The organism is Sphingopyxis sp. P8 (assembly GCF_020622175.1).
Lineage (GTDB): Bacteria > Pseudomonadota > Alphaproteobacteria > Sphingomonadales > Sphingomonadaceae > Sphingopyxis > Sphingopyxis jiangsuensis.
Map to the genome: position 1 here is coordinate 223042 of NZ_JACNMK010000002.1, position 111829 is coordinate 334870.

The following is a 111829-nucleotide window of genomic DNA, read 5'->3' on the forward strand; positions in this document are numbered from 1 at the left end:
CGAACTCGGCAATCGCGCGCTCTTCATCGACGGCGATGCGGTCCACGAAAGCTTCGCGATGGCATCGGCCAACCTGATCGGCATCGACGCGATGCCGGCGATCGGTGCCAATGTCTATGACATCATGCGCGCCGACACGCTGGTCCTGACCCGCGCGGCCGTCGAAAAGCTGGAGGCACGCTTCAATGGCTAAGGCAAAAACAGTCGATGCGCGTCATTATGACGTGATCCTCGCTCCGGTGATCACCGAAAAGTCGACGCTGCTCAGCGAAAACAACGCCGTGGTCTTCCGCGTCGCCAACGATGCGACCAAGCCCGCAATCAAGGCGGCCGTCGAGGCGCTGTTCGATGTCAAGGTGCTCGGCGTGAACACGCTCGTCACCAAGGGCAAGACCAAGCGCTGGAAGGGCAAGCCCTACACCCGCAGCGACGTGAAGAAGGCGATCGTTCGTCTGGCCGAAGGCCAGTCGATCGACGTCACCACGGGCGTCTGACGGATAGGGGAAGGCAGAGAAAATGGCACTCAAATCCTATAATCCGACCAGCCCCGCGCAGCGCGGCCTGATCCTCGTCGACAAGTCGGCGCTGTGGAAGGGCAAGCCCGTCAAGGCGCTGACCGAAGGCAAGCGCAAGACCGGTGGCCGCAACAACAAGGGTCATGTGACCTCGCGCGGCATCGCTGGCGGCCACAAGCAGAAGTACCGCTTCATCGACTTCAAGCGTCGCAAGTGGGACATGCCGGCCACCGTCGAGCGGCTCGAATATGACCCGAACCGCACGGCGTTCATCGCGCTGGTGAAATATGAGGACGGCGAACTCGCCTATATCCTCGCGCCGCAGCGCCTCGGCGTCGGCGACACGGTGATCGCGGGCAAGAAGACCGACGTGAAGCCGGGCAATGCGATGCAGCTGTCGCAGATGCCCGTCGGCACGATCGTCCACAATATCGAGATGAAGCCGGGCAAGGGCGGCCAGATCGCCCGTTCGGCAGGCACCTATGCCCAGGTCGTCGGTCGTGACCGCGGCCTCGTCATCGTGCGTCTCGGTTCGGGCGAGCAGCGGTATATCCGCGGCGAGTGCATGGGCACGGTCGGTGCGGTGTCGAACCCCGACAACCAGAACACCAACCTCGGCAAGGCCGGCCGCAATCGCTGGCTCGGCAAGCGTCCGCTGACTCGCGGCGTCGCCAAGAACCCGGTCGATCACCCGCACGGCGGTGGTGAAGGCCGGACCTCGGGCGGCCGTCACCCGGTCACTCCGTGGGGCAAGCCGACCAAGGGCGCACGCACGCGTCACAACAAGTCGACCGACAAGATGATCATCCGGTCGCGTCACGCGAAGAAGAAGAGGTAAGTCATGGCTCGCTCGGTCTGGAAGGGTCCGTTCGTCGACCTTCATCTCCTCAAGAAAGCCGAATCGGCCCAGGACGGTGGCAGCTCTGCCCCGATCAAGACCTGGTCGCGTCGGTCCACCATCCTGCCGCAGTTCGTCGGGCTGACCTTCAACGTCTACAACGGTCGCAAGTTCGTGCCGGTGTCGGTCAATGAAGACATGGTCGGCATGAAGCTGGGTGAATTTGCGCCGACGCGCTTCTTCCCCGGTCACGCGGCCGACAAGAAGGGCAAACGCTAATGGGCAAGGCAAAATCCCCCCGCCGCGTTGCGGACAATGAGGCGCTGTCGGTCGGCACGCAGATTCGCGGTTCGGCGCAGAAGCTGAACCTCGTCGCCGCGCTGATCCGCGGCCGTAAGGTCGAAGACGCGATGAACGTCCTCGCTTTCTCGAAGAAGGCGATGGCGGTCGACGTGCGCAAGGTTCTCGCCAGCGCCGTCGCCAACGCGGAAAACAACCACAACCTCGATGTCGATGCGTTGGTCATCAAGGAAGCGAGCGTCGGCAAGTCGATCTCGATGAAGCGCTGGCACGCACGCGGCCGCGGCAAGTCGACCCGGATCGTCAAGCCGTTCAGCCGTATCCGCATCGTCGTGCGCGAACAGGAAGAAGAGGCGTAAGATGGGCCAGAAGAGCAATCCGATCGGCCTGCGCCTGCAGGTCAACCGCACCTGGGACAGCCGCTGGTTCGCGGAAGGCCAGGACTATGGACGCATGTTGATCGAGGATCTGAAGATCCGCAAATATGTGTTCAAGGCCCTGCCGCAGGCGGCGATCTCGAAGGTCGTGATCGAACGTCCCGCAAAGCTGTGCCGCGTGTCGATCTATGCCGCCCGTCCGGGCGTCATCATCGGCAAGAAGGGCGCCGACATCGAAAAGTTGCGCAAGGCGCTCGGCGAGATGACGGGCAGCGACGTGTCGCTGAACATCGTCGAAATCCGCAAGCCGGAAGTCGATGCGAAGCTCGTCGCGCAGGGCATTGCCGACCAGCTCGAACGCCGCGTTGCATTCCGCCGCGCGATGAAGCGCGCGGTGCAGTCGGCGATGCGTCTGGGCGCCGAAGGCATCCGGATCAACTGCGCTGGTCGTCTGGGCGGCGCGGAAATCGCGCGCACCGAATGGTACCGCGAGGGCCGCGTGCCGCTGCACACGCTGCGCGCCAATGTCGACTATGCCGAAGCCGAAGCGCACACCGCCTATGGCGTGTGCGGCATCAAGGTGTGGATCTTCAAGGGCGAAATCCTTGGCCACGACCCGATGGCGACCGACCGGCTGATGCTCGACGCGCAAACGTCGGGCGTGCGCCCGGCGCGCGATGATCGCCGTTAAGGACTGCTGACATGCTGCAACCGAAAAAAACCAAGTTCCGCAAGGCATTCAAGGGCCGCATCCACGGCAATGCCAAGGGCGGCACCAGCCTGAACTTCGGCTCCTATGGCCTGAAGGCGATGGAACCCGAGCGCATCACCGCGCGCCAGATCGAAGCGGCCCGCCGCGCGATCAGCCGTGCGATCAAGCGTCAGGGCCGCCTGTGGATCCGCGTGTTCCCCGACGTCCCCGTGTCGTCGAAGCCCGCCGAAGTCCGCATGGGTAAGGGCAAGGGTTCGCCCGAATATTGGGCCGCCCGCGTCAAGCCCGGCCGCATCCTGTTCGAACTCGACGGCGTCCCCGGCCCGGTGGCCGCGCTGGCGTTCGAACGCGCGGCGATGAAGCTGCCGATCAAGACGAAGGTCGTCGCCCGCCTCGGCGACACCTCGCACCTGGAGGGTTGAGGGCCATGGCCAAGACCGACGATGTGACCAAGAAGACCGACGACCAGCTGTCCGAATCGCTGGGCGAGCTGAAGCGCGAGGCGTTCAACCTGCGTTTCCAGGCCGCCACCGGCCAGCTCGAAAAGGCTTCGCGGGTCAAGGAAGTGCGCCGTTCGATCGCGCGCATCAAGACCGAACAGACCGCGCGCGTTCGCGCCGCGGCCAAGTAAGGAGACTGTCATGCCGAAGCGCATTCTGACCGGCACGGTGGTGTCCGACAAGGGCGACAAGACCGTCGTGGTGAAGGTGGAGCGGAAGGTGAAGCACCCGCTCTACGGGAAGATCATCCGGCGTTCGAAAAAATATCACGCCCACGATGAGGACAACAGCGTCAAGGCTGGCGAAACCGTCCGCATCGAGGAAACGAAGCCGATTTCGAAGCTCAAGACGTGGAAGGTGCTCGACAAGGTCGACACTCACAGCAAGCCGGCAACGGCTGCCCCCGCCGCGGCCGAAGGCTAAGGATTTTCACGGAACCGCCGGGACGGCCCGGTAGGCCAAGGAAGAAGGAAATGCATCGATGATTCAGATGCAGTCACAATTGGAAGTCGCCGACAACAGCGGCGCGAAGCGCGTCCAGTGCATCAAGGTACTGGGCGGGTCGAAGCGTCGCGTGGCCGGCGTCGGCGATGTCATCGTCGTGTCGATCAAGGAAGCGCAGCCGCGCGGCAAGGTGAAGAAGGGCGATGTCCATCGCGCCGTCATCGTCCGCACCGCGAAGGATGTGCGCCGCGCCGATGGCTCGGTCATCCGTTTCGACACCAACGCCGCCGTGCTCGTCAACAAGAATGAAGAGCCGATCGGCACGCGTATCTTTGGCCCCGTCGTCCGCGAACTGCGCGGCAAGGGCTATATGAAGATCATCAGCCTGGCGCCGGAGGTGCTCTGACCATGGGTATGGCCAAGATCAAGAAGGGCGACACGGTCGTCGTCCTGTCCGGCAAGGACAAGGGCAAGACCGGCGAAGTGACGCAGAGCCTGCCGAAGGACGGCAAGGTCGTCGTCGCGGGCGTCAACATCATCACGCGTCACAAGAAGCCGAGCCAGCAGGACCCGCAGGGCGGCCTCGAACGCAAGGAAGCGCCGCTGCACGCCAGCAAGGTCGCGATTGCCGATCCCAAGACCGGCAAGCCGACGCGCGTCCGCTTTGAAACCAAGGACGGCAAGAAGGTCCGCGTGGCCGTGAAGTCCGGGGAGACTCTCAATGGCTGACAACTACACCCCGCGCATGCGCAAGCTCTATGACGACAAGATCGTCAAGGCGATGACCGAGAAATTCGGTTACAAGAATGCGATGGAAGTGCCGAAGATCGAAAAGATCGTGCTCAACATGGGCGTCGGCGAAGCCACGCAGGACAAGAAGAAGGTCGAAGCCGCGGCAGCCGAAATGGAGCTGATCGCCGGGCAGAAGCCCGTCGTGACCAAGGCCAAGAAGTCGATCGCCCAGTTCAAGCTGCGCGAAGGCATGCCGATCGGTTGCAAGGTCACCCTGCGCCGCGAACGCATGTACGAGTTCCTCGATCGTCTGATCACGATCGCGATGCCGCGTATCCGCGACTTTCGCGGCGTGTCGGCGAAGAGCTTCGACGGCCGTGGCAACTATGCCATGGGCCTCAAGGAACAGATCATCTTCCCCGAAATCAACTATGACCGCATCGACCAGGTGCGCGGCATGGACGTGATCGTGACCACCACCGCTCGCACGGACGATGAAGCCCGCGAACTGCTCAAGCTGTTCGGCTTCCCCTTCCCGATCGAAGCGCAGGAAAAGGAAGCCGCCTGAGCCCCGCGAGGGGACCAGGCCGGCTCTTTCAAGAAGGAAAGAGAACTTAAGTCATGGCGAAACTGAGTTCGATGAACAAGAATGAGCGTCGCAAGAAGCTGGTGAAGAAATATGCCGGCCGTTATGCGAAGCTGAAGGCGATTGCGGCGGACACGTCGCTCGACGATGGCGAGCGTCTGATCGCGCGCCTCAAGATGGCGGAAATCCCGCGCAACGGAAACCCGACCCGCATCCGCAACCGGTGCGAGCTCACGGGGCGTCCGCGCGCCTATTATCGCAAGTTCCGGCTTTGCCGCGTGCAGCTCCGCGATCTGGCCAACAAGGGCCTGATCCCCGGTGTTGTGAAGTCGAGCTGGTAAGGAAGACGCAAGATGGCAATGACCGATCCTCTGGGTGATATGCTCACCCGCATCCGCAACGGCCAGCAGGCGAAGAAGGACAGCGTCCTGACGCCGGCTTCGACGCTGCGCGTCCGCGTTCTCGATGTTCTCCAGCGCGAAGGCTATATCCGCGGCTACAGCGAAGAAGCGCTGGGCGTGCGGGGCCAGCACAAGGGCATCCGCATCGAGCTCAAATATTTCGAAGGCCAGCCGGCGATCCGCCACGTGGCCCGCGTCTCGAAGCCGGGCCGCCGCGTCTATTCGGGTTCGAAGGAACTGCCGATCGTGCGCAACGGCCTGGGCATCACCATCGTGTCGACCCCGCGGGGCGTCCTCTCGGACGCCGAAGCCCGCGAGCATAATGTCGGCGGCGAAGTGCTGGCGGAGGTGTTCTGATGTCGCGCATTGGTAAAAAGGCAGTGGAGATACCCAGCGGCGTCACCGCCGCGATCGACGGCGGCGAGCTGTCGGTCAAGGGTCCCAAGGGCACGCTCGCGATGCCGCTTTCCGACAACATCAAATATGAAGTCGGCGAAGGCAGCATCTCGGTCCAGCCCGCGAACGACACGCGCGAAGCGCGCGCCTTCTGGGGCATGCAGCGCACGCTGGTGCAGAACCTCGTCACGGGCGTGACCGAGGGCTTCACCAAGACGCTCGAAATCTCGGGCGTCGGCTATCGTGCCAACTCGCAGGGCAAGACGCTCAAGCTGCAGCTCGGCTACAGCCACGATGTCGACTTTGCGGTACCCGAGGGTATCGAGATCAAGACGCCGGACAATACGACGATCGAGATCAGCGGCATCGACAAGCAGATGGTCGGCCAGGTCGCGGCGGAAATCCGTCGTTGGCGCAAGCCCGAACCCTATAAGGGCAAGGGCATCAAATATCGCGGCGAGTACATCTTCCGCAAAGAAGGCAAGAAGAAGTAAGCCATGGCACATCTTACCCCTTTCCAAAAACGCCGCCAGCGCGTCCGCACTGCTCTCCGTCAGCGCGCCGCCGGGCGTCCGCGCCTTTCGGTGCACCGTTCGGGCCGTCACATCTATGCGCAGCTCATCGACGACGCCGCTGGCCGCACGCTCGCTGCTGCCTCGACGCTCGACAAGGATGTCCGCGGCAAGGCCGGCGCGACGGCTGCTGCGGCTGCCGATGTCGGCAAGCGCCTCGCCGCTGCCGCCAAGAAGGCGGGCGTGACGCAGGTCGTGTTCGACCGTGGCGGCTTCCTGTTCCACGGGCGCATCAAGGCGCTGGCCGACGCGGCACGCGAAGGCGGATTGGAGTTTTAATGATGGCAGACGAAAACACCACGGGTCAGGGCAACCAGCCCGAGGCGATCCTGGCGCCCGAAACCACCAACGCCGAAGTCACGAACCAGGCCCCGCGCCGCGGTCGTGGTGGCGGTCGCGACGGTGGTCGCGGCGGACGTGACGGTGGCCGTGGCCGCCGCGACGATCGCCGTCCGCGCGACGACGATGGTGGCGAAGAGCTGATCGAAAAGCTTGTCCACATCAACCGCGTGTCGAAGACGGTGAAGGGTGGTAAGCGCTTCGGCTTCGCCGCGCTCGTCGTCGTCGGCGACGGCAAGGGCCGCGCCGGGTTCGGTCACGGCAAGGCGCGCGAAGTGCCCGAAGCCATTTCGAAGGCGACCGCCGCGGCAAAGAAGGCGATGATTCGCGTTCCGCTGCGCGATGGCCGCACGCTGCACCATGACGGCCGCGGCCATTTCGGCGCCGGCAATGTCACGCTGCGCTCGGCGCCCGCGGGGACCGGCATCATCGCCGGCGGCCCGATGCGCGCGGTGTTCGAATCGCTCGGCGTTGCCGATGTGGTGACCAAGTCGGTCGGCACCTCGAACCCCTATAACATGATCCGCGCAACCTTTGAGGCGCTCGGCGAACAGACGAGCCCCAAGTCGGTCGCGCAGCGTCGCGGCAAGAAGGTGTCGGACCTCATCAAGCGTGGCGGCTCGTCCGATCGCGCCGCCGAGGCCGAAGCCGCCGCGGTGACGGAGTAAGAACATGGCCGACAAGACAATCAAGATCCGCCAGATCGGTTCGCCGATCCGTCGTCCGAAGGAACAGCGCGCCATCCTGACCGGCCTCGGCCTGGGCAAGATGCACCGCGAGGTCGAGCTGGTCGACACGCCCGAAGTGCGCGGCATGATCCGCAAGCTTCCGCACATGGTGGAAGTCGTCGAGGGCTGAATGAAGCTCTATCGCCTGTTGACCGGTCCCGATGACAGCGCCTTTTGTGCGCGGGTCGAGGGGCTGCTCAACCGGGGATGGCAACTTCACGGAAGCCCGTCGATTACCAGCGTCGATGGCCGCGGCTATGTCGCCCAGGCCATCGTGATGGAAAAGGCCGGACCCTATCCCGGCTTTCAGCCATCGAGCGAAATCGAACCGGACTGATCCGCCGCGGCGGTCAGCCCATAGCGCGAACACAGCGAAAGCGAGTGCAACATGACTATCAAACTCAACGACCTTCGTGACAACAACGGTGCCCGCAAGGGCCGCATGCGCGTCGGGCGCGGGATCGGCTCGGGCAAGGGCAAGACCGGCGGTCGCGGCCAAAAGGGTCAGAAGAGCCGCAGCGGCGTTTCGATCAACGGCTTCGAGGGCGGCCAGATGCCGCTCCACATGCGTCTGCCGAAGCGCGGCTTCAACAACATCTTCGGCAAGGATTTCGCGATCGTGAACCTTGGCCAGGTGCAGAAGCTCGTCGACGCGAAAAAGCTCGACGCGAAGAAGCCCGTCGATCACGCGGCGCTCAAGGCCGCGGGCGTGGCGCGCGGCGGCAAGGACGGCGTCCGCCTCCTCGCCAAGGGCGAATTCACTGCCAAGCTGACCTTTGCGGTCGCCGGCGCGTCGAAGGGCGCGATCGAGGCGGTCGAAAAGGCCGGCGGCAAGGTCGAACTGCCCGAAGTCAAGGAAGCAGCGCCCGAGGGCAAGAAGGCCCAGCGCCGCGCCGACGCCAAGGCAAAATAATCAGGCGAAGGGGCGGCGCGCAATGCGTGCCGCCCCTTCGTCATTTGATTGACCCGCATTCCCGTTCGGGTCGATCGAAGGCTGATGCCCCTCGGGACAACCCAGGATTCAGGGGCATTGCGACGTCGCTCGATGCGAACGGACAATGACAGCGGTCCACGCCCTCGGCCCGCCGCGTAAAATAGGGCCTTTCCCCTTGCGCTTCGTTCCATGCGAACGCACATAGGCGCCGGGTCGCGGGGGGCGCGGTCCGCACTCGAGGAAAGAAGATCATGGCCTCTCGCGCCGACCAATTTGCTTCCAACCTGAATTTCTCGAAATTCGGCCAGGCGACCGAGCTCAAGAACCGCATCTGGTTCACCATCGGCGCGCTCATCGTTTTCCGCTTCCTGTCGTTCGTGCCGCTGCCGGGGGTCGACCCGGTCGCGCTGTCGCGCCTTTACGACCAGGCGGCGTCGGGCGGCGTCCTCGACATCTTCAACACCTTCTCGGGCGGCAGCCTCGAGCGCATGAGCATCATCGCGCTCGGCGTCATGCCCTATATTACGGCGTCGATCGTCGTCCAGCTCGCCTCGGCGCTGTCGCCGAGCCTTGCCGCGCTCAAGAAAGAGGGCGAGAGCGGGCGCAAGAAACTCAACCAATATACGCGCTACGGCACCGTCGCGCTGACCGCGATCCAGGGCTATTTCGTCGCCGTCGGGCTCGAAACGCTCGGCGCGAGCCAGGGCATCGGCGCGGTCGTCGATCCGGGGATGATGTTCCGCATCGGCGCGGTCATCAGCATCGTCGGCGGCACGCTCTTCCTGATGTGGCTCGGCGAACAGATTACCAGCCGCGGCATCGGCAACGGCGTCTCGCTCATCATCATGGCGGGCATCCTCGCGCAGCTGCCGCGCAGCTTTGCGCAGATGTTCCAGCAGGTGCGCGAAGGATCGATGGGCGGCGGCACCGTGATCGCGGTGATCGCGGGCGGTATCGCCATCATCGCCTTCATCAGCTTCATGGAACGCTCGCAGCGCCGCGTCCTCGTCCAATATCCGAAGCGCGCGACACAGCGCGGCGGGATGCAGGCCGACCGCAGCCACCTGCCGCTCAAGGTCAACACCGCCGGCGTGATCCCGCCGATCTTCGCCTCGTCGCTGCTGCTGATGCCGCTGACCATCACGCAGATGATGGGCAATAATGTCCAGGGCGACACCGCGACCGGCGACTTCCTGATCACGCTCAACCAGTATCTCGCGCACGGCCAGCCGCTCTATATGCTGCTCTATGCCGCGGGGATCATCTTCTTCTGCTTCTTCTACGTCGCCGTCGTCTTCAATCCCGAGGAAACCGCCGACAATCTGAAGCGCCAGAATGGCTTCATCCCCGGCATCCGTCCGGGCAAGAACACCGCCGCCTATCTCGATCATGTGCTGACGCGCATCACGGTGATCGGCGCGGCCTATCTGGCGCTCATCTGTCTCGTTCCCGAATATTTCATCGCGCAGTCGGGGCTGCCCTTCTATCTCGGCGGCACCAGCCTGCTCATCATCGTGAACGTGACGATCGACACGATCAGCCAGATTCAGAGCCACATGCTCGCGCACCAATATGGCGACCTGATCAAAAAGGCGAAATTGAAGGGCGGCGTTGCACGGCGCTGACCGCCTCGCTACGGCAAAGCGACCAGGACAAAGGCAACAGGGGCTCCGATGACGCTGAACATCATTTTGCTTGGACCGCCGGGGGCGGGCAAGGGGACACAGGCGTCGCGCCTCGAGGACGAGCATGGCATGGTCCAGCTGTCGACCGGCGACATGCTGCGCGCGGCGGTCAAGGCCGGCACCCCGATCGGCATGCAGGCGAAAGCCGTGATGGACGCGGGCGAGCTCGTCTCCGACGAGATCGTCTCGGGGCTGATCGGCGAACGGCTCGACGAACTCGGCGGCGAAACATCGGTCATCTTCGACGGCTATCCGCGTACCGCCGCCCAGGCCGAGGCGCTCGACGCGATCCTCGCTGAACGCGGCCGCAAGCTCGACCATGTGATCGAGCTGCTCGTCGACGAAGATGCGCTGGTCGACCGGATCACCGGACGCTTTTCCTGCGCCAACTGCGGCGAAGGTTATCACGACCGCTACAAGCTGCCCAAGGTCGCCGGCACGTGCGACGTCTGCGGCAATCAGGAATTCAAGCGCCGTCCCGACGATAATGAGGAAACGGTGCGCACGCGCATGGCCGAATATCGTGCCAAGACCGCGCCGATCCTCCCGATCTACGAAGCGCGCGGCATCGTCGCGCGCGTCGATGGCATGGCGGCGATCGCGAGCGTCAACGACGCGATCGAAGCGATTTTCGCGCCCGCCGGATAGCCTGCTAGCCAGCCCCCCAGCGGCCCGTTATGGTCGGGCCATTGGGGGATTTGGCTATGCGCACTTACATCTGTCAGACAATTCTCGCCGCCACGGCGCTGCTCGCGGCGCCCGCGTCGGCAAAGGTCGTCGACGAAAGCGAGGCGGGCTTCACCGTCGCGCATACGGCGCAGGTCGCCGCGACCCCCGCCGATGTGTGGAAAATGCTCCGCATGCCGCAAAAATGGTGGTCGAAAGAGCATAGCTGGACCGGCGACGCCGCCAACTTCTGGCTCGATTCGCAGGCCGGCGGCTGTTTCTGCGAGAAAATCCCCGGCAGCGGCGACGGCCTCGGCAGCGTCCAGCACGCGCGCATCATCCATGCGCGGCCGAACGAGCTGCTGCGCCTCTCGGGCGCGCTCGGTCCGCTGCAAAGCGAGGCGGTGACCGGCACGCTGACGATCCAGATCAAGGAAACCCCGACGGGCAGCGCGCTGCGCTTCGATTATGTCGTCGGCGGCTATATGCGCTTCAAGGTCGCGCAGATCGCGCCGGCGGTCGATACGGTGATTGGCGAACAGCTCGCGGGACTGGCCGCTGCGCTCGGCGGGGCGCTGCCCCCGACGCGCGCCGAAAAGGCGGCGGAAGAGGCCGGCGCGCCTGACGCCGAAACGCCGCCGGCCAAAGAGGAAGCCGCGGCGGAATCGGGCCTCGACGCCGCGGTCGCCGATCTGATCGAGCAAGACGCGAAGCCGAAGCCCGACGCGCGCCTCTAGGGTCCTGACCCTACGGTCCCGACCCTAGCCGTCCGCCTTGCTGCGCAGCTTGGCCAGCGCGGCGAACGGCCCCGCCTGTTCTTCGCTCAGCACGCCCTTTTCGGCGAGGATGCGGTCGGCGTCCGCATGCCGCGGAAAGGGGTCGAGCGCGAGCGACAGCGTCTGCACCGCCGCTTCGCCCAAATCGATGCGTTCGGCTTCGAGCGGGAGGATATCGCAGTCGTCGCTGCTGATCTCGACCTCGTCATCTTCGCCGGCCCCCGCCGCCACATCGCGCAAATAGCGCAGGTCAAAGGGCTCGCGGATCGTCGCGGGAAGGGGCAGGTCGGTCGCGGCGCAGCGTTGGACCAGTTTGGCAACGACCTCGCCGCGGGCGGCGATCCCGCCCGCCACCGCGCGCACCTCGGCCGACAGCGCGAAATGGCCAAGCTCGACGAGCCCCAGCCGCCGCGCGATGGCGGCGCGCGCGTCGGCGTCGGCCTCGATCGCGACGCTGCGCCCCGGCCCCGCCTCGGCGACGGTGACGATGTGCGAGAATTCGGGCGCGGTCATTCGGGGAGCCTGTCGGCGACGACCAGCGCCTCGACCGGCATCGCCTGCAACGCCGCCCGCAGCTTCGCGGTCGCGGCCATCACATGCGCCAGCGCTTCGGCGTCCGGCTCGACGCCGCGCCACAGGTTGCGCACCAGCGCGGCCTTGAGCGTGTCGGACCCGTCGGGCGCGCGATAGGCGCCGAGCCGCCCGCCGAGCGCGCCGACCATCCGTCCGACCTGCTTGCCGACGACCATGTCGCCAAAGCCGACCTGGCGCATCTGGCCGTCCATGTCGTTGACGAACAATTCGGTGAGTTCGACCCCGGCGAGCGCCTGGTCGGGGGCGTCGTCGATCCGGTGCAGCACCAGCGCGAGGATCAGGCTGATCATGTCGAAACGTCCGTCGAGCGTGTCGGGAACCCCGCCCTCGACGTACCAGTGCGGTGCGCGCGCCGCCGCGACGACGGCGTTCCACAACGGACGGCGCGCCTCGCGCGGGTCGGGGCGCGCCCCGAAAATGCGTGAAATCGAAAACATGGCGCATCGCTTAGGCGCATTCGGCTCGCCCGAAAAGGGGCGTCGGTCAGCTTGGCGCAAGCTTTGCCGCGGCATAAGCCGCTTGTGCCCCTCGGCTGCTTGCGGTTAAGAGGCGCGAAACAGGCGTCGTCGCTTCACCGGCAACCGGTTGCGGAGTGCGCGGACGCAATGGAGATTTTTTGATGCCCAAGATTGCCGCTTCGCTTTCCGGTCCGCGTGCGCGCCTGGTGTTGGCCGGGTTGATCGTGGCGATGACCGTCAGCGGCTGTTCGCAGGTGCGCGGACGGCAGGGCTATGTCGTGGACACGGTGCTTACCGACGCGATCACGCCCGGGGTCGACAATCGCGAATCGGTCGAACGCACGCTCGGCCGCCCGACCTTCGTCGGCCAGTTCAGCGACAATGAATATTTCTATCTCGCGCGCGAAACGCGCCAGCTCGCCTTTGCCAATCCGCGCCCCGTTGCGCAGATGGCGCTGCGCATCCGTTTCGACCCCGCGGGCAATGTCGTGGCGGTCGACCGCACCGGGCTCGATCAGGTGAGCAAGATCAGCCCCGAAGGCGACAAGACGCCGACGCTGGGCCGCGAGCGCAGCTTCTTCGAGGATATCTTCGGCAATATCGGCGCGGTGGGCGCGCCGGGCACGGGCGGACCGCCGCAATAAGCCGGTCCCGCTGCAAAGGATGATCGCGCGGCGGCGCCCGATGGGCGGCCGCCGCTTTTTATTGCGCGATCCCGCCCGCGGCGAGCACGGCGAGCGTGACGAGGTCCGACGCCGGCGACGCCATCGTCGCGACCTGCACCGGCTTTTCCATCCCGATCAGCATCGGCCCGATCACCGCGCCGCCGCCGAGTTCGCGGAGCAGCTTTGCCGACAGGTTCGCCGACTGCAGCCCCGGCATGACAAGGACATTCGCCGGGCCCGAAAGGCGGCAGAAGGGATAATTGGCCATCGCGCGCGGATTGAGCGCGACGTCGGGCGCCATTTCGCCCTCATATTCGAACGACGGCTGGCGCGCGTCGAGGATGCTCACCGCGTCGCGGATGTTGTCGAGCCACGATCCCGGCGGGTTGCCGAAGGTCGAATAGGAGAGAAAGGCGACGCGCGGTTCGTGCCCCATGCGCCGCGCGACCTGCGCGGTGCGCTCGGCGATGTCGGCGAGCATCTCGGACGAGGGGCGCTCGTTGACCGTCGTGTCGGCCATGAAGATCGTGTGATGCTGACCGACGAGCAGATGGATGCCGAACGGCGTCTTGCCCTCGGCATGGTCGATCACGCGCCGCACTTCGCGCATTGTCTGCGAATAGGGACGCGTCGTCCCGGTGATCATCGCATCGCCGAGGCCGAGCTTGAGCATCAGCGAGCCGAAGATGTTGCGGTCGCGGTTGACCATGCGCTCGCAGTCGCGGCGCAGATAGCCGCGGCGCTGGAGCCTTTTATACAGCAGGTCGACCATTTCGGGGACGTGCGGCGAGTTGACGCTGTTGTGGACCTCATAGCTGTCGGGGTCGGCCACCCCCATCGCGCGCAGCTTGTCGTGCAGGCCTTCGCGCCCGACGAGCACGGGGATGCCATAGCCGCCGTCGCGGAACTGGATCGCGGCGCGCAGGACCACCTCCTCTTCGCCTTCGGCAAAGACGACGCGCTTCGGGTTGGCGCGCGCCGCTTCATAGGCGAGCGTGAGCACCGAGGTCGTCGGGTTGAGCCGCCCGCGCAGCTGCGTGCGATAGACGTCGAGATCGTCGATCGGCGCCTGCGCGACGCCGCTCTCCATCGCTGCCTTCGCGACCGCCGCGGGGACGATTTCCATGAGGCGCGGGTCGAAGGGCGAGGGGATGATATATTCGGGGCCAAAGCTCGACGCGCGCCCGCCATAGGCCGCGGCAACCTCTTCGGGCACCTGCTGGCGCGCAAGGTCGGCGATCGCATAGGCGGCGGCAATCTTCATCTCCTCGTTGATCGCGGTCGCATGGACGTCGAGCGCGCCGCGAAAGATGAAGGGGAAGCACAGGACATTGTTGACCTGGTTCGGATAGTCCGACCGCCCCGTCGCGATGATCGCGTCGGGCCGCGCCGCGCGCGCATCGGGGGGCGAGATTTCGGGGTCGGGGTTCGCCATCGCAAAGATGATCGGCGCGGGCGCCATGTCCTTGACCATCTCGGGCTTGAGCGCGCCAGCGGCCGACAGGCCGAGGAAGACGTCGGCGCCCTTCAGCGCCGCGGTCAGGTCGCGCGCCTCGGTCGGCACCGCATGCGCCGACTTCCACTGGTCCATCCCCTCGGTGCGGCCCTGATAGATGGTGCCCTTGCGGTCGCACATGATGACATTTTCGTGCCGCACGCCCATCGCCTTGATCAGCGCGGTGCACGCGATCGCCGCGGCGCCGGCGCCGTTGACGACGACCTTGACGGTGGCCAGGTCGCGCCCGGTCAGGTGGCACGCGTTGATCAGCCCCGCGGCGGTGATGATCGCGGTGCCATGCTGGTCGTCATGGAACACCGGGATGTTCATCTTTTCCTTGAGCGCGGCTTCGATGATGAAGCAGTTCGGCGCGGCAATATCTTCAAGGTTGATGCCGCCAAAGCTCGGCTCGAGCAGCTCGACCGCGTCGATGAACGCCTGCGGGTCTTCGGTCTTGACCTCGAGGTCGATCGAATCGACGTCGGCAAAGCGCTTGAACAGCACCGCCTTGCCTTCCATCACCGGCTTCGACGCGAGCGCGCCGAGGTTGCCGAGCCCGAGGATCGCGGTGCCGTTCGAAATGACGGCGACGAGGTTGCCCTTGGCGGTATATTGATAGGCGGCGGCGGGATCGTCGGCGATCGCCTTCACCGGCACCGCGACGCCGGGCGAATAGGCGAGGGAAAGGTCGCGCTGCGTCGCCATCGGCTTCGACGCGACGATCTCGATTTTCCCGGGGCGCCCATAGCTGTGATAGAGCAGCGCCTCGCGGTCGGAAAATTGCACCTTGTTGCCGCTATCCATTCGTCGTCCTCTCAATAAAGTCACAAGATGCGCGTCCGTCCTTTCCCCTAGCGCCGCCATGCGAAAATGTAACCGGCAATGTTTGCGCGCTGGTCGGGGAGGGGGATTGGACGGCGAGGGGGCTTGCGGCCTTGGGTCCTGACCCTAAGGCCACCTTCCTTTCATCGGTCATTCCGGACTCGATCCGGGATGACGGAACAGGAAAGGTCCGCTCCCCGCTCCATACCGGCCATTCCGCCCGCATTTCCCCTCCGACCTTGCCATGCCGCGCCCAGTCACTAAGCAGGGCGCATGCCCGCCACCGCCCGCAAAGCCGCCGACAGCAACGCCGCCCCTGCCGCTCCCCCCGCCGCAGCGACGCCGATGATGGCGCAATATTGGGCGCTCAAGGCGCGCGCGGGCGATTGCCTGCTCTTTTATCGGATGGGCGATTTTTTCGAGCTGTTCTTCGACGATGCCAAGGCGGCCGCGGCGACGCTCGACATCGCGCTGACGTCGCGCGGCGAACATGACGGACAGCCGGTGCCGATGTGCGGCGTTCCCGTGCATTCGGCCGAATCCTATCTCGCGCGGCTGATCAAGGCGGGGCACCGCGTCGCGATTGCAGAACAGGTCGAAACCCCGGCAGAGGCGAAGGCGCGCGGCGGGTCGAAGGCGCTCGTCGCGCGCGACATCGTGCGCTTCGTCACCGCGGGCACGCTGACCGAAGAGGCGCTGCTCGAAGGGCGCAGCGCGAACCGCCTTGCCGCGATTGCCGCCGTCGGCAGCGAGGAGGAGGTGGCGATCGCCGCCGCCGATATTTCGACCGGGCGGTTCGAGGTGGTCGCGGTGGCGCGCGCGCAGGTCGACGCCGAACTCGCGCGCCTCGCGCCGTCCGAACTGTTGCTCAGCGAGGCGGCCGACGAAGCGCCCGCAGCGGGCGTGCGCCAGATCGTGCGCCGTCCGGCCGCCGATTTTTCGAGCGGCGCGGGGCAGAAACGGCTCGAGGCGCTGTTCGGCGTCCAGACGCTCGACGGGTTCGGCCAGTTCGGCCGCAGCGAACTCGCCGCGATGGGCGCGATCGCCGCCTATCTCGACCATGTCGGGACCGGCGGCGCGACCTTCCTCCAGCCGCCGCTGCGCGTCGCGGCGTCGGACCGGATGGCGATCGACGCGGCGACGCGCGAAAGCCTCGAAATCGTCCGCACGATGGCGGGAACGCGCGAGGGCAGCCTGCTCGGGACGATCGACCGCACCGTCACCGCCGCGGGCGCGCGGCTGCTCGCCGACGATCTCGCGAGCCCGCTCACCGACCGCGCGGCGATCCTCGACCGGCTCGACCTCGTCGACGCGCTCGCGCGCGATGCACTGTGGCGCGGCGAGCTGCGCGCCGCGCTGCGCGCGCTTCCCGATGCCGGGCGCGCGCTCGGGCGGCTCGTTGCGGGACGCGGCGGGCCGCGCGATCTTGCGCAGCTGCGCGATGCGCTGGGCGGCGCGCGGTTGCTGCGCGAGCGGCTGGCGCAGCGCGCCGACCTGCCGCCGTTGCTCGCGCGGCTGCTGCCGGGGCTCGACGGCCATGGCGCGCTCGTCGACGAACTCGGCCGCGCGCTCGTTGAAACGCCCCCTGTCGATGCCGCGCAGGGCGGCTATATCGCCGAGGGCTATGACGCCGCGCTCGACGCGCTGCGCGAAACCGCGCGCGACGGGCGCAAGGCGATCGCCGCGCTCGAGGCGCAGTATCGCGAGCGCACGGGCATCGCCGCGCTCAAGATCCGCCACAATGGCGTGCTCGGCTATCATGTCGAGGTGCCCGCGAAGCACGCCGACGCGCTGATGGCGCCCGAATCGGGCTTCACCCACCGCCAGACGCTCGCGGGCGCGGTGCGCTTCAACTCGGCCGACCTGCACGAAGCCGCGAGCCGCGTGACGCAGGCGGGCGTCCACGCGCTCGCCGCCGAGGCCGCGCATCTCGAGGCGCTCACCGAAGCGGCCACCCGCCGCCGCGAAGCGATCGCCGCCAGCTGCGACGTGCTCGCGCGCATCGACGTCGCCGCGGCGCTCGCCGACCATGCGATGAGCCACAATTGGTGCCGCCCCGACCTCGCCGACGAGCCGTGCCTCGATGTGACCGGCGGGCGTCACCCGGTGGTCGAGGCGGCGTTGGCGAAGGCGGGCGAACGGTTCGTCCCCAACGATGTGTCGCTGTCGGAGGCCGACCGGCTGTGGCTCGTCACCGGGCCGAACATGGGCGGCAAATCGACCTTCCTGCGCCAGAATGCGCTGATCGTCCTGCTCGCGCAGGCGGGCGCCTTCGTGCCTGCGGCTTCGGCGAGGCTCGGGCTCGTCGACCGGCTGTTCAGCCGCGTCGGCGCGAGCGACAATCTCGCGCGCGGGCGTTCGACCTTCATGGTCGAAATGGTCGAAACCGCGGCGATCCTCGCGCAGGCGACGCCGCAAAGCTTTGTCATCCTCGACGAGGTCGGGCGCGGCACCTCGACCTACGACGGGCTCGCGCTCGCCTGGTCGGTGGTCGAGGCGGTGCACGAGGTCAACCGCTGCCGCTGCCTCTTCGCGACCCATTATCACGAGCTGACGCGGCTCGCCGAAAGTCTCGGCGCGCTGTCGCTCCACCATGTCCGCGCGCGCGAGTGGAAGGGCGATCTCGTGCTGCTCCACGAACTTGCCGAGGGGCCGGCCGACCGCAGCTATGGCCTTGCCGTCGCGCGGCTTGCGGGGGTGCCCCCCACGGTGGTCAGGCGCGCCGAGGCGGTGCTTGCCAAGCTCGAGGCGGGGCGCGAGAGGACCGGCGGGCTCGCCGCGGGACTCGACGATTTGCCGCTGTTCGCCGCGACGCTCGCCGAGGCGCCAGAGGCCGTGCGCGACGCGCTGCGCGACGCGCTCGCCGGAATCGACCCCGACGCGCTCGCGCCGCGCGAGGCATTGGAGGCGCTCTACCGGCTCAAGCAGATTGCGGCGGACGAGATATGAGCGACCTGTTCGACAAGCTGCCGCAGCGGCGCGCGATAATCGACCGGCGCAAGCTGGGCGAACAGCTCGCTGCGATTGCGGCCGAGACGAACGACACGGGCCAGCGCCGCCGCGCGATGGTCGCGCTGCTCAAGGAAGCGCTCGACGCCGGGCACAGCGAAATCGCGCATCGCCTGCTCGAGGCGCCGTCGCACGGGCGGCTGGCTGCGCAGGCCACGGCCTTCCTGATCGACCAGATCGTGCGCCTCAGCCATGATTTCACCGTCGACCATCTTTATCCCTCGGGCAACCGTTCGGCGGGCGAGCGGATCACGGTGATCGCGGTCGGCGGCTATGGCCGCGGCGAAATGGCGCCGCACAGCGACGTCGACATCGGCTTCCTCACGCCGTTCAAGCAGACGAGCTGGACCGAACAGGTGATCGAGGCGCAGCTTTATACGCTGTGGGACCTCGGGCTGAAGGTCGGCCATTCGTCGCGCTCGCTCGAGGAGATGATTCGCGCGGCGAAGGAGGATCTGACGGTCCGCACCGCACTGCTCGAAGGGCGTTTCGTCTGGGGCGACCGCGACCTTTACGATCAGGCGGCGGCGCGCTTCGATGCCGAGGTCGTCGCGGGCAATGCGCGCGCCTTCGTTGCCGACAAGCTCGCCGAGCGCGACGAGCGGCACAAGAAGATGGGCGATTCGCGCTATGTCGTCGAACCCAATGTGAAGGAAGGGAAGGGGGGGCTGCGCGACCTTCACACGCTCTTCTGGATCGGCAAGTTCATCCACCGCGTCCGCACCGTTCCCGAGCTGGTCGACGCGGGGCTGCTCACCGCGCGCGAGCTGCGCCAGTTCGCGCGCGCCGAAAATTTCCTGCTCGCGGTGCGCTGCCATCTCCACACCCTCGCCGGGCGCGCCGAGGACCGGCTGACCTTCGACTTCCAGCGCGAGATTGCCGCGCGGATGCAGTTTGCCGAGCGGCCGGGGAAAAGCGCGGTCGAGCGCTTCATGCAGCTCTATTTCCTCCACGCCAAAAGCGTCGGCGACCTGACGGGCACCTTCCTCGCGCACCTCGACGACCAGCTCGCGGCGCGCGGGCGGCGGTTCCTGCCGTCGATCCGCCGCCGCCCCGGCAAGCTCAACGGCTTCGTGCTCGACCGCGGGCGGCTCGCGCTCCCGTCCGACGATTTTTTCGAGGCCGACCCGGTGCGGCTGATCGAGATTTTCGCGCTCGCCGACAAATATGGGCTCGAAATCCACCCGCAGGCGATGCGCCAGGCGCGCCACGATGCAAAGCTCATCGAGACGCAGGGGGTGCGCCGCGACGCGCGCGCCAATGCGCTCTTCCTCGACGTGCTCACCAGCCCGCGCGACCCCGAAACGGTGCTGCGCTGGATGAACGAGGCGGGAATCTTCGGCCGCTTCGTGCCCGACTTCGGCCGCGTCGTCGCGCAGATGCAGTTCGACATGTATCATCATTATACGGTCGACGAACATACGATCCGCGCGATCGGCCTGCTCGCCGATATCGAGCAGAACCGGCTCAAGGGCGATCACCCGCTGTCGACCGCGATCATGCAGCAGATTCATTCGCGGCGCGTCATCTATATGGCGGTGCTGCTCCACGACATTGCGAAGGGGCGCGGCGGCGATCACAGCATCTTGGGGGCCGAGCTCGCACTGCGCGTCTGCCCGCGCCTCGGACTGACCGCGGCCGAGACCGAGACGGTGTCGTGGCTCGTGCGCTACCACCTGCTGATGTCGGCGACCGCGTTCAAGCGCGACCTTGCCGATTTCAAGACGATCCTCGACTTCGCGCAGGTCGTGCAAAGCCCCGAGCGCCTCCGCCTGCTCCTCGTCCTCACCGTCGTCGACATCCGCGCGGTCGGGCCCGGCGTGTGGAACAGCTGGAAGCGCCAGCTGCTCACCGAGCTTTACGACGCCGCCGAAGAGGTGCTGCGCCTCGGCCACAAGCAGCGCGGGCGTGAACAGCGCATCGCGAACAAGAAGGAGGATGCGCAGGCGCTGCTCGGCATGGGCGACAAGGATTTCGCGAAGCTCGCGAAACGCCTTCCCGAAAGCTATTGGATCGCCGAGCCGGTCGAGGTCATCGCCGCGAACCTCGTCCACATCCAGAAGGCGGGCAGCGCGCCGCTCCATATCGCGGCGGTGCCCGACGACGACCGCGGCGCGACGCTCGTGATGGTGCTCGCCGCCGACCATCCGGGGCTTTTCTATCGCATCGCGGGGGGCATCCATCTCGCCGGCGGCAACATCATCGATGCGCGCATCCACACGACGCGCGACGGGCTCGCGCTCGACAATTTCCTTGTCCAGGACCCGCTCGGCCGCCCCTTTGACGAGGCCGACCAGATCGCCCGGCTCACCCGCGCGATCGAGGATGCGCTCGCCAACCGCCAGAAACTGCTGCCGAAACTCGAAGCGCGCGCATTGCCCCGCGCCCGCGCCGAAGCCTTTCGCGTCGCGCCGAACGTGTTCGTCGACAACAAGGCGTCGAACCGGTTCACGGTGATCGAGGTCAACGCGCAGGACCGCCCCGCGCTGCTCAACCAGCTCGCGCATGCGCTCTTCCAGTCGAAGGTCACCGTCCACAGCGCGCATGTCGCGACCTATGGCGAGCGCGCGGTCGACACCTTCTATGTCACCGACCTGCTCGGCGGGAAAATCGACAGCGCGGCGCGCGTGAAGTCCCTGGAAAAGCGCCTGCTCGATGCCGCGGGGGCCGACGAAGAAGTTGAGGTGGCCTGAAACCTTTTCGTCCGCTCGTCGTTCCCTTTGTTTCCGCCCTTTGAAGGCGGAGAGGGCTCGTCGGACCGCACGGACTGACGCGCTGCGTTCGGGAGGGCGCGAATTATGGGGCAGATGTCGCTGACGCCGCAGGGCAAGGAATCGCACTTCGGGCTGGTGTATCAAATGCTCGCCGGCTGCTCCAAGGTCGTCGGCGAGGCCTTTTTCCCCATGATGGTCGAGGCGCTTGCCCATTCGCTGTCGGTTCGCTGGGTCTTTATGTGCGTCCTGACGCCGGGCGACCCCGACCGCGCCGCAACGCTTGCGGCGTGGGACAATGGGCCGACCGACAATTTCGAATATGATCTCCGGCATTCGCCGTGCGCCGATATTGTGACCCAGGGCGCCTGTTGCTTCCCGGACAATATCACCAGCCTGTTCCCCCGCGACGATCTGCTCAAGGAAATGGGGGCGACAAGTTATGTCGGCACCCCGCTTCGCTCGTCGTCGGGGCAGATTCTGGGGTTGCTGGCGGCGCTCGACGAAAAGCCGATCCTCCATGGCGATCGGGCTGCGGAGATATTGGAGCTTTTCTCGGGGCGCGCCGCCGCCGAGCTGGAGCGGCTGATGACGTCATCGATCAACGAACGATTGGGGCGGATCGTTGAAGATTCGGTCAGCGAAGTTTTTATTTTCAATGGCGATACCTGTCGCTTCGAACTGGTCAACCGCGGCGCGCGCGAAAATCTCGGCTATTCGATGGACGAGCTGCGATTGCTGACGCCATGGGATATCAAGCCCGATTTCACCCGCGACGAATTCCTGGCTTTCGTTGCCCCCCTGCGCCGGGGAGAGGTGCCGAACCTGCTGTTCGAGACCGCCCATCGTCGCAAGGACGGGTCGCTCTATGACGTGGCCGTGCAGCTCCAATATTTTGCCGGCGTCGAAAATCTCTTCTACGCATCGATCACCGACATCACCGACCGGCGTCGCGCCGAACAGGCGCGCGCGCATCTTGCGGCCATCGTCGCGTCGTCGAACGAAGCCATTATTTCGACCGCGCTGGACGGCACCGTGCGCAGCTGGAACAAGGGCGCCGAAAAAATCTACGGCTATGCCGCCGACGAAATGATGGGCCGCTCGGTGACATGCCTGATCCCGGCCGACCGGAAAGACGAAGAGGACAGGATTCTTGCCCGCATCAGCAAGGGTGAGATGGTCAGCAATTACGAAACGGTTCGCGTCTGCCGGGACGGACGGCACGTCGACGTTTCCGTCAATGTGTCCCCCATATACAACACGTCGGGCGAAATTGTCGGCGCATCGAAAATAGCGCACGACGTTGGCGAGCGGAAACGCGCCGAAGCGCGCGAGCGCCTGTTGATGGGCGAGGTCAATCATCGCGCCAAGAATATGCTGGCGCTCGTTCAGGTCATTGCACGGCAGACCGTCGCGAGCGATCCGACGACATTCCTGGAGCGGTTTGACGAGCGTATCCAGGCGCTGGCGGCCAGTCACGACGTGTTGTTGCAGAGCGGGTGGCAGGATGTTCCGATTCACGAACTGGTCCGGTCGCAGCTCGCATATTTCGGCGCGGATTTCGGCCAGCGCATTCGCCTTTCGGGTCCGGATCTGCGCCTTCGCGCGGCTGCGGCGCAGGCATTCGGAATGGCGCTTCACGAACTGGCGACCAATGCGGCGAAATATGGCGCGCTGTCGAACGACGATGGGGCCGTCGACATCAGCTGGCAGATCGTCGGCGACGATGCCGCGGACCCTGTTTTCGAACTGGCGTGGACCGAATGCGGCGGCCCGCCGGTCGCCGCGCCCGACCGACGGGGTTTTGGATCGACGGTGATCGAGCGGATCCTGAAACTCAGTATCGACGGTGAAGTCGACCTCGACTACGCGCCGACCGGCCTCGTGTGCCGTGCACGATGTCCCGCGCGTAAAGTGCTCGAAAAGCATGAATCGGGCACCAGTCTCCAGAAGGGGAAAGCGGCGAATGACGCGGCGCCCGGCCTGCGCGGACGACGCGTTCTTGTCGTCGAAGACGAGGTGCTTATCGCTGTCGAGGTCGCCGAATTTCTGAAGGATGCGGGGTTCGAGATTTTGGGTCCGGTCGGTTCGGTCAAGCAGGCCATCGAACTGCTCGACGCCGAGGCCTGCGATGTCGGTGTGCTCGATATCAATCTGGGCGGAGAGACGTCGGAACCGATTGCCGAATGGCTCGGGCGCAACGGGACCCCGTTTCTGACGCTATCGAGTTACGGGGTGAACGATCGCTCGCCGGTATTTGCCAATTCGCCGCATCTCGACAAGCCGTTGCGACCGGCAATGCTGGTGAAGGAACTCGAAGCGATACTCGCCCCTGCGGAGTGACGGGGGCAGCCGGACCTTCCCGCTATCGTGCCAGATGCTCGACCAGAATCTTTGTGCCCAGCCCGATCAGAATGACGCCCCCCGCCAGCTCGGCCCATTTCCCCAACCGTTCCGATGCCCGCATGCCGCCGACATAGGCAAAGGCACAGAGCAGCGCGGTTACGCCGCCGATCGTCAGGCACGACAGCGCAACCGGCGCATCGAGCAGGGGCAGGGCGATGCCGGCGGCCGCCGCATCGATGCTTGTCGCCACGGCCGCGATAGCGAGGCCCGCATAATGCGACCGCGCTTTCGATCCGGCGGCATCGTCGTCCGCCCCCAGGGCCTCATGGATCATCCGCCCGCCGAGGAGGGCGAGCAGCGAAAAGGCAACCCAATGGCCGATCGCGGCGATCTGGTCGGCAAAGGCGGTGCCGAGCGCCCATCCGGCGAGCGGCATGACACCCTGCGCGATGCCAAAGAAAAGGCCGACCTCGATCGCGCCCCACGGGCGATGCTCGCCGACCGAGCCGCGCACCAGCGCGACCGCGACCGCATCCATCGCGAGCCCGACGGCGAGGATCAGGATCTCGGTCAAGGTCGGATTGTCGACCTAGCCGCGCAGCACGGCGCCGACCTTGCCAGCCGCGCCGACGACCTTGTCGGCAATCGCCGCCTTGTCGGCGCCGCGCACCGCGCGCATCAGGTCGGCGGCGCTCATCGCTGCTCGGGCGGAATGTCGCGCAAGCGGAGCGAATGCGCCCGAATATTCTCGGCGTCATAACTCACCTTGCGACGCTGCGTCGACGGAGGCTGGTGGACGCGCGACACGCCGGGGCGCCATTCGTTCGCGGGGCGAATCGGCCGCGGCACGAATCCGCCCCCGCAATTCGGGCAGACATTGAGCAAGATATTATCGACGCAATCGGCGCAGAATGTGCACTCATAGGTGCAAATACGCGCGTCCAAAGCATCGATCGGCAAATCGCGATCACAAAATTCGCAATTCGGGCGAAGCTCGAGCGCCATTTTTCCTCCCTGACAAAGCGCATTCGGGAAACCTCGCGTTGCCTGTCACGCCGCCTTTGTCCAGTCGCCTTCGACAAACAACGGGGCTTCCAGCGGCCCTGACCCTAACCGCGCAAAATCGCCCCAACCTTTGCCGCCCCCGCGACGACCTTGTCGGCAATCGCCTTCAGCTCGGCGTCGGTAAAGCTCTTGTCCAGCGGTTGCAGTTCGACCTCGACCGCCAGGCTCACCTGCCCTTCGGGCACGCCCTGTCCGGCAAAGCGATCGAACAGCCGCGCGTCGGTGATTGCCGCCTTGTCGGCGCCGCGCACCGCGCGCACCAGGTCGGCGGCGCTCAGCGTCGCGGGCGCAAGGAAGGCGAAGTCGCGGCGCACCGATTGCAGCGCGGGCGGGGTAAAGGCCGCGCGCGCGGGGCCGCTCGCGCGCTTCGCCGGGATCGCATCGAGGAAGATCTGCAGCGCGATCACCGGCCCGTCGACGTCGAAATGGCGCGTCAGCGCGGGGTGGAGCGCGCCGAACTCGGCGAGCACCGCCTTGGGGCCGAGGCGCAGCGTCGCCGACTGGCCGGGGTGCCAGATGCCCGCTTCGGCGACGGCCTCCATCACCTGCAATCGGTCGGCGGGCGCGCCCGCCGCGTCGAGCAATGCGAGCGCCGCGGCCTTGGCGTCGAAGGCGTCGAAGGGCGCCGCCTTGCCCGCCTGCCATCCGCGTGCGCGCTTGTCGCCCGCCATCAGCAGCGCGAGCGTCGGATGCTCGGCATCGGCCAGATAGCGCCGCCCGATCTCGAACAGGCGGATGCTCTCCGCGCCGCGATTCTGGTTGCGCGCCGCCGCCGACAACAATCCGGGCAGCAGCGAGGGGCGCATGACCTTCAAATCTTCGCTGATCGGGTTGGCAAGGCTCCACGCGCCGCCGCCGAAGGGCGCGGCTTCGCGTTCGGACACGAAGCTCCACGTCACCGCCTCGTGAAAGCCCGCCGCCGCCGCGGCGCGGCGCAGGCGGCGTTCGAGAAGCTGGTCGGCGGTCGCGGTCGGCTTGGCGACGCCCTCGTCGCGCGGGAGTGCGACCGATTCGACCGCGTCGAAGCCGGTAATGCGCGTGACCTCTTCGACGATGTCGGGCGCACCGTCGACGTCGCGGCGCCAGCTTGGCACCGCAATCTTCCAAGGGTTCCCTTCGGTGACGCCGAAGCCGAGCGCCTCGAGAATCGCCTTCTGCCGTTCGGGATCGATCGCGATACCGCCGAGCGTCGCCGACAGCGCGGGGTCATAGTCGACCGTCTTGGCTTCGACCGGCGGTGCGCCGGAGCGGGTCATCGCCGACGGCGTGCCGCCGCAGATGTCGAGGACATATTGGGTGACGATCGCGGTGCCGTCGTCGAGGAAGGCGGGATCGACGCCGCGCTCGAAGCGCGTGCGCGCGTCGCTCGTCAGGCCGAGCGCCTGTCCGGTCAGCGCGATGCGCTCGGGGGTGAAATAGGCGATTTCAACAAGGACGTCGGTCGTGTCCTCGCTGCACCCCGAATGTTCGCCGCCCATGATTCCGGCGATGTCGTGGACCTCGCGCTCGTCGGCGATCACCGTCATCGTATCGGTCAGCGCATATTGCTTGCCGTTGAGCGCCGTGGCGGTCTCGCCGTCGCGCGCGCGGCGCGCGACGAGCGCGCCGTGGAGCTTGGCACGGTCATAGATGTGGCTCGGGCGGCCGAGGTCGAACATCACATAATTGCTGATGTCGACGAGCGCCGAGATCGACCGCTGGCCGATCGCTTCGAGGCGGCGGCGCATCCATTCGGGCGTCGCGACCTTGTTGTCGACGCCCGCGATGGTCCGGCCATAGAAGGCCGGGCAGGCATCGGGCTCATCGGTACCGAATTCGGTCGCCGGGGCGCCCTGGCTCTCGATCACCGGAACGGTCAGCGGCTTCAGCGTGCCGAGCCCTGCGGCGGCCAGGTCGCGCGCGATGCCGCGCACGCCCATGCAATCCTGCCGGTTCGGGGTGATCGCTATGTCGATCACCGGGTCGTTGGCTTGCTGATAGTCGGCGAAGGGCGTGCCCACCGGCGCATCCTCGGGCAGCTCGATGATCCCGTCATGGTCGTCGCCGAGTTCGAGTTCGCGCGACGAGCACATCATGCCGTTCGATTCGACGCCGCGCACCGCCGCGACCTTCAGCTCCATGCCGTTCGCGGGCACCACCGCGCCGGGCAGCCCGAGCACGCCGACAAGGCCCGCGCGCGCGTTGGGCGCGCCGCACACGACGGTCAGCGGCACGCCGTCGCCGCTGTCGACGGTGAGCAGTTGCAGCTTGTCGGCCTGCGGATGCCTTTCGGCGGTCAGCACCTTGGCGACGCGAAAACCGGCGAGCTTTTCGGCCGGATTCTCGACGCCTTCGACCTCATGGCCGATGCGGTTGAGCGTGGCGACGACGTCCGCGACGGTGAAATCGCCGTCGAGATGGTCGCGAAGCCAGTCGAGGGTGATCTTCATGCCGAAATCCCCCCGCTCAGCGTCGGGACATTCAGCGCGCTGAATCCGTAGTGCGCGAGCCAACGCAGGTCGCCGTCGAAGAAGGCGCGCAAATCGTCCATCCCATATTTCAGCATCGCGAGCCGGTCGACCCCCACCCCGAAGGCAAAGCCCTGCCATTCGTCGGGGTCGAGCCCGCAATTGGCGATGACGCGGCGATTGACCATCCCGCTGCCGAGCAGCTCCATCCACGCATGGCCCTCATCGTCGCCATGCCCGCCGACGATGCGGCGGCCCTTTTCCTGTCTATAGCCAACATCGACCTCGGCCGAGGGTTCGGTGAAGGGGAAATAGCTGGGGCGCAGCCGCAGCACGATGTCGTCGGTCTCGAAATAGGCCTTGAGGAAGGTCTCGAGCGTGTATTTGAGGTGGCCCATGTGGATGCCGCGGTCGATGACGAGACCTTCGACCTGGTGAAACATCGGCGTGTGCGTCGCGTCGCTATCGCTGCGATAGACGCGACCCGGCGCTATGATCCTGATCGGAGGCGCTTTTTCCATCATCGTCCGGATCTGCACCGGCGACGTATGCGTCCGCAGCAACATCCGCTGCGCGGCACCTTCGCCAACTTCCGGAAAATAAAAAGTATCATGCATCGCCCGCGCCGGATGCGTCTCGGGAATGTTGAGCGCGGTGAAATTATGCCAGTCGTCCTCGATCTCCGGCCCTGTTGCGACCGCAAACCCCATGTCGGCAAAGATTTCGGCAAGCTCGTCCATCACCTGGCTCACCGGATGGACACTCCCCTTCGGTGCCGCGTCGGCGGGCAGCGTCATGTCGAGCGTTGCGCCCGCCAGCTTGGCGTCGAGCGCCGCGCTTTCGAGCGCTGCCTTGCGCGCGGCGATCGCGGCGGTGACCGCCTCGCGGAGCCCGTGGATCAGCGGCCCCTGTGCCTGGCGTTCGTCGGGGGTCATGCCGCCGAGCGATTTGAGGAGCGCGGTCACGCTGCCCGCCTTGCCGAGTGCCGCGACGCGCAGCGCCTCGATCGCCTCGAGATTCTCCGTCGCCGCAATCTCTTCCACCAGCCCGGCCTGCATCGCCGCGATATCGCTCATCGTCGTTCGTCCTGCGGCGGTGACGGGCGCATTGCGCGCCACCGCATTGTTCCAATCCGCTAGTCGGGCTGTCCGCGGCGGGAAGTCCGCCTCGCCCGCCGCCGCTTGCACCGGATGGGGCGAGCGGGTCAACCCCGGAGCAGCGCCATGAAAAAGGGGCGGTCCCTTGCGGAACCGCCCCCTTGTCACTGGCTTGTCCGCCGGTGCGTTACGCCGCCTTGGGCAGCGCCGCCTTCGCCTGTGCGATGATGGCGGTAAAGACGCCGCCTTCATTCATCGCGAGGTCGGCCATGACCTTGCGGTCGAGTTCGATCCCGGCGAGCTTCACACCGTGCATGAACTGCGAATAGGTGAGGCCTTCGGCGCGAACCGCAGCGTTGATTCGCTGGATCCACAGCGCGCGGAAGCTCCGCTTTTTTACCTTGCGGTCGCGATAGGCGTATTGGCCGGCCTTTTCGACGGCCTGGCGCGCGATGCGGATCGTGTTCTTGCGACGGCCATAATAGCCCTTCGCCTGATCCAGAATCCGCTTGTGCTTGGCGCGCGTCGTCGTGCCGCGTTTGATGCGTGACATGGTCTAGCGCTCCTTACTTCAGGCCGTAGGGCGCCCAGAGGCGCACATGGGCGGTATCCGCGTCGCTGAGCACGGTCGTGCCGCGGTTCGATCGGATATATTTCGAATTGTGCGAAATCAGGCGGTGGCGCTTGCCGGCGACGCCGTGCTTCACCTTGCCCGACGCGGTGAATTTGAAGCGCTTCTTCACACCGCTCTTGGTCTTCAGCTTGGGCATTTTGGTCTCCTTTGGAAGTCCGTTTGCGTATCGGCCTGGCAGCCCTTTCAGCCAGCCGACACAATCGGAAGGCGCGCGCCTAGACGGATTCGCGTCGAAATGCAAGCGCCGCGCGGCGTCAATGGCCGCAGGCGAGCCCCTCGATCACATCCTCGAGCCGCGCGGGGTCGCCGAGCGCGATGACATGGCCGCCGCTTTCGGCGTGGAGCGGATCGCCGTTCCAGTCGCACATTGTCCCGCCCGCGCCCTCGACCACGGGTACAAGTGCGGCGAAATCGTGCAGCTTGAGCCCCGCCTCGACGACCAGATCGATATGACCCGACGCGAGCAGGCCGTAATTGTAACAGTCGCCGCCAAAGACGATACGCTTGTGCGACGTCTTCGCCGCGAGCGCCATGAAATGCTCACCGTCATGGTCGGTGAAATATTGCGGCCCCGTTGTCGCAAGCGTCGCGTCGGCGAGTTCGCGGCAGCGGCGCGTGCGCGCCTCGACCCCGTTGAACAGCGTCGGCCGCCCGGTCGCACCGACCCAGCGCTCGCCGCTGACCGACTGGTCGATAATCCCCAGCACCGGCCAGCCGTCCTGCAGCAACGCGATCAGCGTGCCGAAGATCGGGCGGCCCGCCATGAAGCTCACGGTGCCGTCGATCGGGTCGAGCACCCATTGGCGCGCCGCGTCCGGACGCTCGGCGCCATATTCCTCGCCGATGATCCCGTCGCTCGCGGCCTCGGCGTCGAGCAGTTTGCGCATCGCGGCTTCGGCGGCGCGGTCGGCTTCGGTGACGGGCGACGCATCGCCCTTCGCCTCGTGGGTGAAAGCGTTACGAAACAGCGGACGGATGACGGCGGCGGCAGCATCGGCGAGGCGATTGGCGAGCGCGAGATCGGATTCGAGCGACATGGCTCCGCGCTAGCGCACTCGCGCTACGCCCGCCAGCCCCGGTTTCCGACGATTTGCTGACCCCGGCAAACATGTTCCAGAATCGCGGCAAATATCGATTTTACAATTAATGTAATATCTGTAAAATCAAACTGATGCCTTCCAAGCTTCCGTTCGAGCCGGTCGTGGCGACGTTCGCACGGCACGGCTATCGCAAGACCGCGATGGGCGATGTTGCTACGGCGCTCGGCGTCTCGCGCCAGCTGCTTTATAATCGGTTCGGGTCCAAACAGGCGCTCGCCGATTGGGCGCAGGCGTCGCTTATCGACGCGTCATTGTCCGCGGCGCTCGCCGCAGTCGAGCAGCCCAGCAAGACGCTCGCTGATCGCCTGGCCGACGCACTCGACCAGTGGGTTGGGCGGCATATGGATGCGCTGAACCTTTCGCCGTCTGGTGCCGATGCGGTGCCGATGTTGCGGCGCGAGTCCGACGCAATGACGCGCGCCGCCGAGCGCAGACTGATCGCGGCGATGACCGACGCGATTCGATTGAGCGGTCCTGGTGCGGCCGTCGCGCGGGCAGGCAGCATGGCGCAGGCATTGTGCTGGACCGCGCGTGGGCTCGTCCACGCGGTGCCCGATCATGCAACCTTTCGCCGCCAGATCGATCACATCCTGGGCGCGCTCGTCGCGCGCTGAGCCTGTCAGCGCGAACGGTGTTCGGTGCCGAGGCCGGCGGTGATGAACAGCGCCGTAGCCGCTCCGTCGATATCGGCGGTGTGCCAGCAGCCCGGGGGGTTGATTGCATAGTCACCCGCCGCCAGCGTAACCGCCGCTTCGCTTCCATCGGCGAATTGCTGATGCAGCGTTATTGACCCGTCGAGGCAGATCACGACTTCGTCGCCCGCAGGGTGCATTTCCCAGGCGTCCCAATTTTCGGTGAAGCGATAGGCGCTCACCAGTCGGCCTTCCTTGCCGTCGGCAGCTACGCGTTCGCCATAGGCTGCGTACCATTCCATTCCGGTCATCGGCGGCTGGACGATCGCCGTCGCGCCCAGCCCGAGGTGAAGCGGCTGGGTGAAGATGTTCGTCGGGTCCATGGGACTATTCCTTAGTCGAACAGGCTCGACACGCTCGATTCGTCGGCGATGCGCTTGATCGCCTCGCCGAGCAGCGGCGCGACGGTCAGCGCACGCACCTTCGCGCTGTCGTTGACCGCGTCGGTCGGCTGGATCGAATCGGTGATGACAAGCTCGGTCAGTTCGCTCGCATCGACGCGCGCCACCGCACCGCCCGACAGCACGCCGTGGGTGCAATAAGCGACGACGCCCTCGGCGCCGGCGTTTTTCAGCGCGGCGGCGGCGTTGCACAGGGTGCCCGCCGAATCGACGATATCGTCGATGAGCACACAGAAGCGGCCTTCGACGTCGCCGATGATGTTCATGACTTCGGATTCGCCTGCGCGCTCGCGGCGCTTGTCGACGATCGCGAGTGGCGCGTTATCGAGCCGTTTGGCGAGTGCGCGTGCGCGCACGACGCCGCCGACGTCGGGTGAAACGACCATCAGATTCTTGTCGCCGAAGCGCGCCTGGATGTCGGCGCTCATCACCGGCGCGGCGTAAAGATTGTCGGTCGGGATGTCGAAGAAGCCCTGGATCTGCCCCGCGTGCAGATCGATCGCCAGCACGCGGTCGGCGCCCGATGTAGTGATGAGGTTCGCGACGAGCTTCGCCGAAATCGGCGTGCGCGGGCCGGGTTTCCGGTCCTGCCGCGCATAGCCGAAATAGGGGATGACCGCGGTGATGCGCTTTGCCGAGGCGCGCCGCAGCGCGTCGGTGATGATCAGCAGCTCCATCAAATTGTCGTTCGCCGGGAAATTGGTGGGCTGGACGACGAACACATCCTGTCCGCGGACATTTTCGTGGATCTCGACGAATACCTCTTCGTCGGCGAAGCGGCGAACGCTGGTGTCGGTGAGCGGCAGTTCGAGATAGTCGGCGATCGCGCGCGCCAGCGGCAGATTGCTATTGCCGGAGATGAGTTTCATGGCGTGCAAGGCCCTTTCGCGGCGGATGGGATTGCGCGCCCCCTTAGCCAGCGAAGGCGCGAAGGGGAAGGGCGAAGTTGCGAGCCATTGCCCCGGCGCGGCGGGCGGAATAGAGGCTAGGGTCATGACCGACGCTCCCGCTGATACGCTCACCATCGTCCTGTCGCAGATGACGCAGGCGGTCGGCGACCTCGCTGCCAACGCCGAAGCGATGCGCAGCGTTCGCGCGCGCCACGGCGACGCCGACCTGATCGTCTATCCCGAGCTTCAGCTCATCGGTTATCCGCCCGAAGATCTGGTGCTCAAGCCCGCGCTTGCCGCTCGCGCCGCAACGCTGCTTGCCGAGCTTGCGGCGGAAACCGCCGATGGTGGACCGGCGATGCTTGTCGGTTCGGTCGAGCGCGACGGACCGCATCTCTACAATGTCGTCGCGCTCCTCGACGGCGGGCGCATCGTCGCGGTGCGGCGCAAGCATGAACTCCCCAATTACGGTACCTTCGACGAAAAGCGCGTCTTTGCACCCGGACCGCTGCCTGACGTCGTCGAATGGCGCGGGGTGAAGCTCGGCCTTCCGATCTGCGAGGACGGCTGGCTGCCGACGGTGTGCCGCCACCTCGCCGCGCAGGGCGCCGAGCTCCTCATCTCGGTCAACGGCAGCCCCTATGAGATCGACAAGGACGATCGGCGCCTCAGCCATGTCTTCGGAATTAGAGTGGCCGAAACGCGCCTGCCGCTGGCTTTCCTCAACCGGATCGGCGGGCAGGACGAACTGGTGTTCGACGGCTGCTCCTTCGTGCTCAATGCCGATGGCAGTACCGCGCACCGCCTCGCCGATTGGGAAGCCGAAGAGCGGGTGACGCATTGGGCCAAGGACGCCGACGGCCGCTGGATATGCGCGCCGGGCGTGGTCGCGGCGTGGGACGATCATCCCGCCGACATCTATCATGCGATGACGATTGCGCTGCGCGACTATGTGACGCGCAATCGATTCCCCGGCGTGGTGCTCGGCCTGTCGGGCGGCATCGATTCGGCGATCTGCGCTGCCATCGCCGCCGACGCGCTCGGTCCCGACAAGGTCTGGTGCGTGATGCTGCCGAGCCGCTTCACAAGCAAGGAAAGCCTCGACGATGCCGCCCGGTGCGCTGACATGATCGGTTGCCGCCTCGACACTATCCCGATCGTCCCCGCGGTCGAGGCGTTCGACACGATGCTGGAAGGCAGTTTCGCCGACAGGGACGTCGACATCACCGAGGAAAATGTCCAGTCGCGCATCCGCGGCGTGACGCTGATGGCGCTCAGCAACAAATTCGGGCCGATGCTGCTGACGACCGGCAACAAGAGCGAGATGAGCGTCGGCTATGCGACCATTTATGGCGATATGGCGGGCGGCTATAATCCGCTGAAGGATGCGTACAAGACGACGGTGTTTGCACTCGCCAAATGGCGCAATGCGCACGCGCCGCGCCTGTCGCGCAATCCGGTCGCCCCCGTGATGCCCGAGAGGATCATCACCAAGCCACCGAGTGCCGAGCTGCGCCCCGATCAGAAGGACGAGGACAGCCTGCCGCCCTATGAGGACCTTGACCGCATGCTCCACATGCTCGTCGAGGAAGAGGCGAGCGTCGACGATGTTGTCGCGCGATACGGCTTCGACCGCGATGCGGTTGCGCGGATCGAGCGGCTGCTCGCGATCGCCGAATATAAACGGCGCCAGGCACCGCCGGGGGTCAAGCTGTCGACGCGCAATTTCGGCCGCGACCGGCGCTATCCGATCACCCACGGATTTCGGACAGCCTGACGGCGTCATGACGAACTGGCTCACCGGACTGGGTTATGCCTTGTCGATCGTCAGCGTTGTACTGCTTGCTTGGGTCGCCTGGCCCGCGCCGGGCGAGTCGCAAACGATTGCGCTGGTCATCATCGGCGGCGGGCTATTGTCTGTCGTCGGGATGGCGATGCGCTGGGCCGCGCATGTCATCACGCAGCGCAAGATCGACGAAGTCGAGGAAGCCGACTGACGCACGGGAAAAAGCTCGCTATAGGCGCGCGCTATGACCGTCACGACCCGCTTCGCCCCTTCGCCGACCGGCAACCTGCATGTCGGCAATGTTCGCACCGCGCTTCATAACTGGATGTGGGCGCGCCGGCATGGCGGACGTTTTCTGCTGCGCATCGATGACACCGACCTCGAACGCTCGAAAGAGGAATATGTCGAGGGCATCCGCGCCGACCTTGCGTGGCTCGGGCTCGATATCGACGGCGAGGAGCGGCAGTCGGCGCGCTTCGATCTCTACGAAGCCGAATTTCAAAAGCTGAAGGCGGCGGGGCGCGTCTATGCTTGCTACGAAACGCCCGACGAGCTCGATATCCGGCGCAAGGTGCTGCTTTCGCGTGGGCTGCCGCCGGTCTATGAGCGCAAGCCCGATGGTGCGCCGGTCCCCGAAGGCGTGGCGCCGCACTGGCGCTTTCGCCTCGACCACGACGCCGCGATCGAATGGACCGACCTTGTTCGCGGACCGCAGCACTTCGAACCGAAAACCATGTCCGATCCCGTGGTGCGCCGCGCCGACGGCAGCTGGCTCTACCTGCTCCCCAGCGTGATCGACGACATTGCGATGGGCATCACCCATGTTGTCCGCGGCGAGGATCATGTGTCGAACACCGCGGCGCAGATCCAGATGTTCGAAGCGCTCGGCGCCGCGCCGCCCGCCTTCGCGCACGAAGCGCTGCTGGTGGGTACCGAGGGCAAATTGTCGAAGCGGCTCGGCTCGCTCGGGATGGACAATTTGCGCGAACAGGGGATCGAGCCGATCGCGCTCGTCGCGCTGCTCGCGCGGCTCGGGACGAGCGATCCGGTCGAGCCGGTGACACATGCCGCGCCGCTGGTCGAGAGCATCGACTTTGCGCGCTTCGGCCGAGCCCCGGCGCGTTTCAACGAGGCCGAACTTGCGCTGCTCAACCAGAAGATCCTGCACCATCTGGACTATGAGACGGTTGCCAACCGGCTGCCCGCAGGAATCGATGCAGTGCGCTGGCATGCGATTCGCCCCAATCTGATGACACTCGCCGAGGCTGCCGAATGGGTTCCGGTATTCGACGGCCCCTTCACGCCCCCGGTTCCCGACGCGGGCGACCGGCCGGTGCTCGCTGCTGCCGCCGCTGCGGCGACCGAACTCGACTGGAGCGCCGACCCGTGGCACGCACTAGGCGCGGCGGTGAAAGAGGCGACTGGCGCCAAGGGCCGCGCGTTGTTCCTGCCGTTGCGGCGTGCGCTCACCGGGCGCGATCACGGCCCCGACATGGCGGAACTGCTCCCGCTGATCGCCAAGGATGCGGCGGTCGCGCGGCTCTCTGCTCAATAGCGCCGTCGCCAAAGTTGGAGCCAGCGCCGAGAAACTTGACCAGTTTAGTTATGTTATAGTATAACTTCTCCATCTCGCCGGATGATTGCGGTCGACGCGGCGGCGGCGGGTTCTTTTGGCAAGGAGAGGTGCCATGACCCTGATTCCCCTTATCTCGGCAATTGTCGCGACGCCCGAGGCGATGACCGCGCCGGTCGGCCCTGCGGCGCCGCGCAAGCGAAGCGGTTATGATCCCGGCGCGCGCCACCGCCCGCTGGCGGCGGCGATAGCGATCGGCTTGCCTGCGGGGTTGGTGGTCGCGGTGGCGCTGTCGCCCATGGTCGTCGAGCCGGCACCCCGGACGAAGCCGATTACTGGCACGCTCATCGAATTGCCCAAACCTCCCCCGGAGCCGGAACCCCAGCCGGCGACGACGCCCCGGCAGGTCACCCCGGCGGTGACGACGGTGCCCACCCCATTGCCACCGGTCGCGCAGGTCCCGCCGGTCGTCATGGCTCCCGAGCCCTATGTTCTGCCGTCGGGGACGGGCAGCGGGCCGGTGATTGTGGACCCGCCCGCGCCGCCGCAACCGCGGCTCGTGATCGCCGAAATCGATGGGCGCTATGCAGGGGCGTTCCAGCCCGAATATCCGCCCAGCGAGCAGCGGCGCGGAATCGAGGGCGTCGCCAAAGTGCGCGTGCTGATCGGGACCGACGGGCGCGTCAAGGCGGTCGAACTTGTCAGCACCGACAGCCCAGGCTTTTTCGAGGAGACACGGCGACGCGCGCTCGCCAAATGGCGCTTCAAGCCTGCGACGCGAGGCGGCGTGGCCGAGGAAAGCTGGAAAGTGATGACCGTGCGCTTCCAGATCCGGAGCGGTTGAGGTCTTCGATAGCGCGGGCGGTTTCGTGCCGCCCGCGCGTCCTTTCGCTTGACACAAGCGCCGAATCCGGCCAATGGCGCGCGGATAAATGGGGGCGGCGCGGTAGTCGCGCGGCCCTCTTGCTTTTCAAACCAACCGCCGGGGCCCACAGTCCCGCCGCATGCGCCAGGCAACCGGCGGATGTGCAGATTTTTCGAGGAACAGGGCCATGGCCAAGCCGACGACCGTCAAGATCAAGCTGGTGAGCACCGCCGACACGGGCTTTTTCTATGTCACCAAGAAGAACCCGCGCACGATGACCGAGAAGATGTCGGTGCGCAAATATGATCCGCGTGCACGCAAGCATGTCGAGTTCAAGGAAGCCAAGATCAAGTGACGCATTGGTCCGTTCAGCATCGCTGAACGGCTAGCGATGCATCCTCCCCGCGAAGGCGGGGTCCAGAAGGGCGGCCTTGCGCCGCCCTTTTTCGTATGTGGCGGATGGCGGCTTTGGGGTAGGAAGCGGCCGTAAATCCTCCCTGTGGCGAAGCCATGGGGAGGGGTGGAGGGGCCGCGACGTTGCGCCATTAGCCCCTCCGTCAGCCCTTCGGGCTGCCACCACCCCATGCCTGCGGCACAGGGAGGATCTGATGGCCGCGATTGGTCGGAAGCCCGACTTACGCGAACGCCCCCACGCTTTCGATGAATTTGATCACCGAAATGGGCTTGGACACGTAGGCTTCGGCACCCGCGGCGCGGATCTGTTCCTCGTCGCCTTTCCCCGCATAGGCGGTCACCGCCATGATCGGCACGGCCTTAAGCGCATCATCGGCCTTCATCTGCTTGATGAGGTCGAGCCCGCTGACGTGCGGCAGCTGGATGTCCATGATGATGAGGTCGGGCGCAACTTCGCGGGCGCGGGCGACGGCATCGCGGCCATCGCGGACCGGGTGCGCGCGATAGCCATGGGCGTCGAGCAGGTCGCAGAAGAGCCGAAGGTTCAGCTCATTATCCTCGACGACCAATATGGTCTTGCCCATGCCGCTTCCGTTTCCCACCTTGCGTAAGCGGCCGGTCTAGGCGAATCGGCCGCGCGACTCAATTGCCTCGCGGCGAAGGGAAATTTCGGGTGCGCGACGAAGATGCGGCGATAGCGCTGGGCGCGCTCGGGTGGATATTGGCCGACGAGCCGCGCGCTGAGCGATTGCTCGGCATGACGGGATTGACCCCAGACGGGCTGCGCGCAACGCTGGGCGAGCGCGCAACACTCGCCGCGATACTGGGGTTTCTGGTCGCGCACGAACCCGATCTGGTCGCCTGCGCCGACGCACTCGGCCTCGAACCGCAGATAATTGCCGCCGCCGCGCAGCGGCTCGAAGGAAACCAAAGGATGGATGCATGACCCGCCCGCTCGTCATTACCGATTGCGACGAGGTGCTGATGCACATGGTCGTCCCCTTTGCCGAATGGGTCGACGCCGAACATGGCGTGATCTTTCGCATCGAAGATGCGAGCTTCGCGGGGGCGCTCAAGCGCAAGGAGTGCGGAACGCCGCTCGAGGCGGCCGAGGTCTGGCCATTGCTCGACGGTTTTTTCCGCACCGAAATGGGGCGCCAATATCCGATTGCCGGCGCGCTCGAAGCGATGGCGGCGATCGGCGCGCAGGCCGATATCGTCGTGCTCACCAATGTCGGCCCCGATCATCAGCAGCGCCGCGCCGACCAGCTCGCCGCGCTCGGTCTTGACGCGCCGGTGATCGGCAGCCGCGGCGGCAAGGGCGAACCCGTTGCGCGGCTGATTGCCGAACGCGAGCCGCCGGTCGCGATCTTCATCGACGACATTGCCAATCATCACCGCTCGGTTGCGGACGAAGCGCCGGGCGTGTGGCGCCTGCACATGGTCGGCGAACCGGCGATTGCGGACAAGATTGTCGCTGCATCGCACGCGCATGCGCGTATCGACGACTGGACAGCGGCGCGCGACTGGATATTGGCGCGGATCGCCGAGGGCGTTCGCGCGCCCGAACCCGCACTGGCTTGAACAAGAAGGATCGACCCCATGGATATTGCCGCCAAGCTCGCCGAACTCGGCCTCGAACTCCCCAAGCCTGCGGCCCCGGTCGCGGCCTATGTCCCCACCGTCGAGGCGGGTGGGCTCCTGCACATCAGCGGACAACTGCCGTTCCGTGACGGGCAGGTCGTTACCGGCCGGCTCGGCACCGACATGGACGAGGCGACCGGTTATGACGCCGCACGCCGCTGCGCTCTGATGCTTGTCGCGCAGATCGGCCAGGCGCTCGGCGGCGACTGGTCGCGCGTCGATAAGATCGTCAAGCTCGGAGTCTTCGTGAACAGCGACCCGGCCTTCACCCAACAGCCCAAGGTTGCGAACGGCGCGTCGGAACTGATGGAACAATTGTTCGGCGATACCGGGCGCCATGCGCGCAGCGCGGTCGGCGTCGCGGCGCTCCCGCTCGGCGCAGCGGTCGAAGTCGATGCCATCGTTGCGGTGAAAGCCGCCTAGCGCCGGTGGCCGAAGCCGACCCGCCAGCCCGGACGATCTCGCTCGGCACGGGCATCGGAACCGTCGAAGGCGCGGCGTGGGACGCGCTGCACGACGGCGGCAACCCCTTCGTCGGGCACGATTTTCTGACGCTGCTCGAGGAATCGGGCAGCGTCGGGGCAGGCACCGGCTGGCAACCTGCGCCGCTGCTTGTCGAGGATGACCGAGGCACGCTCGTTGCCGCTGCGCCCGCCTACCTCAAGTCGCACAGCCAGGGCGAATATGTGTTCGATCATGGCTGGGCCGACGCCTGGGCGCGCGCGGGCGGGGATTATTATCCGAAGCTCCAGCTCGCTGTGCCCTTCACCCCTGTACCGGGGCCGCGACTGCTCGCATGCGACCGCGGCGACGCGATGCTGTTGATCCGCGCAGCAGAGGCGGTGGTGCGGCAGAACGGGCTGTCGTCGGCGCACGCGACCTTTGTCGCTCCCGAGCAGATGGAGTTGTTCGAGGAGGCGGGTTGGCTCGTTCGCCGCGACATCCAGTTTCATTTCGCCAACCGCGGTTACACATCGTTCGACGACTTTCTCGGCACGCTGACATCGGCGAAGCGCAAGCAACTCCGCAAGGAACGCGCGCGCGCCGTCGAAAGACTACGCGTCGAGGAACTGACCGGCGATGCGATCCGCGCCGAGCATTGGGACGCGATGTGGCTTTTCTATCAGGACACGGGCGCGCGCAAATGGGGGCATCCTTATCTGACGCGCGCGGCGTTCGACCTGATGGGCGCGCGCATGGCCGACCGCGTCATCCTGCTGATCGCTTATGACGATGACCGGCCGGTCGCGGGTGCGATGCATCTTGTGGGCAGCGATACGCTGTACGGGCGCTATTGGGGATGCCTAGCCGACGTCCCCTATTTGCACTTCGAGCTTTGCTATTATCGCGCGATCGATATTGCGATCGGGCGCGGGCTATCGTGGGTCGAGGCGGGTGCGCAGGGCGGGCACAAGCTGGCGCGCGGCTATGGCCCCGTTGCGACCTGGTCAGCGCATTTCATCGCCGATCCGGGCTTTCGCCGCGCCGTCGCGGATTTTCTGGAGCGCGAGCGGCAGGTCGAAGAGCAGGAATTGGATTGGCTCGAAGGCCAGATGCCGTTCAGGCGGAAGGATTAGGCCGCGAAACGCCGACTATCCGGACGCCGCGCGGTTTCGTCGAGCCATGCGCGCGCCTGCCGCTGCGCCTCGGCGATCTCGTCGCGGCTCATCTCGTCGGACAGGTCGGCGCGGCAGCGCTGGCCTTCCTTGTTGCCGCCGAGCGCGGCGAGGTTGAACCATTTATGCGCCTGGATCAGGTCGACGTCGACGCCGCCGGTGCCCGTCGAAAAGGCGATGCCGAGATCGAAATAAGCGTTGGCATCGCCGCGTGCCGCATCGAGCAGTCGGCTTTCGATCAGATATTGAGCGGACTTCAGACTGTTGGCCATGAATACCCCCTGTCATTTCCCCCCACAGGAAACTTCGAGGTCGAACCTTGCGGTTTATGGTCAACAAAGCGTTAACAGCGACCACAGTTTTTCGTGGATAAACGGCAATTCTATTGAAAAACCGTGTTTTTTGTTGCGTATCAACCGACGGGATAATTGTCGATCAGGCGTGTCTTCCCGATTCGCGCGGCGGCGAGCAGACGGGCGGGCGGGCGCCATTCGAACAGCCGTTCGAGGCTGCCGGCATCGGCGAGCGCCACATAATCGACGCGGTCGAACCCGCCCGCAACGATGGCCGCTTCGGCCTCGGTGAGGGCTTCCCTGACGCTCGCGCCGCCGGCGATCGCGTCCGCCGTCGCGGCGAGCGTTTTGGGAAAGACCGCCGCAAGCTTGCGCTCTTCCGCTGTCAGATAGGCGTTGCGCGACGACAGCGCGAGTCCGTCGGTGTCGCGCGCAATCGGCGCACCCAGGATCTCGACACCAAGGTCGAGGTCGCGCGCCATCCGGCGGATGATGGCAAGCTGTTGCCAATCCTTCTCGCCGAAAATCGCGATGTCGGGACGTACCTGGTTGAACAGTTTGGCGACAACCGTTGCGACCCCGTCGAAATGGCCGGGACGCGCAGTACCGCAATAGTCACTGCCGAGTTCGGCGACCTCGATATGGGTGCTGTGCCCTTCGGGGTACATGGTGCCGACATCGGGTGCCCACAGCAGGCTGACCCCCGCTTCGACCAGCATCGCGGCATCGCGCGCTTCGTCGCGTGGATAGGCGGCATAATCCTCGTTGGGACCGAATTGCGTTGGATTGACGAAGATCGAGGCGACGACATGGTCGGCGACGCGTTTGCCCATGCGCACGAGCGACAGATGTCCCTCGTGGAGCGCGCCCATCGTGGGCACGAGCGCGACGCTCTTGCCGCCCTGCCCCAGCGCGGCGACCGCGCGATGAAGCGTGGCGATGTCACGGATGATTTGCACGCTTGCCCGCCCTCCGATATTGGCGGCGTTGAAACGCCAACCCGTGCGGCCGCCATGCCGCGCCAGCAGGAAATTCGCAACGGTCATGACGACGCCCGCCCCCCACCGGATCATCTTTGCGAATGAAAAGGGCGGGACGGGCAAGTCGACCTGCGCCGTGCATTTCGCGGTTGCGCTCGCAAGTCAGGGCTGGCGCGTCGCGGGCATCGACCTCGACCCGCGCCAGCGCACGTTTCACCGCTATCTCGAGAATCGCGAAAACACGGCGAAGCGGCGCGACATCATTCTGCCGACGCCGCGCTTCGAGGTGTTCGAGGGGACGACGATCGAGGAACTCGACGCCCAGGTCGCGCGCCTCAGCGAGGGCGCCGACTATTTCATCGCCGACACGCCCGGACGCGACGACGTCTTCGCGCGTCACCTTGCGACGAGCGCCGATACGCTGATCACTCCGATCAACGACAGCTTCATCGACTTCGATCTGATCGGGCAGGTCGATCCGGAAAATTTCCAAGTCACGAGACCCAGCTTCTATTCGGAACTCATCTGGGACACGCGCAAGGCGCGCGCGAAAACCGACGGGCGGACGATCGACTGGATCATATTGCGCAACCGCCTCCAGCACGTCGACGCGCACAATATGCGGCGCGTCGGCGAGGCGCTGAACCAGCTGTCGCGCCGCGTCGGCTTTCGCGTCATCCCGGGACTCGGCGAGCGCGTCATCTACCGCGAGCTGTTCCCGGCGGGGCTGACCCTGCTCGACAAGGCGCATCTTGGCGGGATGGGCATCGGCCATGTCGTCGCGCGGCAGGAATTGCGCGAGGCGATGGGGGGATTGAACCTTCCCGCGCGCGAACGGTTCCATCCCGACGGCGACCTATTCGCCGCGGCCTGACCAGAATTCTCCGGGGAGTGACAATGACCCATGTTTTCGATCCGACGATGCTGCGCGAATATGATATTCGCGGTGTCGTCGGCGACACTTTGTCGGATGCCGACGCCTATGCAATCGGGCGCAGCTTCGCGACGTTGGTCATGCGCGCGGGCGGTCGGCGCATCGCGGTGGGCTATGATGGGCGGCTATCGTCGCCGATGCTCGCCGAGGCGCTGGTGCGCGGGATCAACGATGCGGGCGTCGACGCGCTGAATGTCGGGCTCGGGCCGACGCCGATGCTCTATTATGCCGCGTCAACGCAGGATGTTGACGGCGGCATACAGATAACCGGCAGCCACAACCCCCCCGACTATAATGGGTTCAAGATGGTGCTGCAGGGGCGGCCCTTTTTCGGCGCCGACATCCAGCGGATCGGGACGATTGCTGCGGCGGGCGACTGGGAGAGCGGCGAAGGCGCGGTGGAGCGCATCGACATCGTCGACGCCTATGTCGACCGGCTTGTCGAAGGATTCGCCGGCGGCGCCTTCCGTATCGGTTGGGACGCAGGGAATGGCGCTGCGGGCACAGTCATCGAAAAGCTCACCGCGCGCCTTCCGGGCGAGCATCATCTGCTCTTTACCGACATTGACGGGCAGTTTCCGAACCACCATCCCGATCCCACCGAAGAGAAGAATCTGGCGGATCTTCGGAAACTGGTCGCGGAGAAGAGCCTCGATTTCGGCGTCGCATTCGATGGAGACGGCGACCGCATCGGCGCGATCGACGGGCAGGGTCGCGTGATCTGGGGCGATCAGCTGCTGCAAATCTATGCCGCCGCGCTGCTACATGAGCATCCCGGCGCGACGGTGATTGCCGATGTGAAGGCCAGCCAGGCGCTCTTCGACCGCGTCGCCGAACTGGGCGGCGTCCCCTTGATGTGGAAGACGGGGCACAGCCTGATCAAGGCGAAGATGAAGGAGACCGGCAGCCCGCTGGCGGGCGAGATGAGCGGTCATATCTTCTTCGCCGACCGCTATTTCGGTTTCGACGATGCTCCCTATGCTGCGGTACGGCTGATCGAGGCGGCGACGAAACTGGGGCAGAGCGTGACCGAGTTGCGCGGTGGGATGCCGCCGATGGTCAACACACCCGAAATGCGCTTTCAGGTCGACGAGTCGCGCAAATTTGCCATTGTGGACGAAGTTCTCGACCGCCTTGCGGCTTCGGGCGCGCAAGTCGACCGCACCGACGGCGCGCGTGTGAAGACCGACGACGGCTGGTGGTTGCTCCGCGCGTCGAACACGCAGGACGTACTCGTCGCGCGCGCCGAGGCGCAGGACGAAGCCGCGCTCGAGCGGCTGATTGCGGCAATTGATGAGCAACTCGCACAGTCGGGGGTGGTGCGCGGGCCGCAGGCGGCACACTGACACCCGCATCCATCGCCAACCGGGGCGACCAAAAGCCCGCCTGCAAAAATCCTGCCAGATTGACGCTGACGGCCCGCGTCGGGTAACGCGGCGTCATGACTGACGAAACTGCCCCCGCGACGCTCGTCGCCGACGATCATGGCGTTGCCGAACATACGGCGCACGCGCAGCAGGATGCCGCGTCGGGCAACGGCCTTGCCGTTATTTCGATTGCCAAAAGCTATGACAAGCGCGTCGTCCTGTCCGACGTGTCGCTTTCGGTTGCGAAGGGCGAGGTCGTCGGCCTGCTCGGCCCCAACGGTGCGGGCAAGACGACCTGTTTTTATTCGATCATGGGGCTGGTGAAGCCCGACGCCGGACGCATCATGCTCGATGGTTCCGACATTACGGCGCTTCCGATGTATCGCCGGGCGATCCTCGGCCTGGGCTATCTTCCCCAGGAAACCTCGATCTTTCGCGGTATGACGGTGGCGCAGAATATCGAGGCGGTGCTCGAACTCGCCGAGCCCGACAAGGTCGCGCGCGAACGGCGGCTCGAGGAGCTGCTCGACGAATTCGGGCTGACGCGGCTGCGCGATGCTGCGGCGATGGCGCTGTCGGGCGGTGAACGGCGCCGCGCAGAGATTGCGCGCGCGCTCGCCGCAAACCCGTCGATCATCCTGCTCGACGAACCTTTTGCCGGTATCGACCCACTTTCGATCAGCGACATCCGCGACCTTGTCGCCGATTTGAAGACGCGCGGCATCGGTGTCCTCATCACCGACCATAATGTCCGCGAAACGCTCGATCTCGTCGACCGTGCATGCATCATCTATGACGGCAAAGTGCTGCTCGCCGGGTCGCCCGCCGAGCTCGTCGCCGACCCCGAGGTGCGCCGCCTCTATCTCGGCGAGGGCTTTTCGCTTTGAGCATGCTGTGAGGTCATAATTCTCATGGCGTTGGGTCCGCGCCTCGATCTCCGCCAGTCGCAATCGCTGGTGATGACGCCGCAGCTGCAGCAGGCGATCAAGCTGCTCGCGCTGTCGAACCTCGAACTCGAAGCCTATCTCGCCGAAGCGCTCGAAGGCAATCCGCTGCTTGATGCGGCATCAGGTGATAGCGATGCCTCCCCCGACGAAGCGGTTGAAGAGGCCCTGCCTCCCGTAATCGAAGCCCCCGAAACCGACGCGGCGCTCGAATCCGCCGCCGGGACCGCTGACGATCTTGATGTCGATTTCGGCGCCGAACAATTCCATCATGACAGCGTCAGCGACAGCGTCGGCCTTTCGGGCGGCGACGGTGAGGGGATCGACTTCGACAGTTTCGCGGGCGCCGACGAAACGCTCCACGAACATCTTCTCGCGCAAGTTGGCGAGCATTTTTCCGGCATCGAGGCGATGGTCGCCGAACAGATCGTCGCGCTGATAGACGAGGCTGGCTATTTGCGTGCCGACCTGACCGAGCTCGCGCAGCGGCTCGGCGTCCCGCTTGCACTCATCGAGGCGGTGCTCGCCGGCGTGCAGACCTTTGACCCGTCGGGCGTCGGCGCGCGCGACCTCTCTGAATGTATCGCGATCCAGGCGCGCGAGGCCGACCGCTACGACCCGGCGATGGCGTGCATGATCGCGCACCTCGACCTGGTCGCCAAGGGCGCCTTCCCGCAGCTCAAGCGCATCTGCGGCGTCGATGACGAGGATATTGTCGACATGATCCGCGAACTTCGCGGCTATGATCCCAAGCCGGGACTGCGTTTCGGCGGCACCCCGGCGCAGGCGGTCGTCCCCGACCTGTTCGTGCGCCAGACGGCAAAGGGCTGGGCGGTCGAGGTGAACAGCGGGACGCTGCCGCGTCTGCTCGTAAACCGCCGCTATTATACCGAACTTGCGAAGGGCGCGGCGGCGAAGAGCAAGGCATGGCTGTCCGAACAGCTTGCGGGTGCCAACTGGCTCGTGCGCGCGCTCGATCAGCGCCAGCGCACGATCGTCAAGGTCGCGAGCGCGATCGTCAAGCAGCAGGAGGGATTCTTCCTCCACGGCGTCGCGCACATGCGCCCGCTCACGCTGAGGCAGGTCGCCGAGGAAATCGGGATGCACGAATCGACCGTCAGCCGCGTCACGAGCAATAAATATCTGTCGTGCGCGCGCGGGCTGTTCGAGCTCAAATATTTCTTCTCCTCGGGCATATCGGCGACCGACGGCGACGGCGCGGTGTCGGCCGAGGCGGTCAAGAGCCGGATCAAGGCGCTGATCGACGCCGAGGACCCGAAGGCGATCCTCTCCGACGAGGCGATCGCGCAGAAACTGTCGGCCGAGGGGCACGACATCGCACGGCGCACCGTGGTCAAATATCGCGAATCGATGGGCTATGGTTCGTCGGTCCAGCGGCGGCGGCAGAAAGCGCTGGCGGGATAGGCGCACGCGCCTCCCGCTAACCTTATTCTAACCACTTGCGGGCTAGCTTTTCGGCCAAAGGAGCCGACAAGCCGTGCCCTCTGCGCCCCATCGCCATTCGCCGCGTCCCTTTGCCGTGCTCGTCACCGGTGGTGCGGGCTATATCGGCAGCCACGCCGTTCTGGCTCTGCTCGATGCCGGTTGGCGCGTCGTCGTGCTCGACAATCTGGTCACGGGCTTCCGCTGGGCGGTGCCCACCGGTGCCGTCTTCGTCGAGGGGGATGTCGGCGACGAACGGCTTGTCGCGCGGGTGCTTGCCGAGCATCCGATCGGCGCGATCATGCATTTCGCGGGATCGGTCGTGGTGCCCGAATCGGTCGCCGACCCGCTCAAATATTATGACAACAACAGCGCGCGCAGCCGGTCGTTGATCGCGGCTGCAGTGTTCGCCGGGGTGCGCCACTTCATCTTTTCCTCGACCGCGGCGACCTACGGTATCCCCGACGCGATCCCGGTGCGCGAGGACGCGCCGCAACGTCCGATCAACCCCTATGGCATGTCGAAACTGATGACCGAGGCGATGCTCGCCGACGTCGCTGCGGCGCATGACTTCAACTATTGCGCGCTGCGCTATTTCAACGTCGCGGGCGCCGATCCGCACGCACGCAGCGGCCAGTCGACCGTCGGTGCCACGCATCTGATCAAGGTAGCGGTCGAAGCGGCGCTCGGCCGCCGCCGCCATGTCGACATTTTCGGGACCGATTTCGCAACGCCCGACGGAACGGGGGTGCGCGACTATATCCACGTCAGCGACCTCGCCGCCGCGCATCTGCTCGCGCTCGACGCGCTGATCGCCGAACCGGCGAAGAGCCACCGGCTCAACGCGGGATATGGGCGCGGCTTTTCGGTGCGCGAAGTGCTTGACGCGGTCGATCGCGCGACGGGCCGCCCAGTCGAGCGCCGCATCGTCGGGCGCCGCCCGGGCGACCCCGATGCGCTCGTCGCCGACAACAGCGCGATTCGCGCGGCGCTCGGCTGGGCACCGCTCTATGCCGACCTCGACACGATCGTTGCGCATGCGCTGGCGTGGGAACGCGCGCTCGCCGAAAGGCGGCTCGCTGCCTGAAATTGCGTGCGTTCCCGGTTGACTTTCGACCCGCTTCGCCATAGGTGCGCCGCTTCGCGTGCAACGCCAGAGTTTTTACGGACAAGAGCAATGAAGATTCGCAACAGCCTGAAGTCGCTGAAGGACCGCCACCGGGACAACCGCGTGATCCGCCGCCGCGGCCGGACCTATGTGATCAACAAGACCAACCGCCGTTTCAAGGCGCGCCAGGGCTGACCAGCCCTGCCGGGGCCTATGTCCCGCGCGCTATTGCAAGCCAGCGTGACGCCGTCGGATGATTCCGGCGGCGCTTTCGCGCGTGTGGAGTGCCCATGATTCGCCGATGCGTGATCTTTGACGTTGGCCGCGTTCTTTTCGACTGGGACCTGCGCCATTTGTTCGCGAAGCTGATCAACGACCGCGACGAGCTCGAATGGTTCGTGACCAACGTCGTCACGCCCGAATGGCATTTCCAGCACGATGCCGGCCGCCCGCTCGCCGAGATGCTGCCCGAGCGCAAGGCGGAGTTCCCCGAACATGCCGCGCTCATCGATGCCTATGCGGCGCGCTTCAACGAGACGATTCCGGGCCCGGTGCCCGGCAGTCTCGAACTGGTCGAGCGCCTCGACGCCGCGGGCGTGCCACTCTTCGCCATCACCAACTTCGGCCATGAATTCTGGGAGGGTTTCCGGCCGACCCAGCCGGTGTTCGATCGCTTTCGGGACATCATCGTGTCGGGCACCGAAAGGCTGATGAAGCCCGAACCCGCCATCTTTCGCCTCGCGATCGACCGATTCGGCATCGACCCCGCAGGCGCGTTGTTCGTCGACGATGTGGCGAAGAACGTCGCGGGCGCCGAGTCGGTGGGCATCGCAGGACATGTTTTCGTCGATGCGACGACGTTGGAGCGCGAACTGGTGGCGCGCGGCTGTCTCTCTCGATAGCGATGTCGTCCCAGCTTTCGCCGGGATCACCAGAGCAGATTACTTCTCCACCTCCAGCTGCGTCAGCACGAAGGCGTATTCTTCGGCATCCTCGTGGAGCGCGCCCCAGCGGCCCGATTTGCCAGCGTGGCCCGCGCCCATGTTGGTGCGCAGGAGAAGGAGTGCGTCATTAGTGCGCGTCGCGCGGAGCTTGGCGACCCATTTGGCGGGCTCCCAATAGGTGACGCGCGGGTCGTTGAGCCCCGCCGACACCAACATCGGCGGATAGGCCTTTGCCGTCACATTGTCATAGGGGCTGTACCCCAGCATATAATCGAACGCCGCCTTGTCGGTGATCGGATTGCCCCATTCAGGCCATTCGCCGGGGGTGAGCGGCAAATCCTCGTCGATCATCGTGTTGATGACGTCGACGAAGGGCACGCCTGCGAGCACCGCGCCCCACAATTCGGGTGCCTCGTTATAGACGACGCCCATTACCTGTCCGCCCGCCGAGCGGCCCTCGATCGAAATCTTGCCCGCGCTCGTATATTTCTTGGCGATCAGGCCCTTTGCGACGTCGATGAAATCGTTGAACGTGTTCGTGCGCTCGGTTGTCTTGCCCGCAAGATACCAGGCGCGCCCCATGTCGTCGCCGCCGCGGACATGCGCGATGGCATAGATCATACCGCGATCGACGAGGCTGAGTCGCGTCGTCGAAAAGCCCGGCGGGACGCGATAGCCGTAGGAGCCATAGGCATAGAGGTGCATCGGCGCGCTGCCGTCGAGCTTCGTACCCTTCTTGTAGACGAGCGAGGCGGGAATCATCGTCTTGCCGTCACGGCTCGGAAGATTCACCCATTCGGTAATATATTGTGACGAATCGTAACCGGAAGGGATTTCCTGCACCTTCAGCGTTTCGAGCGTCCCGCTGGCCAGATCATAGTCATAGACGGTGTCGGGGGTGACCATCGATTCATAGTCGAGGCGCAGCTTGTCCTGATGATATTCGGGATTGTCGCCGAGGCCGGCGACATAGGTCGCCTCGGGAAACTTGATCCGGCCGGGAGTCAACGGCGCGTCATATTTGCGGACATCGACCTGATCGAGCCCGTCCTCGCGCGCCTCCAGCACGAAATAGTCGCGGAAGATCGACAGGCCGGTGATGTAGCTGTGGTCCGATCCGGGGATCAGCGTTTTCCATTCGCCAGGCTTGTCGATGCTCGCGGTCGCGACGCGGAAATTGGGATGTTCGTCGTTGGTGTGGATATAAAGAATGTCCTCGCGCTCATCGACGCTGTATTCGCGGCCCTTCTGGCGCGGCGCGACGAGCAGCGGCTTGGCCTCCGGATTGTCGGCGGGGAGCAGATAGACCTCGCTCGTCTCGTTATCGCCCGTCGCGATCACGATATAATTGTCGGCGGCGGTCTTGCCGATGCCGACGCCGAAACCGATGTCGGCCTCCTTGTAGAGCAGCCTGTCCTCGGCAACCGGCGTGCCGAGCTTGTGAAGCCGGACATTGTCGGTGCGCCAATTCTCGTTCGCGAGGCCATAGAGGATCGCGTCGTTGTTCGCCGTCCAGACGAGCGACGAGAGCGTGCCGGGGATGGTATCGGGCAGGAGTTCGCCCGTCTCGAGGTCGCGGATGCGCGCCTCGAATCGTTCGGAGCCATTGTCGTCGAACGAATAGGCCATCAGCTTGCCGTTCGGGCTGACCGACAGTTCGGCGAGGCGGAAATATTCCTTGCCTTCGGCCATCGCGACTTCGTCGAGGATCAGCTGCGCCTCGCCGCCCCCCGCTGCCGGCTTGCGATACCATTTCTTATATTCGGCGCCTTCCTCATATTCGACCCAATAGAGCCAGTCGCCGTCCTTTTGCGGCACGCTGGCATCGGCTTCCTTGATGCGGCCCTTCATTTCCTGGAACAAGGTTTCGACAAGGTCCGCATGCGGCTTCATTGCAGCATCGAAATAGGCATTCTCGGCCTTCACATAGGCAAGGATGTCCTCGTCATCGATCGTGGGATAGCTTTGGTCGCGCAGCCAGTGCCATGGGTCCGACAGCGTCCTCCCGTGCAATGTCACCTCGCGCGGGCGTTGTTCGGCAATCGGGGCAGGCGGCAGGTCGTTGTGGGTCAATGCGGCGTCTTTCTGTTCTGCAAAAGCATCGGCGGGCGCGACGAGCGGGGTGGCAATTGCTGCCAGAAACATCCAAATAGCGCGCATCGACAAAACTCCCGCGGCGCCGCCCGGTTGGGCGGGAAGGCTGCGATGTAGGAACAAGGAAGCACCGATGTCCAGCCCTGTCACCGGCCCCGATTATGCCGACCGTCTCGCCCGCCTGCGCGCCGAACTCGCGGCGCGCGGTCTCTCCGGTTTCGTCGTGCCGATCAGCGACGAACATATGAGCGAATATGTTGGCGCATACGCCCAGCGCATGGCGTGGCTGACCGGCTTCGGCGGCTCGGCGGGAACCGCAGCGGTGCTGCCCGAAAAGGCCGCAGTGTTCGTCGACGGGCGCTACACGGTGCAGGTGCGCGATCAGGTCGACGGCGCGCTTTACGACTATGTCGGCGTGCCGCAATCGAGCGTCGCGGAATGGCTCGGCACGAACGTCAAGGCGGGGCAGAAGGTCGGCTATGACCCGTGGCTCCATGCGATCGACTGGGCTCGCTCGCTCGAGCGTGCGCTCGCGGCGAAGGGAGCCGAACTGGTCGCCGTCGACACCAATCCGGTCGATGCCGCATGGACCGATCAGCCCGCGCCGAGCGCCGCGCCGGTATCGGTGTACGACGCCGAGCGCGCGGGCCAGTCGGCGGCCGACAAGCGCACGATCATCGCCGACTGGCTGAAGGCGAACAACCTCGACACGACGGTGATGACCGCGCTCGATTCGGTTGCATGGACCTTCAACATCCGGGGCGAGGACGTCAGCCATACGCCGGTCGGTCTTGCCTTCGCATTGCTCCACGCCGATGCGACCGCCGACCTGTTCATCGCGCCCGAAAAGGTCAGCGACGCGGTGCGCGCGCATCTGGGGAACAGCGTGCGCATCCACGATCGCGATGCGTTCGAGGGAGCGCTTGCGGACCTCGCCGGCCAGAAGGTCGCGGTCGACCCCGACCGCGCCGTCGCCGCAATCTTCACCGCGCTCGAACGTGCGGGCGCGAAAATCGAGCGGCACCGCGATCCAGCCGTGCTACCGAAGGCGATCAAGAACGACACCGAACTCGCGGGCACCCGCGCCGCGCACGTTCGCGACGGCGCCGCGGTCGCGCGCTTTCTCAAATGGATGCAGGAAATCGCGCCGCAGGGCGGGCTCGACGAACTCGGCGCCGCGGCAAAGCTCCGCGCCTTTCGCGAAGAGAGCGGCGTTCTGCGCGACCTGTCGTTCGACACCATCTCGGCTGTCGGCCCCAACGGCGCTCTGCCGCACTACAAGGTCGACGAAACGACCAATCGCGCGATCGAGACAGGCACGCTCTATCTTGTCGATTCGGGCGGCCAGTATGACGACGGCACCACCGACATCACGCGCACGATCGCAATCGGGACTCCGACCGCCGAGATGCGCCGCCGCTTCACCCAGGTGCTGAAGGGCCACATCGCGCTTGCGACCGCGCGCTTCCCGAAGGGAACGCGCGGCAGCCAGCTCGACATCCTTGCGCGCCAATATCTGTGGGCCGACGGGGTCGATTATGCGCACGGCACCGGCCATGGGGTCGGAACCTATCTTGCCGTTCACGAAGGGCCACAGCGCATCGCCAAGCCCGCCGGCGGGCAGGCGGGGACCGAGGAGCCACTACACGCGGGGATGATCCTGTCTAACGAGCCAGGCTATTACAAGGCGGGGCATTTCGGCATTCGCATCGAGAATCTGGTCGTCGTCGTGCCGCAGGCGATCGACGGCGCCGAAGAGGAGATGCTGGGGTTCGAAACGATCACCTTTGCGCCGATCGCGCGCGACCTGATCGACCCTGCGCTGTTGTCACCCGCCGAAGCCGACTGGCTCGACGACTATCATGCATCGGTGCTTGCGAAACTCGGACCGGCGATGGACGGCGCCGATCGCGCCTGGCTCGAAGCCGCGTGCGCACCGATTGCGCGCGCGCCGTCGGCGCTCGCGGCCTGAGGCGGCGATGGGCAGCAGCGACCGGTCGGCCGTCCCGCTCGAGGATTTTCGCGTGCGCGAGACGGTGCGCGTACGCTTTAACGAGATCGACGGGCAGAATATCGTCTTCAACGGAAATTATTTGATTTACGCCGATGTCGGTGTGACCGAATATTTCCGTGCGCTCGGCGAGGGGCAGCCGGGACCCTATTTTCACCAATATGGTACAGATATCCGCGAGACGCACTGCGAAATTGATTATCACGCCCCGGCACGGCTCGACGAGCTCATCACCATTGCGGCGCGCATAAGCCATTTCGGCCGGACCAGCTTCACGCTTCACTGCGCCATATTTCGCGGCGAGGAACGGCTGACCGACATCGAGATCGTCTATGCCCATGTCGATCTCGACACCGGGAAAGCGACAGCTTTGCCGGGAAGCTTCATCGCTGAAGTGCGCCGTTTCGAAAGGCGCATGCCGCTTCAAGCCTGATTCGCCGGGCGAATCGTCACTCAACCAAAAAAGTCGAAAAAAAGGGCCGCCCGAAGGCGGCCCGTAAAAGTTTTGGGAGAGGATGCCTAAAAGGCAAGTGTGATATTGCAGTGCACAATGAATTTCGCAACTGCGAAAAAAGCATCCGCGATTGCAGTTTTTGCAATCGTGAAAACGGTTGCTGTTGCCCGATGCAATCGCCGCTTCCGCTCGCAATATGCCGCGCGATGCCTTAAATCGGACCCATGAGCATGTTCAGCAAGGTCGACATCGGCGGCGGCCTGTCCGATTTCTGGGATTATATCCGCGAACCGCGGCCGCACCGCTGGACTGCGTGGGGTGTCGCACTCGTCCTTCCGGTCGTCGTCTTCTATGGCTTTTCGGAGCATTTGATCCCCTATGACCCGCCGCAACGGCAAATCATCTATTTCGAGAATTGGACCACGAACCGCAGCGCCGCCGAAGTGCGCGCTGACTGGATTGACCGCGCGAAGGAAACGACAGCGCGCAACGCGAAAAAGCGCGCCGAATATCAGCGCTTCGCCGATAGCCTGGGGATCGAATATGATTCGGCCGAAGCCGACGAGGTAACGCGCGACACTATCGGCGAGGAGGCCGCCGAGGCCGCCAAACGCCGCCCCGAGCCGCCGAAGCGTTCAACGCTCGCCGAGCGCGCGGCGCGCGGCGCGGCACCATCGCAGGACCGCTGACGCGAATGGCGCATAGCCGGGCTGACTGGATGGCCACCGCCACCGCGCTGTCGCAGCGCGCCTATGGGCTATCAGCCCCCAATCCCAACGTGGGCTGCATCCTTGTCGCGGAAGGCAAAACTGTCGGCCGCGGCTGGACGCAGCCCGCCGGCCGTCCGCACGCCGAAGCGATGGCGCTCGCCGCGGCCGGTGCGCGCGCGCGCGGTGCGACCGCCTATGTCACGCTCGAACCTTGTGCGCACGCGAGTCCGCGTGGTCCCTGTTGCGCCGACGCGTTGATCGACGCGGGCGTCGCGCGCGTCGTTGTCGCACTGCAGGATCCCGACCCGCGCACCGACGGACGCGGCATTGCAAGGCTGCGCGAGGCTGGCGTCGAGGTCGATACCGGCGTCGGTGCCGACGCTGCGCGCGCCGCGATGGCCCCGTGGTGGTCACGCGCTACGCGCGGCCGGCCGTTCGTCACGCTCAAGCTCGCGACATCGCTTGACGGTTGCATCGCGCGCGCCGACGGGACGAGCCGCTGGATCACCGGCGCCCGCGCGCGCGCGCACGCGCATCTCGAACGCGCGCGGCACGAGGGAATCGTCGCCGGACGCGGCACCCTCGACGCCGATGCGCCGCGGCTCGACGTCCGCCTTGCGGGACTCGAAGCGCGCGCGCCGCGCCGCTACCTTCTTACACGGGGAATGGCGCCCGACGGGTGGACCGCACTATCGGCGCCCGACGCCGACCCCGGCGTCGACTCGCTGCTCGTCGAGGGCGGCGCAGGCGCGGCATCGGCATTCCTTGCCGCCGACCGTGTCGACCGGCTTCTCCTCTATCGTGCGCCAATCCTGATTGGCGATGGCAAGTCAGCGCTCGGCGATATAGGACTCGCCGATCTGGCAGCGGCGCACGGCCGCTGGCGCCTTGTCGACAGCCGCATGCTTGGCAGCGACCGTCTCGACGTTTACGAGCGCGTCAGGAAGGAATGACCGCTTCATGTTCACCGGCATCATCACCGACATCGGCACCATCCGCGCACGCGAGGATCGCGGCGACACGCGTCTCGTCATCGGCACGACCTACGACACCGCCACGATCGACCTCGGCGCATCGATCGCCTGTTCGGGCGCGTGCCTGACCGTTGTCGACAAGGGGCGCGATGGCCAGGGCGACTGGTTCGCGATCGACGCGAGCGCCGAAACGCTCGCGCGCACCGCACCCGGCATGTGGGACGCCGGGCGCCGCCTCAACCTCGAACGCGCACTCAAGGTCGGCGACGAACTGGGCGGGCATATCGTCACCGGCCATGTCGACGCGGTCGGCCGGATCGTCGCGGTCGAACCGGTCGGCGACAGCGTGAAACTGACCGTCGAGGCGCCCCCAAGCCTCGCGCCGCATATCGCGCCCAAGGGATCGATCACGCTCGACGGCGTCTCGCTGACCGTTAACGAGGTCGCCGATCAGCCCGGCGGCAGCGCGCATTTCACGCTCAACATCATCCCGCACACGCAGGAGATGACGACGCTCGACGAGGTGAAGGCGGGGCGGCCAGTGAATCTCGAAATCGACATTCTTGCGCGCTATCTGGCGCGGATGCAGCAGGTGCGGGGTTAACTGGCCTTCGAGGCAGGTTACCGGATTGGCTCGCGCAAAGAAAACGAATCTCACACAAAGACACAACGAGCGAGCGGTGCTGCGCGTCGGTCTCTGGTCGCCGCAGCCGAGCATGACAATGGCGCTTCGCACCAGTCTCTCGGCTGCGTCGTTTGGGCCAGCCGCCCTCTTTGTGCCTTTGTGTTAGATAATCGAATGGCGACTGTTCTGGCTTTCCTCTTCGCGCCTTCGCGTGAGATAATCTTCCCGCGCCGCCGCCAGTCGAATCAGCCCTCGGCCCACCCTGCCGCCAGTTCCGGGTCCGCCGCGATCATCGATCGCCGCATCGCGATGCGGCCGATGCGGAGCAGTTCGGCCTTGCGCCGTGCAGGCGCCAGGTTGCAACTCGCCGCTTCACGCACCACGGCGGCGCCATAGCGATCAGCGACGATCAGCCCCGATGTCTCGGGGCGATAGTCGGGCGTGTCGAGGATCGCAGGGTCGAGCCCCGCCGCGAGCGCCCAATAGAAATGGTCGCACCAGTCGCAATAGTCGGGCCATTTGCCGTCGCCGTGCAGGTCGGCGCGGCTGACCTTGATCTCGACGATGGTGATCCGGCCCTTGGCATCGATGGCGGTCAGGTCGGTGCGGCGTCCGTTCGGCAATGTCACTTCGGGGATGGCGACGAGCCCGGCTTGCGCGAACAGCCGGCACACGCCGCGCGCAACATCGGCGGCGGTCAGCTGTTCGCTCGTCACCTATGCTGCGCTCAGAATGGGACGTCGTCGTCGAGGTCGTCGTCGAACGGCGGACGTCCGCCGCCCGAGCTGCTGGCGCCCGGCGATCCGCCGCCGCCCTGGTTCCAGCCGCCGCCCGATCCGCCGCCCGACGAACCCCAGTCGTCGCCGCCACCGCCCCCGCGCGATCCGCCGCCGCCGGGCGCTCCGTCGAGCATCGTCAGCGTGCCGCCCATGCCCGCGATCACGACCTCGGTCGTATAACGGTCATTGCCGTCGCGGTCCTGCCACTTGCGCGTGCGCAGGCTGCCTTCGATATAGACCTTGCTGCCCTTTTTCAGATAGCGTTCGACGACCCCTACCAGACCCTCGCCGTTGATCACGACATTGTGCCATTCGGTGCGCTCCTTGCGCTCGCCGGTCATCCGGTCCTTCCACTGTTCGGAGGTCGCGATGCGGATGTTGGCGATCTTGCCGCCATTCTGGAACGACTTGATTTCGGGATCGGCGCCCAGATTGCCGATCAAAATTACCTTGTTGACGCTGCCAGCCATCCGCCGCTCCGCTCCGCTTGAAAGTTGGAAGGATCAGCCTAGCCCGAAAGCGACGGCCGTCCAGTATGTGATACCAGCAGCGGCATAGGCGAGCGCGAACAAATAGCCAACCATGAACAACGGCCAGCGCCACCCATTGGTCTCGCGCCGCGTGATCGCGATCGTCGAAATGCACTGCGGCGCAAAGACGAACCAGGCGAGGAAGGCGAGCGCGGTTGCAAGGCTCCAGCGTCCCTGAAGCCGTTCAGCAAGCGACTCGGCCATCGCTTCCTCGTCATCGCCAGCATCGATCGCATTGGCGGTCGCCATCGCGGACACCGCGACCTCGCGCGCCGCCATGGCCGGGATCAGCGCCACAGCGATGTCGTGGTTGAAACCGATCGGCGCAACGACGACTTCCAGCCCGCTCGCGATGCGGCCGGCGACGCTGTAATCGACCTGGCTTTCGCTAGTCCCCTCCGGCACCTGGGGGTAGGTCAGCAGCAGCCACAATGCGATCGTCGTGACGAAGATAATCGTCCCCGCACGGCGCAGGAAGATCCACGCGCGCTGCCAGAGCGCGATCGCGACATCGCGCATCCGCGGCCATTGATAGCGCGGCATTTCCATCATGAAGCCCGCTGCGTTTCCTTTGGCGACCGTTCGCCGCAGCACAAGCGCGACGACCAGCGCGCCGACGATGCCCGAGACGTAGAGGCCAAAGAGCACCAGACCCTGCAGCCCGATCGGCGTGTTGCCGACGCTCTGCGCCGGGATGAAGGCGCCGATGATCAGCGTATAAACGGGCAGCCGTGCCGAACAGGTCATCAGCGGCGCAATCAATATCGTCGTCAGCCGGTCCTTGGCGTCGGGTATCGCGCGCGTCGCCATGATGCCGGGCACCGCGCAGGCAAAGCTCGACAACAGCGGGATGAAACCGCGCCCCGACAGGCCGACCTTCGCCATGATGCCGTCCATCAGGAAAGCGGCGCGGGTCATGTAACCCGACGCCTCGACGAGCAGGATGAAGAAGAAGAGGATGAGGATCTGCGGCAGGAAGACGACGACCGATCCGACGCCTCCCAATATCCCTTCGACGATCAGCCCGCGCAAAAAGCCGTCGGGCATGGTCGCGATGGCCGCTTCCTGCAGCGCGGCGATGCCGCCCTCGATCCAGCCGATCGGCGCCTCCGACCAGGCGTAGACGCCCTGGAACATGACGAACATCAACGCGAGCAGAATCAGGAAGCCGCCCACGGGGTGAAGGAAGACAGCGTCGGCGCGCTGCGTCCAGCGCCGCACGGGCGTTTCGGCAATCGTAACGGCGCGGGCGATCGCGCGCGCTCGCTGGTGGAGCGATTGGTCGCTGCGCGGCGCGTCGGCGGGGGTGACGGCCTGCGTCTGATGCGACAGGATTGCGCCATCGACCGCCGCGAGCAGTTCGCTCAGCCCGCGCCGCCGCACCGCGACGGTCGAGATTACGGGAACGCCAAGCTCGTGCGCGAGCCGGTCGGGGTCGAGCGTCAACCCGTCGCGCGTCGCAAGGTCGACCATGTTGAGCGCGACGACCGTCGGCAGCCCCAGCGCGATCAGTTCGAGCGCGAAGCAGAGATGATTGTCGAGGTTCGCCGCGTCGACGACGACGACGAGCGCGTCGGGGCGCCGCTCGCCCGCCTGCTTGCCAAGGATGACGTCGCGCGTCACCGCCTCGTCGGGGCTCGACGGGTCGAGACTATAGCTTCCCGGCAGATCGATCAGCGCGAGCGGTCGTCCGTCGGCGAAGGCCGCATGCCCTGCTTTGCGCTCGACTGTGACGCCCGGATAATTGGCGATCTTCTGCCGCGCGCCAGTCAGCGCGTTGAACAGGCTCGATTTGCCGGCATTGGGATTGCCGACGAGCGCGATGCTGGGGATGGCGCCTGTCATGCCGCGGCCGCCGGCTCCACGCGGATCGCCGCCGCCTGCCGCGCGCGGATGATGACGCGCATCCGCCCGACCGCGAGCGCAAGCGGGTCGCGCGAGAAGAGGCTGCCGCGATGCAGTGGCGTCACCTCAACCCCCTCCATCAGCCCGAATTCGCGCAGCCGCCGGCCTTCGTCGTGCGACAGCCCGGACCAGTCGATATGCGCGATGCGCACGCGCGTGCCGAGCGGGGAGGAATCGAGGTTCGCGTTCATTTGCGAGCGATTATCAATATCGGGAAGCGAAGGCCAGCCCTTATGCGAAGGTCAGCGTCCCGGGTAGCGCAGCCGTCCGATGAAGCGCGCGAGGCTCGGCCGGTCGGTCTTTCGTGCAGCGCGCCGATGCTTCCACGCCTCGAAGCGCATCACACCGTCGATCCGCCGCGACAGAAAGGCGCGCGTGTCGGCGAAATCCTCGCTCTCGTCATTCAGGAAGACCGCGATCGTGGCACCATAGACGCTGCCGAGGATCGCGCGCTTGCTGTAGTGATTATAGTCGGTCGCGGTGTCGCCTGCGAGGCGCCACATCATATCGACGCTCCGCCAGCCAAGCCGCGCGGCGTGCGGTGCGTTGGTCGGGAGCGCGAGTAGCGCGAGCGCGCGGCGCAGCGATTCGCGATAGGGGGCGATCAGTTCCAGCCGAGTTTCAACGAGCGTTACGATGCGCACACGGATTTTCATTTCGGCGAGCTTTCCGGCGGGGCATTTCGCCGCCATGCTTGCATCGATGTCGGCGAACCAGGCGTCGACCATGTCGCGCCCACCGCCCGGAAAGGCGAGCCGCGCGACGTCGGGGTCGATCCCCAGCCGTTCAGCCGCCGCAGCAAGCGCAGCGTCGCCAAAGCCGTCGAACGCGGCATTCTGCGCGATGAGCGGCGCGAGCGCGGCGCGAATCTCGTCGAGCGTCGGGTCGGCGGGCAGGATCGAGGCCATCAGGCTTCGATAGGCTTCGCGCGGCGGTTCGGCAACCGTATCAGCACGAGCGCCGCCGCCACCATCAGCCCGCCCGCGACATCGCCTGCACTCAGCCCCTCACCGAACGCGATCCATCCCGCGAGCGCCGCGACCACCGGCTGGACAAGCAATGTCAGCCCGACGACGAGCGGCGAGAAGCGCGGGAGCGCCCAGATGAGCAGGCCCTGCCCGACGATCTGGCTCATCGCGGCGAGCAGGATGAGCGGGGTCCAATTGTGCGGCAGGATCGCCTCGCCCAGCAGCAGCGCCGTGCCGAGCAGGATGGGAATGCCCGCGCCCGACGACCAGGCGAGCGCCGACCACGGTCCGATCTCGCCGCGCACGCGCTGCATCAGCAGGACATAGCCCGTATAGAGTGCGCCCGCGAGCAGGCTGAACAGGTCGCCGACCAGATATTGCGTCGACGCCTCATAGCTTTGCCCCATCAGCAGCGCCGACCCGGCAAAGGCGAGCAGCACGGCAAGCGCCTGCCACCCGCGCGGCAGCATGCGCGAGATCAATATGGCCCACAGGACGAGGAACAGGCTCGCGCTGTTGCCGAACAAGGTCGCGTTGGCGACCTTGGTCTGGAGGATTCCGATATGCCATGCGGCAAGGTCGAAAGCGAAGAAGATGCCTGCGCCGCCCGCGATCCACAGCGCGCGGTTCGACGGAGCCCGCCCGCCCGTTTCGCGCCACGCGAGGAGGGCCAGGAAGGGAAGCGCGAGAAGCAGCCGCCACATCGCCGACGCCACCGGCCCGGTATCGGCATAGCGCACGACCATTGCGGTGAGCGAGAGCGCAAGGTTGCCGCCGACGAGCGCCGCAAAGGCCCAGCGGCTCACGGTTGCCGCGACCGGGGCGGTGTCGGGAGCGGGGGCCTTCTCGTTCATTTAGATTTTCTTTTGCTACTTGCTGTTGTCATCGCCGCGCCGCGTCCATAGCTTTCGAGCCCAATAGCGGCGGCCCGCAGCGCCGTCGCGAAGAAAGTGAAAGGTAAGCAATAATGGCCTCAGCCCCCTCGCTCTTCGATCCGATCAAGCTTGGCGCGATCGACGCGCCCAACCGCATCATCATGGCGCCGCTGACGCGTGGTCGCGCCGGCCCGGGCTTCGTGCCCAACGAGCTGGCGCGCGAATATTACCGACAGCGCGCGTCGGCGGGGCTGATCATTTCGGAAGCGACGGGGATCTCGCAGGAGGGACTCGGCTGGCCCAATGCGCCGGGGCTTTGGACCGACGCGCAGGTCGAAGGCTGGAAGCCGGTGACCGATGCGGTGCACGAAGCGGGCGGGCGGATCGTCGCGCAGCTCTGGCACATGGGGCGCGTCGTCCATTCGGTGTTCAACGACGGCAAGCCGCCGGTGTCGGCGTCGGCGACGAAGGCGCCCGGGCAGGCGCACACGTCCGTCGGGCGGCTCGACTATGAGGTCGCGCGCCCGCTGCGGCTCGACGAAATCCCGCGCGTGATCGCCGACTATGCCCATGCTGCCGAAAACGCCAAAAAGGCGGGCTTCGACGGCGTCCAGCTCCACGGCGCGAACGGTTATCTGATCGACCAGTTCCTGCGCAACAACAGCAATTTGCGCGACGACGATTATGGCGGCCCGGTCGAGAACCGCATCCGCCTGCTCCGTGAAGTGACCGAGGCGCTGATCGGCGTCTGGGGCGCCGACCGCGTCGCAGTGCGCCTGTCGCCCAACGGCGACACGCAGGGCGTCGACGACAGCGCGCCCGACAAGCTCTTCCCGGTCGCCGCCGCGGCGCTCGACAAGCTCGGCATTGCCTTCCTTGAACTGCGCGAGCCCGGTCCTGACGGTACATTCGGGCGGACCGACGTGCCGAAACAGTCGCCCTCGATTCGCGCGGCGTTCAAGGGGCCGCTGATCCTCAACAGCGACTATGACACAGCGAACGCCGAAGCCGCGCTTGCCGACGGCATTGCCGATGCCATCGCCTTCGGGCGGCCGTTCATCGGCAACCCCGATCTTGTCGAACGCATCCGGACGGGCGCGCCATGGGCCGCCGACAATCCGAAAACCTGGTATTCGCCGGGTCCGGAGGGCTATATCGACTATCCGGCGCTTGAGGCGGCGTAACGCATCTTGTGCCCCCGCGAAGGCGGGGGCGCATTGCCTGTCGGTGTAAAATCAAAGGCTAATGTCGCTCGGCGAGCGCCTTGTCGACGATCGACGCGCCGAGCGGCGCCAACGCCTTGCCGCCGAACTGGAAAGCGAGAAAGGCGACGATGAAGAGCAGGACAGGCTGGATCAGCAGCAAGGTAATCGCAAAGACCGCGGCGACGATTGCCAGCGTGACGAACCCGCCGCTCAGCACCTGTTGACCCTTGGGGCCAAGGTCGATCGTCCGCGGCCCCTTTTCGTCCCACCATTTGCCCGTGACGATGGTCTTGCGACCGGGCGCCGATGTGGCGACGCGCGCGGCGATTCGCGCGCGCGCCGCGGCAGGAGCGGGTGCCGGTTCGGGCCGATTGCGCTGCTTCTGCTCGCCCCACGGATTGCGCTTTGGCTCGCCGCGCATGTCGGCCGTGCGTCCGCGCGCGGCCGCGTCGGCTTCGTGCTTCGCGGCGCGGACCGAAGCCGCGGGCGCGGCTATTTTCCTGGGTGGCGGCGCAGGTTCGACGAAGGCTTCGGAAACCGGCTCGGGGAGCGGTGGACGTTCGGCCTCGTATCCGCGGCGGCGGTCATGTTCGGCCATGCGCTCGGCCGCGCTCGGCGGGGTCTTGCCCGTCTTGCGATCGACGACCACCAGCCGCCCGTCGCGTTCGACAACGGAAAGGCGGCTGGGGGGTGGTCGATCAACCAATTCCGAACTGTTCCTTCAGCGCGAGCATCGCGAGCGCGGCCTTCGCCGCTTCACCGCCCTTATCCTTGCGCGTCTTGTCGGCGCGTGCAAGCGCCTGTTCTTCATTTTCGACGGTCAAGATGCCGTTGCCGATGGCGAGCCCGTCGAGCGTCAATGCCATGATGCCGCGCGCGCTTTCGTTCGACACCACCTCGAAATGATAGGTTTCGCCACGGATGACGACGCCGAGCGCGACATAGGCGTCATAGCGCCCGCTGTCTGCGGCAAGCGAAATCGCGGCGGGCAGTTCGAGTGCGCCGGGAACGGTCACCGTCTCGTGGCTATGCCCTTCGGTTTCGAGCGCGCTGCGCACACCGTCGAGCAGCATATCGTTGAGATGGCTGTAGAAACGTGCTTCGGCGATCAGGACATGCGCCATTATTCGCTCTCCCCCGGAATTGCGCGTTCGCCGACGACCGACAGGCCATAGCCCTCGAGCCCGACGATATTGCTGTGCGTCGGCGTCAGCAGTTCCATCGCATGGACGCCAAGGTCGGCAAGGATCTGCGCGCCGATGCCATAGGTGCGAAGCTCCTTGCCGTCGGCCGGGGCAGCCGCTTCGGGATCTTCGGCTCCGGGAAGCGGGCGCAGCAATAGCACGATGACCCCCGACCCGGCTTCGCCGATCGCCTGCATCGAGCGCTGAAGCCGGCGCTTGCGCGGTCCGGGACGCCCCATGATGTCGTCGAGCAGCGACACTTTGTGCATGCGGACCAAGGTCACGCCTTCAGGATCGACCGCGCCCTTCTGGAGCACCAGATTGACGCTGCCGTCGACTTTGTTGCGATAGGATTTGAGCCGCCAGTCGCCGCCATAGTCGGACTCGAACGGTTCGTCCGCCACGCATTCGACAAGCCGGTCGGTGCGGCTGCGATAGGCGATCAGGTCGGCGATCGTGCCGATTTTCATGCCGTGACGCCGCGCAAAAGGGATAAGGTCGTCGAGCCGCGCCATCGTGCCGTCGTCGTTCATCACTTCGCAGATGACCGCCGACGGGTTGAGCCCTGCCAACCGGCTGATGTCGACCGCTGCCTCGGTATGCCCGGCGCGGACCAGGACGCCGCCATCGCGCGCGATCAAGGGAAAGACGTGACCGGGCGTGACGATGTCGTCGCGGCCCTTGGCGGCATCGATCGCCACCGACACGGTTCGCGCGCGGTCGGCCGCCGATATCCCCGTGTCGATTCCCTCGCGTGCCTCAATCGACGTCGTGAAGGCGGTGCCGTGGCGTGAGCGATTGTTGCGGCTCATCAATTCGAGCCCCAAAGCTTCGACCCGCTCGCGCGTCAGGGTCAGGCAGATGAGCCCGCGACCGTGCGTTGCCATGAAATTGATCGAATCGGGCGTCGCCATCTGCGCGGGGATGATCAGGTCGCCTTCATTCTCGCGATCCTCGTCGTCGACAAGAATGAACATGCGGCCGTTGCGCGCCTCGGCAATAATCTCCTCCGGCGTCGCCATCGGCGACAGGTCGCTGCCGTGGGCGAGCCAGTTTTCCAGCTTGCGGAGCGTTTCGGCGGTGGGATTCCAACCGTCCGAATCGAGGTCGCGAAGGCTGTTGGCGTGTAGGCCAGCGGCGCGCGCGAGGCCCGAGCGGGTCACCGACCCGTCTTCTACGATGGAGCGGATTCGCTCGATGAGTTGCGTGGACATGCTGGCGAATTTTCACATTTCAATGTGAAAGTCAATATCCACATCACATTGTACTGGTCACTCGGGGCCGAAGGTCGGTCCGAAGTCGCGCTCGGCGGTGTCCGCCTTGGCATCGAGCAGCGCGATGATCTGTCCGGTGCGGTCGTCGCGCTTGGCATAATCGCGTGCCGAAAGCCCCGCGATATGATCGGCCTTGTCGGGATTGGCGCCGCGCCGCACAAGAAAACGGACCATCGCGACGTTGCGCGACTGGACCGCCAGGATCAGCGCGGTTTCGCCGCGGCGGTTCGTTTGATCGATCGGCGCGCCGCCGTCGGCCAGATATTCGGCGCCTTCGGTATAGTTGAGGAGGGCGGCGTGCATCAGCGGCGTCATCCCTTGCCGGTCGGCAATCCCCGGATCGGCGCTCTTGCCGAGGAGGAAGCGCAGCCAGGTCGTGTCGCGGCGCTTGGTCACGATCGCCAGCGCCGTCTCGCCATTGTCGGGATGGCGCGTGTTGATGAGCGCCGGATCGTCATTGATCGCTTCGGTTGCCTTGGTCCCGTCGCGGTTGTCGACTGCTTGCAAAAAGGCGTAGCCGCCGCGGAACTGTGCGCTGGCGGGCGACGCTACAAGGGCGCTGCCAACGGCGGCGGCGAACAGCAGATAAGCGGCGAGGCGGAATTCCGCGCGACGAAACATGAAAGGGCCCCCACAGGCAAGCGCCGCACGCGCGACGACAAAGGTTGATTTTCGCTACCTAGCCGACCAAGGCTGGCTGCATGATGAACTTCGCAAATATGGGACAAAGGCTGGTCCGTGCAAGCCTGATGCTGGTTTTGGCTTCCGCTCTCGCGTCATGCGGCGGCCCCGCCGAAGCGCCGCCCGCGCGCCCGCCGCTCGAGGGTGCGCGCATCGGCGGCCCGTTCACACTCGTCGATCAGGATGGCAACAGCGTCAGCGACACCGACTTTGCGGGCAAATATCGGTTGCTCTATTTCGGCTACAGCTTCTGCCCCGATATCTGCCCGATCGACTTGCAAAAGCTGATGCGCGGCCTCACGCAGTTCGAGAAAGCGGCGCCCGAGCGCGGCGCGAAGATCCAACCGCTCTTCGTCACCGTCGACCCTGCCCGCGACACCCCCGAGGCGCTCAAGCCTTTCGTGGCGCGCTATCACCCCCGGCTGCTCGGCCTCACGGGGACGCCCGAACAGATTGCCGCTGCGGCAAAGGCCTTTGTCGTTACCTATAACAAGGTCGAAGGGTCGGCGCCCGACCGCTATCTGATGGCGCATAGCCAGCTGGCCTTCCTAATGGATCCCGAAGGCAAGCCACTGGCGCTGCTTCCGCTCGACGATCCATCGACCGATGCCGATGAAGGCACCCCCGATGCGGTCGCCGCCGAGCTGGAAAAATGGGTGAAGTAACGCCGACCTTGGCAGCGCCGCCCTTTTGGGAGGCGCCGCTCGCCAGCCTCGACGCGGGGCAGTGGGAAGCTTTGTGCGACGGGTGCGGGAAATGCTGCCTCCACAAGCTGGAGGATGCCGATACGGGGCGCATCTATCCGACGAATGTCGCGTGCCGCCTGCTTGACCTCAAGACCGCACGCTGCGGCGACTATAAACATCGCCGGCGCCACGTTCCCGACTGTCTGACGCTGACCAAGGCAAAGGTCGGCGACATCGAATGGCTGCCGCAAAGTTGCGCCTATCGCCTGCGTGCCGAGGGGCTTTCGCTTCCCGACTGGCATTATCTCGTCTGCGGCGACCGCGATGCGGTTCACCGGGCCGGTGAATCGATCGTCGGCTGGACGGTCGGCGAAGACGTCGCCGGACCGCTCGAGAATCATCTTGTCGAACGCGTCGTCTGACTTCGCGCCCGATGGCCCCCACATCTGGATCGGCGATACGCCGTGGCCGGTCCGCATCGTCGCCCATGCGCGCGCGCGTCGGTACCGGCTCATTCTCGACGCGGCGCGTGGCGAATTGCGCCTGACCCTCCCGCGCCGGTCGAGTACGGCCCGCGCGATCAAATGGGCGAGCGAACAGCAGGAGTGGCTGCGCGAGCAAGCGGGCAAGGCGGCAGCGCCCGTGCTCGTCGGCCCCGGCGCGGCGGTGCCGGTCTTCGGGATTGCGCGCCGCGTCGACTGGGAAGCAAAGGCGCCGCGGATTGTGCGCCTCGACGCCGACCGGCTCGGTGTCGGCGGCCCCGCCGAAACCGTCGGCCGCCGCATCGAACGCTGGCTGAAGGCCGAGGCGCGCGCGCTGCTCGATCGCGAAAGCCGGGCGATCGCCGCGTCGGCCGGGCTCAGGGTGGGGCGCGTCGGCGTGGGCGATCCGCGCAGCCGCTGGGGCAGCTGCACCGCGAACGGCGATCTGCGCTACAGCTGGCGGCTCGTGATGGCGCCCGATCATGTCCGCCGCGCGACCGTGGCGCACGAGGTCGCCCATTTGCGCCATATGGACCATGGTGCCGATTTCCACGCGCTCGTCGACAGGCTTCACGACGGCGATGTCGGCGCGGCGCGGCAATGGCTGCGCCGCGAAGGGCGCGCGCTCCATCGCTACCGCTTTACCGCCTAATAGATTCCGTCGGTTCCAGGTTCGCGTGCGCGCTGTTGTGGCGCTTGTTGCGCCTTGGGCGGCGGGGTCGTTTTGGGAGCAGGGGGCGTTACTGTTTTCGGTGTCGGCCCTTTGGGCTCGGGCTGCGGCGCGCGGCGTCCTGTCTGCTCCTCGATCCATTGCTGGTCGAGCACCGGCCCCTCGGGCTGCGGTGGCGGCGGCGCGCCGAACTCGGGCTGCGACCCGCCATAGGGCAGTTCGATCGGCATGCCGTTCTCGTCGACATAGCCTTCCTCTCCGGGCTCGCCGAAATAGGCGTCGCCTTCTTCCTCGAGCTGCCATTCGGGAAGCACGACTTCGGTATCGAACTGCTCGACCGGGCGCCGCGCAACCGCGATGCGCATATAGTCGGCAAAGGCCTTTGCGGGTGCCCGTCCGCCCTGCAGCCCGCCGACGGGGCGAGCGTCGTCGCGTCCCATCCACACGCCGGTCGTGAGCCCGCTCGAAAAGCCGAGGAACCAGCCGTCCTTGTTGCTCGACGTCGTTCCGGTCTTGCCCGCGACGGGACGGCCGATCTGCGCGGCGCGGCCCGTACCCGTGTTGACCGCGGTCTGGAGCAGGTCGGTGATTCCCGCCGCGACCCATTTGTCGACGAGAAGCTGCCCGCGCTCGGGCGGGCGTTGATAGAGAAGCTCGCCGCCCGCGGTCGTGACCTTGGTGATGCCATAGGGCTGAACCGAAATGCCGCCGCGCGATACGGCGGCAAAGGCGGCGGTCATGTCGATGACGCGCACTTCGGCGCTGCCGAGCACCATCGACGGATGGGTGTTGACCGGCGTCGTGATGCCGAACCGTCGCGCCATATTGGCGACGGTCGAAAAGCCGATCTCGTCGCCCAGCTTCGCGGCAATCGTGTTGATCGAATAGGCAAAGGCGGTGCGCAGGCTGATCGCGCCGGAAAAGCGGCCCGACGAGTTGCGTGGACTCCAGCCGTTGATCGTCACGGGCTCGTCGACGACCTCGTCCTCGACCTTATACCCCGCCTCGAGCGCCGCCATATAGACGAACAGCTTCCACGCCGACCCCGGCTGGCGCAGCGCCTGCGTCGCGCGGTTGTAGTTGGAGGTGACATAGTCGGTGCCGCCGACCATGGCGCGCACAGCCCCGTCGCGATCGAGCGACACGAGCGCGCCTTGCACGCTGCCAGGGGTATTCGCCTGGATCGAAGCCGTCGCGGCGCGCTGCATGCCGAGGTCGATCGTCGTATAGACGTCGAGCGCCTCGCTGCCCTCGTCGATCAGCATGTCGAGCTGCGGCAGCGCCCAATCGGTAAAATAGCGCGCGCTATTCTGTCCGGTCTCCTTGGCCAGCCGCACATCGGCGGGTTTCGCCGCATCGGCCTGCGCCTGCGTGATGGCCCCTGCATCGACCATCACCGACAGCACGACGCCCGCGCGTCCCAGCGCCGCCTGCGCGTCGGCGGTCGGCGAATAGCGCGACGGCGCCTTGACCAGCCCCGCGATCACCGCGGCCTCGGACAGCGACATTTCGGTCGCGCTATGGCCGAAAAAGCTGTTCGACGCGGCGTCGATGCCATAGCTGCCGCCACCGAAATAGACCTTGTTGAGATAGAGCTCGAGAATCTCGTCCTTCGAGAATTTCCATTCAAGCGCCAGCGCGAGCACCGCTTCGCGCATCTTGCGCGTCCAGGTGTAGCTGTTCGACAGAAAGATGTTGCGCGCAAGCTGCTGCGTGATCGTCGATGCGCCCTGCATCCGGCGACCGGTGCCGTAGTTCTCCACCGCAACGATCGCAGCGCGCGCCATGCCGACGGGATCGATGCCGGGGTGATAGCGAAAGCGGCGGTCCTCGACCGCGACCATCGCATCCTGCATCACCTCGGGCGTTTCGCGGAGCGTCAGCCAGCGACCGTAATTGGGGCCGAGCGACAGGAAAACGGTGCCGTCGGCGGCGCGGACGCGGATCGTCTGTCCGGCTGGCGATTTCTTGAGCTCCTCGAAACTCGGCATTCGCTGCACCGCGATCGCGACGGCAACGCCCAGCGCGACCGCGCCGACCAGCGCCAGCCCAAGCGCCCAGCGGACGATCCGCTTGATCCAGATGCGCAGCCGCGACGGCCCGCCGCCGCCCGACGAAGCGGTCCGTTTCGCGTTCGATTGTGACGATTTACCCGACGATGCCTGCTGTCGTTCGCGGCGCAACCTGCCTGTTCCTTTTTCCGCTGCGCCCGTGACGCAAGTGCCTTGGCCCGAAAATCAGTCCTTGTCGGCTCCTACGTCATCCTTCCCGCGTTCGGCGAAGTCAAGCGCCGCGCTGTTGATGCAATAGCGCAAGCCGTTCGGACCGGGGCCGTCGGGGAAGACATGGCCCAGATGCCCCTCGCACGCCGCGCAGCGCACTTCGGTGCGGACCATGCCATGGCTCGTGTCGGTCAACTCGGTCAGCGCGGCGTCGTCGGCAGGGGCGGTGTAGCTCGGCCAGCCCGAGCCGCTGTCATATTTGGTCCGGCTGTCGAACAGCGGCGCGCCGCAGCCCGCGCAGCGATAGACGCCGTCATCCTTGTGATCGGTATATTTGCCCGTAAAAGCGCGCTCGGTGCCGCCTTCGCGCAGCACATAATGCGCCATCGGGTCGAGCGTGCGGTCGGTCTTGGGGTCGGTCATGGGAAAACTCCTGTTGGCGGGAGCGCTGCGCGCGCCGCCTGTACCGCGCCAATATTGGTCTGCGGCCACCGCCCCGCAAGGGCCTCGGCGCCTCGTCGCCCCCTTCTCGCGCCGGGCGGCTTTACCGCGCCTTAACCATGATGGACCTCGGACGCAGGCGAGAATATCCGCGCCGCTGCGCGTCGAGGTCGAAACGCAGCTCGACATGGGGCGCGTCGCGGTTGGCGCGCTCGACGACTGCGACTATTGCGCGCGAATTTTGGTGACTGTGGACTATCAATAGCGCGTCAGCCGCGCGCACCGAACAGCGCGGTTCCGACGCGCACATGCGTCGCGCCCAGCATCACCGCCGTCGCATAATCGCCGCTCATCCCCATCGATCGCAGCGGCAGGCTGTGGCGCTCGGCAAGTTCGTCGAGCAGCGCGAAATAGGGAGCGGGTTCGACATCGGCGGGGGGGATCGCCATCAGCCCGTCGATCTCCAGCCCCGCTGCGCGCGCTTCGGCGAGCAGCGCGGGAAGGTCGGCGACTGCACAGCCGCCCTTTTGTCCTTCGTCGCCGACATTGACCTGTACGAACAATTGCGGGCGTTTGCCCAGCTTGTCGCACGCCTTGGCCAGTGCGGCGACGAGTGACGGGCGGTCGACCGAATGGATGGCGTCGAACAATTGCACCGCATCCTCGGCCTTGTTCGACTGGAGCTGGCCGATCAGGTGAAGCGTGAGTCCGGCGGCTTCTGCGCGCAGCTCGGGCCATTTGGCCGCCGCTTCCTGCACGCGATTCTCGCCGAAATGTCGCTGCCCCGCCGCGATCAACGGCCGGATTGCCGCCGCGGCATGCGTTTTCGATACGGCAATCAGGCAGATATCATCGGCGCGTCGCTTGGCGCGCGCTGCCGCGGTGGCGATTGTCGCACGCACATCCGCCAATCTTTCGGTCGCTTCGTCCATGTCTCGTCCCGTCAGTAGCGCGCGTTGCGCCCGCCCGCGACGCGCCTATAGGAAGGGTGATGGTTCGACGCCACCCCCTGTCCGCCGCACTTCCGGTCGCGTGGTTTTTTACCGACGAGCGGCTGTTGCTTCCGGTCGAGCGCGTCGCGGCTGCATTGCCACCGGGGAGCGGCATCGTTGTGCGGCACGACAGGCTGGTGCCAGGGGCACGCTGGCGCCTTGTGCGGCGGCTCGCTGCTATCGCGCGGGCGCGCGGACATATATTGCTGCTCGCCGGAATCCCCGAAACCGCACGGCGCTGGGGAGCCGACGGCGTCCATTTGCGCCAGCGCGATGCACGGCACGCGGCGCAGGCCAGGCGCAACGGCCTGATCGTCTCGATGCCGGTCCATGATGGGAAGGAGGCGCGCCGGACGCAGCGAGCGGGGGCGATGCTCGCTTTCGTTTCGCCGCTTTATCCGACCCGCTCGCACCCCAGCGCGCCCGCGCTCGGTACCGCCAAATGGGCACGCCTCGCGCGGGCGAGCGGTGCCGGCCCTGCTGCGCTCGGCGGAATGACGCGTGGGCGTGCGCGGCGGCTGCAGCGGCAGGTCGCTGCGCAAGGCATGCGCGTGGCGTGGGCAGCGATCGGGGCGTGGGAGGACAAGGCGCTCGCGCGCCAAAAGCGTCAGAAGCGGAACGCGGTTCCGACATAGACCGCCTGACTGTCGCGGCGCGAATCGGTCAGCGGCTCCACGCGGTCGCCCGGGCGATAGCGCACGCCGGCGGTGACATCGATATTCTTGGTCAGGCGATAGCTGCTCACGACATCGACGGTCTGGTCTTCGCCGGGCGCGGTCACGCGGTCGGTCGCACCCGCCGGGTCGCTTGACCGGCTGACCATGCGCGTTGCAAAGCGCGATTTCTTTTCGGCCTGCTCGGGCGCGCGCGCGACGGGCAGGTTGGCGATATCGACGCCGCGCGGCAGCGAAGGCGTTGCGAACTTCTCATAGCCGACCGATGCGCCCAGATCATATGTCACCGGCGTGATTGCGACCGGCGCCTTGGTGCGGCCCGTCGCCAGCGCGGCAGTACGCGCGGCACTCGATGCGTCGTCGCGTGCGCGGATCACGACGGTGATTGCGCGATTCTTGCGACTGTCGTCGGTGATCGCGGGCGTGAAGCGGAAGCCGCTGCGCGCCTCGGCCGACATCTTGGTATATTGGGCGATCAGCCGCGGGTCGCCCGACGCAGGCGTAAACTGGCCGAGCAGCGTTTCGGAAAGCTGGGTGTCGAGAATCCGCTCGGCGCGCGACATTGCCGCAAGCGCCGGGGGCAGGGCGAGCGAAAGCGCCGCCAGAACGGCAAGGCTCCCTCTCCAATAATGTCGCGAACTACGCGCCATCTTTCTGCGACTCCTCTACGACTCACCAGATAGGCCGCTTGCACCCAAAATTCCAGTGATTCGCACCCCATAAACCGTACCGCATTCCTATTTTGCCGAAATTGTTGCGCAATGACCACAGTTTGGTTGCAGGCGAAAGCATTCGATGACTGGAAACTGAACGGTGGCGCGTGCCGAATTGCCGTGCTTGCCCGATGCGGGCAAGGGCGATAGAGACGCTGACAAATCCAGCATGCGCGGCCGCGTTTTCGATGCCCGGCGGTGCCCAGAATAAGGTGTTTCGGCATGTTCCAGCTTTCCGTCCTTGCTTCGCGCAGTCGCCGACCGGCCGCGCTCGCGCTGCTCGGGCTCGTCGCGCTCGGCCTTTCGGCGTGCGGCGGCAGGGAACGTCCGCGCGCCGACCTTGCTGCATCGCAGGTCACGACGATCGGCGTGAACAGCTATTTGTGGCGCGCCTCGCTCGATGCGCTGTCGTTCATGCCGCTGCTCCAGGCCGACAGTTCGGGCGGGGTGATCATTACCGACTGGTATGCGAACCCCTCGAACCCGAACGAGCGGATGAAGGTCACGGTGTCGATCCTCGATCAGGATCTGCGCGCCGACGCGCTCCGCGTCGCCGCATCGCGCCAGGTTGCGCAGGGCGGCGCCTGGGTCGATGCGCCGGTTCAGGCGGCAACGGTGCAAAAGCTCGAGGAAATCATCCTCACCCGCGCCCGCGACCTGCGCCGCAGCGCGATCGAGGGGTAATTTCCATTCCTGTCATCCCGGCGAAGGCCGGGATCTCGACCTCGGCGTCATGATCCACGGGCGAGATCCCGGCCTTCGCCGGGATGACGATCATGTAAGTCAGACCAACGGGGTAACCGACACATGACCCGCGAAACGCGCTTTAGCGCCCTCGCCGCCGATGCTCGCTGGCAGGCGGCATGGGATGCCGCGAACAGCTTTGCCACGCCCGATACGGGCGGCAAGCCCAAGGCCTATATCCTCGAAATGTTCCCCTATCCGTCGGGGCGCATCCATATGGGGCATGTCCGCAACTATGCGATGGGCGACGTGCTCGCGCGCTTCAAGCGGATGACCGGACACGACGTGCTTCACCCGATGGGCTGGGACGCCTTCGGCATGCCCGCCGAAAATGCCGCGATGGAAAAGGGCGTCCACCCCGGCGGCTGGACGCGCGCCAATATCGACGCGATGCGCGCGCAGCTGAGGCGCCTCGGCCTCGCGATCGACTGGAGCCGCGAGCTCGCGACCTGCGATGCCGACTATTATGGACAGGAACAGGCGCTGTTCCTCGACCTTCACGCCGCTGGCCTCGTCTATCGCAAGGAAAGCTACGTCAACTGGGACCCTGTCGACATGACCGTTCTCGCGAACGAGCAGGTGATCGACGGTCGCGGCTGGCGCTCGGGCGCGCTCGTCGAGAAGAAAAAACTGTCGCAGTGGTTTCTCAAGATCACCGACTTTGCCGACGAGTTGCTCGAAGGGCTGAAGGAACTCGACCAGTGGCCCGACAAGGTGCGGCTGATGCAGGAAAACTGGATCGGCAAGTCGCAGGGGCTCGAATTTTCGTTCAAGCTCGTCGGCGGAAAGCCGGGGTTCGACGTCTTTACGACGCGTCCTGACACGCTGTACGGCGCGAGCTTCACGGCGATTTCGCCCGACCATCCGCTCGCCGAAAAGCTGGCGAAGGATTCGCCGCGCCTTGCCGAATTCATCGCCGAATGTCGCCGTCAGGGCACCTCGGCCGAACAGCTCGAAACCGCCGATAAGATGGGCTTCGACACCGGGCTGTCGGTCGAACATCCGCTTGACCCCGACTGGCATCTGCCCGTCTGGGTGGTGAACTATGTGCTGATGGATTATGGCACCGGCGCGATTTTCGGATGCCCGGCGCACGACCAGCGCGACCTCGACTTCGCGCGCAAATATGAACTGCCCGTCCACCGCGTCATCGCCGATGGCGACGAGACCGAACAGCGCTTCGCGGGCGACGAGGCCTATGTCGGTCCCGGCCGCCTTGTGAACAGCCATTTCCTGAACGGCATGAACATCGACGAGGCGAAAGCCGCGGTCATCGCGCGCGCCGAACATGAAGGCTGGGGCAAGGGCACGACCGTATGGCGGCTGCGCGACTGGGGCGTGTCGCGCCAGCGCTATTGGGGTACGCCGATCCCCTTCATCCATTGCCCCGCATGCGGTCTTGTTCCGGTCCCCAAGGACCAGCTTCCCGTCGAGCTTCCCGAGGACGCCGATTTCTCGGTCCCCGGCAATCCGCTGGGTCGCCATCCGACGTGGAAGCATGTCGCCTGCCCGTCGTGCGGCGGCGATGCGGTGCGCGAGACCGATACGCTCGACACCTTCGTCGATTCGAGCTGGTATTTCCTGCGCTTTGCCAGCGCGCCTTCGGACAAGCCCTTCGATCCCGAGGTCATCCGCCGCTGGTTGCCCGTCGACCAATATATCGGCGGGATCGAGCATGCGATCCTGCACCTGCTCTACGCGCGCTTCTGGACGCGTGCGCTCAACAAGCTCGGGATGGTCGACGTCAAGGAGCCGTTCGCGAGCCTGTTTACGCAGGGCATGGTGACGCACGAAACCTACAGCCGTCCGCAGGGCGAGGGCCTCCCGCCGCTCTTTTTCACCCCCGAAGAGGTGGTGCGCGGCGCCGACGGGGCGACGCTCGAGGCCGATGGTGCGCCGGTCGAAATCGGCCGCGTCATCAAGATGTCGAAGTCGAAGAAGAATGTCGTCGATCCCGACGCGATCCTCGACCAATATGGCGCCGACGCGGCGCGCTGGTTCATGCTCTCCGACAGTCCGCCCGAGCGCGACCTGCCTTGGAGCGAGGCGGGAATCGAGGGCGCGTGGCGTTTCGTCCAGCGGCTGTGGCGCCTGTTCGGCGAGACCGGGAATGTCGGCGACGGTGGCGAGGACAAACCGCTTGCACGCAAGCTCCACCAGGCGATCGCCGGGGTCGCCGCCGATATCGAGGCGCTCGGGTTCAACAAGGCGGTGGCAAAGATCCACGCGCTGGCGAACGAGATCGAAAAGGCGAAACCCTCGACCACCCGCGCCGAGGCGTGCCGGACGCTGATCCTGCTCGTCGCGCCGATGATGCCGCACTTGGCCGAAGAGGCATGGGCCGCGCTCCCTGCGGCGCAGCGCACGAGCGCACTCGTCGCCGACGCCGTCTGGCCCGTTGCCGATCCCGCGCTGCTCGTCGACGACGAGGTGACGATCGCGATTCAGGTCGCGGGTAAGCTGCGCGACACGATGACGCTCGCCAAGGGCATCGACAAGCAGGCCGCCGAAGCCGCCGCTCTGGCGCGCCCGCGCATCGCGGAACTGCTCGGCGGGGCCGCGCCGAAGAAGGTGATCGTGGTTCCCGACCGACTGGTGAATATCGTTCCCTGAGCGGATGACCGGGAACAAACCCTTCCCAATTCCGTTCGTGTCGAGCGAAGTCGAGATGCGTCTGGCGCAGCGCCAGCGTGTCTCGACTTCGCTCGACACGAACGGGGTTAGGGGGCATGAGGGTATTTGATGCATAAGCTTGTCACCGCCTCGATTGTTGCCGCCGCGCTGGCCCTTGGCGGGTGCGGCCTTCGCCCGCTTTACGCCAGCGGGAGCAAGGGGGCGGTCGCGCAGATGCTCGCCGATGTCGATGTCGCGCCGATCGAGGGGCATTCGGGATGGCTCGTCCGCAACGCGCTGCGCGACCGGCTCCAGCCGACGCAGGCAGGGCAGGGTGCGGGCGGCCGCTTGCGTCTCGACGTGCGGCTCGAGGATTCGATCACCGGTTTCGGCGTGCGCGCCGACGATGCCGTGACGCGCGAGCGGCGCACCTTGCGCGCACGCTACCAGCTTGTCGACGCCGGAACCGGCGAAGTGCTGCTCGACGCGACGGCGGCGCAGGATGCCGGCATCGACGTGGTCGGCAGCGAATATGCGACGATCGCTGCCGAATCGTCGGCGCTCGAACGGCTCGCCTCGGGAATCGCCGACCAGATCGTTGCGCGGCTCGCGGTCTATGCGCAGCGCGGAGGCCCGGCCGCAGCGCCCGCCTCGTGATCCGGTCGTCGCGACGATGAAGTCCGTCAAGCCCGTCGACCTCGAACGCCAGTCGCGGCTCGATCCGAATATCCGCCTGACCTTGCTTACCGGTCCCGATGACGCGACGATGGCGGCGGTCGCGGCGCACCTTGTCGGACTCGCGGGCAAGGAGGCCGAGCGGCTCGACCTTAGCGGAACGCAGCTTGCGCAGGACCCGTCGCTCCTCGCCGCCGAAGCCGCGTCGATGTCGCTCTTTTCGCCGAGCCGTGTGATCCGTCTCGAGATCGCCGGTAATGGCGATGATTGCCTTGCCGCAGTCGAAGCACTGTTTGCGGCAGAGACCGCAATCAATCCCGTCATCGCATCGGGCGCGGCGATCACCGCCAAGTCGAAACTGGTGAAGCTGGTCGAAGCCGCACCACATGCGGTCGCTGCCATCTGCTACCAACCCGACCGCCGCGCGCTCGTCGGCATAGCGATGGCGGCGGCTTCCGAGCAGGGATTGCGGCTTGCCAATGCAGAGGCGCAGCTGCTCGTCGACCTTGTGTCGGGCGATCAGGCGCTGATGCGCCGCGAGATCGAGAAGATCGCGCTCTACCTCGATGCCGCACCCGACCGGCAACGGCAGGTGACCGCCGCCGATATTGCCGCGCTTGGCGCCGCGACGCACGAGGAGGACGTCAGCGCGTGCATCAATGTCGCGCTTGGCGGCAAGCTGCGCGAGCTGCACGAGATGCTGGCGACCGCGGCGGCGGTCGGCGTTGCCGAAATCCGGATCATTCGCGCGCTCGCGATCCGCGCGATGCAGCTTGCGCGCCTGCGGGCCGAGGTCGATGCCGGGGCGCATCCTGCAACCGTCGTGTCAGCGCGCAGCAGCGGCGTGTTCTGGAAGGAACGCGACGCGGTGACGGCGCAGCTCCACATCTGGGACTCGGTCCGCGTCGCGCGGTTGATGACCCGCCTGATCGAATGCGAGCGTGCCCTGAAGTCGTCGGGAACCGCAGGCGCGGTCCTGTTCCGCAAACTCATGACGGACATTGCCCATCAGGCGGCGCGCGCGCGCTGACGGATTATGCGCCGTCGTCCGACGATTTGCGCGCTTTGGGAACGTCGGGCGGAACGAAGGTCCAGACGGTATCGCCTGCTTCGACTGTCGGGCGATACTGCGTCGAAAAGATCCGCAACTCGCCCGACGCGCGCTCCACGGCAAGGCTGTCGCCGCCCGTCGCCTTCATCCGCTCGACGAAATCGGAATAGCTGTATTTCTCGGTGATCTTTGTCCGCCCGAACGTCCAGCCTGCCTGCAAACGATCAAGCTGTTCCTCGATCGGCGTGCCTGCCAGGGTGAAGATGCGCCCGCGCCGCTGGCTTGCAGCGCGCGATTCCCCGACCATCCGGCTGACCCGGTCGTGCCCGATCTCGGCCGCGAGCTCGCTGCATACAAGCGCATTGTAACTGTCATTGTCGGTCGCGGCGATCAGCTGCTGATAGTCACCCATGTCGAGGCTGTCGTCATGGGCTTCGTCCAATATGTCGCCATGATAGACCGGAAGGTCCGCCCGTCGAGCGCGGCGCAGCGCAAGAATGCTGGGGTCGGCGACAAGCACCTTGCGATCCTGCGCCTTGACGAATTCGGCAAAGGCGATCGTCCAGCTGTTCGCGCCGACGAGCAACACGCCATCACCCTTGCCGCGGTCGAGCCCGAGCCACTGGGCAAAGCGCGCGGCGGTAAAGCCATGCGCAAAAATCGTGGCGATGACGACCGCAAAGCTCAGCGGAACCAGCGCCTCGGCCCCCGCGATCCCATAGTCGGAGAGACGCAGGGCAAAGAGGCCGGTCACTGCCACCGCGACAATGCCGCGCGGTGCAATCCAGGCGACGAACAGCCGCTCCTTGAACGGGATACGCGTGAACAGCAGTGCGACCATGATGGTCAGCGGACGGACGACAAAGAGCAGCAGGAGGAGGAAGACGACGAAGCGCAACTCGAAATTGCGCACCACTTCCCAGTCGAGCGTGGCGGACAAGATGATGAACACGCCCGAGACGAGGATGACGGTGAGGTCCTCCTTGAAGCGCTGGAGCACATGCGTTGAATATGTCTCTCGGTTCGCCATGACGACGCCCATCACGGTGACAGTAATCAGCCCCGTTTCATGCAGGATCAGGTCGGACAGGACAAAGGTTGCGACCACCGTGGTGAGGAGCACCGGGGCCTTCAGGAACTCGGGCACCCAGCCGCGCGGAAACGCCCAGGTGAGCGCAAAGCCCGCCGCGCCGCCGATGATGATCGCGAGCACGCTCGCCGCGACGACGTCGATCACGATGCCGACGCTGTTCGCCTCTGCGCCGCCGTGGATGATATAAGCGTAGATGCCGACCGCGAGCAGAGCCCCGATCGGGTCGTTCACGATCGCTTCCCATTTCAGCATATTCTTGACGCGCGGCGCGATATTGAGCGACCGCAGCATTGGAATGATGACCGTCGGCCCCGTCACGATCATCACGCCGCCGAGCAGCGCAGCGAGCTCGAAAGGAAGCCCGGCGCCATAATAGGCGGCAGCGGTGCCGAGCGCCCAGCCGACCGGAACCCCGACGAAGACGAGCATCGCGACCGCCAGCCCGGCCTGCCGAAGCTCGCGGAACTTGAGGCTGAGCCCGCCCTCGAACAGGATGATCGCGACGGCCAGCTTGATGATCGGCTCGCGCAGCTCGCCAAAATCGCGCTCGGGGTCGAGCAGGCCGAGGATGGGACCGGCGACGATGCCGGCGATCAGCATCAGCGCGATCGCCGGGCGGCCGGTACGCCACGCGATCCACTGCGCGCCGATACCGATGACGCCGATCAGGGCGATTTTCACGAGCAGGGATTCGATTGCGAACATGGACCATTCCTAGTCGGCGCGGCACGCCCGCGGCTACAAAAAAGGGCCGCTCTTCCCCCTGGAAAGAGCGGCCCCCGATATGCTGTGCCCTTGGATCAGAAGCGGAAGCGCCCCGTCACGCCATAGGTCCGCGGTTCGGCAAGGAACTGCGAGAAAATCTGGCGGCCGCCCGGATATTGCGGGTCGGTGAAGGGCGCCGACGTCGTCCCCGCCTGGAAGGGCGAGTTGAACGCGACCTGCGAATATTGCTTGTTGAAGATATTCTGCGCCCACAGTTCGATGCCCCATTTCTCGTCGGGGCCGCGAACGCCGATGCGTGCGTTGAACAGCGCATAGCCGTCCTGCTCCTTCTGCGGGAAGAGGTCGGAGCCGGTGTTGTAATCGCTGGTCATGCGACCATCGATATAGACGAGGCCCGTAAGTCCGCCGCTGCCGAGTTCGGGCGTCCAGGTGACGCTGCCGGTCGCGACCAGTTCGGGCGCGTTCGACAGATTGTCGCCGGGCAGCTTGCGCAGCGCCGGGTCGAGCGGCGCGCCGAAGCGGTTGCCGACCAGATTGTTGCGATAGCTGGTGTCCGCATAGGTAAGGCCTGCCGCGACGCGGAAGTTACGCGCCGGAACGAGCGAAGCCTCGATCTCGACGCCCTCGGCCCGCACGCCCCAGCTCACATCGTCCTGCGCACAGGCGCCGGTCGCCGCGCTCGTATCGCGGTCGGCACCGCCCAGATCGGTGGTGCAGCCGTTGATATTCTGGACGAGGAAGACCGTGCCGTTGAACGTATTCAGCTGGAAGTTCTTGAAGTCCGAGCGGAACAGCGAGACGCCGAGGCTGAACGGGCCGGTCGAATATTTCGCGCCGAGTTCATAGCTGTTGACCAATTCGGGGTCGAACTGCAGCGCCCCGACAAGGCTCTGCGCCCCGCCCGGCGTCGCCGCGAACGGAAAGATCGGCGATTTGAGCGCCGAGCGGTCGAGGTTGAAACCGCCTGCCTTGTAGCCGCGTGAATAGCTGGCATAGAGCAACAGATCGTCGACCGGCTTGTACGACAGGATCGCGGTGCCGGTGAATTCATCCTCGCTGCGGCTGTCGCTGATCGATACGCCGTTGAGCTCGGCGGTCGAATTGCCCTGGCAGCTCAGACCGATGAGCGCGCCGGCAAGCGCGCGGGCCGTGGCGTTGGGGCTCGCCAGATCGTCGAGCACCAGACCCTGCACGGTGGTGCAGACGGTGTTGTCGTTCGAGAATGTCGCCCCGAAGTCCTTCTTGTCGTTCGTGTACCGCAGGCCGAAGGTGAAATCGAGTTTATCGGTGATGTGGAAGATATTGTGCGTGAAGAGCGCCCAATTCTCTCCATTCTGGCTGTAGCGATCGTTGATGCTTCCCAGGTCGTTGAGCCCGTCGAGCGCGGTAAAGGCCGCGACGATGTCGGGACCCGAGGCGCCGGATGCGCCAGCGATTGTTGCGGGACCAACGCCGGGCGCCACGCAAAGCGGGCTATTCGGCGAATACAGCCCTGCGAGCCCGCCGCCGGTGATGATGCGGCAGTTCGCGAACCGGCCATATTGGGTGCCGAAGCGCAGATTGTCGCGCACGCGCAGCTTTTCATTGGCGTAGAATCCGCCGACGAGCCAGTCGAGCTTGCCGTCGAACGCCTCGCCCTGCAGGCGCAATTCCTGCGTGAAGGTGTGGAACTGGCGATAGGCATCGTCACTTGGGGCACGATAGAGAATATCGACCGCGCCATAGTCGGTGTCCGACGCCTGGCTCGACCGATATTCGCGATAGGCGGTGATCGACGTCAACGTCGCGCCGCCGAGATCATAGTCGATCTGGCCCGAGAAGCCATAATCCTTGGTCTCGCCAGCGTAGCTCCGGCCGGGGCTGACCGACAATGTCCGATCATAGCCCTGGTTGAACGCGCTGAGCGGCTGGCCGAGGTCACGCAGCACGTTGATGATGTTGTTGCCGTCCGGCTGAAGCGGCGCGAGCGGCGTCGACGGATTGTTGAGGTTGCCGATATAGGGGTTGACGCTGTTGTCGACATAGATGGCGCCGCAGCATTTCTCGTCGCGGAACGTATAGTCGGCGATCAACCGGATCGACAGCGCGTCGGTCGGTTCGAACAGCAGCTGCCCACGCAGGAAATAGCGGTCACGGTCGTTGACGTCGGTGTTGTTCGTCGTGTCGCGATAAAAGCCGTCGCGCTTGACCCAGATGCCGTCGAGGCGCGCGGCGAGCGTGTCGCTGATCGGGCCGGTGACGCTGCCGCCGAGGCGCCAATAGTCGTAATTGCCATAAGTGATCTCGCCCGTCGCGCCGAACTGGAAATCGGGCTTTTTCGAATAGATGCTGATGAGACCCGCCGACGAGTTACGCCCGCCGAGCGTTCCCTGCGGGCCGCGTTGCACTTCGACGCGGTCGATTTCGCCAAGTTCGTTGAGGCCGATGCCCGAACGCGAGCGATAGACGCCGTCAATGAAAACCGGGACCGAGCTTTCAAGTCCGGGGTTGTCGCCGACCGTGCCGATACCGCGGATACGCGCCGAACCATTTGCTTCCGAGCCGGTCGACGACACGAGCAGCGACGGCGCCACCTGGTTGAGCTGGCGAATATCGTTCGCGCCGCTGTTCTGCAGCGTTTCGGCGTTCACGGCCGAGATGGCAACGGGAACGTCCGACAGCAGCTGCGAACGGCCTTGCGCCGTGACGACGATCGGCGCGTCGTCGAAATCGTTCTGCGGCGCGCTGTCCTGCGCCTGCGCTGGCATGGCGACAGTCACGACAGCCAGCGATACGCCGAGCGCACTCGAGCGCAGGAGACGGGCAGCACAAAGGGTCGATGATTTCATTTTGGGCACTCCTCTCAACATTTCGTTGTTTTTATTGGCCCTGAAACATACCGGAAATGCCGCCCTGTTCCAGACGATGCGCCCGATTCACGTCATGTTTTCGGCGAGTGATGCTTTTGTGTCACAGGCGCCAAAGCCGCACTTTCGCGTGCATTCAGGCCCCGTGCCCGCTTGACGTAGCGTCATCGAAAATGGCTCTACCATAAGCAACTGACAGCAATTTTTCGCCCGCTACGACCATTGCGTGGTAGGTGCCGTCGAAATTGGCGGCGATAGCATCGTCGCCGACATCGAGGCCGCCGGTCAGACTACCGAAAGCGGGCAGAATCATTGTGCGCTCGTCGCGGGCGAAGCAGGGGCGAACCACGGGGCGACCGCGAAGGTTGACACGCAACTTCGGATGGAAATGGCCCGAGACTTGGGGGCGACGATCGGCGGGCTTGCATTGGTGACGAAAGACGATGCCATCGACCTCGATCTCGGCGGCGACCGCACCGCCCCACGCGCCCGCCGACAATCCATCGTGGTTGCCGGCTATCCAGAGGAGTTCGACCCTGCTCGAAAGGCTCGCCAACCGCTCGGCCGCGGCGGGCGCCATCCGGTCCGCCGACAGCCGGTCATGAAAACTGTCGCCCAGGCACCAGATCGCGCGCGCGCCGGTCGCGTCGACAAGCCGGTCGAGTCGGTCGAGCGTATCATGGCTGTCATAGGGGGGGAGCGGTTGCCCTTGGGCTGCGAACCAGCTCGCCTTTTCGAGGTGCAGGTCGGCGACGATCAGCGCGCCGTGGCGCGGCCAGAATAGCGCGCGATCGGCCAAGGGCCGGACACACTGGTTCGCAAAATCCAGGCTGGGCTGAAACTCCATCGCCCCGCTATGGCAATGGCGCAAAAGTCCGGCAAGCCTGCCTAGCTGCCGGGACGAAGGTCGCTTGCCGCGAAACGATATCCGGCCGGACGTTGGGCCGCATCGGGCATGTCAAATACGACGCGTTTGTTCGGATAGTCGATTTCGATGCGGTCGAACAGCGACAGGCTGTCCATACCGAGAAGCAGCGCCGGCCGCTCGTGTAATCCAAGAACGCGAAAGGCCTGCCCATCGGCAAAGGAAATCGGAAGATCGTTGATGTCGATGCCGCCGATCGTGATGCGCCGGATGGCCGTCCGGGTGGCAGGAACATCTTCACCGGTCACGGCGCCCAATGTGGCGGAAAAGAAGGGCACGCGATTTTCGCGGCGCGACGCGACGAGCTTCATCAGCGCCATATTGCCCACGCTCGTCTGCGCACCCGTGTCGACGATGACATCGATCCTGCGGTCGCCGATACGCGCGTCGGACAGGATCAGACGACCCGCCGAGTTGCGCGCTGTCACGACAATGGCGTCGCGGTCGCGGATGACGGGGCGCGCGCGACGGTGCGTTTCGAGAATTTTCATGCTTTCGTTGCGAAAATCGATGAGCAGGCGCCGATCCTCGAGCATGTCGACGCCGATCAGGCCGGCGGCGCCGATATGCCGCCCGAAAAAGGCCGGGGCGTCGAATTCCTCGAGCCGGAGATTGGTCATCTGCAGCGCGGCAACGCGGAAGCTGGGAACGGTCGCGCCGCTGCCGATCGTCGCCATCCGAAGTTTTTGGCCCTCGACAAGGTCGAGGCGGGCGGCGAGTTCGCGCGCGATGACCGTCCGCTCCGCGCCGGTATCGACCAGAAAGGAGAAGGGCCCCTCGTCGCCGATCATTACCTTGACCGACATGCGCCGCGTCGCGTCGAGATCGAACGGCTGGACAAAGGGGACGACCTCTCCGGTCGTGCTGGCCTCGTCCGGTGCTTGCTGGGCCGGTGGCGCCGCGGTCGGCGTCGGGGTCGAGGTCTGGGGCGTAGGCGTGGCGCCGACCAGTGCCGGGGCCGCGAACAACATCCACAGGCTGAAACGCCTCGTCGGGGTAGTCGCTGGCATCGTTTCTCTCCGCCCTACAGTCTACGCCTCCTCTGCCGGCTCAGCAAGGGGCGGCCGATCAGGACGATTCGGCGCCCATTGCCTGCTGCGCCAGCGCATCGGCCAGTTCGCCGAGCAATATGTCGTCGAGGTCGGCGGCGGCGACATTTTCGCGCCCGATCAGCACCAGCACCGGGATCGCCAGCGGGCTGATGCGCGGCAGCGCCTTGTGCAGCATGGTCCCCGCCGCCCGGTCGAGCAGGTCGCCGAGCCGCGCGACATCGGTGAGCCGCTCGCGCGCGTCGGTCCATGCCGCCTCCAGCAGCAGATGGTCGGGCTCATATTTTCGCAGCACGTCGAAGATGAGGTCGGTCGAAAAAGTGACCTGCTTTCCGGTCTTGCGCTTGCCGGGGTGCTGGCGTTCGATCAGCCCGCCGATCACCGCCACCTCGCGGAAGGCGCGCTTCAAAAGATGCGACCCTTCGACCCATTCGACGAACTCCTGTTCAAGAATCGTCGAATCGAACAGGGCTTCCGGATCGGCCACGGGGCGCAGCGACCAGAGGGCAAGCGCATAGTCCGACGCGACGAAGCCGAGCGGCTGCAACCCCGCGCGCTCCATCCGCTTGCTGATCAGCATGCCGAGCGACTGGTGCGTATTCCATCCTTCGAAGGGATAGGCGACCAGATAATGATTCCCTTCGTGGGGGAAGGTCTCGACCAGTAATTCGCCCGGACGCGGCAGCGCCGACCTCAGTGCCTGCATCTCGAGCCAGAAACGGACATCGTCCGGAAAACGCTGCCAGCTTTCGGGTTCGCCGAGAAAGGCGCGTACCCGGTCGGCGAGCCGCGTCGTCAGCGCCATGCGCGCTCCGACATAAGAGGGGATACGCGCGGGGCGCGTGGTCGCGCGGACGATCAGATCGGTGTCGCGGATCGCCTCAACCTCCAGGCTGAGCCCTGCAAATGCGAAAGTGTCGCCTGCCGTCAGCGTGCTTGCGAAATACTCCTCGACAGTGCCGAGACGGCGACCGCTTTTGAAGCGCACATCGAGCGTCGGCGCATCGACAATAATCCCTGCGTTGAGCCGGTGCTGCGCCGCCAGTCGCGGATGCGCGATGCGCCACCGCCCCTCGCCATCGGGCGCAAGCCGACGGAAGCGGTCATAGCTTTTGAGCGCATAGCCCCCGTCGCGCACGAAGCCGAGCAATCGCGCAAAGACGTCCGCACCCAACCAGCGATAGGGCGCGGCGCTCCGCACCTCCGCCAGCAGGGCGGCCTCGTCGAACGGCGCGGCGCAGGCGAGCGCCATGACATGCTGGGCAAGCACGTCGAGCGCGCCGGGACGAAAGCGGTCGGCATCGCGCTCGCCCGCCTCGACCGCATCGAGTGCGGCGCGCGCTTCCAGATATTCGAAGCGGTTGCCGGGAACGATCAGCGCCTTGCTCGGCTCGTCGAGCCGGTGGTTGGCGCGGCCGATGCGCTGGAGCAGCCGTGAGCTGCCCTTGGGCGCCCCCATCTGGATCACGCAATCGACGTCGCCCCAGTCGAGCCCCAGATCGAGGCTCGACGTCGCGACGAGCGCGCGCAGCCGCCCCTCGGCCATCGCGGCTTCGGCGCGCTGGCGCGCCTCGCGGTCGAGGCTGCCGTGGTGGATCGCGATCGGCAGCGAGGCGTCGTTGACCTTCCAAAGCTCCTGAAAGATCAGTTCGGCGAGCCCGCGCGTGTTGCAGAAGATGATCGTCGTGCGATTCTTCGCGACCTCGGCCATCACCTGATGCACCGCATATCGTCCCGAATGGCCCGCCCACGGCACCGCGCCTTCGGGGAGGAGGATTTCGATGTCGGGATCTGCCCCGGCCTCGCCCTCGACCAGCGTCACCGCGCCCGCATCGGCATCGGGGGCGAGCCAGGCGGCATATTGGAGGGGATCGGCGATCGTCGCCGAAAGCCCGACCCGGCGCGTCTCGGGCGCGATCTGCTGGAGCCGGGCCAGCGCCAGGCTCAATAGGTCGCCGCGCTTGCCAGGTGCAAAGGCGTGAATCTCGTCGATCACGACGGTCTTGAGGTCGGCGAACATCGTGAAGCTGTCGGGATAGGAGAGCAAAAGCGACAGCGATTCGGGCGTCGTCAGCAGGATATTGGGCGGCCGGCTGCGCTGGCGTGTCTTCTTGTCCGAACTCGTGTCGCCGCTGCGGCTCTCGACGCTGATGCCGAGTCCCATCTCGGCGATAGGGCCGAGCAGGTTGCGCTCGACGTCGGCGGCGAGCGCCTTCAGTGGCGATACGTAAAGCGTGTGCAGCCGGTCGGTCGGGCTTTCGGCCAGCTCGACGAGGCTTGGCAGAAAGCCCGCTAGCGTCTTCCCCGCACCCGTCGCGGCGACGAGCAGCGCATGGTCGCCGCGCGCACCTGCCGCGAGCATCTCGGCCTGATGACGCCGCAATCTCCACCCGCGCGCGGCGAACCAGTTGTTGAAGGGGGCGGGGAGCGACATGGGTCCGATGTGGCGCGTCGAGGGAAGGGCGGCAAGCCTTCAATCCGCCGCTATCCTGCGCTAGTTGTCGTCGATGACCGATCTCGCCCGCTGCGTCGCCGAAGCCTATGACATCGCGCTGCCGCACCGCGGCGAGGGCAAGGTCGCCGACTATATCCCGGCGCTCGCGGGGGTCGATCCGCAGCATTTCGGTTTCGCGCTCGCGCTCCCCGACGGGACGGTTCACACCGCCGGCGACGCCGACATCTCCTTTTCGATCCAGTCGGTGTCAAAGGTCTTCACGCTTGCGCTCGCGCTCCGCCGCGTCGGAAGCGCGCTTTGGGACAGCGTCGGGCGCGAGCCGTCGGGCAGCGCGTTCAACTCGATCGTTCAGCTCGAAAGCGAGGCGGGCATCCCGCGCAATCCGCTGATCAATGCGGGCGCCATCGCGACGACCGACCGGCTTATCGACGGACGCAGCGGTGATGCGACTATCGCCGAAATCCTCGATTTCATCCGCGCCCGCGCGTGCGACCATGCGGTCGACGTCGATCTTAACGTCGCTGCGTCCGAATCCGAAACGGGCGCGCGCAACCGCAGCCTCACGCATTTCATGGATGCGTTCGGCACTTTGCGGCATCCGGTCGAAACGGTGCTCGGCGTCTATTTCCGCCAATGCGCGATCGCGATGAGCTGCCGCCAGCTTGCGCGCGCGGGACTCTTTCTTGCGATGGAGGGACGCGATCCGCTTGGCGGCGAACAGTTGATCGACGCGCATCGCGCGCGCCGCATCAACGCGATCATGATGCTGTGCGGTCATTACGACAATTCTGGCGAGTTCGCCTTTCGCGTCGGCTTGCCGGGGAAGAGCGGGGTCGGCGGCGGCATTTTGTGCATCGCGCCGGGGCATGGGTCGATCGCGGTCTGGTCGCCGGGGCTGAACGATGCGGGAACGTCGCTCGTCGGCGCGATCGCGCTCGAACATTTTGCCTATGCGGCGGGCTGGTCGGTGTTCGATTAGCGACAGGAGGTAGTGAGGGGATGGGACGTGGGTGCTGGCTTTCCCGTCAGTCTTCGTCGATCAGCGCCAGCGCGACGCGCGCGGTGCCGCTGCGGTGCATGCCGATTTCGCGCGCCGCGGCGTGGCTGATGTCGATCACGCGGCCGTGGGCAAAGGGGCCGCGATCGTTGATGCGGACGACCACGCTGTCGCCGGTCGACATGTTGGTCACGCGTACCATGCTGCCGAATGGCAGGGTGCGATGCGCGGCGGTGAGCTGCGAGGGATCGAATCGCTCGCCATTGGCGGTGCGGTTTCCGGCGAGCTCATTGCCGTAATAGCTCGCCATCCCGCCGTCGATTTCGGTTTCCTGGACGATCTCGGCAATCGGATTGTCGGCGATTTCGACTTCCTGCGCGCCCGCTGAAGCGGCGAGCAGAAGCGGAAGCAGCATGGCAGAAACGGCCCGCATGACGTCATCCCCTTGTCAGAGGAGGCGCCAAAAGCAGGCCCGGCACACAAAATCAATCGGATGCGCGTCGAATCGAAGCCGAATCGCGGCCAGATGCGGCTTCAGACGTCCAGATTGGCGACCGACAGCGCGTTGGTCTGGATGAAATCGCGCCGCGGTTCGACCTCGTCGCCCATCAGCCGTTCGAAAATCTCGTGCGCGACGTCGGCCTGTTCGGCCTCGACGCGCAGCAGCGAACGGTTGGCAGGGTCGAGCGTCGTTTCCCAAAGCTGTTCGGCATTCATCTCGCCCAGCCCCTTGTAGCGGCTGATCGACAGTCCCTTGCGGCTATGCGCGAAAATCGCTTCGAGCAGTTCGGAGGGGCGCGTCACCGGCGTGACCTTGGCGCTCGTCGTCGGCAGATCGCCGTCTTCGGCCTCGCTTTCGGCCTCGGCCTCGATCTGCGCCGCGGTCGCCTTCACGAGCCGCGCGGGGCGCGCATAGGTGTCGGACTGTTCGGCGGCGAGGCTGTGCAGCCGCCGCGCCTCCTGGCTCGCGAGGAAGGCATTGTCGACCGCATGATGGTCGCTCACGCCGCGCCAGCGCCGCTCGAGCGTATAGCCGCCGCCCTCGACCGCGGTGACGGTCCACAATGCCTCGGCGCCGCCAGTCAGCGCGCGCTCGGCGGCGTTGAGCCACGAGGCCGCGGTCTCGGCTGCGCTGTGACGCCCTGCGGCATCGAGCGACGGGTCGAGCGCGCCGGTAAGCGCGAGTGCCTCGACCAGTCCATGATCGATCGAGCGCGGAACATAGCGCATCAGCGCGCGCAGCCGTCGCCCGTGTTCGATCAGGCCACGCAAATCGTTGCCCGATCGCGCACCGCCCGCGCTTTCGAGCAGCAGCGCGTCGATCCCAGCATCGACGAGATAGTTTTCGAGTGCGGCGTCGTCCTTGAGGTACACTTCGCTGCGCCCCTTCGACACTTTGTAGAGCGGCGGCTGCGCGATGTAGAGATGACCGTTCTCGATGATTTCGGGCATCTGGCGATAGAAGAAGGTGAGCAGCAGCGTGCGGATATGCGCGCCGTCGACGTCGGCGTCGGTCATGATCACAATTTTGTGATAGCGCAGCTTCTCGATGTTGAACTCGTCGCGGATGCCCGTGCCGAGCGCTTGGATCAGCGTGCCGACCTCCTTCGACGAAATGATGCGGTCGAAGCGCGCGCGCTCGACGTTCAAAATCTTGCCCTTGAGCGGCAGAATCGCCTGAACCTTGCGATCGCGGCCCTGCTTGGCGCTGCCGCCTGCCGAGTCACCTTCGACGAGGAAAAGCTCGCATTTCGACGGATCGCGTTCCTGGCAATCGGCGAGTTTGCCGGGCAGCGAGGCGATGTCCATCGCGCCCTTGCGACGCGTCAGTTCGCGCGCCTTCTTCGCGGCCTCACGCGCCGCGGCGGCGTCGATCACCTTCTGGATCACTGCCTTGGCATAGGCGGGATTTTCCTCGAGCCATTCGCTCATCCGGTCGGCCATCAGGCTTTCGAGCGGCTGGCGGACCTCGCTGCTGACGAGCTTGTCCTTGGTCTGCGAGGAAAATTTGGGATCGGGCAGCTTGACCGACACGATCGCGGTCAGCCCCTCGCGCATATCCTCGCCGGTCAGGCTGACTTTCTCTTTTTTGAGGATGCCCGACTTTTCGCCATAGCTGTTGATCGTACGCGTCAGCGCGGCACGAAAGGCGGCGAGATGCGTTCCGCCGTCGCGCTGCGGGATGTTGTTCGTGAAACAGAGCACATTTTCATAATAGCTGTCGTTCCACTCGAGCGCGACGTCGATGCCGATGCCGTCGCGCTCGCTGCTGATTGCGATCGGATCGGGCAGCAGCGCATTCTTGTTGCGGTCGAGATATTTGACGAACGCCGCGATCCCACCCTCGTAAAAGAGGTCGTGCGTGACATGTTCGGCATGGCGGGCGTCGACGAGCTTGATGCGGACGCCGGAGTTCAGGAAGGCGAGTTCGCGGTAACGATGCTCGAGCTTGTCGAAGTCGAACTCGGTCACATTCTTGAACGTCTCGGTCGACGCGAAAAAGGTGACGCGCGTCCCCTTCTTTCCCGCCGGGGCAGGGCCGTTGACCTTGAGCGGCGCGACGGCGTCGCCGTGCTCGAAGCGCATCCAATGTTCCTGGCCGTCGCGCCAGACGGTGAGCTCGAGCCATTCGGAAAGCGCGTTGACGACGCTGACGCCGACGCCGTGGAGGCCGCCCGACACCTTGTACGCATTGTCGTCGCTCGTATTCTCGAACTTTCCGCCCGCATGGAGCTGCGTCATGATGACCTCGGCGGCCGACACGCCCTCTTCGCGGTGGATGTCGGTCGGAATCCCGCGCCCATTGTCCTCGACGCTGACCGAACCGTCGCTGTTCAGCGTGATGAGCACAAGATCGCAATGCCCCGCGAGCGCCTCGTCGATCGCATTGTCGCTGACCTCGAACACCATATGGTGGAGGCCCGAGCCGTCGTCGGTGTCGCCGATATACATGCCGGGGCGTTTGCGGACCGCGTCGAGGCCCTTCAGGACCTTGATCGATTCGGCGCCATAGGCGTTTGCATTGGGCTGTTTTGCGGCGCCTTCGCTTGCGCCATTTTCCTGCGGGTCTGTCATGCCGATTATATAGGGTCGGCGGGCGCAAAACCCAAGCTAAAATGCGGCCCTTGGCGCTGTGGCAAGGGGCGTTGCGCGGGCACGCTGCGGCGGCTAGATTCGGTGCCATGAAACAAGCCTTTGCCATCTTGCTCGCCAGCCTTTCTGTCCTCGCACTTGCTGCGTGCAGCGAACCCGCGCCGCCCGCCGACAATGCACCTGTCGTTTCCGGCGAGCCGCTCGCGACGCGCGCGGTGGTGATCGGAACCGAGGGGCCGAGCCTCCCCGCCTGTTCGAGCATCTCGCGCGTCGTCGATGGCGGCACCGACGTCTATTGGGCGCCGGACGAAACGCGCGCGGTCAAGGCAAAGCTTGCGGGCGGCGTGCGGGTATCGGTGTGCGAGGCGACCGACGACGACCGATGGTTCGGGATCGTCTTTGCCGCCCCCGGCACCGATCCCGATATGTGCGGCGTCGGCAAGACGGTGCCCAATGCGCGAGAATATCAGGGGCCGTGCCGCTGGGGCTGGATCAAGGGCGGCTCGGTACGGCTGGGAGGTTAAGCGCCGACTCCTGCGGGCCTCCGATATGGCGGGTTTCGAACGTAACTGGCCGTCGCGGGGACGACGAGGCAGGAATCCACCCCGTAACCGCCGCCACATTCAAATAGGGCTTTCCTACAATATTCGGCGGTGCCAGCCTTCCTTCCGGCCCTTTCTTTTGATGGAGGATTCAGCCCGTTTCAGGACTGCGCGTTCGGGCACGGGCGGGCGCGTCCAATCGGTCATCGGGCCCGGTTCGGGATGACGAATGTCTGGAAACGACCGAAAGCGGACATCAGATCCTCCCTGTGCCGCAGGCATGGGGAGGTGGCAGCCCGAAGGGCTGACGGAGGGGCTAATGGCGCAACGTCGCGGCCCCTCCACCCCTCGCTTCGCGAGCGGTCCTCCTCCCCATGGCTTCGCCACAGGGAGGATTTAGCGGCAAATTTCCACCCCAAAGCCGACGCGCGCTCTATCCCCTACAATCCTCGATCACGCGGCCGATTTCGGACTGGACGGGCAGCGTCAGCGCGCGGCCGTTGTCGGCCTCGATTGCAAACCGCCCGCGGCTGAAGGCGATGCGGTCGAGGCGCGGATCGCGCGCTGACAGGCTCACCGCGCCGCTGTCGAGACGCAGGCGGTCCGTTCCCGCGCTGGTCTGGAGGTGGACGTCGGACGCCTGACCGGGCTCGCCGACGTCGGCCGCCAAACGGATCGAGCCACCGGCGCAGGCGAGGCTGACGAGCGGCGATGCGCTTCCCGTCGGGACAAAGGCGGCCGTCCGGCTTCCGGCATCATAGCGCCACGCGCCGACATCGACGGCGCGCTCGTCCCACGGCTTTGCCGGGGTGAGCGGCGCGGGCGTCGGGGCGAGCGGCGCGGCGACGGGCTGCGGCGCCGGGGGCGGCGGCGCTTCGGGCGTCGGGATCGCCGAACAGCCTGCCATCGCCAACATCGCGGCGGCGCTTAATCCAATGTGCGCATTGCGCGGTGCCAGCTTCATCTTCAAAATCCCTGCCATTCGATCGCTTCGTCGATCCCGACGCGCGGGACCGGCCATTGGTTCACCGGCTGCGTCGCGTCGGCATAGCCGATCGCGAGGCCCGAAAAGAGTATCTGCCCGTCGTCCAGTCCGAGCGTCTTTCGCACCGTTTCGCCATACATCGCCCAGCATTCCTGGGGACAACTGGCGAGTCCGGCTTCGACGAGCAGCAGCATCACCGACTGCATCCACATGCCCATGTCGGCCCATTGCGGCGGACCCATGATGCGCGAGCAATGGAGGAAAAGCATCACCGGTGCGCCGAAGCCACGGTAATTGTCCATGAATTGAGCGAGCCGCGCCTTTTTGTCCTCGCGCGGGATCTCGAGCGCGCCGTAGAGCGCTTCGCCGACGCCGAAACGCCGCGATTCCCACGGGTCGACCAGACCCTTGGGATAGATGTCATATTCGGGCTGATAGCCCTCGCGACCCATCGCAATGCGTCCGGCGACCGCATCCTTCACCGCTTGCCAGGGTGCGCCGGTGAGCACCACCGCCTGCCACGGCTGGAGGTTGCCGCCCGACGGCGCGCGCTGGGCGGCGTTGAAAATATCGCGGAGCAGCGCGGGGTCGACCGCCCTGTCGGTAAAGGCGCGGACCGACCGGCGCCGATGCAGCGCCTCGGTCACGCCGATATCCGCCCCCTGCTTGTCAGTCGCTGGCATATTTATCCTCCCGCCTTTTTCCGAACAGCAGCCCGCGTTCGAGCCGTTCCTTGAGCTGGCGGTAATAGGAAAGCAGAAAGACGTCATCCTCTTCGGCGACCGGGCGGCCGATCTTGCTGCGGATTGCATCGGCGACCTCGCGCATCGCGCGCGCGTCGCGGGTGCGCAACACACGTTCGAGTTCCTGCAGTTCATAGATGCCATAAACCGACAGTTCGGCGTCGCTGAAGCGCATCGCGCCGCCTTCCGCCTCGCTGGTCGCAATCTCGCTGTCGAGTTTGGCGCGCTGCGCCATCACCACCCATGTTCCGGCGATCAGGTCACCCATCCGCATGCGGTCGCGATTGAACAGCAGGAACAGGCTGAGCGTCAGTGACCAGATAACCCCGGCCAGGATTGTCCAGCCCGCGACAATATCTTCGGCTGCGCCGTTTCCGATCATCATCATTGGCAGGAACAGTTCGAGCTCGCGGATCAGGTTGCGCGCCACGACCGCATCGGCGGTGAGCCGCCCGCCGTCGCGCGCAACGACGCGAATACCCATCAGCCTTTTGCCCGGCGTCGCCGCGCGCGCGCCGAGTTCGAAGCCGAGAAACCAGAAGGTCCGGAGAACAAAGGCCCCAAGCATCCAGATGCTCAGCACAATGTCGGAACCCGAAGCAAAACCGGCATAAGCCGCGCCGAACGAAAAGAGGATCAACACCAATGCGATCAGCGTCAGGTCGACGATCAGCGCGCCGAAACGCAGGCTCGCACTCGCGATCCGCAGTTCGAGATCGACCCCCTCGGGGGTCACGAACTGGCGGACCTTGCCCGCCTGCGCTGCGCGGCGCTTGGCGAGGGCGGTTGCGGCGTCGGTCATGCGGCGTCCTCGCGCCGCGGGATGTAATAATAGCCGAACCAGAAGGCGATCATCAGCGTCCCGATGCCGTAGCGCATCGCCGTATCGGTGATGAGCTGGCGGCCGAAGCCCTCGAGCAGCCCCGCGACAAGCAGCATCGCGATCACCCCCACCATCACCTTGCCCGCCGTGCGCCCGGCATGGGCCGCAGCCTGCAACCGCCCGCGCGCGCCTGGAAACAGCACCGCGGTTCCGATCCGAAGTCCCGCGGCGCCCGACAGTGCGGCGGCGAACAGCTCGGTCGTGCCGTGGATGAACAGCCAGCCGCCGAAGTCGACGCCGAGGCCCTTCGACGTGAAGACCGCGAGCATCGCGCCGAGCCCGATCCCCTGATAATATTCGAGCATCAAGGTCGGCACGCCAAAGGCAAAGCCAAGCGCAAAGGACATGATCGACACGCCGCTGTTGTGCGTGAAGAGGAAGGTCGCAAAGACGTGGAGGCCGCTCTGCTCACTTTCCGCATCGGGACCGTGCCCCAGCGTCGATCGCAGATACTCGACCGAGGCGCGCGGGTCGCGCCCGCCCGCCATCTCGTCGGGGACGAAATTATAATACCATTCGGGATTGCTCGCGACGAGCGACCAGCTGGTGATCGCGCCGAGAAGGATCACCAGCGCGATGACGATCGTTTCCTTCCATACCGCGCGCACTGCGGCGGGCCAGTCGTAAAGGATGAAGCGACGAAGGCGCGCGGCGCGCGATTCGCGCACGCCATAGACGAGGAAATAGCCGCGCATCGATAGGGCTTCGAGATGGTCGAGCAGCGCCTTGTCGAGACTCGTCGCGCGCGCGATCGACAGCGACGAGAGCGTCGCGCGGTACAATATGGGGAGTTGGAGCAGTTCGTCGCTCGTCAGCGCGGTCGCGCCTTTCTTTTCCAATTTGGCGAGCAACGCGTCGAACGCGACCCAATCGGCCTCGCGCTCCTCGCGAAAGCGGCGCGTCGAAAAACCCGGTGCATCGACGCTGCGCTGGGCGGGCATGGCGGGAATCACAGGCTGCCCTTTCGCTTGATGCCAAGATAGGCCTCGACGACGCCCGCGCCCATCGCATCGGCGGGAACCTCGATGACATCGGCGCCGAGCCGCTGGAGCCGTGCGATCACCAGCTGCCGGTCGCGCAGCATCGCCGCCGCGACATTCGCGCGGGTGATGTCAGCGGCGCTTTCGGGGCGCCGTCTCTCCTCGGCCTCGACCTCTTCGTCCTTGACGACGACGAACAGCAGGCGGTGCTTGCTGACCATGCGCCGCGCCGCGCGGATCATCAGGTCGGCGCTCGTCGCGTCGGTGAATTCGGTGAAGATGATGACGAGCGAGCGGCGGTTGAGCTGCGCCGACAGGCTCGCCAGCGCGAGCGTGAAATTGCTTTCGACATGCGCATAGTCGATCAGGCTCGCCGCACGCTGGAGTGCCGGGAAATCCTGCGTGTGCATATAGGCGGGGGTCAAGGCCAGCGGCTTGGCGGCAAAGGAATAAAGGCTGATGCGATCGCCGAGCTTGAGCCCCGCATAGGCAAGAAGCAGCGCCGCCGATACCGCGCGGTCGACGCGCGGCATGCCGTCGACCGGTTCGGCCATCGTGCGCCCCGCGTCGATCGCCAGCACGACGCGATTGTCGCGCTCGACACGATATTCCTTGGCAAGCAGCCGCACATGGCGCGCCGACGCGGTCCAGTCGATCGAGCGCCGGTCCATTCCGGGCTGATAATCGGCGAGAGCCTCGAATTCGGTTCCCTCGCCGCGAAGGCGCTGCTGGCGCAGCCCGAACCAGCTGTCGCGCTGGAACAGCCGACTTCCTTCCTCGGCGACCGCGCGCAGGCTGGGCAGTACACTGATTGCGCGACCGATCGCGAATTTGCGTTGCTTCCAAACCAGCCCGAGCGGCCCCGCCCAGCGCAGCCAGAGCGCCTCGACAAGCGCCTGCCCGCGCCGCGCCGCGCTCAACCGCAGCGACGTCGCGAGCGCGGTCCCGTCGGCGCTTCGGTACAGATTTTCCGCGAACCGCCCGCCCGCCGCGAGTCGCTCGTCGAGTGCGAGCGCCAGTTCGGCACGCGGCGGCAGGCGGCTTCCGCGCGCGGCGAGCGTCAGGTCGAACGGATCGCCGACGCCGACCTGATGGGGAAATTGCGCGTCGAGCGCGATGTGGCGCGGATTGGCGCCGGCCATTGCGTCGACGAGGATGCAGGCGAGGATCACCGCGATCCAGCCGGGCGCCACCAGCCAATATTCGGGCCGCACCAGCCCGAGCGCAAGCGCCATCGGAGCGCCTAGCAGAAGCAGGTAGATGGCGCGCCGGGTGGGGTAAATCACCGCGGCACTTCCTCATGCTCGAGCAGCGCGGCGACGATCTGCTCGACACTGCGTCCTTCGATCTCGGCGGCGGCCGACAGGATGACTCGGTGGCGCAGCACGCCCGCGGCGAGGCGCTGGACGTCGTCGGGGATGGCATAGTCGCGCCCGTCGAGCGCCGCGGCGGCGCAGGCGGCGCGCGCAAGCAAGGTCGCGGCGCGTGGACTTGCGCCGCATTCAAGATCGGCGCTCTCTCGCGTCGCGCGGACCAGGCGGACAATATAGTCGACGATCTCCTCGGCCAGCCGCACGCTCGCAATCGCGTCGATGGCGTCGGCAATCACTTTTGCATCGGCGATCCGTTCGACGCCGAAATCGGCGACTGCGGGACTCTTGAAGCGCCCGCCATGATCGGCGACGATGCGCCGTTCCTCGTCGGCGTCGGGATAGTCGACGACGAGCTTGAACAGGAAACGGTCGAGCTGCGCTTCGGGGAGCGGATAGACGCCCTGCTGTTCGATCGGATTCTGCGTTGCGAGCACGGTGAAGCGCGGGCTCATCGCATGCGGCTCGCCATTGATCGTCACGCGGCGCTCCTGCATCGCCTCGAGGAGCGCGGCCTGCGTCTTGGGCGGGGTGCGGTTGATCTCGTCGGCGAGCAGCAATTCGGTGAAGATCGGACCTTTGGTCAGGGTGAAGCTTGACGTCTGGAAGTTGAACAGGTTCGACCCCAAAATATCGCCCGGCATCAGGTCGGGGGTGAACTGGATGCGCCCGAAATCGAGCCCGACCGCGCGGGCAAATGCCTGCGCGAGCAGGGTCTTGGCGGTTCCCGGCGGGCCTTCGAGAAGCACATGCCCGCCCGCGAGCAGCGCTATCGTCACCATGCGCGTCAGGTCATGCTGACCGAACACCGCCTTTGCGACCTCGGCGTCGATCGCGGCGCCGAGCGCCTGCACGCGCTCGATAGGATTAGCTGTCACGGAGAAGGTCCTTTCTGATGGCATGCAGCGCCTGCGCGTCTGCAAGGAATTCGTGGCGGTTGCGCGCGAGCGGGAGGCGCCGGGCGAGCGCCGAAAACAGCTCGCCGCCGGGACGCATATGCTTGTCGATCCATGCGTCGGTTTCTTGGGCGTCGAGACCGGCGGGAGCGTGCAACCGCCGTGCAATTGCGCTGCGCTGGCTCGTCACATAGGCGTCGGCGCCGTCGAGTTCGCGCCTCGCCTGCTTGATGAGGTCGGCGCTGTTCGCGATCAGCGCCGCCTTCGATATCGGGATGGCACGCTGCGGCCTCAGTGCGGGGCCGAAACGCATCCATGCCTGCCAAAGTGCGAGCAGCCCCGCCGCGATCAGACACAAGGTGATTCCGATGAAGGGCGGGACGAAGGCAAAGCGCAGCAGCGAGCGCTGGCCGCCGAAGCCGTTCAATGTGACATCGAAGGCGAGCGCGTCGATGGCCGCATCTTCGGCCACCGCGTCGATTAGCATGGCCGCTCCCGCAGCTTTCTCACGCGAGGCAAAGGCGAGATTGTTGATAAGGTCGGGGTCGGCGAGGATGTAAAGATCGCGATCCTCGAGCCGCGCAAGCACGGCGCCACCCTTGGGACCAGCAATCAGCGTTTCGAGCTGCGGGCCTTCGACCGTCTGGACATCGGCCGGAAGGTCGAGCGCGAAGCGCTGCCCGGCAACCTCGGCGGCAATCCGCTGTGGCTTGGTGGTTGCGGCTTCGACCGTCACTTCGCCGAAATGGCCGGTCGGCAGCAGGTCGCCGTCGGGGGTGACCGGAAAGCCCGTGCCGACCCATCCCGGCTTCACGTCCTGTCCGGGCAGACGACCCGTCGCCCATTTGGGAAGGACGACCAATGCCTTGTCGCCGCCCCGCGCATCGAGGATTTCGGCGATTTCGCTGGCCTTTGTCCGGTGCGTCGGGGTGAGGACGAGCAGCCACTCATAGTCCTCATAGCCCTCTCCGGTCACGCTCCGCCACAGCGACACATCGGCGCCCGCGCGCTCGCTCAGATCGACAATTCCCGCGTAACCGGGGGCTGATTTCGACAGGGCGTGGCCACCGCCATCATTGCCGTTCGACAATTGCGGTCCGAGCGCGATCAGCGCCCACAGTGCGACAAAGGCGACGACGCCGATCGCGACCACCGCGGCGATCAGCCGGGGGTTGAAGCCATGATCGCTGGCGCCCGCCTTGCTCATGCGCGTGCCCAGTTCCGGGCGACCGTCAACTCCGAATAGGCGCCGCGGCACGCCTCCCACGCTCCCGCGTCGATCGAACGGCCGCCGAACAGGCTAATTTCGACCGCGCGCGCGATGCGGCTGAAGGCGTCGCGCGCCACCGCGGGGAGATCGCGCGCTTCGGCGAGGTCGCGCGACGTCATCGCCGGGCGCACCAGCCCCGGACGACGGTCCTCGATGTCCTCGACGCTGCGATAGAGGAGCAGGTGAACCGCCTCGGCAAAGCGCCCTTCGGCGGCGAGCGCGTCGGCTTCGGCCAGCAGTGCGCGCGCGGCGCCCGCCTCGGCTTCGCCGACGCCGTCCTCGGCTTCGATGGCAGCGCGGCGGCGCAGCGGCAGATTGTCGACCCAGCGCGCAAAGGCGGGGACGAAATGATAAAGGATGACAAGCAGCAACACCGCCGCCGCAAGCCATAGCAACGGTTTGCCTGCGGGTGCGGCCCATTCGAAAAAGCTGCCGATGGCGTCGAAAATCGCTTTCAGCCAATCGGGGGTCTGCGGCGGCGGTTCGGGTGGCGGAAAGCTCGTTTGTATCTGTCCGCCGGCGACCGTCTGGGCATAGCCGGGGTCGAAAAGCTCGGGGTCGATAAGCCAACCCTCGTCCGCGGTTGGCGCAGCGACGGACGCCTGGGCAGCCCAAAGCGTCATCATATTGAATTTATGGCCCCGCCCGGCTTGCTCATCGTCAAGCGTGGTAGCGCGGGCGAGCCGCGCAACGCAAGAGAGGGTTGCACCCAAACCTGTCGCGTTCTAGCGCCCGCGAGGTTCGTCAATGGTTGCGGGTGCAACCAGACGGCGCGAGTGGGAGAATGGCGGGTGGACGCAGCGCAGGCGGTGCACGAGAAATTCATGGCGGCGTTGGCGCGCGGCGCGTCGGGACGCCGCGAAAGCGCCCCCGATCCGGCGGCAGCGGGGCTGTCGCGCACCGAAGCAGTCGATATTTTCCTGTCGCAGCTCACCAGCCGCCAGATGGACCGGCTGTCGCGTGACCTTCAGGCGCGCGGCGAGGGTTTCTATACGATCGGTTCGTCGGGGCACGAGGGCAATGCCGCGGTCGCGGCGGCGCTGCGCGTTACCGACATGGCGTTTCTCCACTATCGCTCGAATGCCTTCCAGCTCCACCGCGCGCGCCAGTTGCCGGGGCAGACGCCGAACTGGGACATGCTGCTGAGCTTCGCCGCGTCGGCCGAAGACCCGATTTCGGGCGGGCGGCACAAGGTGATCGGGTCAAAGCCGCTCAATATCCCGCCGCAAACCTCGACCATCGCCTCGCACCTTCCGAAAGCGGTCGGCGCGGCCTTTTCGATCGGAATCGCCCGAAAACTGGAGATGTGCGACTTGCCGCTCCCCCCCGACGCGGTCGTGCTCGCGAGCTTCGGCGACGCGTCGGCGAACCATTCGACCGCGCAGGGCGCCTTCAACACCGCGGGCTGGGCGGCGCATCAAGGCACGCCGATGCCGATGATCTTCCTGTGCGAAGACAATGGCATCGGCATTTCGACGCGCACCCCGACGGGGTGGATCGAGGCGCAGTTCCGCAACCGCGCCGGGCTCCATTATATCCAGTGCGACGGAACCGATCTGGTGTCGGCCTATGCCGGGGCGAAGGAAGCGGCCGATTTTGCGCGGCGCACGCGCAGGCCGGTATTCCTCCACATGGCGACGGTGCGGCTTTACGGCCATGCCGGCTCCGACGTGCAGGGCGCCTATCTACCCAAGACGCTCATCGAAGCCGACGAGGCGCGCGATCCCTTGCTCGCCGGTGCGGCGCTGATGGTCGAGCAGGGCTGGATGAGCGCGCCAGAGATTGCCGACGCCTATGAGGATATCGGTGCGACGCTCGCGCGCCAGGCCGAAGCGGCGATAAAGCGTCCCAGGCTCACCACCGCCTCGGCCGTCATGGAGAGCATCGTCCCGCCGAAGCGCGATCTGCCGCGCGTCAACACCCCGTCGGCCAAAGACCGCAAGGCGATGTTCGGCAGCGATGCGGGCCAGATGGACAAGCCGATGCACATGGCGCGGCTCCTGTCGTGGGCGCTCGCCGACCTGATGCTCGCGCACAAGGAAATCATCGTCGCGGGCGAGGATGTCGGGCCGAAGGGCGGCGTCTATAATGTTACGGCAAAGCTCCACCAGCGCTTCGGATCGGCGCGCGTCGTCAACACGCTGCTCGACGAGCAGGCGATATTGGGCCTTGCGATCGGTATGGCGCATAACGGCTTCCTGCCGATGCCCGAAATCCAGTTCCTCGCCTATGTCCACAATGCCGAGGACCAGATCCGCGGCGAGGCCGCGACGCTCAGCTTCTTTTCGAACGGCCAATATACGAACCCGATGGTCATCCGCATCGCGGGGCTCGGCTATCAGAAGGGCTTCGGCGGCCATTTCCATAATGACAACAGCCTCGCGGTGTTTCGCGACATTCCGGGGGTCATCCTGGCGGTGCCGTCGAACGGACGCGATGCCGTCGCGATGCTCCGCGAATGTGTCCGCCTTGCGCGCGAGGAGCAGCGCGTCGTCGTCTTTGTCGAACCGATCGCGCTCTATATGACGCGCGATCTGCACGAGGAGGGCGATGGCCTGTGGACCAGCGTTTATGAGGCACCGGGCGCGGGACAGCCGATCCGCCTCGGCGAGGTCGGCGTGCATGGCGACGGCACCGACCTTGCCATCGTCAGCTATGGCAATGGCTATTATCTATCGCGGCAGGCCGAAAAGCTGCTTGCAGAGGATGGCGTGAAGGCGCGCGTGATCGACCTGCGCTGGCTCGGCCCGGTCGATGAGGACTCGCTGCTCGCGGCGGTCGGCGACGCCCAGCGCATATTGATCGTCGACGAATGCCGCATCACGGGGTCGCAGAGCGAAGCGCTGATGGCGCTCTTCACCGAGCGCGCGTCGGATCGGAAGCTCGCTCGCCTCGCCGCCGACGACAGCTTCATCCCGCTCGGCAAGGCGGCGACGCTGACGCTGCCGAGCCGCGATTCGATCGTCGCTGCCGCGAAGGAGCTTTTGGCGTGACCGCGCGCAAGTCCGCCCTCGTCATCGCCCCCGGACGCGGCACCTATGGCAAGGCCGAGCTCGGCAGCATCGCGCGCCTGCATGGACTCCGCTTTTCTGAGCAAATCGCCGATTTCGACGCGCAGCGCACAGCGCGCGGCGAACCGACGGTGAGTGAACTCGACGGCGCCGACCGTTTCAGCGTCGCGCTCCACATGCGCGGCGACGTCGCGGCACCGCTGATCTACTCCGCCTCGATCCTCGATTTCCTCAGCATCGACCGCGAGGCCTATAATGTCGTCGCCGTCGCGGGCAATTCGATGGGCTGGTACAGCGCGCTCGCGATGGGCGGCGCCGTGTCGGTCGCCGACGGCTTTCGCATTGCCAATGCGATGGGGACGAACAGCCAGGCGCACGGGCCGGGCGGGCAGCTCTTGTTCCAGATCGTCGACGAGGATTGGCGCGCCGTCCCGGGGCTGCGCGATGCGATGTTCGCGCTCGTCGCCGACATCGCGGCGCGGCCGGGGCATGCACTGTCGCTGTCGATCGACCTCGGCGGGATGCTGCTGTTCGCGGGTGACGAGGCGGGGCTCGCCGCGTTGCTTGCCGAAGCGCCGCCGACGCCGGGGCGCGACCCGCTGCGGCTCGCGGGCCACGGGCCATTCCACACGCCGTTGATGCAGGGGAGCGCCGACCGCGCGCGCGCTGAGCTTTCGTCATCGCTTGTCGGCGTGCCGTCCCTCCCGCTCGTTGACGGGCGCGGCCATATCTGGCGCTGCCATTCGAGCGATCCGGCGGCGATGTGGGACTACACCTTCGGCCACCAGATCCTTGCCCCCTATGATTTCACCCTGTCGGTGCAGGTCGCGGTCAAGGAATATGCGCCCGACGTCATCATCCTGCCGGGGCCGGGCGACACGCTCGGCGGTGCGATCGCGCAGGCGCTGATCGGCATCGAATGGCAGGGGATCGGCAGCAAGGCCGATTTCATGGCGCGGCAAGCGCGCGACCCGATCCTTTTGTCGATGGGCCGCGCCGAACAGCGCGCGCTGGTTACCAAATGAATGGGCCGGCGGAGGCGCGGGTGCTTCCGCCGGCCCACTTGGGATCCGCCGCCAGGTGGGGACGGCGACGGGGGCGATCCGGTGAATGGTGTGGATCCGACCGGAACGGTGTTTAGCCAGCTAGGCAATGGTTGCCCTGCGGGCAGTCGCTGTTATACCACGGCGAGTACTGCGCCAACAACTTGGTCAATGGCTCAATCTGCTGCAAAGGCAGCAGTAGACAGCAACATGCCTCAAGTGTCAGGAATTGCGCGGCGCGAGGCAATAAGGGCAGTCACAAGCTACTTGCTTGGAAGGGCATCATTTGATGGTACGGTTTCCGCACTAGTTGGGGTCCAGCTGGCAAGCGCCGATGGCGTACTGCTCGGCGATCACGACTACATTGCAGGACCAAATCTCATCTGCGCAGCATCGGCTGGTTGTACCGCCGCGGAGGTTGGTGCAGTGTACTCGCAAGTCCAATATGGCATTCCAGGTGGGGACGGTGACCAAAAAATTGTCAGTGGCAACACCTATCCGGTACGAATTTTTGGCGTCTATATTGGCGATGTTAAGTCCTATGTTGGATCTGGGGGTCTAACAATATCAAACGTTACCCTTCCGAATCACGCTCTACACAGCGGATGGATTAACAGAAATGCCATTCAACTTTCAAGTGGAGCTTGGTATTCAATTACCCACGGGAAGGGGACCAACTATTACGGAGGAGCCTTTAATGCAGCCGCGAACCAATGGGGTGGACCTCGCCAGTTTAATGCAATGGATAAAGCTATAAGGAACGAGCTTGAAAACTGATTCACTTGGGATCTTCAATTCTATGTATCGAGATATCGTAGCGTTCTTTCTGATTTCCGTTTTCGTGTTCTTTTTGAGCGCATTAACGGGATTCTTCGCATCCACCCCCTCGGTATCAAAGCACGGATTGGACATGATGAAGTTTCTTGCAATGATATATTATTCAATTATGATTGCCCCGATACTGCTATTATTAATATTATCTATAATAATTAAGAATGAATTTCATAGATACGTTATTCTCTTGGTCATATTTACATCTATAATGATATTGTCGATTTATATAAATCACTCTACCATTTATGAGATAAGTATTTTCACTATTTCAATCATGACTCCGACTATTTACGTGTTGTATAAGTTGGCGGTATGCTATAGGGCGTTACGGTGACAGTTTGCTTAACTCCAAATGGAATTACGGTGACAGGTGCAATAACCCCTAAATATTTTGCGGCTTGGGCCCGCGCTTCTGTGGCTTGAGCGCGCGGCCTGTCTTCGCCTCCATATCCTCCAGCCATTGCAGGGAACCGACCGGCCTGCCGATACGCTCCGCTTTGCGAAGAGCGGCATAAGTGAAGGCTTCATCGAAGGCCTCGTCCAGAAAGGCAGTAAAATCTCCTACCCGTTCCAGCGCCGGTGCGACGATGACGATGCCGTCGTCCTCAGCGCTGCAAAGCGCCCGGCTGCTCGACCATTGCCAATCGCTCGCCTGCTTCACAAGCTTCGCGCGGACGGGATTCAGCGCGACATAGCGCAGGGCCGCGACCAGATGCGCCTCGTCCATCGCCACCGAACTGAACCGGCCCTGCCACAAATGCCCCGTCGTGCGCAGCCGCGCATTGACATATCCGGTGTAGTGGCGGTGGACGTGACGGAAGACCCGCCGCAGCCCGTCCTCGTCGGACGGCACCGCAATGATATGCACATGATTTGGCATCAGGCAGTAGGACCATATCGCGACGCCCGCGTTTCGCGACGCGTCGGCAAGCAGATCAAGGTAGAGGGCATAATCCCCATCCTCGAAGAAGGTGCGCTCGCGCCGGTTGCCGCGCTGCGTGATATGGTGCGCGATGCCGGGAAGGACGATGCGACGTAATCTGGCCATGCCCCCGTCTCGGTCAAGCCGGCCGAAGGATCAATCCAGCGAAAAGCCAGTTGGCGCCGGAATGGATCAGTTTAGGGGTTTATGCACCTGTCACCGTAATCCCACCGTAATCCAAGTATTCCCTTAGGATATGGAACGGCAGGATTTGCTGACGTTTCGAGTGGGTCAAACGCGGTTGCTGCGTCTCCGAAGGATTATTGTGGATCAGAAGGATCTGGGTGGGTTCCGGATGGTAACTGGGGTGAGGCATGTGCTTGGCATGATGCGTGTTATGCCGCGCAATCCGGAAAAGAATATTGCGACGGTGTTTTAGGACTTTTTATAGCCGGAGCCATTGCGATAAAGGAGTTTGGGCGTCCTGATGCTAATGTAAAAGCTGTTGCAGCTGGCATGGTCTATTCTCTTGGCTTGATTGTAACGGGTCTCTGGAAAGGTGGCCCATCTCGAACTGCATACAATAAAGCTGAAGGAAACTAGACAATGAAAATTATTGATATGATATTATTGTCATATTTTGTGCTATACATAGCCATAATCATATCTTCTGTGCTTATTGCTCTTGACCAAGGCTGCTTGTTCAGGTATCAAGAAGGCTCATTTGGTAATGAAAACCCTTATAATAATCCAATTACATGGGCTGTAATCTTATTTCTTATCTGGCCAGTTCCTCTAATGGTCGGTAGGGCAATATCGTACTTCCGCCGATAGGTGGAAATGGAATCATGGTAACAGGTACGATAGCCCCGACTTAATTCCCGGCCGTTCCGGCGACGACGCACGATCTGACGCAGACGTTCAGCTATAGTCCGGCGAGCCAGATCGCGAGCGTGACGCGCACGAATGACGCCTACGCCTGGCAGGCGCATTACAATGTCGACCGGACCTACATCGCCGACGGTCTGAACCGGATCATGAGCGCGGGCGGGATCGGGTTCAGCTATGATGCGCGGGGGAACCTCGTCAACGACGGGACGAACGGTTTTACCTACACCGCGGAGAATCTGCTCAAGACGGGGCCTGCGGGTGCGACGCTGGGCTATGATCCGCTCGGGCGGCTCTATCAGACCGTTGGTGGCGGTGTCACGACGCGCTTCCAATATGACGGCATCGACCTGATCGCTGAATATAATGCGAGCAATGCGGTGCAGCGCCGCTATGTGCACGGCCCCGGCATCGACAATGCGATCGTCTGGTACGAAGGCAGCGGGACGGGCGACCGCCGCTTCCTGATGGCCGACGAGCGCGGCAGCATCGTCAGCATCACCGACAGCGCGGGGGCGACGATCGCGATCAACGCCTATGACGAGTACGGCATCCCCGCGCCCGGCAATATCGGGCGGTTCGGCTACACGGGCCAGACATGGCTCCCCGAGGTGGGCATGTGGTATTACAAGGCGCGCATCTACTCACCCACGCTCGGGCGGTTCCTGCAGACCGATCCCATCGGCTATGCCGACGGGATGAACTGGTACGCCTATGTCGGGGGCGATCCGGTGAATGGTGTGGATCCGAGCGGCGCTACAGGTCTCGCAAAATGGCAGTGGAGTTGCTACGGTAATTGTGCGGACGGTGCCGGTTATTGGAACACGGGTATCGGTGGTCTCGGCACACCGGCGCAGAAGGAGGCAGGGGGATGGACGCGGGGCAGCGACGGAGGTTGGATTCCGCCGCCGCAAAACAACGGAGTAGAGTTCCTCCCGAGTTGTAGCGGTGCGGCTGAAAATGAATTACTAGGGTCAGGACCCATTAATTGCGCGTTCGAGGCGTCGAAATGGCGAAGATATCGGGTCCGGGCGGGTGCAGCGGGTAGCATCGCTACCCGCAAGGCCGCGCGGGCCCGATATCGAAGCCATTTCGGCGTCCCTCCGGGATTTGACCGATTTTGTCCATTGCTTCGTCGGCAAGCCGCGAAATATCGACATATTCCGTCGTCTTGCCTCCTCGCACTGAACAAAATCGCTTCAAACCTCGAACGCGTAATTAATGGGTCCTGACCCTAGGCTTGGCGTTTCGGATCGCAGCATCTGTCAGCGCCATGGGGGGGGCTCGCGCAAATGGGGGCCTCTCCTGCCCCGAAAAGGCCCCCAACGGCCGCAATTACGGACAAGCAGAGACCATCACCGACAATCAGTAAATGCCTCATAACTAGCAGAAAATCGAGAGTTTTTCAACCATCAGCAACCATCTGCCGACCGGTTATTGGAGGCCCGAGCCGGAATCGAACCGGCGTATACGGATTTGCAGTCCGCTGCGTCACCACTCCGCCATCGGGCCTCGACGCAGACAAGCGTGGTTGAGCGCCCCTAGCCATTTCGCCCCGCACTGGCAATCGGTCAATTCGGAAAATACCGATCGGCGCCGGGTCGGCGCCTCTCCCTATCTGGAGCACGAAACGAAGCGGGGTTGGCGGCGCAGCCACGGAACGCTATGCGCCGCGAACATACGGGCGCCTTCGCTGTATTACTATTGCAATACAGCATGGCTTAGGCTAGAGCCGTCCGGCGAATGTAGAGATTCCTGACAACGGATTGCATCAATGGCGACCAAATTTAGCGAATTTTCCGCAACAGACATGCGAGCTGCAATGATCGACAGCCAGCTGCGGACCAACGACGTCATCGACCCCGCCGTTGTCGGCGCGATGGCGGCTGTGCCACGCGAAGCGCATGTCCCCAGCGCGTTGGCAGCGGTGGCCTATAACGACCGTCCAATTGCTCTTGGCCACGGACGCATGCTCAATCCACCGCTCGTTACCGGACGGATGCTTGTCGCGGCGGCGATCCGTCCCGGTATGCGCGTGCTGCTTGTCGGCAGTGCGACCGGCTATGTTGCGGCGTTGCTTGCCACTCTCGGCGCCGAAGTCCATGCGCTCGAGGAACAAGTCGAACTGATGGCAGCGGCGCGCACCGCCGCGACCAACCCAGCGATTCGATGGATCGAAGGCCCGCTCGTCGAGGGCGTGCGCAAGGCCGCGCCCTTCGACTGCATCCTGATCGATGGCGCGATAGAGCAATTGCCCGATGCCATCACATCCCAGCTTGCCGACGGCGGGAAGCTCGTTGCAGCAAAGCGCGAGGGAGCCGTGACCAGGCTCGTCCACGGCATCAAGGCAGGCGGCGCAATCACGCTGCGCAGCTTTGCCGACATGGACGTCGCACTGCTGCCCGGCTTTGCGGCGCCGCGCGGGTTTTCATTCTAACCTTCGGCCCTCCCCTCCAGCGGAAACGACGATGCACGATATGAAGATTGCCCAGCATTCCAAACGCGCCCGTTGGCTTTCCGGCATGGCGCTCGGCGCCCTGCTCCTCTCGTCGCAGGCGCAGGCCGAGACGCTGCAAGGCGCGCTCGCCAAGGCTTATGAGAATAATCCAACGCTCACCGCGGCGCGCGCCGGTCAGCGCGCGAATGATGAAAACGTCCCGATCCAGAAAGCATCGGGTCTGCCCTCCGTTGGCGTCAGCGCCGACTTTCAGGAAAATCTGGTGCTGCCCGGCAACAGCTTTTTCACGCCGGGCCGGACCTTTGCGACCGGGGCGCAGCTTTCGGTGCCCATCTATCAGGGCGGCGCGGTGCGCAACGCAGTGCGGGCAGCAAAATATCGCGTCGAGGCCGGACAGGCCGATTTGCGCGCGACCGAAGCAAGCGTGTTCGCGCAGGTCGTCGGCGCCTATATGGACGTGATCCGCGATCAGGCGATCGTTCAGCTCAACCAGAAAAATGTGTCGGTGCTGCGCACCAATCTGCAAGCCACGAGCGACCGGTTCGAGATCGGCGACCTGACGCGTACCGACGTCGCGCAATCGGAAGCGCGGCTCGCGCTCGCCGAGGGCGACCTGCGCACGGCCGAATCGAACCTGATCCGCAGCCGCGAATCCTATATCCGCCTTGTTGGCGACGCACCCACCGACCTCCAGCCGCCTCCGCCGCTGCCTAATCTGCCCACCACCGCCGAAGAGGCTGTCGCGATCGCGCTTACCACCAATCCCGATATCGAAGCGGCGAACCAGCGACTCAACGCATCGCGCGCCGACATCGGCGCGGCACAAGCGACGCGCGCGCCGCGTGTATCAGCGACGGTCACCGGCGGATATAACAACAATCTCAATTCGATACCCGCGGGCAACACGACGTCGGAAAATACGACGACGAGCACGATCGCCGGCGTGTCGATGACGCTCCCGATCTTTCAGGGAGGCCGCGCTTCCGCGCGCGTTCGCCAGGCACAGGCGCAGACGAGCCAGGCGATTGAAAATTATGTAGCGGTCGAGCGCGACGTGATCGCGCAAACGCGTGGCACCTATGCCGCATGGCAAGCCAATGAGCGCGTGATCGCCGCGACCGAACAGGCGGTGAGTGCCAACGCCCTGTCGCTGGAAGGCGTGCGCGCCGAGAACAGCGTCGGCACCCGCTCGATCCTCGACATCTTGAACGCCGAGCAGGAATATCTGAATACTCAGGTCCAGCTCGTTTCGGCGCAGCGCAACAGCTATGTCGCCGCCTTTTCGCTGCTTGCGGCAATGGGCAAAGCCGAAGCCCGCGACCTTGGTATCGAGGGCGGCGCGTTCTACGACCCCGAAGTCAACTATCGCCGCGTCAAGGGCCAGATCTGGGATTGGGCCGACGACCCGAAACCCCAGCAACAGGCAACCGACACGCGCGCGGTGCCCGCCGCCGACGCAAACGCGCCCGAAGGCCCGCCGACGCCGTCGGCACAATAAGGCTTGGCAATTCGCGCCCCGAAACGGTAAGGTTGCGGTTAACCGCCCGAAGTTCGTGGGGTAAAGGGGGTCTTATGGGCGATCTGTCGCGCGAGCCGTCAATGGAAGATATTTTGTCGTCGATCCGCCGCGTGATCGCGCGCGACGAGGCGCCTGCGCCCGCGCGCGAGGCTCCCGCCGCCAATGAGGACGACATTCTCGACCTCGGCACGACCGAAGCCGATGCGTCCACCGCCGACGACACAGCCAAAGAGGAATTGGTCTCCGCGGCGAGCGCCGATGCCGCGCGCCAGTCGATCGAGGCGCTCACCGCCGCGGTGACGCCGGTTGCGACCGCCGCCGTGGCCACCACCCCGCCGAGCAACGGGCGTTCGATGGAAGATGTGGTGATCGAGGCGCTGCGCCCGATGCTCAAGGAATGGCTCGACACCAACCTGCCGTCACTCGTCGAAACGCTCGTCGCGCGCGAGATCAGCCGCATCACCGGCAAGCGCGGCTAGGATCCTGACCCTAGGCGGTGTTTACATTCACATGCAACATATGAGAGCAGCGACGAGATTGAGGAAGCCGGCGTAGTTCCGGGCGAGTTTATCGTATCGGGTAGCGGTCCTTCTGAAGTGTTTGATCTTGTTGAAGAAGCGTTCGATCAGATTGCGGTCTTTATAGAGGGATGCGTCGAAGGCTCGCCAAGCTGCGGTAATCTTTCGTCGCGGGACGACCGGCCTTGCGCCCGCTGCGGCGATCGCATCCATGGCGCGTCTGCCATCATAGCCTTTGTCGGCGAGGACATGGTTTGTGCGCAGCCCAGCGAGAAGCCCCTCGATCTGGGTGATGTCGTTGCGTTCGCCGCCGGTCAGAATGAAGCGAACCGGGTTGCCCAAAGCGTCGGTCGCTACATGGACCTTTGTGCTCAGCCCGCCCTTGGAGCGTCCCAGCGCGTGAGCTTCAAACCGATCTTCGGATCGATCACTTTTTTTGGGGCACCGGCACTGTGCTGATGCGCCCGCACGATGGTGCTGTCGACGAGGATGTACTCGAAGTCGGCATTGTCGCTCAAAGCCTTGAAAAGATTCTCCCAAACGCCGCTGCGGCACCAGCGGTTGAAGCGCTGGTAGACAGTGTGCCAGCGCCCGAACTCCTTCGGCAATACTCGCCAGTGCGCGCCGGAACGCGCCAGCCACAAAACAGCCTCGACAAACAATCGATTGTCCCGCCCCGTCCGGCCAGGATCGCTCGCCTTCCCCGGAAGATAAGGTTCAATCCGCTCCCAAAGCGCGTCGCTCAGTTCCTGTCGATCCATCCATGCTGACCTCCATATGGCATCGGGGTGCCACAGTTTCATTTCGTTGAGGAGGGATGATGCCATTGCCCGAAAGCCATGGCCGGTCATTTCGTCCTGAGCATAGCCGAGGTGCCGCAGTGCGGCACTGATCGTATTTTCGGACATCGGGCGGTCGACCGACCGGAGGGAAGGAAATAGATAGCGGCTGAACGACCCATCATGCTCGATCGTACCAATGATCTCGAGCGCCTGCCTCGACAAAGGGACGAAATGCGCGCGGCGCATCTTCGTCTTGTGAGGCGGGATCCTCCATTCCGCGTTGGCGAGGTCCAACTCCTCCCATTCGGCGTGGCGAAGCTCCCCAAGGCGCACGAACACATGCGGGAGAAGGCGAAGCGCCACCTTGGTGGTCGGGGATGCCCGTCGAACCCTTCTATGACCCTGAGAAGCGGTCCTGCCGCTTTCTCGGTGGTGATCGCCGGTCGATGGACCGGCCGCGGCGCGATCAGCGCACCGCCAAGGTCCGCAGCGACGTCACGGTCGGCACGCGCAGTGGCGATCGCAAAGCGGAAGATTTTGGAGCAGGTACTTCGCAGTCGTTTCGCGGTCTCATACTTCCCTTGGCTTTCCATCTTTCGCAGCATGACCAACAGCTCGTGTGCTGAAATCGACGCAATGGGCCGGGTTCCGATGCTGGCATTGATGAAGCCGGTGAGTCACCGCAGCTTCTTCATCGTGACAGGCGCGCGACCCTCACTCTCCATTTTGACGAGCCATTCGTCCGCGACCGCCTTGAAGCTGTTCGCGGCGGCAACGGTCGCGGCGATACGGTCGAGCTTCACGCGTTCGGCTGGATCCTCGCCTTGCGCGATGAGACGCCGTGCATGGTCGCGCCGCGCGCGGGCTTCCGCGAGGCCGGTGTCCGGCCACACGCCGAAGGCCAGTGTCTTTTGCTTCCCGAGGAACCGGTAATTCATCCGCCAGTAGCGCGCGCCGCTGGGCATCACCATGAGATAGAGGCCGTCTCCGTCGGTGAGCTTATAGGCCTTGTCGCGTGCTTTTGCGTTTCGGATGGCGACAGCCGAAAACGCCATGATGGCATCTCCCGAATCGGGAGCGGCGACATTCCATCAAATCTACCATCAGATTGCTGGTATGAAGTGGTACACGGCCGCTCGCCATGAGACCTCATATCACAAAAGTCGCGGAAAACAGCCATTTATGAGACTGTTTGGCACCCTCTGAGAGAGGATGTTGGTGACCCCTACGGGAATCGAACCCGTGTTTCAGCCGTGAGAGGGCCGCGTCCTGACCGCTAGACGAAGGGGCCGTATTGGTCGGGATTTTGTTGGGCGGACGCGCCGACCGCGCGCCGGAGAGATGGTGACCCCTACGGGACTCGAACCCGTGTTTTCGCCGTGAAAGGGCGACGTCCTAGACCGCTAGACGAAGGGGCCGTCACTCGGTGAAGCGGCGCCTTAGACGCGCGTGCCGGTGCGGTCAAGCCGACTGGCGGCGCGGCGCGCAAAAATATTGCGCGGGGCCGCGATCATTCGGCCCAGGCGGCATCTTCCAGATGCAGCTCGGCGGCGGGGCGGCTGCCCCAATCGTCGCGTTTCGCGCGGCCAGCGAGCCACAGCTTGCGCCCGCCGCGCGCGTGGAGCAGCGTTTGGCCGAGGTCGGTCTCGGCCGCGCGAAAGGCGATCGCCTTGAACCGCGCGCCGTCGTCGCCCGATACGATCAGGCGCAGATGGTCGGTGCCGACGATCCCCGATTCGACGATGCGCACCGGCCCGGTCGCGACGCGCGGCGCGGGCCAGCCGGCGCCATAGGGACCCGCGCTCTCGATCGCCTCGCACCACAGGGGATTGATCCCGCGCGGCGCGAGCACTGCGTCGATCAGCAGCGCCTTGTCGCCGCTCGCGCGCTCGACGTCGGCGGCGAGACGGTCGTTCAGGAACGCGCCGAGCGCGTCGATCTTGTCGGCGGCAACGGTAAGCCCCGCCGCCATCGCATGCCCGCCGCCCGCGACGAGCAGCCCCGATTCCTTGGCCGCGAGGATTGCGGCGCCCAGATCGACCCCGCCGATCGAGCGTCCCGACCCCTTGCCGACGCCGTCATCGTCGATCGCGACGACGATCGCGGGGCGGTGGAGCCGCTCCTTGAGCCGTCCCGCGACGATACCGATGACGCCGGGATGCCAGCCCGCCCCCGCGACGAGCGCGACGGGCGCGTTGGCGCAGGCGGCGCTTGCGACGATCGCCTCGTCGAGCACGGCGGCCTCTATCGCGCGGCGTTCCTCGTTGAGGCGGTTGAGCTCCTGCGAAATGTCGGCGGCTTCCTGCGGATCGGTCGTCGTCAGCAGGCGCACGCCCAGGTCCGATTTTCCGACGCGCCCGCCCGCGTTGATCCGCGGGCCGAGCGCAAAACCCATGTCGCTCGCGCCGGGCGGCTTGGTCAGCCGTGCGGCGTCCATCAGCGCCGACAGGCCGATGTTGCCGCGGCGCGCCATCACCTTCAGCCCCTGCGTCACCAGCGCGCGGTTGAAACCGGTGAGCCGCGCGACATCGGCGACGGTGCCGAGCGCGACGAGATCGAGCAGGTCGATCAGCGCGGGCTCGTCGCGCTGCGCAAAAAAGCCGCGCGCGCGCAAGGTGCGGAGCAGCGCGGCGCCCAGCAGGAAGGCGACGCCGACTGCCGCCAGATTGCCGTGGATCGCCGCATCGACGGCCTCGTCGAGGCGGTTCGGGTTCACGACAGCAAAGGCCTGGGGCAGCGTCGTCGCGCATTGGTGATGGTCGACGACGATCACCTCGACCCCCGCCGCATTGGCTTCGGCAATCGCGTCGAACGCCTGCGCGCCGCAGTCGACCGTGACGATGAGCCGCGACCCCGCTTCGCCGATCTTGACGAGCGCGGCGCCCGACGGGCCATAACCCTCCATCAGCCGGTCGGGGATATAGGCGT

General features: G+C 65.3%; 115 protein-coding genes, 3 tRNA genes and 3 pseudogenes (2 of these 121 running past the window's edge). 67 read left to right on the top strand and 54 right to left on the bottom strand.

The window, feature by feature from the left end:
• From rplD to H7692_RS09620, 23 genes are all read left to right on the top strand, one after another.
• A protein-coding gene (gene rplD, locus H7692_RS09510; protein ID WP_201928496.1) for a 50S ribosomal protein L4 crosses the window boundary here: on the top strand, positions 1-193 show its 3' portion. 434 nt of this gene lie to the left of the window's left edge; 193 of the gene's 627 nt are visible here — the last part of the coding sequence; the start codon falls outside the window, past its left edge; its stop codon occupies positions 191-193.
• Complete coding sequence (locus tag H7692_RS09515) at positions 186-494, top strand: 50S ribosomal protein L23 (RefSeq protein ID WP_201928495.1); 309 nt, start codon at positions 186-188, stop codon at positions 492-494. Before rplD ends, H7692_RS09515 begins: the two co-directional genes overlap by 8 nt.
• A 22-nt stretch (positions 495-516) precedes the next feature.
• Positions 517-1353, top strand: coding sequence for a 50S ribosomal protein L2 (gene rplB / locus H7692_RS09520; protein WP_201928494.1), 837 nt, complete (start codon positions 517-519; stop codon positions 1351-1353).
• Between the two features lie 3 nt (positions 1354-1356).
• A complete protein-coding gene (rpsS, locus tag H7692_RS09525) occupies positions 1357-1632 on the top strand; it encodes a 30S ribosomal protein S19 (protein ID WP_201928493.1) in 276 nt (91 codons plus the stop codon).
• Entirely contained in the window at positions 1632-2012 is a 381-nt protein-coding gene (gene rplV, locus H7692_RS09530) for a 50S ribosomal protein L22 (RefSeq protein WP_194953100.1), read from the top strand. Before rpsS ends, rplV begins: the two co-directional genes overlap by 1 nt.
• 1 nt (position 2013) lies before the next feature.
• Positions 2014-2721, top strand: coding sequence for a 30S ribosomal protein S3 (gene rpsC, locus H7692_RS09535; RefSeq protein WP_201928492.1), 708 nt, complete (start codon positions 2014-2016; stop codon positions 2719-2721).
• Between the two features lie 11 nt (positions 2722-2732).
• Positions 2733-3164 carry a 50S ribosomal protein L16 gene (gene rplP, locus H7692_RS09540; protein WP_120221711.1) on the top strand — a complete coding sequence of 144 codons (432 nt, stop codon included), beginning with the start codon at positions 2733-2735 and terminating at the stop codon, positions 3162-3164.
• A 5-nt stretch (positions 3165-3169) separates the two neighbouring features.
• On the top strand, positions 3170-3373 hold the full coding sequence (gene rpmC / locus H7692_RS09545) for a 50S ribosomal protein L29 (protein WP_201928491.1): 204 nt from the start codon (positions 3170-3172) through the stop codon (positions 3371-3373).
• Between the two features lie 10 nt (positions 3374-3383).
• Positions 3384-3665: a 30S ribosomal protein S17 gene (rpsQ, locus tag H7692_RS09550; RefSeq protein WP_201928490.1), complete on the top strand. Its 282-nt coding sequence runs from the start codon at positions 3384-3386 to the stop codon at positions 3663-3665.
• A gap of 58 nt (positions 3666-3723) precedes the next feature.
• Positions 3724-4092, top strand: a complete 369-nt coding sequence (gene rplN, locus H7692_RS09555; RefSeq protein WP_201928489.1) for a 50S ribosomal protein L14 — start codon at positions 3724-3726, stop codon at positions 4090-4092.
• A 2-nt stretch (positions 4093-4094) separates the two neighbouring features.
• On the top strand, positions 4095-4415 hold the full coding sequence (gene rplX, locus H7692_RS09560; RefSeq protein ID WP_201928488.1) for a 50S ribosomal protein L24: 321 nt from the start codon (positions 4095-4097) through the stop codon (positions 4413-4415).
• Positions 4408-4986, top strand: coding sequence for a 50S ribosomal protein L5 (gene rplE / locus H7692_RS09565; protein ID WP_201928487.1), 579 nt, complete (start codon positions 4408-4410; stop codon positions 4984-4986). The genes rplX and rplE overlap by 8 nt, the downstream gene beginning before the upstream one ends.
• A 53-nt stretch (positions 4987-5039) precedes the next feature.
• Positions 5040-5345, top strand: coding sequence for a 30S ribosomal protein S14 (gene rpsN, locus H7692_RS09570; protein ID WP_201928486.1), 306 nt, complete (start codon positions 5040-5042; stop codon positions 5343-5345).
• Positions 5346-5357: 12 nt separating this feature from the next.
• Complete coding sequence (gene rpsH, locus H7692_RS09575; RefSeq protein ID WP_201928485.1) at positions 5358-5762, top strand: 30S ribosomal protein S8; 405 nt, start codon at positions 5358-5360, stop codon at positions 5760-5762.
• Complete coding sequence (gene rplF / locus H7692_RS09580) at positions 5762-6295, top strand: 50S ribosomal protein L6 (RefSeq protein WP_201928484.1); 534 nt, start codon at positions 5762-5764, stop codon at positions 6293-6295. The genes rpsH and rplF overlap by 1 nt, the downstream gene beginning before the upstream one ends.
• 3 nt (positions 6296-6298) lie before the next feature.
• A complete protein-coding gene (gene rplR, locus H7692_RS09585) occupies positions 6299-6652 on the top strand; it encodes a 50S ribosomal protein L18 (protein ID WP_201928483.1) in 354 nt (117 codons plus the stop codon).
• Between the two features lie 2 nt (positions 6653-6654).
• Positions 6655-7380 (top strand): 30S ribosomal protein S5, encoded by a 726-nt coding sequence (gene rpsE, locus H7692_RS09590; protein WP_227340097.1) that lies wholly within the window; start codon positions 6655-6657, stop codon positions 7378-7380.
• A gap of 4 nt (positions 7381-7384) precedes the next feature.
• Positions 7385-7570, top strand: coding sequence for a 50S ribosomal protein L30 (gene rpmD, locus H7692_RS09595; protein WP_201928482.1), 186 nt, complete (start codon positions 7385-7387; stop codon positions 7568-7570).
• The gene (locus H7692_RS09600; RefSeq protein WP_037556386.1) at positions 7571-7777 is read left to right on the top strand and encodes a DUF1737 domain-containing protein; all 207 of its coding nucleotides are present in this window, start codon (positions 7571-7573) and stop codon (positions 7775-7777) included.
• A gap of 51 nt (positions 7778-7828) precedes the next feature.
• The gene (gene rplO, locus H7692_RS09605; RefSeq protein WP_201928481.1) at positions 7829-8353 is read left to right on the top strand and encodes a 50S ribosomal protein L15; all 525 of its coding nucleotides are present in this window, start codon (positions 7829-7831) and stop codon (positions 8351-8353) included.
• Between the two features lie 272 nt (positions 8354-8625).
• On the top strand, positions 8626-9999 hold the full coding sequence (secY, locus tag H7692_RS09610; RefSeq protein ID WP_222136673.1) for a preprotein translocase subunit SecY: 1374 nt from the start codon (positions 8626-8628) through the stop codon (positions 9997-9999).
• 54 nt (positions 10000-10053) lie between these two features.
• Positions 10054-10707 (top strand): adenylate kinase, encoded by a 654-nt coding sequence (locus H7692_RS09615; protein WP_201928756.1) that lies wholly within the window; start codon positions 10054-10056, stop codon positions 10705-10707.
• Between the two features lie 56 nt (positions 10708-10763).
• Complete coding sequence (locus H7692_RS09620) at positions 10764-11462, top strand: hypothetical protein (RefSeq protein WP_227340098.1); 699 nt, start codon at positions 10764-10766, stop codon at positions 11460-11462.
• Between the two features lie 24 nt (positions 11463-11486).
• On the opposite strand, the gene H7692_RS09625 is transcribed toward H7692_RS09620, so the two are convergent.
• Complete coding sequence (locus H7692_RS09625) at positions 11487-12014, bottom strand: YceD family protein (RefSeq protein ID WP_227340099.1); 528 nt, start codon at positions 12012-12014, stop codon at positions 11487-11489.
• The gene (locus H7692_RS09630; RefSeq protein ID WP_222136678.1) at positions 12011-12532 is read right to left on the bottom strand and encodes a ubiquinol-cytochrome C chaperone family protein; all 522 of its coding nucleotides are present in this window, start codon (positions 12530-12532) and stop codon (positions 12011-12013) included. The genes H7692_RS09625 and H7692_RS09630 overlap by 4 nt, the downstream gene beginning before the upstream one ends.
• Before the next feature lie 182 nt (positions 12533-12714).
• On the opposite strand from H7692_RS09630, the gene H7692_RS09635 reads away from it, so the two are divergent.
• Entirely contained in the window at positions 12715-13197 is a 483-nt protein-coding gene (locus H7692_RS09635; RefSeq protein WP_222136680.1) for an outer membrane protein assembly factor BamE, read from the top strand.
• Positions 13198-13255: 58 nt separating this feature from the next.
• On the opposite strand, the gene H7692_RS09640 is transcribed toward H7692_RS09635, so the two are convergent.
• A complete protein-coding gene (locus tag H7692_RS09640) occupies positions 13256-15520 on the bottom strand; it encodes an NADP-dependent malic enzyme (protein WP_222136682.1) in 2265 nt (754 codons plus the stop codon).
• Between the two features lie 363 nt (positions 15521-15883).
• On the opposite strand from H7692_RS09640, the gene mutS reads away from it, so the two are divergent.
• The 3 genes from mutS (at position 15884) to H7692_RS09655 (ending at position 23601) form a co-directional block, all read left to right on the top strand.
• Positions 15884-18487 carry a DNA mismatch repair protein MutS gene (mutS, locus tag H7692_RS09645; RefSeq protein ID WP_227340461.1) on the top strand — a complete coding sequence of 868 codons (2604 nt, stop codon included), beginning with the start codon at positions 15884-15886 and terminating at the stop codon, positions 18485-18487.
• Entirely contained in the window at positions 18484-21240 is a 2757-nt protein-coding gene (locus H7692_RS09650) for a [protein-PII] uridylyltransferase (protein ID WP_227340100.1), read from the top strand. Before mutS ends, H7692_RS09650 begins: the two co-directional genes overlap by 4 nt.
• Positions 21241-21345: 105 nt before the next feature.
• Entirely contained in the window at positions 21346-23601 is a 2256-nt protein-coding gene (locus H7692_RS09655) for a PAS domain S-box protein (protein ID WP_227340101.1), read from the top strand.
• Between the two features lie 22 nt (positions 23602-23623).
• On the opposite strand, the gene H7692_RS09660 is transcribed toward H7692_RS09655, so the two are convergent.
• From H7692_RS09660 to H7692_RS09695, 7 genes are all read right to left on the bottom strand, one after another.
• A complete protein-coding gene (locus tag H7692_RS09660; RefSeq protein ID WP_227340102.1) occupies positions 23624-24178 on the bottom strand; it encodes a manganese efflux pump MntP family protein in 555 nt (184 codons plus the stop codon).
• A 119-nt stretch (positions 24179-24297) separates the two neighbouring features.
• On the bottom strand, positions 24298-24609 hold the full coding sequence (locus H7692_RS15175; RefSeq protein ID WP_201928471.1) for a DUF1272 domain-containing protein: 312 nt from the start codon (positions 24607-24609) through the stop codon (positions 24298-24300).
• 104 nt (positions 24610-24713) lie between these two features.
• The gene (gene pheT / locus H7692_RS09675; RefSeq protein ID WP_227340103.1) at positions 24714-27098 is read right to left on the bottom strand and encodes a phenylalanine--tRNA ligase subunit beta; all 2385 of its coding nucleotides are present in this window, start codon (positions 27096-27098) and stop codon (positions 24714-24716) included.
• Positions 27095-28192 carry a phenylalanine--tRNA ligase subunit alpha gene (gene pheS / locus H7692_RS09680; protein ID WP_227340104.1) on the bottom strand — a complete coding sequence of 366 codons (1098 nt, stop codon included), beginning with the start codon at positions 28190-28192 and terminating at the stop codon, positions 27095-27097. Before pheS ends, pheT begins: the two co-directional genes overlap by 4 nt.
• 208 nt (positions 28193-28400) lie before the next feature.
• On the bottom strand, positions 28401-28766 hold the full coding sequence (rplT, locus tag H7692_RS09685; RefSeq protein WP_201928468.1) for a 50S ribosomal protein L20: 366 nt from the start codon (positions 28764-28766) through the stop codon (positions 28401-28403).
• Between the two features lie 13 nt (positions 28767-28779).
• Positions 28780-28983 (bottom strand): 50S ribosomal protein L35, encoded by a 204-nt coding sequence (gene rpmI / locus H7692_RS09690; protein WP_201928467.1) that lies wholly within the window; start codon positions 28981-28983, stop codon positions 28780-28782.
• A 118-nt stretch (positions 28984-29101) separates the two neighbouring features.
• Positions 29102-29884 (bottom strand): inositol monophosphatase family protein, encoded by a 783-nt coding sequence (locus tag H7692_RS09695; RefSeq protein WP_201928466.1) that lies wholly within the window; start codon positions 29882-29884, stop codon positions 29102-29104.
• Between the two features lie 134 nt (positions 29885-30018).
• Here H7692_RS09695 and H7692_RS09700 point away from each other — a divergent pair, with 134 nt between their 5' ends.
• Entirely contained in the window at positions 30019-30561 is a 543-nt protein-coding gene (locus H7692_RS09700; RefSeq protein WP_201928465.1) for a TetR/AcrR family transcriptional regulator, read from the top strand.
• 5 nt (positions 30562-30566) lie between these two features.
• Here the strand turns inward: H7692_RS09700 and H7692_RS09705 are convergent, their stop codons facing one another.
• Positions 30567-30962 (bottom strand): cupin domain-containing protein, encoded by a 396-nt coding sequence (locus H7692_RS09705; RefSeq protein WP_222136696.1) that lies wholly within the window; start codon positions 30960-30962, stop codon positions 30567-30569.
• 11 nt (positions 30963-30973) lie between these two features.
• Positions 30974-31909 (bottom strand): ribose-phosphate pyrophosphokinase, encoded by a 936-nt coding sequence (locus H7692_RS09710; RefSeq protein ID WP_201928463.1) that lies wholly within the window; start codon positions 31907-31909, stop codon positions 30974-30976.
• A 124-nt stretch (positions 31910-32033) separates the two neighbouring features.
• Between H7692_RS09710 and H7692_RS09715 the strand changes: the two genes are divergently transcribed.
• From H7692_RS09715 to rpmG, 5 genes are all read left to right on the top strand, one after another.
• Complete coding sequence (locus H7692_RS09715; RefSeq protein WP_201928462.1) at positions 32034-33707, top strand: NAD+ synthase; 1674 nt, start codon at positions 32034-32036, stop codon at positions 33705-33707.
• A gap of 7 nt (positions 33708-33714) precedes the next feature.
• The gene (locus tag H7692_RS09720; protein ID WP_201928461.1) at positions 33715-33927 is read left to right on the top strand and encodes a hypothetical protein; all 213 of its coding nucleotides are present in this window, start codon (positions 33715-33717) and stop codon (positions 33925-33927) included.
• A gap of 33 nt (positions 33928-33960) precedes the next feature.
• Positions 33961-35271 (top strand): glutamate--tRNA ligase, encoded by a 1311-nt coding sequence (gene gltX / locus H7692_RS09725; protein WP_201928460.1) that lies wholly within the window; start codon positions 33961-33963, stop codon positions 35269-35271.
• 133 nt (positions 35272-35404) lie between these two features.
• A complete protein-coding gene (locus H7692_RS09730; RefSeq protein WP_201928459.1) occupies positions 35405-36133 on the top strand; it encodes an energy transducer TonB in 729 nt (242 codons plus the stop codon).
• Between the two features lie 208 nt (positions 36134-36341).
• On the top strand, positions 36342-36509 hold the full coding sequence (rpmG, locus tag H7692_RS09735; protein ID WP_003042331.1) for a 50S ribosomal protein L33: 168 nt from the start codon (positions 36342-36344) through the stop codon (positions 36507-36509).
• Positions 36510-36789: 280 nt separating this feature from the next.
• Here the strand turns inward: rpmG and H7692_RS09740 are convergent, their stop codons facing one another.
• Positions 36790-37152 (bottom strand): response regulator, encoded by a 363-nt coding sequence (locus H7692_RS09740; protein ID WP_201928458.1) that lies wholly within the window; start codon positions 37150-37152, stop codon positions 36790-36792.
• Between the two features lie 89 nt (positions 37153-37241).
• Here H7692_RS09740 and H7692_RS09745 point away from each other — a divergent pair, with 89 nt between their 5' ends.
• The 4 genes from H7692_RS09745 to H7692_RS09760 are packed head-to-tail and all read left to right on the top strand — an operon-like array spanning position 37242 to position 39789.
• Positions 37242-37514 (top strand): DUF3572 domain-containing protein, encoded by a 273-nt coding sequence (locus tag H7692_RS09745; RefSeq protein WP_201928457.1) that lies wholly within the window; start codon positions 37242-37244, stop codon positions 37512-37514.
• Positions 37511-38152 (top strand): HAD family hydrolase, encoded by a 642-nt coding sequence (locus tag H7692_RS09750; protein WP_201928456.1) that lies wholly within the window; start codon positions 37511-37513, stop codon positions 38150-38152. Before H7692_RS09745 ends, H7692_RS09750 begins: the two co-directional genes overlap by 4 nt.
• Positions 38153-38170: 18 nt before the next feature.
• Positions 38171-38635 (top strand): RidA family protein, encoded by a 465-nt coding sequence (locus H7692_RS09755; protein ID WP_201928455.1) that lies wholly within the window; start codon positions 38171-38173, stop codon positions 38633-38635.
• A 5-nt stretch (positions 38636-38640) separates the two neighbouring features.
• Entirely contained in the window at positions 38641-39789 is a 1149-nt protein-coding gene (locus H7692_RS09760) for a GNAT family N-acetyltransferase (RefSeq protein ID WP_222136699.1), read from the top strand.
• On the opposite strand, the gene H7692_RS09765 is transcribed toward H7692_RS09760, so the two are convergent.
• Entirely contained in the window at positions 39786-40100 is a 315-nt protein-coding gene (locus tag H7692_RS09765; RefSeq protein WP_201928453.1) for a sel1 repeat family protein, read from the bottom strand. The genes H7692_RS09760 and H7692_RS09765 overlap by 4 nt on opposite strands.
• A gap of 140 nt (positions 40101-40240) precedes the next feature.
• Positions 40241-41080 (bottom strand): pantoate--beta-alanine ligase, encoded by an 840-nt coding sequence (gene panC, locus H7692_RS09770; protein WP_201928754.1) that lies wholly within the window; start codon positions 41078-41080, stop codon positions 40241-40243.
• An 85-nt stretch (positions 41081-41165) separates the two neighbouring features.
• On the opposite strand from panC, the gene H7692_RS09775 reads away from it, so the two are divergent.
• The 7 genes from H7692_RS09775 (at position 41166) to H7692_RS09805 (ending at position 47799) form a co-directional block, all read left to right on the top strand.
• Entirely contained in the window at positions 41166-41975 is an 810-nt protein-coding gene (locus H7692_RS09775; RefSeq protein ID WP_222136701.1) for a division plane positioning ATPase MipZ, read from the top strand.
• Positions 41976-41998: 23 nt separating this feature from the next.
• Positions 41999-43381, top strand: a complete 1383-nt coding sequence (gene pgmG, locus H7692_RS09780; protein ID WP_222136703.1) for a phosphoglucomutase/phosphomannomutase PgmG — start codon at positions 41999-42001, stop codon at positions 43379-43381.
• Positions 43382-43476: 95 nt separating this feature from the next.
• Positions 43477-44289: an LPS export ABC transporter ATP-binding protein gene (gene lptB, locus H7692_RS09785; RefSeq protein ID WP_222136705.1), complete on the top strand. Its 813-nt coding sequence runs from the start codon at positions 43477-43479 to the stop codon at positions 44287-44289.
• Positions 44290-44313: 24 nt separating this feature from the next.
• Positions 44314-45771 (top strand): RNA polymerase factor sigma-54, encoded by a 1458-nt coding sequence (rpoN, locus tag H7692_RS09790; RefSeq protein ID WP_222136707.1) that lies wholly within the window; start codon positions 44314-44316, stop codon positions 45769-45771.
• A 73-nt stretch (positions 45772-45844) separates the two neighbouring features.
• Positions 45845-46876 (top strand): UDP-glucose 4-epimerase GalE, encoded by a 1032-nt coding sequence (galE, locus tag H7692_RS09795; protein WP_227340105.1) that lies wholly within the window; start codon positions 45845-45847, stop codon positions 46874-46876.
• A 90-nt stretch (positions 46877-46966) separates the two neighbouring features.
• On the top strand, positions 46967-47092 hold the full coding sequence (gene ykgO, locus H7692_RS09800) for a type B 50S ribosomal protein L36 (RefSeq protein ID WP_003046794.1): 126 nt from the start codon (positions 46967-46969) through the stop codon (positions 47090-47092).
• A gap of 95 nt (positions 47093-47187) precedes the next feature.
• On the top strand, positions 47188-47799 hold the full coding sequence (locus tag H7692_RS09805) for an HAD family hydrolase (protein WP_201928447.1): 612 nt from the start codon (positions 47188-47190) through the stop codon (positions 47797-47799).
• A 39-nt stretch (positions 47800-47838) separates the two neighbouring features.
• Here H7692_RS09805 and H7692_RS09810 read toward each other — a convergent pair whose 3' ends face one another.
• A complete protein-coding gene (locus H7692_RS09810) occupies positions 47839-50001 on the bottom strand; it encodes a S9 family peptidase (RefSeq protein WP_227340106.1) in 2163 nt (720 codons plus the stop codon).
• 67 nt (positions 50002-50068) lie between these two features.
• Between H7692_RS09810 and H7692_RS09815 the strand changes: the two genes are divergently transcribed.
• The 5 genes from H7692_RS09815 to H7692_RS09835 all read left to right on the top strand — a co-directional run bounded on the left by H7692_RS09815 (position 50069) and on the right by H7692_RS09835 (position 54688).
• On the top strand, positions 50069-51907 hold the full coding sequence (locus H7692_RS09815) for an aminopeptidase P family protein (RefSeq protein WP_201928446.1): 1839 nt from the start codon (positions 50069-50071) through the stop codon (positions 51905-51907).
• Between the two features lie 7 nt (positions 51908-51914).
• Positions 51915-52379: an acyl-CoA thioesterase gene (locus H7692_RS09820; protein ID WP_201928445.1), complete on the top strand. Its 465-nt coding sequence runs from the start codon at positions 51915-51917 to the stop codon at positions 52377-52379.
• A gap of 245 nt (positions 52380-52624) precedes the next feature.
• A complete protein-coding gene (locus H7692_RS09825; protein WP_201928444.1) occupies positions 52625-53089 on the top strand; it encodes a hypothetical protein in 465 nt (154 codons plus the stop codon).
• A gap of 29 nt (positions 53090-53118) precedes the next feature.
• A complete protein-coding gene (ribD, locus tag H7692_RS09830; RefSeq protein ID WP_201928443.1) occupies positions 53119-54063 on the top strand; it encodes a bifunctional diaminohydroxyphosphoribosylaminopyrimidine deaminase/5-amino-6-(5-phosphoribosylamino)uracil reductase RibD in 945 nt (314 codons plus the stop codon).
• 7 nt (positions 54064-54070) lie between these two features.
• On the top strand, positions 54071-54688 hold the full coding sequence (locus H7692_RS09835) for a riboflavin synthase (protein ID WP_201928442.1): 618 nt from the start codon (positions 54071-54073) through the stop codon (positions 54686-54688).
• A gap of 266 nt (positions 54689-54954) precedes the next feature.
• Here the strand turns inward: H7692_RS09835 and H7692_RS09840 are convergent, their stop codons facing one another.
• The 6 genes from H7692_RS09840 to H7692_RS09865 are packed head-to-tail and all read right to left on the bottom strand — an operon-like array spanning position 54955 to position 59745.
• On the bottom strand, positions 54955-55425 hold the full coding sequence (locus H7692_RS09840) for an MmcB family DNA repair protein (protein WP_201928441.1): 471 nt from the start codon (positions 55423-55425) through the stop codon (positions 54955-54957).
• Positions 55426-55436: 11 nt separating this feature from the next.
• On the bottom strand, positions 55437-55958 hold the full coding sequence (ssb, locus tag H7692_RS09845) for a single-stranded DNA-binding protein (RefSeq protein WP_201928440.1): 522 nt from the start codon (positions 55956-55958) through the stop codon (positions 55437-55439).
• A 33-nt stretch (positions 55959-55991) separates the two neighbouring features.
• Positions 55992-57863, bottom strand: coding sequence for a ferrous iron transporter B (feoB, locus tag H7692_RS09850; RefSeq protein ID WP_222136711.1), 1872 nt, complete (start codon positions 57861-57863; stop codon positions 55992-55994).
• Positions 57860-58114: a FeoA family protein gene (locus tag H7692_RS09855; protein WP_201928438.1), complete on the bottom strand. Its 255-nt coding sequence runs from the start codon at positions 58112-58114 to the stop codon at positions 57860-57862. Before H7692_RS09855 ends, feoB begins: the two co-directional genes overlap by 4 nt.
• A gap of 51 nt (positions 58115-58165) precedes the next feature.
• Positions 58166-58831 carry a COQ9 family protein gene (locus H7692_RS09860; protein WP_227340107.1) on the bottom strand — a complete coding sequence of 222 codons (666 nt, stop codon included), beginning with the start codon at positions 58829-58831 and terminating at the stop codon, positions 58166-58168.
• Positions 58831-59745 carry a DMT family transporter gene (locus H7692_RS09865; RefSeq protein ID WP_222136715.1) on the bottom strand — a complete coding sequence of 305 codons (915 nt, stop codon included), beginning with the start codon at positions 59743-59745 and terminating at the stop codon, positions 58831-58833. The genes H7692_RS09860 and H7692_RS09865 overlap by 1 nt, the downstream gene beginning before the upstream one ends.
• A 113-nt stretch (positions 59746-59858) precedes the next feature.
• Between H7692_RS09865 and H7692_RS09870 the strand changes: the two genes are divergently transcribed.
• The gene (locus tag H7692_RS09870; protein ID WP_222136717.1) at positions 59859-60950 is read left to right on the top strand and encodes an alkene reductase; all 1092 of its coding nucleotides are present in this window, start codon (positions 59859-59861) and stop codon (positions 60948-60950) included.
• Between the two features lie 58 nt (positions 60951-61008).
• On the opposite strand, the gene H7692_RS09875 is transcribed toward H7692_RS09870, so the two are convergent.
• Genes H7692_RS09875 through H7692_RS09890 form a run of 4 tightly spaced genes read right to left on the bottom strand, consistent with a single transcriptional unit; the run spans position 61009 to position 64050 of the window.
• Positions 61009-61677: a hypothetical protein gene (locus H7692_RS09875; RefSeq protein WP_222136719.1), complete on the bottom strand. Its 669-nt coding sequence runs from the start codon at positions 61675-61677 to the stop codon at positions 61009-61011.
• Positions 61670-62095 carry a 6,7-dimethyl-8-ribityllumazine synthase gene (ribH, locus tag H7692_RS09880; RefSeq protein ID WP_222136720.1) on the bottom strand — a complete coding sequence of 142 codons (426 nt, stop codon included), beginning with the start codon at positions 62093-62095 and terminating at the stop codon, positions 61670-61672. Before ribH ends, H7692_RS09875 begins: the two co-directional genes overlap by 8 nt.
• On the bottom strand, positions 62095-63369 hold the full coding sequence (ribB, locus tag H7692_RS09885; RefSeq protein ID WP_222136722.1) for a 3,4-dihydroxy-2-butanone-4-phosphate synthase: 1275 nt from the start codon (positions 63367-63369) through the stop codon (positions 62095-62097). Before ribB ends, ribH begins: the two co-directional genes overlap by 1 nt.
• Positions 63370-63426: 57 nt before the next feature.
• A complete protein-coding gene (locus H7692_RS09890; protein ID WP_222136724.1) occupies positions 63427-64050 on the bottom strand; it encodes an ankyrin repeat domain-containing protein in 624 nt (207 codons plus the stop codon).
• Positions 64051-64130: 80 nt separating this feature from the next.
• Between H7692_RS09890 and H7692_RS09895 the strand changes: the two genes are divergently transcribed.
• From H7692_RS09895 to H7692_RS09905, 3 genes are read left to right on the top strand one after another with little or no spacing between them, the layout of a single operon-like run.
• A complete protein-coding gene (locus H7692_RS09895; protein WP_222136726.1) occupies positions 64131-64775 on the top strand; it encodes an SCO family protein in 645 nt (214 codons plus the stop codon).
• A complete protein-coding gene (locus H7692_RS09900) occupies positions 64763-65218 on the top strand; it encodes a YcgN family cysteine cluster protein (RefSeq protein WP_201928429.1) in 456 nt (151 codons plus the stop codon). The genes H7692_RS09895 and H7692_RS09900 overlap by 13 nt, the downstream gene beginning before the upstream one ends.
• Complete coding sequence (locus H7692_RS09905) at positions 65199-65930, top strand: M48 family metallopeptidase (protein WP_261312265.1); 732 nt, start codon at positions 65199-65201, stop codon at positions 65928-65930. The genes H7692_RS09900 and H7692_RS09905 overlap by 20 nt, the downstream gene beginning before the upstream one ends.
• On the opposite strand, the gene H7692_RS09910 is transcribed toward H7692_RS09905, so the two are convergent.
• From H7692_RS09910 to H7692_RS09920, 3 genes are all read right to left on the bottom strand, one after another.
• A complete protein-coding gene (locus H7692_RS09910; RefSeq protein WP_201928427.1) occupies positions 65927-68131 on the bottom strand; it encodes a transglycosylase domain-containing protein in 2205 nt (734 codons plus the stop codon). The two genes, H7692_RS09905 and H7692_RS09910, sit on opposite strands and share 4 nt — an antisense overlap.
• Positions 68132-68185: 54 nt before the next feature.
• Positions 68186-68593, bottom strand: a complete 408-nt coding sequence (gene msrB / locus H7692_RS09915) for a peptide-methionine (R)-S-oxide reductase MsrB (protein WP_222136730.1) — start codon at positions 68591-68593, stop codon at positions 68186-68188.
• A gap of 287 nt (positions 68594-68880) precedes the next feature.
• On the bottom strand, positions 68881-69543 hold the full coding sequence (locus H7692_RS09920; RefSeq protein WP_201928425.1) for a YggS family pyridoxal phosphate-dependent enzyme: 663 nt from the start codon (positions 69541-69543) through the stop codon (positions 68881-68883).
• Positions 69544-69602: 59 nt separating this feature from the next.
• On the opposite strand from H7692_RS09920, the gene H7692_RS09925 reads away from it, so the two are divergent.
• A complete protein-coding gene (locus tag H7692_RS09925) occupies positions 69603-70238 on the top strand; it encodes a thiamine phosphate synthase (RefSeq protein ID WP_201928424.1) in 636 nt (211 codons plus the stop codon).
• Here the strand turns inward: H7692_RS09925 and H7692_RS09930 are convergent.
• On the bottom strand, positions 70211-70927 hold the full coding sequence (locus tag H7692_RS09930) for a hypothetical protein (RefSeq protein ID WP_201928423.1): 717 nt from the start codon (positions 70925-70927) through the stop codon (positions 70211-70213). The genes H7692_RS09925 and H7692_RS09930 overlap by 28 nt on opposite strands.
• Before the next feature lie 285 nt (positions 70928-71212).
• Here H7692_RS09930 and H7692_RS09935 point away from each other — a divergent pair, with 285 nt between their 5' ends.
• The 4 genes from H7692_RS09935 to holA all read left to right on the top strand — a co-directional run bounded on the left by H7692_RS09935 (position 71213) and on the right by holA (position 76052).
• On the top strand, positions 71213-71674 hold the full coding sequence (locus H7692_RS09935) for a DUF3576 domain-containing protein (protein ID WP_201928422.1): 462 nt from the start codon (positions 71213-71215) through the stop codon (positions 71672-71674).
• Positions 71675-71797: 123 nt separating this feature from the next.
• A complete protein-coding gene (gene leuS / locus H7692_RS09940; RefSeq protein WP_201928421.1) occupies positions 71798-74347 on the top strand; it encodes a leucine--tRNA ligase in 2550 nt (849 codons plus the stop codon).
• 129 nt (positions 74348-74476) lie between these two features.
• Positions 74477-75004, top strand: a complete 528-nt coding sequence (gene lptE / locus H7692_RS09945) for an LPS assembly lipoprotein LptE (RefSeq protein ID WP_201928420.1) — start codon at positions 74477-74479, stop codon at positions 75002-75004.
• Between the two features lie 16 nt (positions 75005-75020).
• Positions 75021-76052, top strand: a complete 1032-nt coding sequence (holA, locus tag H7692_RS09950) for a DNA polymerase III subunit delta (protein WP_201928419.1) — start codon at positions 75021-75023, stop codon at positions 76050-76052.
• A gap of 4 nt (positions 76053-76056) precedes the next feature.
• Here the strand turns inward: holA and H7692_RS09955 are convergent, their stop codons facing one another.
• From H7692_RS09955 to H7692_RS09975, 5 genes are all read right to left on the bottom strand, one after another.
• Entirely contained in the window at positions 76057-77871 is a 1815-nt protein-coding gene (locus H7692_RS09955; protein ID WP_201928418.1) for a cation:proton antiporter, read from the bottom strand.
• Positions 77872-77966: 95 nt separating this feature from the next.
• Positions 77967-80720, bottom strand: coding sequence for a TonB-dependent receptor (locus tag H7692_RS09960; protein ID WP_201928417.1), 2754 nt, complete (start codon positions 80718-80720; stop codon positions 77967-77969).
• 154 nt (positions 80721-80874) lie between these two features.
• A complete protein-coding gene (gene pdeM / locus H7692_RS09965) occupies positions 80875-81585 on the bottom strand; it encodes a ligase-associated DNA damage response endonuclease PdeM (protein ID WP_201928416.1) in 711 nt (236 codons plus the stop codon).
• A gap of 41 nt (positions 81586-81626) precedes the next feature.
• A complete protein-coding gene (locus H7692_RS09970; RefSeq protein ID WP_201928415.1) occupies positions 81627-82673 on the bottom strand; it encodes a retroviral-like aspartic protease family protein in 1047 nt (348 codons plus the stop codon).
• A 58-nt stretch (positions 82674-82731) separates the two neighbouring features.
• Positions 82732-85146 (bottom strand): ligase-associated DNA damage response DEXH box helicase, encoded by a 2415-nt coding sequence (locus H7692_RS09975; protein WP_222136732.1) that lies wholly within the window; start codon positions 85144-85146, stop codon positions 82732-82734.
• A 73-nt stretch (positions 85147-85219) separates the two neighbouring features.
• Between H7692_RS09975 and H7692_RS09980 the strand changes: the two genes are divergently transcribed.
• Entirely contained in the window at positions 85220-86146 is a 927-nt protein-coding gene (locus H7692_RS09980) for a glutaminase (protein ID WP_222136734.1), read from the top strand.
• A 46-nt stretch (positions 86147-86192) separates the two neighbouring features.
• Here the strand turns inward: H7692_RS09980 and H7692_RS09985 are convergent, their stop codons facing one another.
• On the bottom strand, positions 86193-86597 hold the full coding sequence (locus H7692_RS09985) for a septal ring lytic transglycosylase RlpA family protein (protein ID WP_201928412.1): 405 nt from the start codon (positions 86595-86597) through the stop codon (positions 86193-86195).
• 101 nt (positions 86598-86698) lie between these two features.
• On the bottom strand, positions 86699-89239 hold the full coding sequence (gene gyrB / locus H7692_RS09990) for a DNA topoisomerase (ATP-hydrolyzing) subunit B (protein ID WP_201928411.1): 2541 nt from the start codon (positions 89237-89239) through the stop codon (positions 86699-86701).
• Between the two features lie 107 nt (positions 89240-89346).
• On the opposite strand from gyrB, the gene H7692_RS09995 reads away from it, so the two are divergent.
• Positions 89347-89781, top strand: coding sequence for a hypothetical protein (locus H7692_RS09995; RefSeq protein ID WP_201928410.1), 435 nt, complete (start codon positions 89347-89349; stop codon positions 89779-89781).
• Positions 89782-90232: 451 nt separating this feature from the next.
• Here the strand turns inward: H7692_RS09995 and H7692_RS10000 are convergent, their stop codons facing one another.
• Genes H7692_RS10000 through H7692_RS10035 form a run of 8 tightly spaced genes read right to left on the bottom strand, consistent with a single transcriptional unit; the run spans position 90233 to position 97552 of the window.
• Complete coding sequence (locus H7692_RS10000; RefSeq protein ID WP_201928409.1) at positions 90233-90763, bottom strand: hypothetical protein; 531 nt, start codon at positions 90761-90763, stop codon at positions 90233-90235.
• Positions 90764-90765: 2 nt separating this feature from the next.
• Positions 90766-91467: a nitroreductase gene (locus H7692_RS10005; RefSeq protein ID WP_222136736.1), complete on the bottom strand. Its 702-nt coding sequence runs from the start codon at positions 91465-91467 to the stop codon at positions 90766-90768.
• Complete coding sequence (locus H7692_RS10010) at positions 91454-92329, bottom strand: RDD family protein (protein WP_222136737.1); 876 nt, start codon at positions 92327-92329, stop codon at positions 91454-91456. Before H7692_RS10010 ends, H7692_RS10005 begins: the two co-directional genes overlap by 14 nt.
• Positions 92326-93351, bottom strand: a complete 1026-nt coding sequence (locus tag H7692_RS10015; RefSeq protein ID WP_222136739.1) for a stage II sporulation protein M — start codon at positions 93349-93351, stop codon at positions 92326-92328. The genes H7692_RS10010 and H7692_RS10015 overlap by 4 nt, the downstream gene beginning before the upstream one ends.
• Positions 93352-93359: 8 nt before the next feature.
• Positions 93360-94676, bottom strand: coding sequence for a DUF58 domain-containing protein (locus tag H7692_RS10020; protein WP_222136741.1), 1317 nt, complete (start codon positions 94674-94676; stop codon positions 93360-93362).
• Complete coding sequence (locus H7692_RS10025) at positions 94673-95638, bottom strand: AAA family ATPase (protein ID WP_413541444.1); 966 nt, start codon at positions 95636-95638, stop codon at positions 94673-94675. The genes H7692_RS10020 and H7692_RS10025 overlap by 4 nt, the downstream gene beginning before the upstream one ends.
• Complete coding sequence (locus H7692_RS10030; RefSeq protein ID WP_222136745.1) at positions 95628-96863, bottom strand: DUF4350 domain-containing protein; 1236 nt, start codon at positions 96861-96863, stop codon at positions 95628-95630. Before H7692_RS10030 ends, H7692_RS10025 begins: the two co-directional genes overlap by 11 nt.
• The gene (locus H7692_RS10035; RefSeq protein ID WP_222136747.1) at positions 96860-97552 is read right to left on the bottom strand and encodes a DUF4129 domain-containing protein; all 693 of its coding nucleotides are present in this window, start codon (positions 97550-97552) and stop codon (positions 96860-96862) included. The genes H7692_RS10030 and H7692_RS10035 overlap by 4 nt, the downstream gene beginning before the upstream one ends.
• A 165-nt stretch (positions 97553-97717) precedes the next feature.
• Here H7692_RS10035 and H7692_RS10040 point away from each other — a divergent pair, with 165 nt between their 5' ends.
• The 3 genes from H7692_RS10040 (at position 97718) to H7692_RS10050 (ending at position 101757) form a co-directional block, all read left to right on the top strand.
• The gene (locus H7692_RS10040) at positions 97718-99919 is read left to right on the top strand and encodes a dehydrogenase E1 component subunit alpha/beta (protein ID WP_222136749.1); all 2202 of its coding nucleotides are present in this window, start codon (positions 97718-97720) and stop codon (positions 99917-99919) included.
• Positions 99916-100962 carry an ACP S-malonyltransferase gene (locus tag H7692_RS10045; protein ID WP_201928400.1) on the top strand — a complete coding sequence of 349 codons (1047 nt, stop codon included), beginning with the start codon at positions 99916-99918 and terminating at the stop codon, positions 100960-100962. The genes H7692_RS10040 and H7692_RS10045 overlap by 4 nt, the downstream gene beginning before the upstream one ends.
• Positions 100963-101151: 189 nt before the next feature.
• Positions 101152-101757 (top strand): hypothetical protein, encoded by a 606-nt coding sequence (locus tag H7692_RS10050; RefSeq protein ID WP_222136751.1) that lies wholly within the window; start codon positions 101152-101154, stop codon positions 101755-101757.
• A gap of 439 nt (positions 101758-102196) precedes the next feature.
• Here H7692_RS10050 and H7692_RS10055 read toward each other — a convergent pair whose 3' ends face one another.
• Positions 102197-102862: a transposase gene (locus H7692_RS10055; protein WP_201928398.1), complete on the bottom strand. Its 666-nt coding sequence runs from the start codon at positions 102860-102862 to the stop codon at positions 102197-102199.
• A gap of 827 nt (positions 102863-103689) precedes the next feature.
• Between H7692_RS10055 and H7692_RS10060 the strand changes: the two genes are divergently transcribed.
• Positions 103690-104856: an RHS repeat-associated core domain-containing protein gene (locus H7692_RS10060; RefSeq protein WP_227340109.1), complete on the top strand. Its 1167-nt coding sequence runs from the start codon at positions 103690-103692 to the stop codon at positions 104854-104856.
• 206 nt (positions 104857-105062) lie between these two features.
• Here H7692_RS10060 and H7692_RS10065 read toward each other — a convergent pair.
• Positions 105063-105136: transfer RNA gene (locus H7692_RS10065), tRNA-Cys, on the bottom strand.
• Between the two features lie 262 nt (positions 105137-105398).
• Between H7692_RS10065 and H7692_RS10070 the strand changes: the two genes are divergently transcribed.
• The 3 genes from H7692_RS10070 to H7692_RS10080 all read left to right on the top strand — a co-directional run bounded on the left by H7692_RS10070 (position 105399) and on the right by H7692_RS10080 (position 108080).
• Entirely contained in the window at positions 105399-106061 is a 663-nt protein-coding gene (locus H7692_RS10070; protein WP_201928397.1) for a protein-L-isoaspartate O-methyltransferase family protein, read from the top strand.
• An 85-nt stretch (positions 106062-106146) separates the two neighbouring features.
• Entirely contained in the window at positions 106147-107580 is a 1434-nt protein-coding gene (locus H7692_RS10075; protein WP_201928396.1) for a TolC family outer membrane protein, read from the top strand.
• Between the two features lie 74 nt (positions 107581-107654).
• Complete coding sequence (locus H7692_RS10080; RefSeq protein WP_201928395.1) at positions 107655-108080, top strand: DUF2497 domain-containing protein; 426 nt, start codon at positions 107655-107657, stop codon at positions 108078-108080.
• A 27-nt stretch (positions 108081-108107) separates the two neighbouring features.
• Here the strand turns inward: H7692_RS10080 and H7692_RS10085 are convergent.
• From H7692_RS10085 to recJ, 7 genes and pseudogenes are all read right to left on the bottom strand, one after another.
• Positions 108108-108880: pseudogene (locus tag H7692_RS10085) on the bottom strand (IS5 family transposase).
• Between the two features lie 102 nt (positions 108881-108982).
• Positions 108983-109264, bottom strand: a pseudogene (locus H7692_RS10090) (tyrosine-type recombinase/integrase); the annotation flags it as partial.
• Between the two features lie 167 nt (positions 109265-109431).
• Positions 109432-109506: pseudogene (locus tag H7692_RS15215) on the bottom strand (phage integrase central domain-containing protein); the annotation flags it as partial.
• Positions 109507-109578: 72 nt separating this feature from the next.
• Positions 109579-109956, bottom strand: coding sequence for an Arm DNA-binding domain-containing protein (locus H7692_RS10100; RefSeq protein ID WP_227340111.1), 378 nt, complete (start codon positions 109954-109956; stop codon positions 109579-109581).
• Between the two features lie 161 nt (positions 109957-110117).
• A tRNA-Glu gene (locus H7692_RS10105) sits at positions 110118-110192 on the bottom strand.
• Between the two features lie 51 nt (positions 110193-110243).
• A tRNA-Glu gene (locus H7692_RS10110) sits at positions 110244-110319 on the bottom strand.
• Between the two features lie 92 nt (positions 110320-110411).
• Positions 110412-111829, bottom strand: the 3' portion of a protein-coding gene (gene recJ, locus H7692_RS10115) for a single-stranded-DNA-specific exonuclease RecJ (protein ID WP_201928394.1). Its footprint extends 352 nt past the window's final position; the window shows 1418 of its 1770 coding nt (coding positions 353-1770); its start codon lies beyond the right edge, outside the window; its stop codon occupies positions 110412-110414.

Coding starts and splice junctions, on each gene's coding strand:
- H7692_RS09515 (WP_201928495.1), top strand. CDS start 186: ATGGCTAAGGCAAAAACAGTCGATGCGCGTCATTATGACGTGATCCTC.
- rplB (WP_201928494.1), top strand. CDS start 517: ATGGCACTCAAATCCTATAATCCGACCAGCCCCGCGCAGCGCGGCCTG.
- rpsS (WP_201928493.1), top strand. CDS start 1,357: ATGGCTCGCTCGGTCTGGAAGGGTCCGTTCGTCGACCTTCATCTCCTC.
- rplV (WP_194953100.1), top strand. CDS start 1,632: ATGGGCAAGGCAAAATCCCCCCGCCGCGTTGCGGACAATGAGGCGCTG.
- rpsC (WP_201928492.1), top strand. CDS start 2,014: ATGGGCCAGAAGAGCAATCCGATCGGCCTGCGCCTGCAGGTCAACCGC.
- rplP (WP_120221711.1), top strand. CDS start 2,733: ATGCTGCAACCGAAAAAAACCAAGTTCCGCAAGGCATTCAAGGGCCGC.
- rpmC (WP_201928491.1), top strand. CDS start 3,170: ATGGCCAAGACCGACGATGTGACCAAGAAGACCGACGACCAGCTGTCC.
- rpsQ (WP_201928490.1), top strand. CDS start 3,384: ATGCCGAAGCGCATTCTGACCGGCACGGTGGTGTCCGACAAGGGCGAC.
- rplN (WP_201928489.1), top strand. CDS start 3,724: ATGATTCAGATGCAGTCACAATTGGAAGTCGCCGACAACAGCGGCGCG.
- rplX (WP_201928488.1), top strand. CDS start 4,095: ATGGGTATGGCCAAGATCAAGAAGGGCGACACGGTCGTCGTCCTGTCC.
- rplE (WP_201928487.1), top strand. CDS start 4,408: ATGGCTGACAACTACACCCCGCGCATGCGCAAGCTCTATGACGACAAG.
- rpsN (WP_201928486.1), top strand. CDS start 5,040: ATGGCGAAACTGAGTTCGATGAACAAGAATGAGCGTCGCAAGAAGCTG.
- rpsH (WP_201928485.1), top strand. CDS start 5,358: ATGGCAATGACCGATCCTCTGGGTGATATGCTCACCCGCATCCGCAAC.
- rplF (WP_201928484.1), top strand. CDS start 5,762: ATGTCGCGCATTGGTAAAAAGGCAGTGGAGATACCCAGCGGCGTCACC.
- rplR (WP_201928483.1), top strand. CDS start 6,299: ATGGCACATCTTACCCCTTTCCAAAAACGCCGCCAGCGCGTCCGCACT.
- rpsE (WP_227340097.1), top strand. CDS start 6,655: ATGGCAGACGAAAACACCACGGGTCAGGGCAACCAGCCCGAGGCGATC.
- rpmD (WP_201928482.1), top strand. CDS start 7,385: ATGGCCGACAAGACAATCAAGATCCGCCAGATCGGTTCGCCGATCCGT.
- H7692_RS09600 (WP_037556386.1), top strand. CDS start 7,571: ATGAAGCTCTATCGCCTGTTGACCGGTCCCGATGACAGCGCCTTTTGT.
- rplO (WP_201928481.1), top strand. CDS start 7,829: ATGACTATCAAACTCAACGACCTTCGTGACAACAACGGTGCCCGCAAG.
- secY (WP_222136673.1), top strand. CDS start 8,626: ATGGCCTCTCGCGCCGACCAATTTGCTTCCAACCTGAATTTCTCGAAA.
- H7692_RS09620 (WP_227340098.1), top strand. CDS start 10,764: ATGCGCACTTACATCTGTCAGACAATTCTCGCCGCCACGGCGCTGCTC.
- H7692_RS09625 (WP_227340099.1), bottom strand. CDS start 12,014: ATGACCGCGCCCGAATTCTCGCACATCGTCACCGTCGCCGAGGCGGGG.
- H7692_RS09630 (WP_222136678.1), bottom strand. CDS start 12,532: ATGTTTTCGATTTCACGCATTTTCGGGGCGCGCCCCGACCCGCGCGAG.
- H7692_RS09635 (WP_222136680.1), top strand. CDS start 12,715: ATGCCCAAGATTGCCGCTTCGCTTTCCGGTCCGCGTGCGCGCCTGGTG.
- H7692_RS09640 (WP_222136682.1), bottom strand. CDS start 15,520: ATGGATAGCGGCAACAAGGTGCAATTTTCCGACCGCGAGGCGCTGCTC.
- mutS (WP_227340461.1), top strand. CDS start 15,884: ATGATGGCGCAATATTGGGCGCTCAAGGCGCGCGCGGGCGATTGCCTG.
- H7692_RS09650 (WP_227340100.1), top strand. CDS start 18,484: ATGAGCGACCTGTTCGACAAGCTGCCGCAGCGGCGCGCGATAATCGAC.
- H7692_RS09655 (WP_227340101.1), top strand. CDS start 21,346: ATGGGGCAGATGTCGCTGACGCCGCAGGGCAAGGAATCGCACTTCGGG.
- H7692_RS15175 (WP_201928471.1), bottom strand. CDS start 24,609: ATGGCGCTCGAGCTTCGCCCGAATTGCGAATTTTGTGATCGCGATTTG.
- pheT (WP_227340103.1), bottom strand. CDS start 27,098: ATGAAGATCACCCTCGACTGGCTTCGCGACCATCTCGACGGCGATTTC.
- pheS (WP_227340104.1), bottom strand. CDS start 28,192: ATGAGCGATATCGCGGCGATGCAGGCCGGGCTGGTGGAAGAGATTGCG.
- rplT (WP_201928468.1), bottom strand. CDS start 28,766: ATGTCACGCATCAAACGCGGCACGACGACGCGCGCCAAGCACAAGCGG.
- rpmI (WP_201928467.1), bottom strand. CDS start 28,983: ATGCCCAAGCTGAAGACCAAGAGCGGTGTGAAGAAGCGCTTCAAATTC.
- H7692_RS09695 (WP_201928466.1), bottom strand. CDS start 29,884: ATGTCGCTCGAATCCGATCTCGCGCTCGCCAATCGCCTCGCCGATGCT.
- H7692_RS09700 (WP_201928465.1), top strand. CDS start 30,019: ATGCCTTCCAAGCTTCCGTTCGAGCCGGTCGTGGCGACGTTCGCACGG.
- H7692_RS09705 (WP_222136696.1), bottom strand. CDS start 30,962: ATGGACCCGACGAACATCTTCACCCAGCCGCTTCACCTCGGGCTGGGC.
- H7692_RS09710 (WP_201928463.1), bottom strand. CDS start 31,909: ATGAAACTCATCTCCGGCAATAGCAATCTGCCGCTGGCGCGCGCGATC.
- H7692_RS09715 (WP_201928462.1), top strand. CDS start 32,034: ATGACCGACGCTCCCGCTGATACGCTCACCATCGTCCTGTCGCAGATG.
- H7692_RS09720 (WP_201928461.1), top strand. CDS start 33,715: ATGACGAACTGGCTCACCGGACTGGGTTATGCCTTGTCGATCGTCAGC.
- gltX (WP_201928460.1), top strand. CDS start 33,961: ATGACCGTCACGACCCGCTTCGCCCCTTCGCCGACCGGCAACCTGCAT.
- H7692_RS09730 (WP_201928459.1), top strand. CDS start 35,405: ATGACCCTGATTCCCCTTATCTCGGCAATTGTCGCGACGCCCGAGGCG.
- rpmG (WP_003042331.1), top strand. CDS start 36,342: ATGGCCAAGCCGACGACCGTCAAGATCAAGCTGGTGAGCACCGCCGAC.
- H7692_RS09740 (WP_201928458.1), bottom strand. CDS start 37,152: ATGGGCAAGACCATATTGGTCGTCGAGGATAATGAGCTGAACCTTCGG.
- H7692_RS09750 (WP_201928456.1), top strand. CDS start 37,511: ATGACCCGCCCGCTCGTCATTACCGATTGCGACGAGGTGCTGATGCAC.
- H7692_RS09755 (WP_201928455.1), top strand. CDS start 38,171: ATGGATATTGCCGCCAAGCTCGCCGAACTCGGCCTCGAACTCCCCAAG.
- H7692_RS09765 (WP_201928453.1), bottom strand. CDS start 40,100: ATGGCCAACAGTCTGAAGTCCGCTCAATATCTGATCGAAAGCCGACTG.
- H7692_RS09775 (WP_222136701.1), top strand. CDS start 41,166: ATGACGACGCCCGCCCCCCACCGGATCATCTTTGCGAATGAAAAGGGC.
- pgmG (WP_222136703.1), top strand. CDS start 41,999: ATGACCCATGTTTTCGATCCGACGATGCTGCGCGAATATGATATTCGC.
- lptB (WP_222136705.1), top strand. CDS start 43,477: ATGACTGACGAAACTGCCCCCGCGACGCTCGTCGCCGACGATCATGGC.
- rpoN (WP_222136707.1), top strand. CDS start 44,314: ATGGCGTTGGGTCCGCGCCTCGATCTCCGCCAGTCGCAATCGCTGGTG.
- ykgO (WP_003046794.1), top strand. CDS start 46,967: ATGAAGATTCGCAACAGCCTGAAGTCGCTGAAGGACCGCCACCGGGAC.
- H7692_RS09805 (WP_201928447.1), top strand. CDS start 47,188: ATGATTCGCCGATGCGTGATCTTTGACGTTGGCCGCGTTCTTTTCGAC.
- H7692_RS09810 (WP_227340106.1), bottom strand. CDS start 50,001: ATGCGCGCTATTTGGATGTTTCTGGCAGCAATTGCCACCCCGCTCGTC.
- H7692_RS09815 (WP_201928446.1), top strand. CDS start 50,069: ATGTCCAGCCCTGTCACCGGCCCCGATTATGCCGACCGTCTCGCCCGC.
- H7692_RS09820 (WP_201928445.1), top strand. CDS start 51,915: ATGGGCAGCAGCGACCGGTCGGCCGTCCCGCTCGAGGATTTTCGCGTG.
- H7692_RS09825 (WP_201928444.1), top strand. CDS start 52,625: ATGAGCATGTTCAGCAAGGTCGACATCGGCGGCGGCCTGTCCGATTTC.
- ribD (WP_201928443.1), top strand. CDS start 53,119: ATGGCCACCGCCACCGCGCTGTCGCAGCGCGCCTATGGGCTATCAGCC.
- H7692_RS09835 (WP_201928442.1), top strand. CDS start 54,071: ATGTTCACCGGCATCATCACCGACATCGGCACCATCCGCGCACGCGAG.
- ssb (WP_201928440.1), bottom strand. CDS start 55,958: ATGGCTGGCAGCGTCAACAAGGTAATTTTGATCGGCAATCTGGGCGCC.
- feoB (WP_222136711.1), bottom strand. CDS start 57,863: ATGACAGGCGCCATCCCCAGCATCGCGCTCGTCGGCAATCCCAATGCC.
- H7692_RS09855 (WP_201928438.1), bottom strand. CDS start 58,114: ATGAACGCGAACCTCGATTCCTCCCCGCTCGGCACGCGCGTGCGCATC.
- H7692_RS09860 (WP_227340107.1), bottom strand. CDS start 58,831: ATGGCCTCGATCCTGCCCGCCGACCCGACGCTCGACGAGATTCGCGCC.
- H7692_RS09865 (WP_222136715.1), bottom strand. CDS start 59,745: ATGAACGAGAAGGCCCCCGCTCCCGACACCGCCCCGGTCGCGGCAACC.
- H7692_RS09870 (WP_222136717.1), top strand. CDS start 59,859: ATGGCCTCAGCCCCCTCGCTCTTCGATCCGATCAAGCTTGGCGCGATC.
- ribH (WP_222136720.1), bottom strand. CDS start 62,095: ATGGCGCATGTCCTGATCGCCGAAGCACGTTTCTACAGCCATCTCAAC.
- ribB (WP_222136722.1), bottom strand. CDS start 63,369: ATGTCCACGCAACTCATCGAGCGAATCCGCTCCATCGTAGAAGACGGG.
- H7692_RS09890 (WP_222136724.1), bottom strand. CDS start 64,050: ATGTTTCGTCGCGCGGAATTCCGCCTCGCCGCTTATCTGCTGTTCGCC.
- H7692_RS09895 (WP_222136726.1), top strand. CDS start 64,131: ATGATGAACTTCGCAAATATGGGACAAAGGCTGGTCCGTGCAAGCCTG.
- H7692_RS09900 (WP_201928429.1), top strand. CDS start 64,763: ATGGGTGAAGTAACGCCGACCTTGGCAGCGCCGCCCTTTTGGGAGGCG.
- msrB (WP_222136730.1), bottom strand. CDS start 68,593: ATGACCGACCCCAAGACCGACCGCACGCTCGACCCGATGGCGCATTAT.
- H7692_RS09920 (WP_201928425.1), bottom strand. CDS start 69,543: ATGGACGAAGCGACCGAAAGATTGGCGGATGTGCGTGCGACAATCGCC.
- H7692_RS09925 (WP_201928424.1), top strand. CDS start 69,603: ATGGTTCGACGCCACCCCCTGTCCGCCGCACTTCCGGTCGCGTGGTTT.
- H7692_RS09930 (WP_201928423.1), bottom strand. CDS start 70,927: ATGGCGCGTAGTTCGCGACATTATTGGAGAGGGAGCCTTGCCGTTCTG.
- H7692_RS09935 (WP_201928422.1), top strand. CDS start 71,213: ATGTTCCAGCTTTCCGTCCTTGCTTCGCGCAGTCGCCGACCGGCCGCG.
- leuS (WP_201928421.1), top strand. CDS start 71,798: ATGACCCGCGAAACGCGCTTTAGCGCCCTCGCCGCCGATGCTCGCTGG.
- lptE (WP_201928420.1), top strand. CDS start 74,477: ATGCATAAGCTTGTCACCGCCTCGATTGTTGCCGCCGCGCTGGCCCTT.
- holA (WP_201928419.1), top strand. CDS start 75,021: ATGAAGTCCGTCAAGCCCGTCGACCTCGAACGCCAGTCGCGGCTCGAT.
- H7692_RS09955 (WP_201928418.1), bottom strand. CDS start 77,871: ATGTTCGCAATCGAATCCCTGCTCGTGAAAATCGCCCTGATCGGCGTC.
- H7692_RS09960 (WP_201928417.1), bottom strand. CDS start 80,720: ATGAAATCATCGACCCTTTGTGCTGCCCGTCTCCTGCGCTCGAGTGCG.
- pdeM (WP_201928416.1), bottom strand. CDS start 81,585: ATGGAGTTTCAGCCCAGCCTGGATTTTGCGAACCAGTGTGTCCGGCCC.
- H7692_RS09970 (WP_201928415.1), bottom strand. CDS start 82,673: ATGCCAGCGACTACCCCGACGAGGCGTTTCAGCCTGTGGATGTTGTTC.
- H7692_RS09975 (WP_222136732.1), bottom strand. CDS start 85,146: ATGTCGCTCCCCGCCCCCTTCAACAACTGGTTCGCCGCGCGCGGGTGG.
- H7692_RS09980 (WP_222136734.1), top strand. CDS start 85,220: ATGACCGATCTCGCCCGCTGCGTCGCCGAAGCCTATGACATCGCGCTG.
- H7692_RS09985 (WP_201928412.1), bottom strand. CDS start 86,597: ATGCGGGCCGTTTCTGCCATGCTGCTTCCGCTTCTGCTCGCCGCTTCA.
- gyrB (WP_201928411.1), bottom strand. CDS start 89,239: ATGACAGACCCGCAGGAAAATGGCGCAAGCGAAGGCGCCGCAAAACAG.
- H7692_RS09995 (WP_201928410.1), top strand. CDS start 89,347: ATGAAACAAGCCTTTGCCATCTTGCTCGCCAGCCTTTCTGTCCTCGCA.
- H7692_RS10000 (WP_201928409.1), bottom strand. CDS start 90,763: ATGAAGCTGGCACCGCGCAATGCGCACATTGGATTAAGCGCCGCCGCG.
- H7692_RS10005 (WP_222136736.1), bottom strand. CDS start 91,467: ATGCCAGCGACTGACAAGCAGGGGGCGGATATCGGCGTGACCGAGGCG.
- H7692_RS10010 (WP_222136737.1), bottom strand. CDS start 92,329: ATGACCGACGCCGCAACCGCCCTCGCCAAGCGCCGCGCAGCGCAGGCG.
- H7692_RS10015 (WP_222136739.1), bottom strand. CDS start 93,351: ATGCCCGCCCAGCGCAGCGTCGATGCACCGGGTTTTTCGACGCGCCGC.
- H7692_RS10030 (WP_222136745.1), bottom strand. CDS start 96,863: ATGAGCAAGGCGGGCGCCAGCGATCATGGCTTCAACCCCCGGCTGATC.
- H7692_RS10035 (WP_222136747.1), bottom strand. CDS start 97,552: ATGATGACGCTTTGGGCTGCCCAGGCGTCCGTCGCTGCGCCAACCGCG.
- H7692_RS10050 (WP_222136751.1), top strand. CDS start 101,152: ATGGCTCAATCTGCTGCAAAGGCAGCAGTAGACAGCAACATGCCTCAA.
- H7692_RS10055 (WP_201928398.1), bottom strand. CDS start 102,862: ATGGCCAGATTACGTCGCATCGTCCTTCCCGGCATCGCGCACCATATC.
- H7692_RS10070 (WP_201928397.1), top strand. CDS start 105,399: ATGGCGACCAAATTTAGCGAATTTTCCGCAACAGACATGCGAGCTGCA.
- H7692_RS10075 (WP_201928396.1), top strand. CDS start 106,147: ATGGCGCTCGGCGCCCTGCTCCTCTCGTCGCAGGCGCAGGCCGAGACG.
- H7692_RS10080 (WP_201928395.1), top strand. CDS start 107,655: ATGGGCGATCTGTCGCGCGAGCCGTCAATGGAAGATATTTTGTCGTCG.
- H7692_RS10100 (WP_227340111.1), bottom strand. CDS start 109,956: ATGGCGTTTTCGGCTGTCGCCATCCGAAACGCAAAAGCACGCGACAAG.